Source organism: Planktothrix serta PCC 8927 (assembly GCF_900010725.2).
GTDB classification, from domain to species: Bacteria; Cyanobacteriota; Cyanobacteriia; order Cyanobacteriales; family Microcoleaceae; genus Planktothrix; species Planktothrix serta.
This window is the reverse complement of record NZ_LR734880.1, coordinates 1-115,343: the sequence shown is the minus strand read 5'-3', so window position 1 is coordinate 115,343 and position 115,343 is coordinate 1. Positions and strand designations below refer to the sequence as shown.

General features: G+C 38.4%; 90 protein-coding genes, 1 pseudogene and 1 CRISPR repeat array. Of the genes and pseudogenes, 49 read left to right on the top strand and 42 right to left on the bottom strand.

All coding sequences use genetic code 11. From position 1 onward, the window contains the following. Nucleotides 1–29: 29 nt before the first annotated feature. Nucleotides 30–896: pseudogene (locus PL8927_RS22815) on the bottom strand (serine/threonine protein kinase); the annotation flags it as partial. Nucleotides 897–1,116: 220 nt separating this feature from the next. On the opposite strand from PL8927_RS22815, the gene PL8927_RS22810 reads away from it, so the two are divergent. From PL8927_RS22810 to PL8927_RS22785, 6 genes are all read left to right on the top strand, one after another. After that, complete coding sequence (locus PL8927_RS22810; RefSeq protein WP_083625755.1) at nucleotides 1,117–2,706, top strand: hypothetical protein; 1,590 nt, start codon at nucleotides 1,117–1,119, stop codon at nucleotides 2,704–2,706. A gap of 217 nt (nucleotides 2,707–2,923) precedes the next feature. Continuing rightward, the gene (locus tag PL8927_RS22805) at nucleotides 2,924–4,621 is read left to right on the top strand and encodes a glycosyltransferase family 39 protein (protein ID WP_083625754.1); all 1,698 of its coding nucleotides are present in this window, start codon (nucleotides 2,924–2,926) and stop codon (nucleotides 4,619–4,621) included. Nucleotides 4,622–4,664: 43 nt separating this feature from the next. Continuing rightward, complete coding sequence (locus tag PL8927_RS22800) at nucleotides 4,665–5,414, top strand: hypothetical protein (protein ID WP_083625753.1); 750 nt, start codon at nucleotides 4,665–4,667, stop codon at nucleotides 5,412–5,414. Between the two features lie 211 nt (nucleotides 5,415–5,625). Beyond that, complete coding sequence (locus PL8927_RS22795; protein WP_231506120.1) at nucleotides 5,626–6,732, top strand: ISAs1 family transposase; 1,107 nt, start codon at nucleotides 5,626–5,628, stop codon at nucleotides 6,730–6,732. A gap of 372 nt (nucleotides 6,733–7,104) precedes the next feature. Further along, complete coding sequence (locus PL8927_RS22790) at nucleotides 7,105–7,875, top strand: class I SAM-dependent methyltransferase (protein WP_083625752.1); 771 nt, start codon at nucleotides 7,105–7,107, stop codon at nucleotides 7,873–7,875. Nucleotides 7,876–7,906: 31 nt separating this feature from the next. Further along, a complete protein-coding gene (locus PL8927_RS22785) occupies nucleotides 7,907–8,494 on the top strand; it encodes a Uma2 family endonuclease (RefSeq protein WP_197047521.1) in 588 nt (195 codons plus the stop codon). Nucleotides 8,495–8,498: 4 nt separating this feature from the next. Here the strand turns inward: PL8927_RS22785 and PL8927_RS22780 are convergent, their stop codons facing one another. Beyond that, nucleotides 8,499–9,089 (bottom strand): TIGR04376 family protein, encoded by a 591-nt coding sequence (locus tag PL8927_RS22780; protein ID WP_083625751.1) that lies wholly within the window; start codon nucleotides 9,087–9,089, stop codon nucleotides 8,499–8,501. A 290-nt stretch (nucleotides 9,090–9,379) separates the two neighbouring features. Continuing rightward, nucleotides 9,380–10,564, bottom strand: coding sequence for a hypothetical protein (locus PL8927_RS22775; RefSeq protein WP_231506119.1), 1,185 nt, complete (start codon nucleotides 10,562–10,564; stop codon nucleotides 9,380–9,382). Between the two features lie 662 nt (nucleotides 10,565–11,226). On the opposite strand from PL8927_RS22775, the gene cphA reads away from it, so the two are divergent. Then, on the top strand, nucleotides 11,227–13,815 hold the full coding sequence (cphA, locus tag PL8927_RS22770) for a cyanophycin synthetase (protein ID WP_083625750.1): 2,589 nt from the start codon (nucleotides 11,227–11,229) through the stop codon (nucleotides 13,813–13,815). 33 nt (nucleotides 13,816–13,848) lie between these two features. Continuing rightward, nucleotides 13,849–15,699: direct repeats of the CRISPR family, unit length 37 nt; unit sequence GTTTCAATCCCTGATAGGGATTATAGCTGATTTCAAC. Between the two features lie 270 nt (nucleotides 15,700–15,969). Here cphA and cas5d read toward each other — a convergent pair. The 7 genes from cas5d to cas3 form a co-directional block, all read right to left on the bottom strand. Then, on the bottom strand, nucleotides 15,970–16,674 hold the full coding sequence (gene cas5d / locus PL8927_RS22765; protein ID WP_083625749.1) for a type I-D CRISPR-associated protein Cas5/Csc1: 705 nt from the start codon (nucleotides 16,672–16,674) through the stop codon (nucleotides 15,970–15,972). Then, on the bottom strand, nucleotides 16,674–17,699 hold the full coding sequence (cas7d, locus tag PL8927_RS22760; protein WP_083625748.1) for a type I-D CRISPR-associated protein Cas7/Csc2: 1,026 nt from the start codon (nucleotides 17,697–17,699) through the stop codon (nucleotides 16,674–16,676). Before cas7d ends, cas5d begins: the two co-directional genes overlap by 1 nt. Before the next feature lie 55 nt (nucleotides 17,700–17,754). Then, nucleotides 17,755–21,003: a type I-D CRISPR-associated protein Cas10d/Csc3 gene (gene cas10d / locus PL8927_RS22755; protein ID WP_083625747.1), complete on the bottom strand. Its 3,249-nt coding sequence runs from the start codon at nucleotides 21,001–21,003 to the stop codon at nucleotides 17,755–17,757. A gap of 22 nt (nucleotides 21,004–21,025) precedes the next feature. Then, nucleotides 21,026–21,346, bottom strand: coding sequence for a XisI protein (locus tag PL8927_RS22750; RefSeq protein WP_083625746.1), 321 nt, complete (start codon nucleotides 21,344–21,346; stop codon nucleotides 21,026–21,028). Next, entirely contained in the window at nucleotides 21,298–21,780 is a 483-nt protein-coding gene (locus PL8927_RS22745; protein WP_083625745.1) for a XisH family protein, read from the bottom strand. Before PL8927_RS22745 ends, PL8927_RS22750 begins: the two co-directional genes overlap by 49 nt. A 72-nt stretch (nucleotides 21,781–21,852) precedes the next feature. After that, nucleotides 21,853–22,458: a hypothetical protein gene (locus PL8927_RS28125; RefSeq protein WP_197047520.1), complete on the bottom strand. Its 606-nt coding sequence runs from the start codon at nucleotides 22,456–22,458 to the stop codon at nucleotides 21,853–21,855. Nucleotides 22,459–22,669: 211 nt separating this feature from the next. Beyond that, the gene (cas3, locus tag PL8927_RS22735) at nucleotides 22,670–24,769 is read right to left on the bottom strand and encodes a type I-D CRISPR-associated helicase Cas3' (RefSeq protein WP_156093296.1); all 2,100 of its coding nucleotides are present in this window, start codon (nucleotides 24,767–24,769) and stop codon (nucleotides 22,670–22,672) included. A 98-nt stretch (nucleotides 24,770–24,867) separates the two neighbouring features. Here cas3 and PL8927_RS22730 point away from each other — a divergent pair, with 98 nt between their 5' ends. Next, a complete protein-coding gene (locus tag PL8927_RS22730; RefSeq protein ID WP_083625744.1) occupies nucleotides 24,868–25,710 on the top strand; it encodes a helix-turn-helix transcriptional regulator in 843 nt (280 codons plus the stop codon). 4 nt (nucleotides 25,711–25,714) lie between these two features. On the opposite strand, the gene PL8927_RS22725 is transcribed toward PL8927_RS22730, so the two are convergent. Next, on the bottom strand, nucleotides 25,715–26,806 hold the full coding sequence (locus PL8927_RS22725; protein WP_083625743.1) for a HEAT repeat domain-containing protein: 1,092 nt from the start codon (nucleotides 26,804–26,806) through the stop codon (nucleotides 25,715–25,717). Nucleotides 26,807–26,911: 105 nt separating this feature from the next. Beyond that, nucleotides 26,912–27,601, bottom strand: a complete 690-nt coding sequence (locus PL8927_RS22720; RefSeq protein WP_083625742.1) for an RNA-guided endonuclease InsQ/TnpB family protein — start codon at nucleotides 27,599–27,601, stop codon at nucleotides 26,912–26,914. A gap of 211 nt (nucleotides 27,602–27,812) precedes the next feature. Between PL8927_RS22720 and PL8927_RS22715 the strand changes: the two genes are divergently transcribed. The 6 genes from PL8927_RS22715 (at nucleotide 27,813) to PL8927_RS22690 (ending at nucleotide 40,691) form a co-directional block, all read left to right on the top strand. After that, a complete protein-coding gene (locus PL8927_RS22715) occupies nucleotides 27,813–30,569 on the top strand; it encodes a pentapeptide repeat-containing protein (RefSeq protein ID WP_083625741.1) in 2,757 nt (918 codons plus the stop codon). A 218-nt stretch (nucleotides 30,570–30,787) separates the two neighbouring features. Beyond that, nucleotides 30,788–37,072 carry an AAA family ATPase gene (locus PL8927_RS22710; RefSeq protein WP_083625740.1) on the top strand — a complete coding sequence of 2,095 codons (6,285 nt, stop codon included), beginning with the start codon at nucleotides 30,788–30,790 and terminating at the stop codon, nucleotides 37,070–37,072. 49 nt (nucleotides 37,073–37,121) lie between these two features. Then, nucleotides 37,122–37,625, top strand: coding sequence for a phosphoribosyltransferase (locus tag PL8927_RS22705; protein WP_083625739.1), 504 nt, complete (start codon nucleotides 37,122–37,124; stop codon nucleotides 37,623–37,625). Nucleotides 37,626–38,094: 469 nt separating this feature from the next. After that, a complete protein-coding gene (locus PL8927_RS22700; protein WP_083625738.1) occupies nucleotides 38,095–38,376 on the top strand; it encodes a 4a-hydroxytetrahydrobiopterin dehydratase in 282 nt (93 codons plus the stop codon). A 101-nt stretch (nucleotides 38,377–38,477) separates the two neighbouring features. Then, the gene (locus PL8927_RS22695; RefSeq protein WP_083625737.1) at nucleotides 38,478–40,121 is read left to right on the top strand and encodes an HD family phosphohydrolase; all 1,644 of its coding nucleotides are present in this window, start codon (nucleotides 38,478–38,480) and stop codon (nucleotides 40,119–40,121) included. A 105-nt stretch (nucleotides 40,122–40,226) separates the two neighbouring features. Next, entirely contained in the window at nucleotides 40,227–40,691 is a 465-nt protein-coding gene (locus PL8927_RS22690) for a DUF29 domain-containing protein (RefSeq protein ID WP_083625736.1), read from the top strand. A 27-nt stretch (nucleotides 40,692–40,718) separates the two neighbouring features. Here PL8927_RS22690 and PL8927_RS22685 read toward each other — a convergent pair whose 3' ends face one another. The 3 genes from PL8927_RS22685 to PL8927_RS22675 form a co-directional block, all read right to left on the bottom strand. Further along, on the bottom strand, nucleotides 40,719–41,786 hold the full coding sequence (locus tag PL8927_RS22685) for an ABC transporter permease (RefSeq protein ID WP_083625735.1): 1,068 nt from the start codon (nucleotides 41,784–41,786) through the stop codon (nucleotides 40,719–40,721). Nucleotides 41,787–41,852: 66 nt separating this feature from the next. Then, entirely contained in the window at nucleotides 41,853–42,986 is a 1,134-nt protein-coding gene (locus PL8927_RS22680; protein WP_083625734.1) for an AI-2E family transporter, read from the bottom strand. 89 nt (nucleotides 42,987–43,075) lie between these two features. Further along, nucleotides 43,076–43,930 carry an Npun_R2479 family HD domain-containing metalloprotein gene (locus PL8927_RS22675; RefSeq protein ID WP_083625733.1) on the bottom strand — a complete coding sequence of 285 codons (855 nt, stop codon included), beginning with the start codon at nucleotides 43,928–43,930 and terminating at the stop codon, nucleotides 43,076–43,078. A 214-nt stretch (nucleotides 43,931–44,144) separates the two neighbouring features. Between PL8927_RS22675 and PL8927_RS22670 the strand changes: the two genes are divergently transcribed. The 4 genes from PL8927_RS22670 to PL8927_RS22655 all read left to right on the top strand — a co-directional run bounded on the left by PL8927_RS22670 (nucleotide 44,145) and on the right by PL8927_RS22655 (nucleotide 48,192). Next, nucleotides 44,145–45,470 carry a mannosyltransferase family protein gene (locus PL8927_RS22670; RefSeq protein ID WP_156093295.1) on the top strand — a complete coding sequence of 442 codons (1,326 nt, stop codon included), beginning with the start codon at nucleotides 44,145–44,147 and terminating at the stop codon, nucleotides 45,468–45,470. 190 nt (nucleotides 45,471–45,660) lie between these two features. Next, entirely contained in the window at nucleotides 45,661–46,401 is a 741-nt protein-coding gene (locus tag PL8927_RS22665; RefSeq protein WP_197047519.1) for a YbaY family lipoprotein, read from the top strand. Between the two features lie 15 nt (nucleotides 46,402–46,416). After that, a complete protein-coding gene (locus tag PL8927_RS22660) occupies nucleotides 46,417–46,665 on the top strand; it encodes a polysaccharide deacetylase family protein (RefSeq protein WP_083625731.1) in 249 nt (82 codons plus the stop codon). Nucleotides 46,666–46,755: 90 nt separating this feature from the next. Then, nucleotides 46,756–48,192: a DUF2079 domain-containing protein gene (locus PL8927_RS22655; RefSeq protein ID WP_083625730.1), complete on the top strand. Its 1,437-nt coding sequence runs from the start codon at nucleotides 46,756–46,758 to the stop codon at nucleotides 48,190–48,192. Between the two features lie 65 nt (nucleotides 48,193–48,257). Here the strand turns inward: PL8927_RS22655 and ctpC are convergent, their stop codons facing one another. Together ctpC and ispG are read right to left on the bottom strand one after the other, a co-directional pair. Next, entirely contained in the window at nucleotides 48,258–49,544 is a 1,287-nt protein-coding gene (gene ctpC / locus PL8927_RS22650; RefSeq protein ID WP_197047518.1) for a carboxyl-terminal processing protease CtpC, read from the bottom strand. Nucleotides 49,545–49,967: 423 nt separating this feature from the next. Next, a complete protein-coding gene (gene ispG / locus PL8927_RS22645; RefSeq protein WP_083625727.1) occupies nucleotides 49,968–51,188 on the bottom strand; it encodes a (E)-4-hydroxy-3-methylbut-2-enyl-diphosphate synthase in 1,221 nt (406 codons plus the stop codon). 193 nt (nucleotides 51,189–51,381) lie between these two features. Here ispG and PL8927_RS22640 point away from each other — a divergent pair, with 193 nt between their 5' ends. Together PL8927_RS22640 and PL8927_RS22635 are read left to right on the top strand one after the other, a co-directional pair. Next, nucleotides 51,382–52,032: a Uma2 family endonuclease gene (locus PL8927_RS22640; RefSeq protein ID WP_083625726.1), complete on the top strand. Its 651-nt coding sequence runs from the start codon at nucleotides 51,382–51,384 to the stop codon at nucleotides 52,030–52,032. 95 nt (nucleotides 52,033–52,127) lie between these two features. Continuing rightward, complete coding sequence (locus PL8927_RS22635) at nucleotides 52,128–53,960, top strand: WD40 domain-containing protein (protein ID WP_231506118.1); 1,833 nt, start codon at nucleotides 52,128–52,130, stop codon at nucleotides 53,958–53,960. A gap of 416 nt (nucleotides 53,961–54,376) precedes the next feature. Here PL8927_RS22635 and PL8927_RS22630 read toward each other — a convergent pair whose 3' ends face one another. The 3 genes from PL8927_RS22630 to PL8927_RS22620 form a co-directional block, all read right to left on the bottom strand. Beyond that, nucleotides 54,377–54,580 carry a hypothetical protein gene (locus tag PL8927_RS22630; RefSeq protein WP_083625724.1) on the bottom strand — a complete coding sequence of 68 codons (204 nt, stop codon included), beginning with the start codon at nucleotides 54,578–54,580 and terminating at the stop codon, nucleotides 54,377–54,379. Nucleotides 54,581–54,596: 16 nt separating this feature from the next. After that, complete coding sequence (gene def, locus PL8927_RS22625; protein WP_083625723.1) at nucleotides 54,597–55,160, bottom strand: peptide deformylase; 564 nt, start codon at nucleotides 55,158–55,160, stop codon at nucleotides 54,597–54,599. Between the two features lie 102 nt (nucleotides 55,161–55,262). Continuing rightward, nucleotides 55,263–55,406 (bottom strand): hypothetical protein, encoded by a 144-nt coding sequence (locus tag PL8927_RS22620; protein WP_156093294.1) that lies wholly within the window; start codon nucleotides 55,404–55,406, stop codon nucleotides 55,263–55,265. Nucleotides 55,407–55,660: 254 nt separating this feature from the next. Between PL8927_RS22620 and aroF the strand changes: the two genes are divergently transcribed. The 4 genes from aroF to thrB all read left to right on the top strand — a co-directional run bounded on the left by aroF (nucleotide 55,661) and on the right by thrB (nucleotide 58,647). After that, nucleotides 55,661–56,515, top strand: coding sequence for a 3-deoxy-7-phosphoheptulonate synthase (gene aroF / locus PL8927_RS22615; protein ID WP_083625722.1), 855 nt, complete (start codon nucleotides 55,661–55,663; stop codon nucleotides 56,513–56,515). Between the two features lie 67 nt (nucleotides 56,516–56,582). Beyond that, nucleotides 56,583–56,780 carry a heavy-metal-associated domain-containing protein gene (locus PL8927_RS22610; RefSeq protein ID WP_083625721.1) on the top strand — a complete coding sequence of 66 codons (198 nt, stop codon included), beginning with the start codon at nucleotides 56,583–56,585 and terminating at the stop codon, nucleotides 56,778–56,780. Between the two features lie 610 nt (nucleotides 56,781–57,390). Beyond that, a complete protein-coding gene (locus tag PL8927_RS22605; protein WP_083625720.1) occupies nucleotides 57,391–57,645 on the top strand; it encodes a DUF7219 family protein in 255 nt (84 codons plus the stop codon). A gap of 69 nt (nucleotides 57,646–57,714) precedes the next feature. Continuing rightward, on the top strand, nucleotides 57,715–58,647 hold the full coding sequence (gene thrB / locus PL8927_RS22600; protein ID WP_083625719.1) for a homoserine kinase: 933 nt from the start codon (nucleotides 57,715–57,717) through the stop codon (nucleotides 58,645–58,647). A gap of 117 nt (nucleotides 58,648–58,764) precedes the next feature. Here the strand turns inward: thrB and PL8927_RS22595 are convergent, their stop codons facing one another. Next, nucleotides 58,765–59,580: a phospholipase D-like domain-containing protein gene (locus PL8927_RS22595; RefSeq protein ID WP_083625718.1), complete on the bottom strand. Its 816-nt coding sequence runs from the start codon at nucleotides 59,578–59,580 to the stop codon at nucleotides 58,765–58,767. 158 nt (nucleotides 59,581–59,738) lie between these two features. Between PL8927_RS22595 and PL8927_RS22590 the strand changes: the two genes are divergently transcribed. From PL8927_RS22590 to PL8927_RS22580, 3 genes are all read left to right on the top strand, one after another. Continuing rightward, nucleotides 59,739–62,276, top strand: coding sequence for an AAA-like domain-containing protein (locus tag PL8927_RS22590; RefSeq protein WP_083625717.1), 2,538 nt, complete (start codon nucleotides 59,739–59,741; stop codon nucleotides 62,274–62,276). A 378-nt stretch (nucleotides 62,277–62,654) separates the two neighbouring features. After that, the gene (locus PL8927_RS22585; RefSeq protein WP_083625716.1) at nucleotides 62,655–65,558 is read left to right on the top strand and encodes a family 10 glycosylhydrolase; all 2,904 of its coding nucleotides are present in this window, start codon (nucleotides 62,655–62,657) and stop codon (nucleotides 65,556–65,558) included. Nucleotides 65,559–65,842: 284 nt separating this feature from the next. Then, nucleotides 65,843–66,418 carry a Uma2 family endonuclease gene (locus PL8927_RS22580; protein ID WP_083625715.1) on the top strand — a complete coding sequence of 192 codons (576 nt, stop codon included), beginning with the start codon at nucleotides 65,843–65,845 and terminating at the stop codon, nucleotides 66,416–66,418. Nucleotides 66,419–66,649: 231 nt separating this feature from the next. Here the strand turns inward: PL8927_RS22580 and PL8927_RS22575 are convergent, their stop codons facing one another. From PL8927_RS22575 to PL8927_RS22555, 5 genes are all read right to left on the bottom strand, one after another. Then, nucleotides 66,650–68,335, bottom strand: a complete 1,686-nt coding sequence (locus PL8927_RS22575; protein ID WP_083625714.1) for an alpha/beta hydrolase — start codon at nucleotides 68,333–68,335, stop codon at nucleotides 66,650–66,652. 73 nt (nucleotides 68,336–68,408) lie between these two features. Then, complete coding sequence (locus tag PL8927_RS22570) at nucleotides 68,409–70,064, bottom strand: alpha/beta hydrolase (protein ID WP_083625713.1); 1,656 nt, start codon at nucleotides 70,062–70,064, stop codon at nucleotides 68,409–68,411. 46 nt (nucleotides 70,065–70,110) lie between these two features. Beyond that, nucleotides 70,111–71,937, bottom strand: a complete 1,827-nt coding sequence (locus PL8927_RS22565) for an alpha/beta hydrolase (protein WP_156093293.1) — start codon at nucleotides 71,935–71,937, stop codon at nucleotides 70,111–70,113. Nucleotides 71,938–72,108: 171 nt separating this feature from the next. Beyond that, nucleotides 72,109–75,501 (bottom strand): ATP-binding response regulator, encoded by a 3,393-nt coding sequence (locus PL8927_RS22560; protein WP_083625711.1) that lies wholly within the window; start codon nucleotides 75,499–75,501, stop codon nucleotides 72,109–72,111. A 642-nt stretch (nucleotides 75,502–76,143) separates the two neighbouring features. Then, a complete protein-coding gene (locus PL8927_RS22555; RefSeq protein WP_083625710.1) occupies nucleotides 76,144–76,458 on the bottom strand; it encodes a hypothetical protein in 315 nt (104 codons plus the stop codon). A 133-nt stretch (nucleotides 76,459–76,591) separates the two neighbouring features. Here PL8927_RS22555 and tnpA point away from each other — a divergent pair, with 133 nt between their 5' ends. Then, the gene (gene tnpA / locus PL8927_RS22550; RefSeq protein WP_083625709.1) at nucleotides 76,592–77,011 is read left to right on the top strand and encodes an IS200/IS605 family transposase; all 420 of its coding nucleotides are present in this window, start codon (nucleotides 76,592–76,594) and stop codon (nucleotides 77,009–77,011) included. Nucleotides 77,012–77,536: 525 nt separating this feature from the next. Here the strand turns inward: tnpA and PL8927_RS22545 are convergent. After that, on the bottom strand, nucleotides 77,537–78,625 hold the full coding sequence (locus tag PL8927_RS22545; RefSeq protein WP_083625708.1) for a hypothetical protein: 1,089 nt from the start codon (nucleotides 78,623–78,625) through the stop codon (nucleotides 77,537–77,539). A 358-nt stretch (nucleotides 78,626–78,983) separates the two neighbouring features. Between PL8927_RS22545 and argZ the strand changes: the two genes are divergently transcribed. Then, nucleotides 78,984–81,101, top strand: a complete 2,118-nt coding sequence (gene argZ, locus PL8927_RS22540; protein ID WP_083625855.1) for a bifunctional arginine dihydrolase/ornithine cyclodeaminase — start codon at nucleotides 78,984–78,986, stop codon at nucleotides 81,099–81,101. Between the two features lie 219 nt (nucleotides 81,102–81,320). Here argZ and PL8927_RS28650 read toward each other — a convergent pair whose 3' ends face one another. Further along, nucleotides 81,321–81,788 (bottom strand): helix-turn-helix domain-containing protein, encoded by a 468-nt coding sequence (locus PL8927_RS28650; RefSeq protein WP_083625707.1) that lies wholly within the window; start codon nucleotides 81,786–81,788, stop codon nucleotides 81,321–81,323. 392 nt (nucleotides 81,789–82,180) lie between these two features. Further along, entirely contained in the window at nucleotides 82,181–83,143 is a 963-nt protein-coding gene (hemC, locus tag PL8927_RS22530; protein ID WP_083625706.1) for a hydroxymethylbilane synthase, read from the bottom strand. 529 nt (nucleotides 83,144–83,672) lie between these two features. Between hemC and PL8927_RS22525 the strand changes: the two genes are divergently transcribed. The 4 genes from PL8927_RS22525 (at nucleotide 83,673) to PL8927_RS22510 (ending at nucleotide 85,409) form a co-directional block, all read left to right on the top strand. Further along, nucleotides 83,673–84,206 (top strand): hypothetical protein, encoded by a 534-nt coding sequence (locus PL8927_RS22525; protein ID WP_083625705.1) that lies wholly within the window; start codon nucleotides 83,673–83,675, stop codon nucleotides 84,204–84,206. Between the two features lie 456 nt (nucleotides 84,207–84,662). Continuing rightward, nucleotides 84,663–84,926 carry a type II toxin-antitoxin system HicA family toxin gene (locus PL8927_RS22520; protein WP_083625854.1) on the top strand — a complete coding sequence of 88 codons (264 nt, stop codon included), beginning with the start codon at nucleotides 84,663–84,665 and terminating at the stop codon, nucleotides 84,924–84,926. Then, nucleotides 84,901–85,143, top strand: coding sequence for a type II toxin-antitoxin system HicB family antitoxin (locus PL8927_RS22515; protein ID WP_083625704.1), 243 nt, complete (start codon nucleotides 84,901–84,903; stop codon nucleotides 85,141–85,143). The genes PL8927_RS22520 and PL8927_RS22515 overlap by 26 nt, the downstream gene beginning before the upstream one ends. Before the next feature lie 29 nt (nucleotides 85,144–85,172). Further along, entirely contained in the window at nucleotides 85,173–85,409 is a 237-nt protein-coding gene (locus PL8927_RS22510; RefSeq protein WP_197047517.1) for a ribbon-helix-helix domain-containing protein, read from the top strand. A 118-nt stretch (nucleotides 85,410–85,527) separates the two neighbouring features. Here PL8927_RS22510 and PL8927_RS22505 read toward each other — a convergent pair whose 3' ends face one another. Beyond that, nucleotides 85,528–85,884: a zinc ribbon domain-containing protein gene (locus tag PL8927_RS22505; RefSeq protein ID WP_083625703.1), complete on the bottom strand. Its 357-nt coding sequence runs from the start codon at nucleotides 85,882–85,884 to the stop codon at nucleotides 85,528–85,530. A 133-nt stretch (nucleotides 85,885–86,017) separates the two neighbouring features. On the opposite strand from PL8927_RS22505, the gene PL8927_RS22500 reads away from it, so the two are divergent. Beyond that, a complete protein-coding gene (locus tag PL8927_RS22500; RefSeq protein WP_083625702.1) occupies nucleotides 86,018–86,344 on the top strand; it encodes a phasin family protein in 327 nt (108 codons plus the stop codon). 90 nt (nucleotides 86,345–86,434) lie between these two features. After that, complete coding sequence (locus PL8927_RS22495; protein WP_083625701.1) at nucleotides 86,435–87,016, top strand: FKBP-type peptidyl-prolyl cis-trans isomerase; 582 nt, start codon at nucleotides 86,435–86,437, stop codon at nucleotides 87,014–87,016. Nucleotides 87,017–87,112: 96 nt separating this feature from the next. On the opposite strand, the gene PL8927_RS22490 is transcribed toward PL8927_RS22495, so the two are convergent. Continuing rightward, on the bottom strand, nucleotides 87,113–87,436 hold the full coding sequence (locus PL8927_RS22490) for a DMT family transporter (protein WP_083625700.1): 324 nt from the start codon (nucleotides 87,434–87,436) through the stop codon (nucleotides 87,113–87,115). 161 nt (nucleotides 87,437–87,597) lie between these two features. After that, complete coding sequence (gene dnaB / locus PL8927_RS22485) at nucleotides 87,598–90,849, bottom strand: replicative DNA helicase (protein ID WP_083625699.1); 3,252 nt, start codon at nucleotides 90,847–90,849, stop codon at nucleotides 87,598–87,600. 82 nt (nucleotides 90,850–90,931) lie between these two features. On the opposite strand from dnaB, the gene PL8927_RS22480 reads away from it, so the two are divergent. Further along, the gene (locus tag PL8927_RS22480) at nucleotides 90,932–91,195 is read left to right on the top strand and encodes a hypothetical protein (protein ID WP_083625698.1); all 264 of its coding nucleotides are present in this window, start codon (nucleotides 90,932–90,934) and stop codon (nucleotides 91,193–91,195) included. Continuing rightward, nucleotides 91,188–91,328: a hypothetical protein gene (locus PL8927_RS22475; RefSeq protein ID WP_156093292.1), complete on the top strand. Its 141-nt coding sequence runs from the start codon at nucleotides 91,188–91,190 to the stop codon at nucleotides 91,326–91,328. Before PL8927_RS22480 ends, PL8927_RS22475 begins: the two co-directional genes overlap by 8 nt. A 191-nt stretch (nucleotides 91,329–91,519) precedes the next feature. Here PL8927_RS22475 and PL8927_RS22470 read toward each other — a convergent pair whose 3' ends face one another. Then, a complete protein-coding gene (locus PL8927_RS22470; RefSeq protein ID WP_083625697.1) occupies nucleotides 91,520–92,536 on the bottom strand; it encodes a hypothetical protein in 1,017 nt (338 codons plus the stop codon). 107 nt (nucleotides 92,537–92,643) lie between these two features. Between PL8927_RS22470 and PL8927_RS22465 the strand changes: the two genes are divergently transcribed. Then, nucleotides 92,644–93,849: a hypothetical protein gene (locus tag PL8927_RS22465; RefSeq protein WP_083625696.1), complete on the top strand. Its 1,206-nt coding sequence runs from the start codon at nucleotides 92,644–92,646 to the stop codon at nucleotides 93,847–93,849. Nucleotides 93,850–93,923: 74 nt separating this feature from the next. Here the strand turns inward: PL8927_RS22465 and rplI are convergent, their stop codons facing one another. Further along, entirely contained in the window at nucleotides 93,924–94,382 is a 459-nt protein-coding gene (rplI, locus tag PL8927_RS22460; protein WP_083625695.1) for a 50S ribosomal protein L9, read from the bottom strand. Nucleotides 94,383–94,538: 156 nt separating this feature from the next. Between rplI and PL8927_RS22455 the strand changes: the two genes are divergently transcribed. Next, the gene (locus tag PL8927_RS22455; RefSeq protein WP_083625694.1) at nucleotides 94,539–94,778 is read left to right on the top strand and encodes a hypothetical protein; all 240 of its coding nucleotides are present in this window, start codon (nucleotides 94,539–94,541) and stop codon (nucleotides 94,776–94,778) included. After that, nucleotides 94,775–95,176, top strand: coding sequence for a type II toxin-antitoxin system tRNA(fMet)-specific endonuclease VapC (vapC, locus tag PL8927_RS22450; RefSeq protein ID WP_083625693.1), 402 nt, complete (start codon nucleotides 94,775–94,777; stop codon nucleotides 95,174–95,176). Before PL8927_RS22455 ends, vapC begins: the two co-directional genes overlap by 4 nt. 7 nt (nucleotides 95,177–95,183) lie before the next feature. Here the strand turns inward: vapC and gloB are convergent, their stop codons facing one another. Beyond that, entirely contained in the window at nucleotides 95,184–95,957 is a 774-nt protein-coding gene (gene gloB, locus PL8927_RS22445) for a hydroxyacylglutathione hydrolase (RefSeq protein WP_083625692.1), read from the bottom strand. 130 nt (nucleotides 95,958–96,087) lie between these two features. Between gloB and PL8927_RS22440 the strand changes: the two genes are divergently transcribed. After that, nucleotides 96,088–96,297, top strand: coding sequence for a hypothetical protein (locus PL8927_RS22440; RefSeq protein ID WP_083625691.1), 210 nt, complete (start codon nucleotides 96,088–96,090; stop codon nucleotides 96,295–96,297). Between the two features lie 148 nt (nucleotides 96,298–96,445). Further along, nucleotides 96,446–97,651: a glycosyltransferase gene (locus PL8927_RS22435; RefSeq protein WP_083625690.1), complete on the top strand. Its 1,206-nt coding sequence runs from the start codon at nucleotides 96,446–96,448 to the stop codon at nucleotides 97,649–97,651. A gap of 15 nt (nucleotides 97,652–97,666) precedes the next feature. Here PL8927_RS22435 and PL8927_RS22430 read toward each other — a convergent pair whose 3' ends face one another. Next, nucleotides 97,667–98,884, bottom strand: coding sequence for an acyltransferase family protein (locus PL8927_RS22430; RefSeq protein ID WP_083625689.1), 1,218 nt, complete (start codon nucleotides 98,882–98,884; stop codon nucleotides 97,667–97,669). Between the two features lie 50 nt (nucleotides 98,885–98,934). Here PL8927_RS22430 and PL8927_RS22425 point away from each other — a divergent pair, with 50 nt between their 5' ends. Further along, nucleotides 98,935–100,044 carry an acyltransferase family protein gene (locus tag PL8927_RS22425; protein ID WP_197047516.1) on the top strand — a complete coding sequence of 370 codons (1,110 nt, stop codon included), beginning with the start codon at nucleotides 98,935–98,937 and terminating at the stop codon, nucleotides 100,042–100,044. Between the two features lie 424 nt (nucleotides 100,045–100,468). On the opposite strand, the gene PL8927_RS22420 is transcribed toward PL8927_RS22425, so the two are convergent. Continuing rightward, nucleotides 100,469–102,166, bottom strand: coding sequence for a glycosyltransferase family 39 protein (locus tag PL8927_RS22420; RefSeq protein WP_083625686.1), 1,698 nt, complete (start codon nucleotides 102,164–102,166; stop codon nucleotides 100,469–100,471). A 185-nt stretch (nucleotides 102,167–102,351) separates the two neighbouring features. Between PL8927_RS22420 and PL8927_RS22415 the strand changes: the two genes are divergently transcribed. From PL8927_RS22415 to PL8927_RS22390, 6 genes are all read left to right on the top strand, one after another. Continuing rightward, nucleotides 102,352–103,509 carry a glycosyltransferase family 4 protein gene (locus tag PL8927_RS22415; RefSeq protein WP_083625685.1) on the top strand — a complete coding sequence of 386 codons (1,158 nt, stop codon included), beginning with the start codon at nucleotides 102,352–102,354 and terminating at the stop codon, nucleotides 103,507–103,509. A gap of 76 nt (nucleotides 103,510–103,585) precedes the next feature. Further along, the gene (locus tag PL8927_RS22410) at nucleotides 103,586–105,607 is read left to right on the top strand and encodes an ABC transporter ATP-binding protein (RefSeq protein ID WP_083625684.1); all 2,022 of its coding nucleotides are present in this window, start codon (nucleotides 103,586–103,588) and stop codon (nucleotides 105,605–105,607) included. A 94-nt stretch (nucleotides 105,608–105,701) separates the two neighbouring features. Continuing rightward, a complete protein-coding gene (locus PL8927_RS22405; RefSeq protein ID WP_083625683.1) occupies nucleotides 105,702–107,282 on the top strand; it encodes an MBOAT family O-acyltransferase in 1,581 nt (526 codons plus the stop codon). Between the two features lie 12 nt (nucleotides 107,283–107,294). Continuing rightward, the gene (locus PL8927_RS22400) at nucleotides 107,295–108,248 is read left to right on the top strand and encodes a hypothetical protein (RefSeq protein ID WP_083625682.1); all 954 of its coding nucleotides are present in this window, start codon (nucleotides 107,295–107,297) and stop codon (nucleotides 108,246–108,248) included. 115 nt (nucleotides 108,249–108,363) lie between these two features. Beyond that, nucleotides 108,364–109,323: a glycosyltransferase family 10 domain-containing protein gene (locus PL8927_RS22395; protein ID WP_083625681.1), complete on the top strand. Its 960-nt coding sequence runs from the start codon at nucleotides 108,364–108,366 to the stop codon at nucleotides 109,321–109,323. A gap of 42 nt (nucleotides 109,324–109,365) precedes the next feature. Then, nucleotides 109,366–110,271, top strand: coding sequence for an Npun_R2821/Npun_R2822 family protein (locus PL8927_RS22390; RefSeq protein WP_083625680.1), 906 nt, complete (start codon nucleotides 109,366–109,368; stop codon nucleotides 110,269–110,271). On the opposite strand, the gene PL8927_RS22385 is transcribed toward PL8927_RS22390, so the two are convergent. From PL8927_RS22385 to clpP, 5 genes are all read right to left on the bottom strand, one after another. Then, nucleotides 110,272–110,913, bottom strand: coding sequence for a YqiA/YcfP family alpha/beta fold hydrolase (locus PL8927_RS22385; protein ID WP_156093291.1), 642 nt, complete (start codon nucleotides 110,911–110,913; stop codon nucleotides 110,272–110,274). A gap of 75 nt (nucleotides 110,914–110,988) precedes the next feature. Further along, the gene (locus tag PL8927_RS22380) at nucleotides 110,989–111,456 is read right to left on the bottom strand and encodes a Spy/CpxP family protein refolding chaperone (RefSeq protein ID WP_083625678.1); all 468 of its coding nucleotides are present in this window, start codon (nucleotides 111,454–111,456) and stop codon (nucleotides 110,989–110,991) included. Nucleotides 111,457–111,612: 156 nt separating this feature from the next. After that, on the bottom strand, nucleotides 111,613–112,884 hold the full coding sequence (locus PL8927_RS22375; RefSeq protein WP_231506117.1) for a GH39 family glycosyl hydrolase: 1,272 nt from the start codon (nucleotides 112,882–112,884) through the stop codon (nucleotides 111,613–111,615). A 189-nt stretch (nucleotides 112,885–113,073) separates the two neighbouring features. Beyond that, nucleotides 113,074–114,420, bottom strand: a complete 1,347-nt coding sequence (gene clpX / locus PL8927_RS22370) for an ATP-dependent protease ATP-binding subunit ClpX (RefSeq protein ID WP_083625676.1) — start codon at nucleotides 114,418–114,420, stop codon at nucleotides 113,074–113,076. Nucleotides 114,421–114,432: 12 nt separating this feature from the next. Continuing rightward, entirely contained in the window at nucleotides 114,433–115,143 is a 711-nt protein-coding gene (gene clpP / locus PL8927_RS22365; protein WP_083625675.1) for an ATP-dependent Clp endopeptidase proteolytic subunit ClpP, read from the bottom strand. Nucleotides 115,144–115,343: the final 200 nt, after the last annotated feature.

The following is a 115,343-nucleotide window of genomic DNA, read 5'->3' as shown; positions in this document are numbered from 1 at the left end:
CATTAGTATTATTATTTTTCTCAGTTTGTTTTACATTCTGCTAAACATTGCAAGATCATTTGTGGATTTTGAGGGCGATTACCCGGAAAAGGAGCTATTAAATAATCAATTAAAGCCGCAAGTTGATCAGAAAGATGGGGCGCACCTTTTCGCCATAATAACTTTCCTGTTCGGGGATTTTCTGGATAAGCAGCCGGAGGTTTTCCTGTTAATAAATAAACAAATGTTCGTCCGAGGGCAAAATAATCGGATTGAGGAACCTCTTTCCCATTAACTTGTTCTAAGGGTGTATAACCGGGAAAAACAACAATCCCAGCTACATTACCTGCAACTTGGCGTGTGGTTGCAAAATCAATTAATACTAACTGTCCATTAGGTTTTCGCATAATATTTTGAGGCCTAATATCCTGATGGAAGTATTGTAAACTATGAACTTGCTCTAGGATCTCAGTCAGTTGTTTTAACCATTCTAAAGCCTGTTCTTGACTAATGGGTTCTTTTTTTCGTTCTTTCATCCAGTCTTGTAAATTTAGCCCTTCAATTTTTTCTATTACTAAACAATGAAGAGCTTCTTCGCTCCCCTTGGGAAGATAGGTAAAATAGCCATCGGGATCAACTTTAGGAATTCCAGGGTGGTTAATTTGACTCAAAACTTCTGCTTGTTGTTTCAACAAAGTGGCAGCTTTAGGATTGTTTTTTAATAAAACTTTTAGGATCTTAAATTTTCCTTGATCATCAATTTCAAATGTTTTGCTAAAATCTCCGCCTCCCAGTTGTTTAGTCACACGATATCGTTCTTTTAGCAAAAGATCGGAGCCACATTGACAGCAAGTGGACTGATTCTCGTTTGCTGGATCTGTTGGATTAGGACATTTAGGATTAAGGCAATAACTCATAACGAGAAAACCTCAAGGGAGATGACTAAATTAATTATACTCTGGAAAATTTATTATTCCTAATCAGCTTAATATTTAACCCCAAAGACATCAAGAATATCAAGAAGTTGCCAGGACTAACCCTGGAAGACCCAGTAAACCAGGAAATCAGATAGCGATCGCACCTTTTTTGGTACAATAGCAGTGATTTGTTTGGTGCAACGAATAGCCATTATTAACCGTGAGTAAAGATTTATTTGCCCGTGAAGCGTTAACTCAAATTCCTAAAATTTTAACGTTATTAGATCGAAATCCCCATAGTCCGACTTATGGTTGTTTTGATCGGAATTTTTGGCATTATAAAATTAAAGATTTTGCCAATGGTAGAATGCAAGAATTAGTGCTACCTCTGGCTTTGGTTTATGATCTTCCAATTTCTGATAATCCTTATTATCAACAACCTACGATTAAAAATTGGGTAGAGGCGGGTATTCTTTATACCACTAATACCGTTCACCCTGATAGTTTTTGTGATGAAACTTTACCCTTAGAACATTCGGCTAGTGCAACAGCTTTTTCCCTATTTGCGGGTTTAGAAAGTTATCATTTATTAGAGTTGATGAATTATGAAATCTTACAAGGTTTTGAACGTCAAGCGAATGGGTTAGCCCATTGTAAATTTAGTCAGAGTGCGAGTCATGAGGCGTTAATTATTCTCTGTTTAGAACGTTTGGGGCAAATGTTACAAACCTCTAAATGGCATCGAATTAAAGCCTCTCGTTTGGAATGGTTATTATCTTTACAAAGTCAGGAAGGATGGTTTAAAGAAAATGAAACTTTTGATCCCGGTTATCATACCTTAACGATTTCTTTTTTAGCTCAATTAGATGATTTGAGATCGGATTTACGCTTGAAAGAGTCTTTAATGAAAGCAGTAGAATTAGTTTCCTATTTTATTCATCCTGATGGGTCGTATGGGGGTGAATATGGCAGTTTAAATACTTATCAATTTTTTCCCTATGGGTTTGAATTAGTCGGGGAATGGCTACCGGATGCGTTGAGAATTAATGATCGTTTTTTACTGGGTCTTAAGAATGGTTTATCGGCTTGTTATGGGGATGATTATTCATTAGGAAATCAGGTTTGGAATTATTTACTGGCTTGGCGTGATTTTGTCCCTGGAAGACCCCAACCTTTAGCGCGAGATGTGGCGAGTATTTGGTTAAAGGAAGCGGAAATTTTAATTAAACGTCGTCCCTATGTGGAATTATATGTAGCTTTAAATAAAGGGGGAGTTTTTAAACTATTTAGAGAAAATAAACTGATTTTATCGGATACTCATTTTTCCCTACAAGTTCGTCAGGGTCGTCAAATTAAAAATGCTGTAGCACATTTAATGAGTTCTTATACTATTCATGTCGAACAGGATGAGGTTTTAATTGAAGGAGGATTAAGTTGGGTTAAACCGAATCAATTATCGTCATTAAAATTGGTTTTAATCCGAGTTTTAATGTTAATATTAGGAAGGTTTTTCTCAAAGCAAATTCAAGGGTTAAATCGTTCTGAAATTGTTCAGGGAAAACAAGATGCACCCTTTAGATTTACACGACGATTTCGTTGGGAAAGAAATCAATGGCATATTATTGATGAATTATATGCTGATTCTTGGCGAGGAATTATTTCTGCTGGAATTGCTTGTGATCAAACGTCAATAGATATTCCTCTGAGTCGCACGTTTCAACGGGGACAATTACAACCTTGGTTAGATTTAACGGATGAGATTAGAAAGTTAACGCCGGGTCAATCTTTGAAGTTAGAAAGACGGTTTTAAGGGATTATTTATTCCTATAATATAATAGGGGTTGGGTGCGTCTGCGGAGCTTATAAATTATAAAATAATGATGGTTTTTGCTATTATAATATGGGTTGGGTGCGTCTGCGGAGCTTACAAATTATAAAATAATGATGGTTTTTGCTATTATAATATGGGTTGGGTGCGTGCGCGGAGCTTACGCACCCTACGGATGAAGTGAGGATTGTTTTAAGTGATGAAAATTGTTAATAACCGATGGTTTCATCCGGTTTTATTGTTGTTTTGGATAGGACTGGGAATTTTATTTAGATTTATCGGTTTAGGAGATAAGTCAGCATCGAGTATTGAAATTTCTACTTTAGTGTTTAGTTTGGGTCACGGACTGAAAACTATTCCGTTAGATCAGATGATTTCAGCAGATATTTTATTATCCCCTTTGCGGTTTGAAAGTGCAACTCAGCCTGCGGATGTTGTTTATCATTTGTTTACCGAAAGTAATCATCCTCCGTTATATTTTTGGCTGAATCATTTCTGGATGAAGTTGTTTTCAATAGAGGGAGAATTAGTTTCTTTAACGGTAGCGCGATCGCTAAGTTCTATTTTAGGCGTTTTATCAATTCCGGCTATTTTTAGTTTAAGTTATTTTGCCTTTCGGTCTTTGATTTTTGCTCAAATTACAGCCGCGTTAATGGCAGTTTCTCCTTATGGAATCTATTTATCGCAAGAATCCCGGCACTATACTATAACTATTCTTTGGATTATCGCATCTTTAAGCTATTTTGTCAAGGCAATTAGAAGTTTAGAGGGAGAAAAACCCTTATCTATAATTCAAGTTATCGGTTGGATTATGGTTAATGGATTAGGAATTGCAACTCACTATTTTTTTATTGTATTCTTAGGTGGAGAAGGGTTAATTTTAGGAGGATTTTGGTTACAAGATTGGCGAAATCAATTAGGACTTATTAGAACAGCTTGGTTAAGAATTTATGCAGTAATATTCGGAACATTAATGAGTGGATTAGTTTGGATTCCAATTTTACAAAATCTTCCCAATGATCAACTGACAGAATGGATCGAAACCGAATTCAAAGGATTAGGATTTATCGAGCCTTTATTTCGGTTATTTGCTTGGTTAATTACCCAGATATTTTTATTACCTGTTGAAGGAACACCGATGATTATAACAGTGATTTCAGCATTAATTTTATTAACGGTTTTAGTTTGGGTAATTCCGGGGATAATCGCAGGAATTCGGTTAAATCTTCAAGCCTCTGAGACTCAACTAGAAACTAAAATATTTGGCGGTATTTTTGGCAGTGTTATTGTACTATTTTTAATTTTAATTTATGGACTTCAAAAGGATGTCTCTCTGGCGGCGAGATATCAATTTGTTTACTTTCCTGTGTTTATTTTAATTGTAGGTTCTGCATTAGGTAGGATTTGGAAACAACCCAGAACTTCTCATTATTCTTGGGTTTCACTCCCGCCTATTTTGCAAGCAAATAGTCAAAAAATTGTGATTGTCACCTTAATCATGGGGTGTTTAGGTGCGTTAACAGTTGGCGCAAATTATGGCTTTCAAAAATCCCAACAATCGGATCGTTTAGCGAGTTATATTATTAAAGAAGCGAAAACACCTGTCGTGATTGTGACAACTCAACGAACCCATGCAGAAACTCGATCTTTGATGGGATTAGGATTAGAATTTAAACGTCAGAATGCTAAAAAATTACCTCAATTTATGTTAGTCAAAAAAACAGATAATCCTTCCCCTGCTTTAGCAACAGCTTTAACTCAAGTTCAACGTCCCTTTGAGTTATGGAAAGTGAATTTAAAAGATAATACGGATTTTAGTCAATTCCGGTGTCAAGAAGATCCCCGTCCTCAACCTGATTTTAATGGATATCGATATCGACGATATTATTGTCGATAGTTGGGTTATGATTTGAGTTTGATTAAAATAGGATGAGTTCAACGTGCAGTTATATCTAACCCTTTCTCCGATAAAATTAGCTAAACGCTTAACAATGGGAGTGGCATTTTTTACCTTCACGAGTATTCTGGTACAAATTGGTAGATTTGGATTTAATTATCGAAAAGATTGGACATCAATGTTTAATCTTGATCGAGAGATGAATTTACCCACTTGGTTTAGTGCGTTTATGTTGGCGTTTTGTGCTTGGTTATTGGGTGCGATCGCATCTGCAAAACAAGCAGAATTGGAACAACAAAAAACCTTAACTGATGCTGATGATAATTCTCCGGTAAAATATCGTTATTTTCAACAGTGGAAATGGTTATCGATTATTTTTTGGTTATTAGCTATTGATGAAGTTGCTACGATTCATGAAATTTTAATTATTCCTGATCTTGCAAAAGCGTTAAATTTACCGCCTTTTTTACGTTCAATGTGGGTGATTCCAGGGATAATTTTAGTGGCAATTTTTCTGCGTCAATATTGGAGGTTTTGGTTACATCTTCCCCGAAAAACTCGTTATCATTTTATTTTAGCAGTATCTTTATATATTGGAGGAGCATTATTTATGGAAATGTTAGGGAGTGTTGTGGCGTTTTATAACCATCAACAAAGTCTAATTTATTCATCGGTAGCAATTATAGAAGAAATTATGGAAATGCTGGGGGTGATTGTGTTTATGTATGGATTATTAGTTTATATTAAAGAATGGCAACAAAAAATCGATGTTGAGATTAAAATAATTAGTTGACGGTTGACTGTTGGCTATTATGGGCGGGATAACCCATCGGTGTTAACTTTAAGGCTAAAAGTAGGCTAGAAAACCGAAAGTTCGTTGATTTTTTTCTAGTCCTAGATCCCCCCTAACCCCCCTTGAAAAGCAGGGCGTTTTCAAAGTCGGGTGTAAAAAAGAAAATAAAAGTGATCTTTTATTGATAAAATCAAAAAGAGATCACTATTTTTTGATTAAAACAATTATGTTAAACAGTATAATTGAACAACTGAAGTTAGTCAAGGATTTTCGGAAAAATCGGGGTAAAAGACATGAATTATGGGTAGTGTTGACTATCATTATTTTGGCCCTGCTAACTGGCAATGTTACTTATAAGCAAATAGATAACTTTAGAAAAAACGAAGAAAATAAGCTAATTAAATTATTAAAAATTACAGCTAAAAAGTTACCATCTTATAGTACCATTAGACGAGTAATGATCGGGATAAATCTAATAGAGATTCAGTTAGTTTTTCAGTCAACAGTCGAGGAATATTATTGGCAAAAAGAAGGCGTTGATTGGATTGCGATCGATGGAAAATCTTTAAAAAATACCCTGACTAACTATGAAGATCAGAAACAAAATATGCTAATAATGGTATCTGGGTTTAGTCAAGAAACCAAGTTAGTAATTAAGTCGGAAAGTTTTGAAAGTAAACAAAATTCTGAAAATGCTAAAGTTCTCTCTATGATAGAGAAATGTGGGTTATTAAATAAAGTATTTACTCTTGATGCTCTCCATTGTAGTAAGGCAACAACTCAGGCAATAATTGAGAGCAAAAATGATTATTTAATTACGGCAAAAGGCAATCAAGTTAAATTACACAAGCGAATAAAAATTTTAGCAGAAATTGAAAAACCTTTAACAGTATATGAAGAAAAAGATGTCAGTCATGGACGAAATGTTAGCAGAAAAGTATCAGTATTTGATAGCCAGAATGTGAACCATAAAAATTATCCTCATCTTCAAAGTTTTATTGAGGTAGAAAGAACAGGTTTTCGGGGTGACAAAGAATATAATGAGACTTTATATTATATTAGTAGTCAGAAATTAAGTGCGAAAACATTTGCGGAAAAAATTAAAGCACATTGGTTAATTGAAAATCAAGTACATTGGGTCAAAGATGTGAATTTTAATGAAGATAAATCAAGAATAAAAGGGATAGACGTAGCGGGGAAATTCTCGTTATTAGTAACATTGATTTTGAATATATACAGAAGTTTGGGTTTTATTTCAATAAAAGAGGGACAATCATGGTTGGGAAATAATTGGGAAAAGATTTTAGCGATCGCCTGAATTAATTAAGTTTTTAAAACTATTTTTTTCAAAAAACATTAGAAATATTTAATAATCAATAGCCATAAAGTCTTGTTAAGCCAGACAATGGCTATTTTTTGCTGTTAATAAATATTGAAATTGTTCATTCTTAGTATTTCCAACTTGTCTGATAAAAATTAGAGATAATTTGACCGTAAAAATTGATGATTTTTTTTGAAGATAGCGATCGCATTTTGGAAAATGAAAACCCCCTGCTTGAAAAGGGGGGAATTAGAGTCCAAAGTCCCCCTTTTTAAGGGGGATTTAGGGGGATCGACCAAAAAGCTGTAATCAGAAGTTTTCGGATTAAGTTGACACTCCTTGGGGATAACCCCACCCCTACGATTGATTATGGAACAATTTCTTTATCAAATGAACCCCTTAACTCGATTTTCTGAACGAGCATCTCACTATGCAAAATATCGACCCAGTTATCCCGATGAAGCGATTATAATGCTGTTAGAGGGGTTAGGAAATCCCTCGGAATTAATAGCAGTTGATATCGGTGCGGGGACGGGGATTTCTTCACGGTTATTAGCCGAAAAAGGGGTTAAGGTTTTAGCGGTTGAACCCAACGCTCAAATGAGAGAAACAGCAACTCCCCATCCCTTAGTTGAATTTCGAGATGCTACGGCGGAAAATACGGGTTTAGGGGATAATTCTGTTGATTTAGTGACTACATTTCAGGCGTTTCACTGGTTTAATCCTGAACCGACTTTAAAAGAATTTAATCGGATTTTAAAACCATCGGGACGGTTAGCAATTGTTTGGAATCATCGCAATAGAAAAGATGAATTTACCAAAGAATATAGCCAAATTTTGAAAAATGCAGCCAAAGATCCTCCAGTGGAAAAAGAAAAACGTAAACGGGTTATCGATATTGCTCAAAGTTATGCTGATTTTAAAAATTGGCGTTATCACGCGATCGCTTATCAACAAATATTAGATTTAGAGGGGTTAATTGGAAGAACTCAAAGCGCGTCTTATATTCCCACCGAAGGAGAAGCGGGTCAACAGATTATTACCGAGTTAGAAACGTTATTTCAGCGTTGGGTAGATACACAAGGATTTGTGTATTTAATTTACCGCACAGATGTTTATTTAGCAGATGTTAATTTATAATAAAAGGATAGGATATAATTAGGAGAATGATATGGTTGTGCAAACTGAACCTCTCCTCTATTCTCCAGAGGACTATCTCAAACGCGAAGAAATCGCGGAATTTAAGCATGAGTATCGAGATGGAGAAATTATCCCCATGACCGGAGGAACAACTAATCATAATCAAATTTTAGTTAATCTTTGCGCTCATTTATATTTTGCCTTAAGAAAACAAAATTATCGGGTATTTACCAGCGATGTCCGTTTATGGATTCCTGATTATCGATTATATACTTATCCTGATTTAATGGTAATTCGTGGAGATGTTATTTATCATGAAAATCGCACGGATACGGTTTTAAATCCCTTAGTCATCGTAGAAGTTTTATCGAAATCAACGGGAAATTATGATCGAGGGGATAAGTTTAAATATTATCGGTCTATTCCCGAATTTCAAGAATATATTTTAATAGATCAATATCAATATTCTGTTGAACAATTTGTGAAAACAGAAGGGGGAAAATGGCAACTCAATTTTTATGAATCTCCTGATTCAATTTTAACCTTAAGTAGCGTTGATTTTCAAATTAACTTTACTGATCTTTATGAACAAGTGAATTTTGAACAACCCGAAGAATAAAATTTTAACGTATATTCCGCTTTAACTGATCTACTTCTTCATCGATTTCCCATTGTTTAAATTTCGTTTCTAGGGAATCACCAAAGGAACTAGAACTGCTATAGGATGTACTCTGATTCCAGCCTTTAGTTTCCCAAGGATTTTGAGCTTTTTGTTCGGCTTGTCCTTTAGCGCCGTTGGCTGCCATTTCTGCGGCTTTAGCTTTAACTTCCTTATGGCGTTGTTGTACTTGATAATAGAGTTCTTTGGATTTTTGAATCCGTTCTTTAACGCCTTGCATTTGTCCCCAACGTTGGTTTCCCTGACGGAGTAACGCCGCCTCTCGTTCTTGAGCCGCCGTCGCTAAATCTAAACGATTGGCGGCTTGTGCTTTTTGCACCCATTTATGCCATTTTTGAATATCCTGAGCAATTACTAAAATTTCCGCTTCCAGCTTTTTTTCTTCTTGGTTCAACTCAGCAATTAACCGTAATGTATCCTCCTCTTGTTCTCGCAATTGTTCTTCTAACGCTTGCAATTCCAAATGGGGATTATCTTTAAGAAACTCCTCTAGGCGAGTCTCTAAAAATCGACTAAAATCTTCAAATAAACCCATAATTAAACATTAAATATAAAGGAACAGTTAGTATTGACGTGCTATAGCAATCCGTGTAGGGGTTGTAATATTTTATCGTAGGGGTTGGGAGGGACGCATTGGTGTCAACTTAAGTCATAATGCCCTGAAATAAATTTCGGGCTAAGAAGCGATCGGCATCTAAAGATGACTCAAGACTTGTCTTTCTTAACCCGTTTTAACGGGTTTAAGCTTTTAGCCTGAAATTTATTTCAAGGCTTTTGGCGTTAAGTTGACACCGATGGGAGGGACGCCACCCCTACAGGTAATCATTAGAATTGTTGTCCCACAAAAAGTGTCTTAACTTCCCCATTGCGACGAATTACGGCCTCTTGATTAACCACTTCAACCAGTGACCAACCACTGGCGCCAACGGTTTCACCCACATAGATCCGACGGGCCACCCCATTAATTTCAAATAGAGCCGCCGAGCGATCGCCCAATTCCAAAATTCCCACTAAGGTATGAGCCGTTACCGGGGCTGGGTTAGCTGCTGTTGGCTGTTCTACGGGAGTTTCCGTCACCGCCGAGGGGGGGGCTACAGGACTAATTTCGGGTACAACAGCCTGACTTTGGGGTGCGGCTGGAGCCCCTTCCGAGGGTGTAGCAGGTTTAGGTTGGGTTTGGGGTTTAGGCGTTTGGGCCGTTGTTTTGGGCTGGGGTGCGGGGACGACACCGGAACCCCGTCCACCAGGAACAACAGTTGGTGCAGTCGGTGCAGTCGGTGCGGGTTGTTGTCCCTTTGCCAAACTGCTCATCACTTGTTGAGAGAGGGACGCCGTTTGATTAGAGGCATCTTGAATGGCCCCCGCCACTCGGTTAATAGCAGCCACGAGGTTATTAGTATCCATCACCGGAGCTACGTTCGCCACCGGAGGAGTCCCAGGAACCGGGAGGGTGGGTAATACTGCATTTGGAATGGGAGGGGGTAATAGGGGCAACCCTAACGGGGTTTGTTGATTTTGTTGTTCAATATTGGTGATCGATCGCTCAATATAATTGGAAAATTGAATATCCGCTTTTGTTTTGGCATCTAAAACAGGTTCGGGGGAAACCGCCACAGGTTCGGGGGCAAATAAGCGTCCAAAACCGCCCCGTGTTGCTAACCATAATAATAGGGTTATGAATAAGGATGAAAACGCGGCGATTAATAAAATCCGATCCAACGAAAGAGAGGACTTTTTAACACTGGCATCCCGTAATTTTTCCCCATCCTCTTCCTCCTGACGGGGCATCGGAGGCAGAATAATTTGAGGGACTTTAATCGATTTGAGAGAAACAAATTCCGGTTGCACCGTTTGACTCGGTAGCCGAGATTCTCCCTGCATCACACGATCGACATCGGAAAAAATGTCGTCCATGAGTTCATCGGCATAAGCTTCGACCGAGATCGGGGGTTTGGCGATTGGGACTTCGGAGAATTCCAATCGGGTTTTATTCATGGTTTTTTGAGCCATTGATCGCTCCTCTTCCTGTAAATCGTTAACCTCGATTTATTGATGATACAGCTATATTATTGTTATTTTTATATCATTGATTGTGGGGAATCTGATCTCTACCTCAAGGAAACTTTATGCAAATTTTAGCAGGGTTGTAGATGGGAATATGATTATCACAGAATTGGGGATTTGTCAACTGCTGATTGATAGAGATTTTGACCTCTCCCCTGAACCTGGAAACGGCAAACACAAAATTGTCGGATAATGGAGCTAAAAAAACAGAATTGCGGATCAATTGGCTTTACAAAGAATCTAATATTTTCCTTAAATTTTCCCTAGATTTCCCAAATTTTAGGGAATTTTGCTGCTACTATCTTCTCAAATTGTGGGATAATTACCCTAATGTTGAATTGCCGATCAGGGTTTTTTAAAATAGCCCAACCGGGTGAAAGAAAAAAACCGTCCCAGATGAGTCTAATACCTGATCAAAAATAAGGGTTCATATTTTAAAATCCTATCCTTGAGAAGACCAATATAGGGATTTTATCCCCACTAACAGACTCACGCTTCAATCTTTCGTGAGTTGTGACCCGTTCAAAATATCCCTTGTATTCGTGACGTTATAGCTTACTAAAAATACTCACGAGTGACTGAATCCAGGAGTTTAGGAGATAATACCGATGAAAATTCTAAAGACTCAAACCTTATCAGGGCCGAATTACTGGAGTATTGATGTTCATCAACTGATTATTATTCATCTCAATTTAGAAAAAGATAATCGCTACACCTCTGAAATTCCCGACTTCTCCGATGGACTTTGTGAAATTTTACCCCATTTAACCCAAGCAAAATATCAAGATTTCCTGACAAACGTAAAAACGGGAATTTTGATGAGTGATGTGGTTCTACAAATTGCCTTAGAATTACAAACTATAGCAGGAATGCCTGTACACTTTGGCTGTACTCGTCCCAGTTCCGAACCGGGAGTCTGGCGGGTAATCTTTCAATATCAAATCCCTGAAGCCGGACGCTATGCTGCACGAGCCGCAGTAAGGTTATGTCATCATTTAATTGATGATGGATATTATCGAAAAATAGAACTCCAACAAGACTTACAGGATTTACAAGAAATTGCCTTACAAGCTGAACTCGGCCCCACAACAGAAGCCATTGTCCAAGAAGCCGAATTACGCGGAATTCCTTGGAAAGAATTACCCGCTCGCCACGTTATTCAACTCGGTTATGGCAAAAATCAACGCCGAATTCAAGCCTCACAAACTGATAGCACCAGTATATTAGGAATTGAATTTGCTTGTGATAAAGAAGGCACAAAAACCCTCTTAGATGCGGCGCGTTTACCTGTTCCTAAAGGTACTGTAATTAATAGCTTAGATGATTTAGAAAAAGCTGTTGATGATATTGGTGGATTTCCGATGGTTTTAAAACCCCTAGATGGGAATCATGGTCGCGGAATTACCCTCGATATTCAAACTTGGGAGGAGGCAGAAAACGCTTATGAAATGGCTAAAAATGAATCAAAAATTGGAAGCGTGATTGTTGAACGCTACTATAAAGGAAATGATTATCGAGTGTTAGTTGTTAAAGGAAAAGTCGTCGCCGTTGCTCAACGGGTTCCGGCTCATGTCATCGGAGATGGTCGTTCAACGTTAATAGAATTAGTCGAAGACACAAACCGTGATCCCCGTCGGGGTAGTGGTCACGAAAATATGTTAACTCGAATTGAAATTGATCGCCACAGTATTGATATTTTAAAACAACAAAGCTATCGCTTAGATAGTATTCCTCAACCCGGAGAGATTTGTTATCTTAAAGCAACGGCTAATTTAAGTACAGGTGGAATTGCTATTGATCACACCGATGAAATTCACCCGGAAAATATTTGGATTTGCGAACGCGCCGCGCAAATTATTGGCTTAGATATTGCTGGAATTGATATTACCGCCCCCGATATTAGTCGGCCATTGCGAGAAGTGGATGGGGTGATTGTGGAAGTTAACGCCGCCCCGGGGTTGCGAATGCACATTCAACCCAATGAAGGCAAACCCCGCAACGTGGCGGTTCCCATCGTGGATATGCTCTACCCCCCCGGAACCTCGGCTCATATTCCCATTACCGCCATTACCGGAACCAACGGCAAAACCACCACCACCCGTTTAATTGCCCATATCTTTAAACAAACTCAGAAAATTGTAGGTTTTACTACTACTGATGGTACTTATATCGGAGAGTTTTTAGCAGAAGCCGGAGATAATACCGGGCCACAAAGTGCCGCTTTAATTTTAAATGACCCCACCGTTGAATTAGCAGTATTAGAAGCCGCACGGGGGGGAATTCTCCGCTCTGGGTTAGGGTTTAATCGCTGTGATGTCGGCGTGGTGTTGAATGTTTCTGAAGACCATTTAGGCTTACAGGATATTAACACCGTTGAGGAGATGGCAGAAGTTAAAAGCGTTGTGGCAAAAGCTGCCAGTGAGTATGCGGTGTTAAATGCCGATGATCCGTTAGTTGTAGCGATGGCATCACAGATAAAAGCGAAAATTGCTTATTTTTCCCTCAATGCCGATAACCCTATTGTGAATGAACACATCGCCCAGGGAGGCGTTGCAGCGATTTATGAATCAGGTTATTTATCCTTTTTAAAAGGGGATCAAATGATTCGGGTGGAACAGATGGCTAATGTTCCCCTCACCTTACGCGGGTTAGCTCCGTTTATGATTGCTAATGCTCTGGCCGCTAGTTTAGCAGCTTATGTCCAGGGAGTCACCATTACCGAGATTAGTCAGGCGTTGCGGACGTTTGAGATGTCGGTGGAACAAACCCCTGGACGGATGAATTTAATTCCTTACCACTCTTTCCATGTTTTATTAGATTATGCCCATAATCGAGCTAGTTTTCAAGCGATTCTGGAGTTTGTTCGCAATTGGCCCGATGGTAAACGCATTGGGGTTGTTGGTGCACCGGGCGATCGCCGTCCCGAAGATTTTATTGAATTAGGACGGTTAGCGGCGCAGATGTTCGAGCGGATTATTATTAAGGAAGATGATGATAATCGCGGAAGCCAACGGGGAGATGTGGCTAAATATATTCAGATTGGAGTTCAGCAGGAAAATCCTGATTTTGACTGTGAGATTATTCTCAAAGAAATGAAAGCCATTGAAACCGCCTTTGCTGAAGCTACCCCAGGGAGTCTCGTCGTTATTTTCCCCGAAAGTGTGAAACCAATTCTCGCTTTACTGCAATTTAGTTAATTAGTTGGCTCCAAAAACCCAAAAAGTCCGATAGTTTCAATCCCTGATAGGGATTATAGCTGATTTCAACTGGAAAGACGGGTTTCGTTTTACAGGAAAAGACTTGCAAATGTTTCAATCCCTGATAGGGATTATAGCTGATTTCAACAAATGAATGGACTCGGTGCCGCTTTGACTAACCCGTTTCAATCCCTGATAGGGATTATAGCTGATTTCAACCATATTATTGTCGAATTAGATGGCAATAATGATGTTTCAATCCCTGATAGGGATTATAGCTGATTTCAACTTGAATTTATCCTCTATTATAAAAAGCACTTAGGCAGTTTCAATCCCTGATAGGGATTATAGCTGATTTCAACAAAAATCAACGTCTAGTGGTTCGTTGCATATTGGTTTCAATCCCTGATAGGGATTATAGCTGATTTCAACCAAATATTATAATATTCCTCCCAAACTTTAGGCGTTTCAATCCCTGATAGGGATTATAGCTGATTTCAACGATGGAAGGAGCGGGAATCGAAACTTTGGAAGTGTTTCAATCCCTGATAGGGATTATAGCTGATTTCAACTTTCAACCTAGAGGCCTATCAGTTTGTTCAGCAGTAAGTGTTTCAATCCCTGATAGGGATTATAGCTGATTTCAACAAATCAAGGGCAAAAAGGTTAAAGAAATAGGAAGTTTCAATCCCTGATAGGGATTATAGCTGATTTCAACAATCTTTAGTTATTGATGGAGTTGGGCGGCTAAAAGATAGTTTCAATCCCTGATAGGGATTATAGCTGATTTCAACACTAATGCTGATGGCGTGGCTGATATCGCCTTTCCGTTTCAATCCCTGATAGGGATTATAGCTGATTTCAACTTGGTTATAACCCAAATTGTTGAGGATATCCCTGGTTTCAATCCCTGATAGGGATTATAGCTGATTTCAACAGATGACTTAATAGAGAAATATCTCCCTTGTTATGTTTCAATCCCTGATAGGGATTATAGCTGATTTCAACTTGGTGGGGGGCAAGCTCCCTGGAATATGGGGAGTTTCAATCCCTGATAGGGATTATAGCTGATTTCAACATTCAGTCTATTAATATTAATAATAATATTGTAGTTTCAATCCCTGATAGGGATTATAGCTGATTTCAACTAACAGCGATCTCTACAGTTTGACTAATAGGGATGTTTCAATCCCTGATAGGGATTATAGCTGATTTCAACAAGCTTTGTACAATTCTGTAGTTTGACGGGGTGTAGTTTCAATCCCTGATAGGGATTATAGCTGATTTCAACAGGGAATGGGGATAAGAAGGGGTGCGATCGCGTTATCCCTGGCCGGTTTCAATCCCTGATAGGGATTATAGCTGATTTCAACGATAAGTCTGTGTCAATATTATAAGAAGAATCATAGTTTCAATCCCTGATAGGGATTATAGCTGATTTCAACTAATGGGATTATTGATAAAGGTTGATTAAAATAGGGTTTCAATCCCTGATAGGGATTATAGCTGATTTCAACCATAGTTTTACATTAAGAAATTTTGTACCTTTCTCATTATGTTTCAATCCCTGATAGGGATTATAGCTGATTTCAACACTAGGGTTAGAAGGGTTAAATACTCATCCCCCTGTTTCAATCCCTGATAGGGATTATAGCTGATTTCAACTTGGGTTTACGGCAAGGGCGGCGACATTTCTCACAGGTTTCAATCCCTGATAGGGATTATAGCTGATTTCAACAATACCCGGATTGGGGGTAAATCATGGTTGAAAAAGTTTCAATCCCTGATAGGGATTATAGCTGATTTCAACGCCGTTCCGTTCGGGAATTGAATAGAGAGTGGCTGATGTTTCAATCCCTGATAGGGATTATAGCTGATTTCAACAGCAGAATTTTAAATGGTTTGAGAAGGATGTTATCGCNATTCTTCATTAACCCGTTTTAACGGGTTTTAGCTTTGAGCCTGAAATTTATTTCAAGGCTTTTAGACTTAAGTTGACACCGATGGGTTTTCCCGCCCAAACCCTTGCTTAAAACACAAACCCCTATCTGATTTTCAAGATTTTGTAGGGGCGAGGTTTTCCCGCCCAAACCCTGCCCAAATCGTAACTCACTGGGCGAGGAGACCTCGCCCCTACGGGTAGATAGATATGGATTAGTTAAAACGGTATTGCATTTGGGCTGGAATTTGCAATTTTAGACCTTCAACGGTGTAATATTCCCCTCGCATTCTGACATTACGAATTAAACTAACTGGAGGCATATTAATCGTGTCATAACTCAAAACTTGATGGGTAAACATCACATCCAGAGGATTCAAAGGATAGGGAAAAATAAATTCATTCTCTTGATATCGTTTGAGTTTTGGCAGTTCTTCAACCGTTAATTCTGCCTTACTTGCCCATTTTCCTAAGCGAATCCATTTTGGCAGTTTTAACAAGTTTTCAGTCAGAATAAAAAACTCAAACTTGCTTTCGGGAGCAATTTCCTTTGTTCTGCCAAAACTAGGAATATTTTTTTGGGTTTTCTCCATCTCAACATGATAGTTATTATTGGCATATTTCCAAGTGTTGAGAACCGCAGTATAGTTAACTGTTCGGGCGGGAGTTACATAAATTCCCTGTTGATTCAAAGGCGTTAAATGTTGGGCATATTTAGGAACTTGTTCAGGACAGAAATAACGATAGGAATCCTCCTCAGAAACCGTTGTTTGATAGGATGGGTTATCAATTAAACCCAACGCATAACAAAGGGCATAATTATGCAGGATGGGTTCGGTTTCATAGAGTCGCCCAATTTCACGGGTGGCAAAATAAAGGCTATCATGCAGTTCTATTGTGCAACGATAGATCATTGTCATTAGTTGGACTCCGTTACAGTTGTTGCTGTTTTTTTGCTGCTTTTTTTACCTTTTTCTGCTGATTTAATAATGTGCTTTTGAGCATAAGCCATTGATTCTGTATTGGCTTGAACCAACATCGCTTTCAATCGTGTTTCATCACTGGTGATCGCTTTAACTTCTGTCAGCAGAGGGGTTAAACTATCTCCAATAAAATCAGTATGAGGAATATATTCTTGATTCAAGAGTTGAGAAATCGCGTCTTGAGCAGCAACTAAAACATCATCTTCATTCAAAGGTTCTGCCATTTCAATTTGACCTTTATGTTTCATCAAATCATAGATTTTCTGTGTCCAACGTAGGTTACTCACAATTTCACCATCGGCAAAAACCACACCAATTAACTCATTTCTGACTCGACCTGTACGAGTTGTTTGTGCGCCATAATGACGGGTTCGCAAAATGTTATTAAACACATACAAAAATCCAGCTTCTGTGGGATCTTTTAGGGTAATAATACTGGGAAAGAAAACTTGAGGTAAAATGTGATCTTGACTATTAATACGACTGGTTACTACTCCTTGACGACTCATGGTTCCATTTTCAAAGGGAGCATTCAGGGTGAAATTTTGGTGAGAATCATCAAAGGAAGTAATAGAATAAGCGGTATCAACAACAACTTTTGATTTTTCTGAACCCGCATCCCCAATAGCAAAACCATAGAGAACACAGTCAGGGGTTGTTTTACTAAAATCAACATTATAATCGCATTTTTCCCAATCCCCAATTTGATAGTTTCGCAATAATTCCCGTCCGGTTAAACGTTCAGGGGTTGATTGTTTGCGTTTAAACATGGCTAAACGGCTAATGGTTTCTTTGTGCTGAATACCTGCGCGAATTCGGGCTTTATTGAGTTCTCCATCGGTCTGAAATAAAGGATAGGATTCAGTCACACGAATGGTGATAAAATGGGCATATTTTCCCATTGGTTTTGCAGGGATTTCGGTGTGAAAATGTTTAGCATCTACAGTGGTAATAAATTGCATGGTTGTTTCCTTAAATGAATAGTTGGTTGAAGTCGAGGTTAACTGGAATTAAAGGTTATAAAGCTTCTTCCAGTTCGGGAATGTCTTCAGGTTCCGGTTGTTTAATACTTTGACGTTCGTGATCATCTTCTAAGCGATAAAGATAATCGCAAGTATCACGAATTAAATTGAGTTGTGTTCCGGCTAAACGACCGCGATCGCCTTTGAACGTTCCCTCAAAAATTTGCTGAACAAAAAATTGAGCAAAATCATAAATTGCTTGACGTTCTTCTTCGGAATTTAAAGCTGGTTTCCATTTGCCATCACTAAAGGTTAAGGTGGGTTTTCCTTCGGCTGTTCTCCGTCTTACATTCGTCATTAATTTAGAGAGACGTGCCGCCACCACATCTGTTAAAGATTCGGAATTATTGGCTAAACCTTTGTCAATTTTTAGAATGACATCGGCTGCTTCATCAATGGGTTTAAGCACTGCATTGGGTTTAGCATATTGGCTTTTGGCACGATAAAATACGCGATAAAGTCTCGTTAATTCTCGAAGTTGATTCATGGCTTTTCCTTCTGGATCAAAACAATAATAAAACTGTTGGTAGAGTTTAATTTTGGCGACAGGTGCGCTATCCCATTCCAACTTTCTGACTAATTTAGTCAGGTAATGAAAAACATACAAAGGGCTGGTTTCTAAATCCCTTGCTAACGCGGCTAATTTACCCCAATCTGGATCACCATCCTTTTTGCGATTAACTTCTAAATGAATACAATAAGCAGCACTTAACGCATTCAAAGGGGAAAAAGACGGTTTTGAACGAGGGAGAATACTATCTAAGCGAGTCCCATCTTTTTGTTGTTTAACTAAAGAGTTAATTGCTTGATGTTCTCCATCTAAAATCGTTGTTCGTTCAAAATCTGCACCACTAATAAAAGGAGGGACAGGAGATTCTGAAACTACAACTTTCACATCCAAAACTAAGGGCAATACAAACCCTAACCAAGCAGGCATTACCCAGGATTCTGTATCAGTGGCATCCCTTCCTGGGGGAAGTGCCATGAAGAAGAATGTTAACGGTTGTTTGGGTGGATAATTGAGTTTAAAGGTTTGGTCTTTCTCCGATTCTTCTTGAATTAAAAGAGAATCAACTTGTTGATAGTTTTCCAGACTAAACTGCGCTTGCTGTTGTTCTGTAATCAGGTGTTTACGAATATCAGCATCGAAGCGAGTTCGACGAATAAAACTATAAGCTTTTTGGAGAAAGTTATTGGTTTCTGGGGTAAAGAAATAGGCAGGATAGAGGTATAAGTAACGGTATTTACCCCCCTCAAAATCTGCTCCTGTTGCATTAGTTTTGTTCATTAAAATCTGTCGCAACATGATTTCAATTGACCAAATTGCACAGATTTGTCGCTTTGCCGCTTGAGCATTAAATAGAATCTGACGATTACTATAAACTTGAGGAGTAAATAGGGTTGCAGACTCCATTTGTTCCGTCACAGTGTAAGATGAACTGGACATTGCACAGACATTTTCCCGTCCTCTCCCTGTGATTTTGGCAGCTTTATATCGACTTAGTTCAACTAAAAAAGGTTGAGTTTCGGGTGGAATAATTGCACCTGTGGGGAAAGATACCACACGATTAATGTATGTTCTTAAATCATCCCAACCATCGGGAAGGGTAAATTCTTGAACAATCGGTTGTACTAAGCTAACAGCATGGTTGACCATTCCTTCCATGACTTCCCGAATTTGTCCTTCATCTAAAGTGGGATTTCTTTGGTTATGTTTGGCAGCCAAATAATACCAATCAAGAGGGACACCGCCTGTTTTTTTTAGGGATTGAATTGCTTTTAAGGCAGGAATTTCATCCGTTAACCCTAAATATTCAGCCAGTTTTTCAGTTAAATCTAAATCGGGTAAATTTTGACGGTTGGATTTCGGTTGTTGTTTTTGCCATTGATTAAAGCGATCGCACCAATCTCGCCAAATTCCTCGACACAAAACATCCCCAAATTCAGCTAATCGATCAATACGGTAATCATCCCCAAAGTTCACGTTTAAATAAGCAGGAAGTTCACCATTTTTTTGAAAACTGCTTAAACTTTCACTGCGTTTTTTACCAGAGGAAGGTTTTGTTGATGGCAGAATTCTACAAGCAGCATTAACTGATACTTCCATTAAACCATTAATTTCAAAAAAAAGCCAGTAGTAATCAGCAAATTTTAGCCCTTTTCCATCTCGACCAAAACCCGTTTGTCGATCTTTGAGTTGATTCGCACAAAGTTGTTTAATTTTAGCAATAACTTGCTCTGCAATTATTTCAACTTGAAGACCAGGAGCATCAACTTTAGCTAAATAAACCACACCATCAGGAAGATACAATAAAGGAGTATAAAAGTCTTCAGGATGAAGATCCATCAAGGCATTATTAATAATATTGGTTAAAACGCCTCGATTGTCGGACAAAGCATGATAACTAAACTTAAGTTGGTTATTACTTAAGTCTTTCAGAATTTCAACTAAACTTCCTTCTTGACTATTAAAAGGATGCTTAATCACGGAAGCAAATAAATCAGAAAGTCTAACCAAATTTGATAAAATTCCCCTGACTCTTCCATCTAGCTTAGGAGACAAACCTCGACTTTCTAAGCCTAAATCTGCATCATATTTAACTCCAGCATTATTACTCAACCAGATTAAATCATCAATATAGGATTCCCAGTTATTCCCCAGAAGAATATCTAAGTCCAACACTTTAATTTTCTGAGCAATATATTCTCGTCCTAAATTGGGTGCATCTGATTTTTTAGCAGTTTTTACCCTCCAATTTCGCCCTTGAAATTTTTGCTCAGGATCATTGTTAGTGAGCCAAATAGGATAGTCAGGAAATTTATCAAAATCATGGAGAATATAAGACGCTATAAAAATACTCGCTTCTAACTCACTACAAAACCGTTTTACTGGATTGGTTTCTAAAGTTTTGAGAAGTTTTAAAACCCGGTAAGTCGGAAATAAACCGTTAAGAAGATGGGAAATAAAAGATTGATCTTCTTTACTCCGTTCTACATTTTTTCCCTCTGCACGTCGATCTTCTGTGAATTGACCTCCTTTTGCCGTTGCTCCTACTAATTGCGTCATTAGTTTAGGTAAAACACAATCAGCAAACGTTTCTAATAAGTGATCGCCTTCATTCCCCTGAGTTCCTTTAATTGCTTCTCTAAATAAGCGAATAGTTAACAATTCAGGTTGAGACGGGGTTTCTTCTTCTTCAATTTGGTCAAAGTTTAAATCTAGCGGAAGTTCATCTTCATTCATGGTTAAGATATCCTGATTAAAATTAAGTTAAAGCGGGTAAAGGTTCAGGTAAAAAGGCTAAAATAATTTGCTGTTCAGGAATTCCAGCTAGAATTAATTCTTTAGTAATTCCCTGTTCAATGCCATCGTATTCGATATAAATTTTTTCATTTTGCATCGTGATATAAATTAAATTTCCTCTAATTCTTCGCCCTTGATCCCAACCAACTTGCATGAGAGCATAGCGATCGCGGATTTCATCAAAAACAACATCTAATCGAATCTCTCCATGAGAGGGACGAAGTTGAGCATATTTTAAGAGAATTTGTTTGATGATATTTCGGTAGGTCGCTGAGGTATCCATTGTTTAACTTCTCCTTGTTTGACATCTACAACTAATAAGTTTAAAGGTATTTCAGCAATAGCTAATTCACCAACGGGTTCACTGAAAATATTGTTATAAGTGATATCAGAAACGGCTAAATACAGTACCCGTTTTGGATCAACTTGAGACAGTAAAATTCGATAAAGTATATACTGTCCGATGGCTTGTTGTAAATCAGCAATTGATGATTGACCTCTAAACTCTTTAATTTCAATCGCAATCTTGGAATTATCTTTTTTGGCACTAATCAATCGTCCTTCTAAGGATTTTAACGGTTCGGATTCTCTGGCAGCTAAATCAACAAATAAAAATCGTTCACCATAAGAAATAACATAAGGATCATCCGTAATTTCCCAGCCATCTTTAATCAGAGCTTGTTTGACAATTTTGTGAGTCGCATCTCTGGCTGGCATTCCCTCCTCCTGAATACAAAATTTGTTAAATTTGAGCTAAAATTACTCAAATTTTGAGTGTTTGGACAGGTTTTAATCATTAGCTTTTCTCCAAATTTTGCGTAATTCATCTAAACAAACCCATTGACCATTCTTTTTCGCTTCGACATATTCCCAACCATTAACAGGACTACCATTAATTTTTTGTGCTAAAGGACTCGGCTTGTCGAATTCCTCTCCTTTGTAAAGGACAGTACCTTGAGAGGAGATTTTCAATCCTGTGGTGATATAGCTGTAACCGAATTTCTTAACGTTTTCCTTCTTCAATCTGACTCGGAGTGGGGTTGCTTGCGTAAGAATTCCCGCATCAAAGAGTTGCGAAAGATGGACATGAACATGATCAAATTTCTGGGTCGAAAGGTTTGGGCTGTCTTGAGATGGTTTAACAAGCTTGATAGAGACTGGACTTGATTTCTTTTCCTGTTGTACCTGTCCAAGATTCTCAAAATCAATCGGTAGCTGATAAGCCTCAATCTGAGATGGCTGGGTTTGAGAAGATTGAGCTTGTCGGTTTGGCTTCATCTGTCTCGTCTGCACCCAGTTCAGGAGATTGGCACGCAAGCTGAGTGGCATCTGTAACAAATCACTATCGTTAAGCTGGATAAGCATAGGAAAGTTGCTGGTAAACGTTTCTACCATCTTGGCAGTCCTTTTTAATTTTGTCAACGTCTTTATAGCCTTATGATAAACTTCCTCGTTGCGGCTAATGCAGGCAAAGTGAAAATTATGGGGTATGATGGGGACGAGGAGAAAGGGAAGCAGAGCAGTGCAACACTGCAACTAATGCCTTTCAGGTATTGAAACTTTATTGCCTTCTGATGTCGGGCAAAACCCTTTCTCCTACTCGATCTCAACAAATCCATCCTTCATCCTCCTTCGGTTTCCAACACCAAATTAAAGTTTCTAACATTAAGGCTGACTGTCCAAAAGCAATGGTATAGCGAGGCTTCTCATCTAGCTTATCGTCTATTCCATAGGCTTGAAATTGCATTGGTAAGCCTAATTTAGCTTGTAAATAACTGCGATCGCGATCAGAAATAAAACACACTACTCCTTGCCGATATAACGTCCGACTAATGGCATTAATGCTATTACTAATTTCTAAACCCTTGAGAACTTGAACTTTTCCTGATTTCTTGATTTCATCAAAATCATCTCCTGAATAGTAGAAGTGCCAATTTTCCCTAACTTCTCGGTAATCAATTAACTTGAGATAACACAAAGCATTTTCAAACCGTTTTTTAGGTAAACCTGCAACTTCTACTTTTTTCATAAAGTCTTTTTCTTCCATCCATTCTATAATAAAATTACTGAGAATGCCAGGAAGATTATAGGTTTTAAATCGTTCTTTTTCCGGTTCCTCTGGGTTAGTCATATCATAAATAGCACAGTCTAGCTGACTACTCCCTCGAAAACTACGCGCTTCTTGAATAATTTTGTTTTTCTTTTCATTCAAGCAGTGTTTAATTTGACCATATTTATGACCTAAACTCATCCCAAAGGCACTTTCAATATCTCGTTTAAAATTATTGACTGCTTGTGGATACTCGTTTTTCATGTTTAATAACTCGTTATGTACACAAGCCGATTGAATTCCTCCCCATCGTTTAGGATAATTTTCAAACTGATTAACAAAAGACCAACAAGAACGAATCGATTGAGTAAAGGTGATCCGATCATAGTTTTCCCCGACTTTTAAGGGTGATTGTTCACTAAATAACCGAGCAACCAAAAAGTTAGGAATTAAAGCATAAGCTTGGTAAATGGGAAAATTAGGATGTCTTCCTAATCGTCCAAAGCGTTGAATAAAATTCCCGGCATCAGACGCTTCAAAGATGAGAAAATTAATATTAAAATCAACGCCAATATCAATAGTAGAGGTTCCAATCACTAAATCCGCTTCTGCGATTGATTTGGCTTTTTCTGTTTCCCCTGTCAAACTCGTATTAGGAATAACTTTTAAACCATGAGGTTCAAACAATGATCTGAGTTTGGGTAACAGTTTATAAACAGAAGCAATAGAATTAAGAATAATTGCTCCTTTACTGCCAGGATAGTCTAGGAAAAATTTTAAGATAGTAGTTTCAGCATTTTCAACTAACCAATCATAACCGGAACGAAAATTAGGCTCTAACTGATTAGGAAATGTTAGGTTAATGCCTTGGCTAACCTGTCGCCATCCCGTTGTAACTAAATTAGGATCAAATTGATAAGCACCTTGAGCGACCGGATCAATAATTCGGTACTTCAAGCCTGATTTGAATAGAAAATTTTGCAGAAGTTCGCTAGGAGTAGCCGAAAGAAACAGAAATTTTTTATTAACTGAGGTATGTTTAATCAACAGCAGCGCATTCATAACACTAGCAATTTGAGGAGATGAAAAAACATGAAATTCGTCAAAAATAAATAACTCATAGTATTCATCAATGCGCCGAAATAGTTTGTCGGCGTTGTCGCCTTTGCCTTTCTTATTTCGACGGAGATAACGAAAATCATGGATATAGTGAAAAATATCAGGATTTGTTAGTAGAATTTCTGAGTTATTCGTGCGATTAATTAAGGCTTGCTGTCGAGAGGGTAACTGATTGGTTTCGATAAAATCATCTAAAATAGAACCATTTAAGCGGTAAATTTGAGGATCATAGTCCGGCTGAAATTGAGTTTTGTAATTCTGGACTTGTCGTTCTTGATCCCGTGCGAGTTCGTTAGTCGGGTACATGGCTAAGGTGTAATTACGTCCCGTCATCGCTTTCAGATAGGCCGCTAAACTCTTACCATCCCCTGTCATGGCGGTATTGAAAACAATATCAATATTCGGATCACTCAACGCTTTGAAGGTTTCCGCCTGATGCCATGCTAATGTCCAACCAGGGGGTAAGGTCACGCCCTGCAATGGTTCTGAGGCTGGACAGGAATAAACAGGCTTGAGTATGATAGAGTAAGTATCCACAATGGGGCTTTCCTGTTTTACAATAAATATCACTGACACTTATTAATATTACACACCCATCTATAAAGTGCAAGTAGTAATTGCAATTATTTTTGAAAATGGCTAGAAAAAAAGAAACCCTAACCCTGTCCGTCCCCCCTGGAACTAAACAAAAGCTCGAAGACATCGCCCAACGCCTGGATATTAAATGGGGCGATAATCCCAGTGCATCGGGGTTAGTGGCTGCGATCGCTCAAAATGAAGTGCAAGTCAGCCGTAACCGATTAACCCTGAACGCCAAACAAATCAAAGCCTTACGACAAGCAACGAAAGCCTTATTAGATGCGGGTCAAGTGGAAGACGCAGAAACCCTAATTACACTTTTACTGGATCAGGAAAACTTAGAAGCTCCTCTGCGTCAAGCATTACTACAACAGATGAACCAACCTCTGCAAAGTGCGCGGAATCAGGTTGACGAATATATTAGGAATCAACAGCCTTTTCGTTTGTCCTATGAAAACTCCCAACATCAGGAGTTAGAATTTACTGTCCGTTATGCAGAAGTGCGTCTGTATGAGAAGCGATTCTACTTACAAGTTTGGTGCGATCAAACAGAAGATAGTCAAGATGTGCCAGAACTCCGCCATAATCGATGTCTTAGGTTAGACCGAATTCAAGGAATATTACCCATCGAAGGGGAGTGGCGAGGTTCTCTGGATTCTCTAAAAGTGTACTTACATTTTAGGGGGTGGTTGGCAAATGCCTATGAACCGAAACTGGAAGATGTTGAAAACGAGGTTTTGGGAAATATCCGCCAAGTGGTGCGACGGGTTGTAAATCCCTTTTGGTTAATTCGAGAGGTGTTTCGTTATGGCAAAGATTGTGAAATTGTGGCCCCCGATAGTGTGCGGGAACAATTTAAACGGGAACTAACCCAACTTTATCAGCTATACGAAAAGTAAATAGTCATCCAATAGGAGGTTGATCACGACTGGAAACAGAACGGAGGCGACTTAATCGATTGGTTGCCCATTTTGCCATTTCTTGAACTTCAGGATCGGGATCATCGACGGCTCGTTGTAAGATTTGACTCATTTGGGTGGCTAAATCATAAATTCGGCTTAAATCTCGAATGGCATTTTTTCTAACTTCGGCATTTTCATCTTGAAGGGACAAACTTAAAGCCCGGTTTAGGGGTTTTAACGTGCGATTTCCAATTTCTGAAAGGGCGGCTAAAACTAAACTGCGTTGATTAGAATCGGAATCAATTAATAACTCTAACAAAGGTTGAATAGCCCTGGAATCTCCGGCTTGAGCGAGTTCCCAAATGGCATTACTCCTAATATCTGGGTTGATTTGTTTTAAATCGTTAATCCATTTTTCCTGGGGATCAAGTTTCGACTGATAGGAGGGGGGGTGAATATTAACGGTATCTGTCACCGAGTTATTCACCGCAGGGGGGTTTTCAGATGCAGTTGGTGTTTCCGAAGGTGTATCGGTGGGAGAAACCTTTAATGTTGTGTCTCGATAACCATTCTCCTCTAAGGAAACAGAAGGCTGATTTTGTTGGATTACGGTTGGGGCGGCTTGCGTCTGTCCCTGTGTAATCGCCCTAATCTCTGCTAATGGAGGAGGTGGAGACGACTGTGGCGGTTCAGGATGAGATTCCGTCACCGTTTCCGCCTCAATATCCACTACTGTACCTTCCCCGTCATCAGGATGACTCAGGAGCCGAATTAAAATTAAAATCGCTCCCCCTGTAACAATTAAAGCTCCTACCCCTAGAAGTAACAACCGTGAGGGAAAACGGAAGGGTGTTTTAGGTTTTGGCGGTGTTTTAGGGTCTTTTTTGGGGGGTTTCTCTGGGCTGTTCTGAGCAATTTGCCAAGATCTAGCGGAATCTGCTAAAGGTAGAGTGGAGACACGCCTGCTTGTGTCTGTAAGCTGTTGGGTTTTGTTCTCAATCGCAGCAGTCGCACTGCTACTAAAGCAGGAAGTTCCACCCCAGTAGGCAGTACAGGCGAATATAAATAAGATTAGGCGATAAAAAGGAGCCATAAGACTCAATTGAGTTTGTGATCAACTAGGGTGGATATCCGGTAAAACAAAGTTAACAGAGCTTGACACAAGTTGACACTCTTGGAGATGGTGAACTACCCACACTTACTCGTAGAGTAAGTGTGGGCTTCTAGCATCAACGGGGATAGCATCTGAAGAAACAGAAGTTTTTTCTGATGACTGACATCCCCTCAGACTAGCAGTATCGCTGGTTCCCAACGACAGAATCCGCAAGGCTTCATTCTTGATATTTGTCGCAGCGTTGAGATCACGGTCATGAGTTGATAAGTTGGGTGTTTCCTTCCCGTCATCAACTAACACAGATGCGTAGTATTTCCCATCACGATTCTTTGAAACAGTAACGGTTTTGATTGTCCCTTCATAAGGACGGTGACGCACACAATAAACCAACCCCACTTTACCGGGTAATTTTAGGTAATCTCCTAGAAACTTAACATTTTGGGGATAACTGATTGATTGTCTGCTATGTTTGGATTTGAATTGAGGTAATCTAGCCCGTTTCTCAAAAAAGTTTTTGTAAGCGGTAGATAAGTTGAGCGCGACAACTTGTAAACATTGAGAATAGGCATAACTTAGCCAAGGATATTCCTTTTTAAGTTGAGGTAACAATCCTTGAATTGCTGTTCTTGACCACCCCTTTCCTGTTGTTTTATAAGTTTCTTGGCATAAATTCAGGGCATAATTCCAATACCAACGGCAACAGCCAAAGCTTTTAGCTAAGGCGATTTGCTGCTCAATTTTTGGATAGATACGGTATTTGTATGCCTGAAACATTGTCGCTTTCAAAACTCTTGGATATAGTCTATCATACTATTGTTAATTCTGTCGGGATTGGGACAAACAAAATTAACCTGGGGGAGTCCATGTATCCCACGCTGATTTGGTGGTTATTTTTTGTGAGCGTGAAATTCAGTGTGGGACTTATCGCTCCCCCAAACCCCTCGTAAGTTAACAGACAACCGACAACAGACAAAAAAGCCTAAAAATGATCGGAGATGCCCAGTCCCAAGATCGCAAATTTATCACGACTGAACCCCTGTTTCAAGCAGGTGAACAAGCTGAATATCAAGTCTGGAAGGTGATTTGCCAAACCTGGGCCCAACGAGATTGTATTGCCTATTGGCGTTATCCTATTTTCTCGAAACTGGGAAGGTTTCGGAAAGAACCCGATATTTTAATCGTAGATGCAGAATTGGGATTAATTATTATTGAGGTGAAATCAATAACGATTGACCAAATTCTTAATATTACAGGTCATTGTTGGGAACTTCAAGAATTTTATACCACTCAAGCAAATCCCTATCAACAAGCGGAGCATCAACTATTTGCCCTGTTGGACTATTGCAATTTAGAAGAAATCCTGCGTCAGAAGGTTCCAAGTCGTGTATTAGTCGCCTTACCTCGCATTCTCCAATCTCAATGGCAATATCGAGGATTTGATCTTTTACCCAGTTCTCCTCCTATTTTATTTCAAGAAGATCTAGGGTGTCAGTTGTCGCTTAACGGTCAACCCTCCAGTTTAATTGCAGTCATTCAGAAAGCTCCGTTAGTGGCTAGGGGGGAGGAACTTTCTGAGGAACAATGGCGGGTGTTAAAGGGGGTGATTAGTGGAACACCGTTGTTTCGTCCGCCGAGTCGTCGATTTGTTTTTAGTCAAACGGATCATTTAGAGACGTCTTTAACGCGGAGTGCGGTGTTAGCAATTGTTAGACAACGGATTTCTGAACTGGATTTACAACAGGAACAAATTGCTAAAGTGATTCCCCCAGGGCCCCAACGAATTCGAGGAATTGCGGGCTCAGGAAAAACGGTGTTATTGTGTCAAAAAGTGGCACAAATGCACCTTAAATATCCCGAATGGGATCTTGTTTTAGTATTTTTTAGTCGGAGTTTATATGAGCCAATTTTGCAACAGGTGGATCAATGGTTAAGGAGGTTTAGTTGTAATCAAATGGGTTATGATCCCCAAAATTCTAAATTGAAAGTTCTCCATGCTTGGGGATCAAAAGATCAACCGGGTTTTTATCGCACTATTTGTCAAGCTGCGGGAGTTTGGAGCCAAAGCGTACAACAAACCACTCGTTTAAAAGCGAATGAAGCTTTAGCAGAAGCTTGTTGTCACTTATTAAAATCGGCAACAATTCCAACTATTTTTGATGCCGTTCTCATTGATGAAGGGCAGGATTTTATGGTGGATGAGGATCTAAAATTTGAGGGAAAACAGCCTTTTTATTGGATGGCTTATCAAGCCTTACGTCCTGTTAATCTTCAGGAGGGAAATAGTTCGGAAACTCCTCAGAAACGGTTGATTTGGGCTTATGATGAAGTTCAAAGTTTAGAGAGTTTAAAAGTACCCACAGCCAGTGAATTATTTGGGGATGAATGGGGACAATTAGTAACGGGGGAATATGGGAATGGCATCCAAAAAACAGAGATTATGTCTCGATGTTATCGGATTCCCGCCCCGATTTTAACGGCGGCTCACGGGATTGGTTTGGGGTTATTACGTCCCCAAGGATTATTAACAGGAATGAAGTGGGCGGAAGATTGGCAAACGATGGGTTATCAAGTGATTTTACCGAATTTAAAAGTAAAGGAAAAATCTGCCTTTAATTCTCCCTTTAAACTGGGTGAAACTATTACTCTTTATCGTTCTGAACAAAATTCTCCTAACCCCGTTGCAGAGTTATGGAAACAACCTTTAATTGAATTTGAAGCTTATCATTCTCGGACAGAAGAATTAACAGCTTTAAGCGATCGCCTGCTTTATAACTTAAAAATTGATGGCTTGCGTCCCAGTCGAGAAATTTTAGTAATTGTCTTAGGAATGGGTTGGGAAGCAATTCAATTAGAAACCTATATTGCTAATTTTTTAATCCAGCAAGGAATTGATATTTTTATCCCCGGAACACCGGATTGTAATATGATTAAACCCAGTTATAATAACCAAAATGCCAATCAATTTTGGTGTGAAGGAGGCGTGACGATTTCGCGGATTCATCGGGCGAAAGGACATGAAGCCGATATGGTTTATATTGTTGGTTTAGATCAAATTGCCACTGTTGAGAATAATCTCAATTTTCGTCATCAATTATTTGTAGCAATGACTCGTTCACGGGGTTGGGTGAGGTTAAGCGGTTTAGGTTCCTATCCCCTTTATGAAGAATTAGGACGGGTGATCGAAAGTGGTAATAAATTAACGTTTCGTTTGCTATTTTCACCCCCAAGGGATATTAGTATCACGGATGGAGGAGAACTTCTGCGAAGATATAAAAGCGGCGATCGCAATTTTCAAGGCGCCAACCTCTCATCTCTGGATTTAACCGGGGTTAATTTAAGTCATGCTAATTTAATTGGAGCCAATCTCCAAAAAACCAATCTTACCCATGCCAACTTAAATCACGCTAAATTAGTAGTAGCAAATTTAAGCCAAGCTGAACTGATCGGTGCTAACTTAAAGCGAGTCAAGTTAGTTAGTGCCAATTTACAACATACTCTGCTAAATGATTGCGATTTGAGAGGGGCAGACTTGAGTGATGCCGATTTGAGTAGGGCGCAATTGGTGAATGCTAATTTAAAGGATGGGAATTTGAGTGGCGCAAATTTAACTCAGGCTAATCTTTCCCACGCCAATCTTCAGGGCGCTGTTCTCAATCAGGCAAACTGCACAGAAACAATTCTGACAGGGGCAATATTACCTGATGGTAGGATGTTTGCAAACCCCCTAGATGACCCTCGCTGATCAATTATGATTAAAAGAGTCTGAGGTGTTGACGGTTGATGGTTGATGGTTGACTGACACCCAATACCCTAGTTAACAACTCATGTTGCCTGTTCCACATACCCAACAAACCGCTTCGTAATCTGCCTTAATGATGATTAATGGGTGAGGTTTTAATGGGTGTATAGCCTGTTTCCAAACAACATCCTTTCCCGATTTCGATAAGCGAGAATCCCGCTATGATCACTCTACCTGGCTATCAGATTCTTAACCCTATCTATAACGGTTCTAGAACACTGGTTTATCGTGGAATTCGTCTGTCTGACGGGTTCCCTGTTGTGATTAAACTGTTACGCAGTCAATTCCCAACAGTCCCCTCCCTAATTGAATTTAGGAATCAATATCAGATTGTAAAAGACCTCAATATATCGGGAATTGTTCCGATTTTGGAGTTGGAACCCTATGGGAATGGGTTGGCATTGATTATGGAGGATCAAGGTTGTGTTTCACTGGCAGATTATTGGGTAAATCGAGAATTAACCTTGAGTGAATTATTGGCAATTGCCATTGAAATTACCAAAATTTTAGAACAGTTGTATCAAAATCAAATTATTCATAAAGATGTTAAACTACAAAATATTTTAATTCACCCAGAAACTCTGAAAGTTAAACTGATCGATTTTAGTATTTCTACTCAACTCAACCATCGAAACCAAGACATTGCTAATCCTCAAGGATTAGAAGGAACCTTAGCTTATATGTCTCCAGAACAAACGGGACGAACCCATCGCAGAATTGATTATCGGACAGATTTATATTCTTTAGGGGTAACACTTTATCAATTATTTACTCGAAAACTGCCGTTTCAATCTTCTGATCCCTTGCAGTTAATTCATGCTCATTTAGCTATTACGCCTGCGCCTTTAAGAGAAATTAAACCTTCTTTGCCCATGATGATCAATAATATTATTTTAAAGTTAATGGCTAAAAATCCAGAGGAACGTTATCAAACCCCATTAGGACTGCGGCATGATTTAGAATTTTGTTTAGAACAGTGGGAAACTGGAGGAGATATTCCTTTATTTTCTTTGGCGACAATGGACTTTAATGATCGTTTCATTATTCCTGATAAATTTTATGGTCGAGAGAGAGAACTGGCTCGTTTAAATTCAATTTTTCAAAACTTTCAATCAGAAATTGTTGTAATCACAGGTCAATCAGGAATTGGAAAGTCTGCCCTGATTCAAGAATTTTATCAAACAACGCTACAAAATCCAGGTTATTTTATAGCGGGTAAATTTGATCAATTTAAACATAATACGCCTTTCTGGGGATGGGTACAAGGGATTAAACAATTAGTTCAACAAGTATTGATGGAACCCGCCATCAAGGTTGAAGCTTGGAAAACAAAACTTTTAGAGGTATTGGGAGATCAAGCACAGGTTTTAATTAATGTTATTCCTGAATTAAAATCTTTTTTAGGTCAGCAACCTGCGGGGAATGAATTAGATGCTTATCTCGATCAAAATCAGTTTAATCGGTTAATTCAAAAGTTTATTCAAGTTTTTGCTAACCCGCAACATCCCTTAGTCATATTTTTGGATGATTTACAATGGGCAGATATAGAATCTTTACGGTTAATTCAGGTGTTAATGAGTCCTGAAAATTATACTTATTCTACTCCTCAAACCTTGGTTTTAATTTTAGCCTATCGGGATGAAGATATCGAGGCAGGACATCTGTTAACGAAAACTTTAGAAACCTTACAAAATTTAGGAACTCCTATTCATCGAATTTGTTTAAATCCTTTAGAAGAATCTGCTGTTAATCAACTGATAGCAGAAACGTTAGTTTGTCCCTTAGAACGGGCTAAACCATTAACAGAATTAGTCAGTCAACAAACCCAAGGAAATCCTTTTTTCGCCCGTCAATTTATTCAATCTTTATATACAGAAGAACTGATTTGGTTTGATCCTCCTCAATCTTCACTCAATAATCGGGATTTACTCGGAGGTTGGCAATGTGATTTAACTCAAATTAAAACCCATTCTGTTAGTCCTAATATTTTAGATTTAATTCTTAATCAATTACAACAATTACCCGAATCTACCCAGAACATTTTAAAAATTGCGGCTTGTTTAGGTCATCAATTTAATCTCATTGATTTAGCAACGGTAACACAAACATCCTATTTAGAAACTTTAAAAGTGCTAGAAATTGCTTTGCACGCTCAATTCATTATAATTGCTAGAGATATTTATCCCTTTTGTCCTTTAAAAACGGATGTTCTCTCCTCTTCCCAGCTTGATCCCGATGAAACTTTACCCCTATTAAAGCCGGAGTTTGATCAATACAAATTTATTCATGATCGCGTCCAACAAGCGGCTTATCTGTTAATTCCCAGTGCTCAACGACAAGCGACTCATTTAAAAATAGGACGGTTATTGTTAAGTCAAATTCAACAACAAGTGAATCAACCTCTGGAAACTATTATAACTGAACTTTCGCCGGAAATTTTATTAAATATTGTTAATCAGTTAAATTTAGGAGTGGGTTTAATTCGGGATCAAAAAGAACGGCATCAATTAGCATTATTCAACTTAATGGCGGGACGAAAAGCGAAAATTGCCACCGCCTATCTAACCGCGATTGGACATTTAGCGATTGGTCTGGGATTATTAGCGGCGAACAGTTGGGAAACTGACTATCAATTAACCTTAGAATTATATACAGAAGCAACAGAAATTGCCTATCTCAGTGATGACTTTGATCACCTCCAGGATTGGGGTAATATTGTATTAGAGAAAGCTCAAACTTTATCCGATAAAATTAGAATTTATGAGTTGATGATTCAAGGTTACAGAAGCCAACATCAAGATCAAAATGCTGTGAATCTGGCTTTAGAAGTTTGTCAACAACTGGGTGTTACTTTTAGCGATGATTCAAGTTTAGAAAATTGGCAACACTTAAAACAGAATTTTATTACAGATTTAGCCGGAAGAACACCCTTAGATTTATTGAATTTACCTGAATTAGATAATCCTAATTTAGTTCCTTTATTTACAATTTTAACCTCTGCTTTTCCTTGCGCTTATGTGGCGACACCCCAACAATTTCCCTTTTGGGTTTTAAAACTGATTAATTTATCCTGTCAACAGGGTAATACCGCTTTATCCAGTCTTGTCTATGCAGCTTTCGGATTCATTCTTTGTATCCAAGGGGACATAGAGTTAGGAAATCAAATCGGAGAATTAGCCTTAAGATTATCCGAGCAAAAGGCTAATTCTGCTTTAAAATTTAAAGTTCAACACCTGGTTTATGAGTTAATTAAACCCTGGAAACAACCCCTAAAACAGCTTTTATCTCCTCTGCAAACTAGCTATCTTCAAGCTCAAGAAGCTAGGAATATTGATCAAGCTTATTGTCTGGCGAAGGCTTATCTTAAAATGGCTTATCTCACCGGAAAAGATGTGTCTGAACTGGAGTTAGAAGTTGCTGATTGTTTAAATCTATTTCAGGATGTTAAATCTGGGTCAAAACTTTTTGTCCTTAAAGCCTATCATCAAAGCTTGCAAATTTTAAATGGAAAATTAGAGACTCAAACTCTATTAGATTTGACAATTTATCCCGAAAATTGGACAAGAAGCGTTAGTGAAATTGGGCATTCTTCCCAGGAACTTCCGTTTCAATTGGCGGTGAATTTAATGGTTTTAAATTATAGATTAGGACAATTACAACAGTCTAGGGAATGGTCTCAGCAAGCGGAATTCTATTTAGCACAACAAACTCCTTCAATTTTACTGCCCATTTTTTATGGTTATCAGTCTTTAATTTATCTGGAACTCTATTCTGAATTATCGTCTGAACAACAACAGCAAATTTTAGAAAAAATCGCTCAAAACCAAGAAAAATTAAAGGCTTGGTCGAGTTTAGAGCAGATTAATGTTTCTCATTATTTTTATTTAGTAGAAGCAGAATCTAACCGGATTCAAGGTAATTATGTCAAAACAATTGAAGCTTTTGAACAAGCGATAAATCGAGCTAAAACCCATCAATTTATTCCTGAAGAAGCCTTAGCTTATGAATTAGCAGCTAAATTCTATTTAGGTTGGGGAAAAGAAAAAATTGCTAGGGTCTACCTAATTGATGCTTATTATGGTTATGCTCATTGGGGAGCTTTTGCTAAAGTTAAGAATTTAGAATCCAATTATCCCCAACTCTTAAACTCAATTTTAGAGCAAATTTCCCTGTCTCAAACGGTAAAAACCCTCAATGCTAATACGACAGAAACCATTGTTTCTAGTAGCCATGAAGGTTCGGCTGCGCTTGATTTAGCAACGGTGATGAAAGCCTCCCAAGCCTTATCACAGGAAATTGATTTAGAACAACTATTGAGGCGATTAATTCAAGTTGTAATTGAAAATGCCGGAGCCGAAAAATGTTGTATTATTTTATCTAAATCGGGAAAATTAGCAATTGAAGCGATCGCTAGTTTAAATCCAGTGAATGGAGACTCCATTGAGATTCATTCCTTATTACAATCCCTTCCTGTAGAGGAGAGTGAAACCCTACCCCTTTTAATTCTTAATACCGTGATTCAAACCCAAGAGTTTGTGATTTTTGCCGATGCTCGTCAAGAATCTCGGTATCGCCACGATCCCTATTTATTAAAACATCAACCGAAATCTATTCTGTGTACTCCGATTAAAAATCGAGGGAAACTAATCGGAATTTTATATCTTGAAAATAACTTAGCAACCGCAGTGTTTACACCCGAAAGATTAGAAGTTCTCAAAATTCTATTTTCTCAAGCCGCGATTTCCATTGACAATGCTAAACTTTATTCTCAAGTTCGCAAAAGTGAACGACAAATGACACAATTCTTAGAAGGAATTCCGGTTGGTGTTGCTGTTTTAGATCCCACTGGAAAGCCCCATTATACCAATCAAAAAGCCCAAGAATTGCTGAAAACTAAAGTGACTCCAGGGGTTTTCTGCGAAACTTTATTCAATATTTATCAAGCCTATCTTAACGGATGTCAGGAGAATCAATCCCCTCAACCCGTCCCTTATTGTGATTTATATAATCCCACCCCAGATACCACGTTTATTTTAGAAGTGAATCAAGGGGATCAAACTATTTTGATTGAAAATTGGGTAACACCTACTTATGATGAAGAGGGTGATTTAGTCTATGCGATTCTCGCGTTTCAAGATATTACCAAACGTCAGCAAACGGAACAGGCTTTAAGACAAGCAGAAGAAAAATATCGTAGTATTTTTGAAAATGCTAGTGAAGGCTTATTTCAAACCACACCCAACGGACATTATATTAGTGCAAATCCTGCCTTAGCCAAGATTTTAGGCTATGATTCTCCCTGGGATTTAATGTCAACAATTACGAATATTCAAGAACAAGTTTATGTTGATCCTCAACGCCGAAAAGATTTTACACAATTACTTGATCAACAGGGAGAAGTTTCAGACTTTGAATTCAAAGCTTTTCGCAAAGATGGCAGCATGATCTGGATTTCTGAAAATGCACGAGCCGTTTTTAATGAACAGGAGGAATTACTCTATTATGAAGGGTTTGTTGTTGATATTACCGAACGCAAAACAGCCGAAGAAGAACGAATTCAATTTATGGAAAAACTCTCGGAATTGAATCAAAATTTAGATGAAGCTTTAGATTCCGAATTTGAATTAACGGACGCGGCGGCGCGATTTGTTCCCCATGAATTTCTATCTTTTTTAGGCTATGAAAGTATTGTAGAAGTTCAGTTAGGGGCGGCTGTTCAAAAGGAAATGTCGATTTTATTTGCTGATATTCGGGACTTTACTAGCCTTTCCGAAGATATGACTCCTGAAGATAATTTTAAATTTATTAATGCTTTTTTAAGCCGGATGGAACCTGCTATTGTAGAAAATTATGGTTTTATTGATAAATATATTGGGGATGAAATTATGGCATTATTTGGAGGGTCTGCTGATGATGCTGTTCGAGCCGGAATTGCGATGATTAACCGACTTAATGACTATAATGAAACCCGACAACGCCCCGAACGTCCCCCGATTAAAATAGGCGTTGGAATTAATACCGGAGGATTAATGTTAGGAATTGTAGGAGGTAAAAATCGTCTGGATAGTACGGTAATTAGTGATGCGGTTAATGTGGCTTCTCGGATTGAAAATTTAACTAAAAATTATGGGGTTTCGTTATTAATTACTAATCGAACTTTTCTGGCTTTAGAAGATGCGAATCAATATGCAATTCGGATTATTGATCGGGTTAAAGTTAAAGGAAAATCCGATGCGGTGACGGTTTATGAAGTCTTCGATGCAGATTTGCCAATGATTAAAGCCGGAAAATTAATTACCAAAACCACCTTTGAGTATGGATTACTGCAACATTATTTAGAACGTTACTCAGAGGCGGCCAGATTATTCCAAGAATGCCTAAATCGCAATCCCCACGATCAAGTTGCCCAAATATATTTGGAACGGTGCTTATCTAAAATGTCGTAAGGATTTGATATGATTTAAAAAATCCTTTGCGTGTTTACTATTACCCGGCATGAGCGACTTGCATATTTCTTGGACAGAATACCACCAAAAAATTGAAACTTTAGCGACAAAAATTTTTCAATCTCAATGGCAATTTAATCAAATTGTCTGTTTAGCAAGGGGAGGATTACGAGTTGGGGATATTCTCTCCCGCATTTTTGAACAACCGATGGCGATTTTAGCGACATCATCCTATTATGGAGCCGGGGGTAAAGTTCGAGGTGCGATTAAAATTGCTGAACACTTAACCATGACGACGGACACCTTGGGGAGTCAGGTTTTATTAGTAGATGATTTAGTGGATTCTGGGATTAGTTTACAAGAGTCTATCGGTTGGTTGAAATCTCGTTATCCTCAGATTCAAGAGATCAGAACTGCTGTTCTCTGGTATAAAAGTTGTTCGGTGATGGTTCCTAATTATTATGTCGATTATCTGGCAGATGATCCCTGGATTCATCAACCCTTTGAATATTATGAAACCTTGAATTTGTCAGCGTTGGAACATCAAAGTTAAGGAAGGGGTAGGGAGAAAAAGACAGTCAACCGTCAACCGTCTGTCATAGATTGTAAAATCTTAATTTTACCCCCAGAAAATATTTGATTTTTTTAGGTATTGGGGGAGGACAATTTGAAAATCTTGTGTTATCTTAAAAATCGTAAACACTGAACGAATCAAACCGTTTAGGGAGCCAAGGAGGTGATGCCCATGATTGAAGGTAGTAAACCCATGGGTCACCGGATTGGAAAATGCCGGCTGCGTGCCGGGGCTGTCCTCTAGTGCCAAGTCTGTGTTCTTATAGGACACTTGCTGACCTAGATAACCGGACTCATTAGAGTGATCTTCCGGCAGTCAGGTTCTAATCCAGGAGACCCGCTAGACCGCTCTCACCCGATCTGCGATAGCAACTGCTAAAGCAAATCCTGGGTGAGAGCGGATAGTCGTTTTAATTAAATTATAGTTTGTTGTGATTCTACATCAGCCAATGGTAGCACTACTTAGTAATAGCCAAATTCAACAACTTGCTCCTCAAGTCCCTGACTGGACAATTGAGGGACAACAGTTAAAATTAGTCAAACGATTTAAAGATTTTATTGAAGCGATTGAATTTGTGAACAAGCTGGTTGAACCCTCTGAATTGGCTGGACATCACCCCGATTTAGAAATTTCCTATAACAAAGTCACAATTATCCTAACGACTCATGACGCTGGGGGTTTAACTGAAATGGATTTTACCTTAGCTCAAAAAATTTCAGCACTCAGTTAATTATAAAATGGGTGGTGATTTTTGGGAGTCAATGGTGTCAGTTGAGAGCAACTTAATCTTACAGCGTTAACAGTCAGAGGGAAGTGGAGCGAAAGTGCTGAATGAAAATAATTTTTGAGAAACCTGAATTGTTCTATAACTTCGATGAGCAAGCCGAACTGATTGAAAAACTGCTCGATATTGGTACGGCTCTGTCTGGAACTCAAGATTTAAGTTCGCTGCTGAATTTAATATTAACAAAAAGTCGGGAAATTACTTGGAGTGATGCCGGGAGCGTTTATCTTCTCGATCACAGTGATAATACATCAAAATTGGTGTTTAAAGTTGCACAAAATGCGTCTTTACCGAATTTGTCTTTTAAAGAATTTGCCATCCCTTTAACGCCTCGAAGTTTAGCCGGATATGTGGCTTTAAAAACCGTTTCATTAAATATTCCCGATGCCTATAATTTACCGGAACATGAACCTTACCAACTGGATCGCAGTTTCGATGAAAATATTAGTTATCGTACCCGTTCAGTTTTAGTAGTTCCGATGCAAAACCGCAAAGGGGAAGTGATCGGGGTGCTACAATTGATTAACCGCAAAGTTAACCCCGATGTGACGATCACGGCTGAAAATGCGTTAGAAATGACGCAATCTTATTCTAAATGGGAAGAACGAATTTTGCGATCGCTCGCCTCCCAAGCCGCGATTTCAATTGAAAGAAATCACCTGCAAGAAAGTATTGAACATCTGTTTGAGGGGTTTGTTAGAGCGTCTGTACAAGTGATTGAAGCTCGTGATCCTTGTACCTTTGGCCACTCGGAACGAGTCGCAGAATTAGCAGTCCGTTTAAGTCAAGAAGTTAATACAATTCAATCAGGTTCCTTAGCTGCAATTTCTTTTAGTGATCGTCAACTTCAAGAACTTCGCTATGCGGCATTGTTACATGATTTTGGAAAAGTGGGTGTTCCTGAAGCCATTTTAACCAAACCGAAAAAACTCTATCCTCGTCAATTAGAGGTCATCCGTCATCGATTTGCCTTAGCGCAACGCACCTTAGAATTAGAAACTACCCAAACAAAATATCAACATTTATTGCAGCATTCTGCCCAAAAATCTGCGGACGCAACTGAATGTCAATTTTGCCAATCTCTGCCAGAATTAGATACAAAATTATCAGAATCAGTTGCTAAATTAAGCCGATATTGGAAAATTTTATTAGAAGCCAATGAACCCAGAGTTTTAGCGGAAGATCCTTTAAAACAACTGCGGGAACTGGCTCAACTAACCTACCGAGATTTAGACGGAGAAATGAAACCTTTATTAACTCCTGAAGAAATCAATCAATTGTTAGTTGAACGAGGGAATTTAACCGCAGAAGAACGAGAAATTATTGAATCCCATGTTAGTTATACCTATGGATTTTTAAAACAAATTCCTTGGACAAATGATTTAAAAAATGTTCCGACGATTGCTTATCGACATCATGAAAAATTGGATGGAACTGGATATCCCCTAGGGTTAAAATCAGAGGAAATTCCCATCCAAGCTCAAATTATTACGATCGCAGATATTTATGATGCTCTAACGGCCGGAGATCGCCCTTACAAAACCGGATTACCTACGGTTACGGCTTTAAAAATTTTACAACAAGAGGCAACTAAAAATACAATTAATGTTGATTGTTTAGAACTGTTTCAACAACGAAGAGTCTATGAAGTATTAGGACATAGTATTGATGTGGTGATGGAATTAGCTTAAAACCTAGATCAGCGAATTTGAGTTACAAGTTCAAGCTGAATCCCAGAAACAATAATATTCCTATAATATTATCATCTAAATTTAGACGTGAGCAACTTAAAAACTATGGTAAACTCTCTCTATGAAAATGATTTTCAACTGTGGATAAATTCAACGATTCAACAGCTAAAAAATGGTGAGTTTGACTCCATCGATTTAGAAAATTTGATAGAGGAATTAACAAGTTTGGGAAAATCAGAGAAGAATGCGTTAAAAAGTAATCTCATGATCTTATTAGCTCACTTGCTTAAACTCCAAGTTCAATCGGATGCTCCAGAAACTATGAAGATCAGTTGGTATAATTCAGTCATTGAACATCGTCAGCGAGTTTTAACTCATTTAGAAGATACACCGTCTTTAAAAAATTTTATTCCCGAAGCAATGGATAAAGCTTACCCTCAAGCTCGTAATTTAGCCATAAAAGAAGGCAAGTTTGCTGCTTTGGGTGTGCGTATTCCTGGTGAAGGTGAATATCCTCTGACTTGCCCCTTTTCCATTCAGCAAATATTAGATGAAGACTTTTATGGATGATTCAGATATAATTTTGATCCTGCTCTATTATCGTTGAATACTACGCGGATCAAGGGCATCTCTTAAGCCATCTCCTAATAAATTAAAGGCTAAAACCGTGAGAATAATTAAAATTGCGGGGGGCCAAATTAACCAAGGTTGTAACACTAAAATTGAGGCGTTTGTAGCAGAAGAAAGTAAATTTCCCCAAGAGGGATCAGGTTGTTGAATACCTAAGCCAATTAAACTTAAAACCGATTCTGAAATAATAAAACTGGGAATCGATAAGGTAGCAGAAATAATCAGATAGGTTGCGGTTTGGGGTAAAACATGACGAATAATAATATATAAAGGATTAGCCCCAATTGCCCGCGCTGCTTGGACAAATTGTTGTTCTTTAATCGATAAAACTTGCCCTCGAATCACTCGTGCTAACCCAGCCCAACTAATAAAGGAAATAATCACCACAATTAATAGAAAACGTTGACTACTGCTTATTTGTGGGGGTAATACACCTACTAATGCCACTAATAAATATAAACCCGGAATTATCATTAATACTTCAATAATTCGCATAATAAAAGTATCTAACCATCCGCCAAAATAGCCAGAAATTCCCCCAAAAATCATTCCTAACGGGAAAGAAATCAAAATTCCAACTAATCCAATCGTTAGGCTAATACGACCTCCAAAGACAATCCGACTAAACTGATCTCTGGCTTGTTCATCGGTTCCCAGTACGTTAATTTGTCCGGCTCCTATTGTTCCGAATAAATGCCGATCAAAGGGGATAATTCCTAAGATTTTATAGGGTTCTCCCTTAACAAATAATCGCAGGGGACTCGGCTGACTTCTATCTACATTAATTTGACGTTTTCCGGTTTCAATATCTACCGGGCCTTGGGTTGTGGGATAGACATGGGGGCCGATCCATTGCTGTTGTTGGTTATACCAATAAATTTGAGTCGGGGGGAGTAAGGAAGCGTTTAGTTGCGATTCATAAGGACTATAAGGAGCAACAAAATCTGCTGCAATTACTACTAGATAAAATAGCAGTAAAATTCCGGCTCCAAATTGAGCTAAAGGATTGGTTTTGAGTCGTTGCCACCATTTCATAGTTTAAATTTTCACTCAAAATAATACGGGAAAAACTTGTACAATTGTGTCTCTATTTTTTTAATTTTACACCTTCAAGCGTTCCTGTTCAGCTAGAGATAAGGTTTCTGTTGAGGTTAAATCGGCGTCGGGATCTAAGGGATTATAAAAGAATGAACCCGTTTGAGGGGGTAAAGTTGGATCAACAACAACTTCAATAATACTCTTAACCACCCCGGCTATGGGAATTGCCAGAATAAATCCTAATAATCCGGCAACTTTTCCTCCTAATAATAAAGCACTGAAAATAACCACAGGGCTTAATCCGGTTAAATCTCCCATAATTCGAGGGGCAATAATATTATCTTTCACTTGTTGAATAGAAACGGCAACGGCTAACACTTGTAAAGCCATCCACCAATCAATAAAAGCCACAATTAGGGTGACACTTCCAATCCCTAATGTTGCCCCGACAAAGGGAATAATTTCCAGCAATCCTATCACAACAGCAAATAAGAGAAAATAGGGAACTTTTAGCATTAAGAAGGCGACGGTTAAGGTGGCGGCCATAAAAATTCCCTGCAAGGTTTGTCCGAGAACAAATTTTTTCAAATTTCGTTCTAAGGAAAAGGTTAAAACCTCTCGAATTTGAGGGGATAAAATAGTTATCAAGAGCTTCCACAACCGTTCCCCATCTAATAACATATAAAAGGCAATGACTAAAATAAAAATCAAGTCAAAAAACCAGTTAAAAGTTCCTAGAACTAAGCCTAAACTTCCGGTGAGAATCGGTTCAATAGTTGATTGAATCCGAGACAAAAGTTGCTGTTGTAAAATTCCAACATCAAAGGGTAATTTTCGTTCAACACTCCAGAGTTGAAATTCCGCTAACTGTTGCCGTCCTGATTCGATTAATTCCGGTAATCGAGTTATTAATTGTCGTCCTTGATTGAATACAGGGGGAAAAAGTGTTAAAGCAATAATCACAAAGCTTAAGATAGCAATTAAATACACTAAAGCGGCGGCAATTCCTCGCGGAATAAAGCGTTCTAATTTGGCGACGGCATAATTAAGAAGAAAGGCAATTAATCCAGAGGTGACTAATATACTGATTAATTCACCCACATAACCTAAAAATAGAAAGCTTAACCAACCCACCACTAAAATCAGCAGAGAAGTGAGTAAACGACTTTGTAATGGCGAAAAATTAGAATTCGTCATGGAAATCATTGAAAATTTAAAATATAAAGTAGTTTACCCTATTTTGGGATAGATGACCTGATGGGAATTAAAATTGAATGCTTCAAAGATTAAACGGCGATCGCATCCTCTGCGGTTTGATCATGTTCGACCACGAAGATATTGGCGTGAAGGTTCGCCAGAATTTGCTGACCTTGCTGAGTTAGAGATAAATACCGTAAGCTATCTTTGATATAGGGATAAGCGCAATTCCAGTAAAATTGAGGGTAATTTCTTCGCAAATCTCCGGGGTTATGAAAACCTACTTTTTGATTAAATCCGGTTTCCTCAAATTCATAAAATAAGGCACTAATTTTTCTGAGATAGCGAGCATCACTCAATTGACCAATTAAATCCGCCGCCCGCACTAAACCGGGATAATGAATAGTATCTTGATGATCGGATTTTTGAGGAACCGGAAATCGAGTCAGTTCAATATTAAATTGAATCACCTCTGCATTAATTAAAGGATGTCCGCCAAATCGTTCCTGAATAAATAATTTAGCGCGATCAACATGATAAGGCGTTAAACTGGCATCCGTACATCCAAAGGGCAAATTGACTATTTTTCCATCACATCCTGTGGCATAATATCCCTCTCGATCTTGACGACAAACACCCTTAACATAACCAATATCATGACAAACGAGAGAAATAATAAAATGCAGCCAATCTTCACTAGAAACCCCACCTTCGCGGATGTGTTTTCCTCGTAAAATTTCCTGACCGACTAACGTGACCATAATCGTATGTTCAACATCATGATAGAGGGCATCACTATTAGCAATATTTTCTAATGCCATCCCTCCCGCCCAGGCAACAATATCTCCATAATTGAAATGAAATCCACCATAGGTATGATGATATCCTGACCGGAGTTGTTCAACAAAGGTATCAATTAACAGTTGAGTTGTATTGAAAATCATAGGACATCTCGTGGCACATATCGAGGTTTTGAGGGGGGAGAGAAACGGGTGATCACCGTTTTTCCCCCTTGTTCATTCTTCTAGCATAACCTGTCCTAATCTGTCATTTTTTTGGGGAATGTTAATTTTGACTCATTCTTGATAGAATTTCTCTAATTATCAATTAAAGCCGATTAACAATTGACCTGTGAATAGGGGCCTAAAATAACCACCGATGAATCCTCTCAACAAACTAACACAACTTTTGGCAAAATTTAAGGATTTTTTTACCCCATTTGTCGAATTTTGTCAATCTAATGGGATTATTTTTGCAGTAACAATGGGGGTACTAAGTCGCAGTATAATTCTCTTGGCTTTTTTCGTTATTGCCCCCTTTTGTGCAGTTCTTTCTGAACCTCAAGCAGTAAAAGCAGAGTGGGGATGGGAGGTTTTTTCGGCTTGGGATAGTTCTCTTTATCAGATAATTGCGACGTCTGGATATGAAGTCATTAATCATACAGAACCGGGCGGAAATGTAGCCTTTTTCCCCTTATTTCCGTTATTAATTCGAGGATTAATAAATTTAGGGTTGCCCTTTGAATTAGCCGGAATTCTAATTAATAATTTAGCGTTTTTTGGGGCTTTAATTTTACTCTATCAATGGGTGGAAACAACGAATAATATTCAAGCCGCACGTTGGGCAACGGCAGTATTAGCTTGGTGTCCGTTATCGATTTTTGGGAGTGTGATTTATACGGAAGGTTTATTTTTATTTTTGAGTATTGCTGCTTTACGAGCGTTTGATTTAGAAAAATATCCTCAAGTGATTTTATGGGGAAGTTTGGCAACGGCAACTCGCATTACAGGACTAGCTTTAATTCCGGCTTTTCTGATTACCTCTTGGCAAAAACGAAAACCTGCGATCGCCTATTTATCCGGCTTATTAAGTGGCTGTGGATTACTCTTTTATAGTCTCTATTGTGGGATTAAATTTAATAATCCGATTGCCTTTATTACCGTTCAACATACCCAATGGCAACGTCAAACTGGATTTGATAGCCAAGGATGGTTAAAAATGATTATGCAAATTTTAATCGGTTCTCAAAATTGGAAAAAAGGAGCAATTGTTGATCCTTGGCATCCTCTCCTGGTTATAATTATTGCTATAATAGGTTATCTGCTTTGGCGATATCGTCATCAATTAGGAGATGCCAAATTTGATTATAGTTTCTGTCTTTTACTCTTAATTTTATGGCTCATTGCAGGTGATCCCTTATTGAATACAGCGATTATTTTAGGAGGAGGTTATTTACTCTGGTATTTACGCCATGAACTCAGTTTAGTGGCAGTAAATTATGGCTTTTGTGCGTTAGGTTTATTGTTAGCCTCTGGGGGAACAATTTCTCTGAGTCGTTTAGCTTATGGGATTGTTTCTATCAGTTTAGCATTAGGGGTAATGCTTTCCCATTATCGCCGTTGGGGTTATGTCACCTTGGGATTTTTTAGCCTTTTACTGATTAGTTTTTCAGTTCGCTTTGCTCAACATCTTTGGGTAAGTTAATTATTAATTTGATGGAACAACAATGATATGATATAGCAATCCTAAATAGGTTGTAATATCTTAGGGTAGGGGTTGGGTCTCCCAACCCTCTTGGCACCTGGGTTGGGAGGGACGCCACCCCTACAGGTTTTGATCAGCAATCATTTAGACTTGCTATATAAATCTAAGTAACTTTAAAGGGAAAATGATCATGCACACCCCAAATCAGAATAAAAGTCAATTTCTTTTCCGCTTATTCCTCACTTCCACATTATTGACGCTAACGCCAACTCTCAGTTTTGTTCCTCCAACACTAGCACAAAGGCAATTAGACTTTGCGACCCAAGGTTGTCGAGGCGTTCCCCAAGAAGCCTATTTTCTAACCGATAATTATCATATTAATATTTGTCAAGGACAATCAGGTTTATTCATGGCGGTGAGTTATCGAAATGGACAACTTTTTGATCGACTTCCGGTACAAAAACAAGGCGATAATTATCAAGGAAATTCTCAAAATGCTTTCTTTCAAGTCAACTCCCGAACCTTTACTATTCAACCCAATAATAATCAAAGACCGATCACAGAACGGGTATTGAGAATGCAAGGAGATCAAAGACCTCAAGAATCAAAAGTTACGGGAACTGTAACCTATCGTCAACGCATTGCATTACCCCCAAATTCGACGGTTGTGATTACATTACAAGATACAACTCGCTCAAATCGTGCGCCGAGAAATATCGCTCAACAAACTATTCCCTTACGCGGTCAACAGGTTCCCATTCCTTTTTCTTTGATTTATAATCCGACTGAAATTCAACCGAATGGGGTTTACAGAATTCGGGCGGAAATTTATGTTGAGGGGCGATTAACTTGGGCTAATACGAATCAAGATCGGGTGATTACTCAAGGTAATCCTAATAATATAGAAGTGATTGTACAACCCGTTAATTAGAGCATTTGGGGTGTTATGACGAAGTATATTCTCCTAAGTTTTGGCGGGGAAGAATTTGACGCACCGCTTAAATATGGTGAAAAAATTAAACCCTCAGTGCAATTTGATGTTTCCTTAATGGGATTAAGAAATATTCTATCTTTACTGGAATATTTACACATTCGCGCGACATTTTTTGTCACGGCAAATTTTGCCCTCCATCATCCTGAATTGATTGAAGCGATCGCTAGAACTCATGAAATCGCCTCTCAGGGTTTTTATTAAACCGTTTAGAAAAATATTTAGTTTGGCTAAAACAACAAGCAGAATTTACAACCATTTCCGACTGGATGAAGCAAATTAAAAGCTAAAAACATGAGCGTTTATCCTTTAAAAATTAAGATTAATCCTGTTATAATAGCAATAATCATTAGTAGTTTGATTTTATTGGCTTGTAGTAGTTTACGTCATGCTTTATTTCAATCTAATGCTTATGATTTAGGAATTTTTGATAATGGGGTTTACTTAATTAGTCAAGGACAAGAACCCTTTGTCTCCTTTCGAGGATTACATATTTTAGGAGATCATGCCGCCTATATTCTTTATATTATTGCCTTATTTTATAAAATTCACCCCGATATTCATTGGTTATTTGCCATTCAAGCGATTTCCCTCTCCCTCGGTGCGTTACCAACTTATCAGCTATCTTTACAAGCAGGTTTAAAAGAAATTCAAGCTCAAACCTTAGCCTTTGTTTATTTGTTATATCCTTTAATTTTTAATGTTAATTTATTTGATTTTCACCCAGAAGTTATCGCTTTACCTGCGATTTTATATGCAGTTTTAGCTGCTAGAAGCAATAATATTTTAGGGTTTATCGTCTCAATTTTGATTATTTTAGGTTGTAAAGAAGTTTTATCTTTATTATTAATAGCGATGGGAATTTGGTTATTAATATTTGAGAAAAAATGGCCCTATGGTGCGATCGCCATTTGTTCAGGACTATTCTGGTTTTTCCTATCTACAGAATTCATTATTCCCCACTTTTCCCAAGCACCCCCCATCGCCGTTGGAGTTTATAGTTTCCTGGGAAATTCTCTCGCCGAAATCACCTTAAATATTCTCTTAAAACCCGGATTAGTTTTAAGTAAAATTTTCACCTTGGCCAATTTAGAATACCTAATTTTACTCTTAATTCCCTTAATTTGGGGACTATCGTGGCGACATTTAACCCCCCTAATTGGCGCAACACCGATTTTATTTTTAAATCTGTTAGCCGAAAATCCGCAAATGAAGAACTTAACACAACAATATTCCCTCCCTATTTTGCCCTTTCTTCTATTAGCAATTATCGCTAACTTAGCCACCGGAGGAGGATGGTTTAAACACCAAAAATGGATTATTTTATGGTGTTTAATTTCCTTTTTTGCCTTAGCTAAATATGGTTATTTTACCTCTAAATATTTAACAACCCTCAATAATTGGCAAGCCACACGGGAAGCCCTCAGCTATATTCAAACTCAGGATAACGTATTAACAACAGATAAAATCGCCCCCCACCTTACCCATCGTCCGCTCCTAGAGTTAGCCATTCAAGGACGAGAACAAACCGATTTAGAACCCTTTCAATACGTCTTATTAAACCAACGTCACCCCGGATGGCCGAGTTCTCCCGAATTAGTCACCGGATTAGTAAAACGTCTACAAAAACACCCTCATTTTCAATTAAAATACCATCAGGATGATGTTTGGTTATTTGAACAATCCTCTGCTTTAGAACAATTGCAAAAAGCCCATAAACCGGGTTTATAATTCTTCGTGTCTTTGTGCCTTTGTGGTTTCTCTTACAATACTTCATAAGAAGATCAAAGGAAAAATCACTTAGATTGTGCTTGAGTTCCTTGTTTAACCTTAGAAATTTCACTTCTGAGAATTTCTAACCCTTTAAGATATTGAGGATCATCCGTTGTTCCCACTTTAGTCCGATCTTTTCTTAACTCATCTCGCTCTGCTTCAGTGAGTTCAACTTTAACATCCGGTTGAATCCCTTCATGGTTAATATCTCGACCACTGGGAGTAAAATATTTAGCAATTGTCACCGCTAAACCTGAACCATTTCCCACGCCGATCACCGACTGTACTAACCCTTTTCCAAAGGTTTTTGTTCCCACTAAAAGTGCCCGTTTATTATCCTGTAATGCACCGGATAAAATTTCACTGGCGCTGGCTGATCCACCATCCACTAAAACCACTAACGGTTTATTCGTTAAAGCTTGATTATTTGCCCGTTTACGATCAGTTTCCCCTTGACGATCAACGGTAGAAACAATATCACCTTGATTCAACCACATTCGGGCAATTTCAATGCTAGAATAGAGTAAACCCCCAGGATTTGAACGCAAATCTAGGATATAACCGACAACATTTTGTTTCTCTAAATCCTTAATCGCTTCCCGCATTTCTTCGGCGGCATTTTCACTAAACGTATTTAACCGAATATAACCAATATCTCCCGTAGAACTGGGATTTTTAGAGGCACGAACCGGATGAATTTCAATCCGATCGCGGGTAATTACAAAATCTAAGGGTTGCTCACCGCGTAATATTTTAATATTCACCTTAGTTCCCACAGGCCCCCGAATCAAACTCACCGCGTCATTAATATCCATTCCTTCGGTTGTACGGCCATCAATTTCGGTGATAATATCTTGCGCTTGAACTCCGGCGGTAAATGCAGGAGAATCTTCAATCGGCGAAATCACAATTAATTTTTTCGTCTTTTCATCTTGGGTTAATTGAATCCCTACCCCGGTTAGTTGCCCGGAGGTATCAATTTTCATATTTTTGAATTCTTCGGGGTTCATGAAGCGCGTATAGGGGTCATCGAGCTTCTTCAACATTTCCCGAATGGCGGTGTAAGCCTGTTCGTCGCTGGTGTAGCTACGGTTTAAATATTCCGTTCTAATAGCTGTCCAGTCCACTTGATTAAAGGTTCCATCCACATAACTTTTATGGATCACCTGCCAAACTTCATCAATTAACTTCTTGGGACTTTCCCGAAAAGAAGCTTGACTCGAAAGATGAATTCCCGCCCCTGCAACTGCTACAGCCGTCAACATTACTGCCGTTGCACCAAGAACAAGCCCACTTCTTGAAATAACCATCTGTTTGCTGAACCAGAAAATATAAATTTCAATATCAATACGCCCAATGTAGCATAGGTTTCGGGTTTCGGTTGACGGTTGAGCGTTGACGTCCCCCGTAGCCCCCCCAGGGCTATTTCAAAGTCGGATCTAAAATGCGATCGCTGCTCAGAAGAAAGGGCGGGTTTAGGGAGATAATTACTAATCATTAAAGCTCGTCTCGGAANATTTTTTCCACAACAAAATGTAGGGGCGGGTTCTGTAATTATCTTCAATTCTAACCAATAATCTGACTAAACCCGCCCCTACGGTTTAATTGTTGATTATTGCTCAAATGCGATCGCATTTTTTCAACAACAAAATGTAGGGGCGGGTTCTGTAATTATCTTCAATTCTGAGCAATAATCTGACTAAACCCGCCCCTCAATAGAAATTAGCTATCCCTCAAGGCTCAACCCAACGGCCATCCGTTTTGATTAAGTTAATTAATTCTTCTACCCCTTGGGTTTCTGGAACTTTTTTAATTTCCTCTCGACCGCGATACAGGGAAATAAAACCCGGTTGTTTGCCAACATAACCATAATCAGCATCGGCCATTTCTCCGGGGCCATTAACAATACATCCCATCACCGCAATATCTAAACCCGTTAAATGTTTAGTCGCTTCGCGGACTTGATGCAACACTTCTTCTAAGTTAAATAAAGTGCGACCGCAGGACGGACAGGCGACATATTCCACCATCGTTTTCCGCAGTCCTAACGCTTGCAGAATACTATAACAAACGGGAATTTCTTTTTCAGGCGCTTCGGTTAAAGAAACCCGAATAGTATCGCCAATTCCTGCTGCTAATAACGTCCCAATTCCGGCCGTTGATTTAATCCGACCATATTCTCCATCTCCGGCTTCTGTTACCCCTAAATGTAAGGGATAATCCATCCCTAATTCATCCATCCGTTTCACCATTAAACGGTTCGCCGCTACCATCACCGGAACCCGTGAAGCTTTCATAGAAATAACAATATTCTGAAAATCCAAAGATTCACAGATTTTAATAAATTCTAACGCCGATTCTACCATGCCTTCTGGAGTATCCCCATAAGTAAATAACATTCTTTCGGCTAAAGAACCATGATTTACCCCTATTCGCATCGCTTTCCCTTGATCACGCAAAGAAACCACTAAGGGTTCTAAAGTTTGCCTAATTTTATCACCAATTTCATCAAATTCAGATTGAGTATATTCGGTGCGATCGCTTTTAGGTTTTTCAAATACATATAACCCTGGATTAATTCGCACTTTATCTACATATTTTGCCACTTCCAGAGCAATTTTCATCCCGTTATGATGAACATCCGCCACCAAAGGAACAGGTTGATAAGTTTCCACTAATTTCTGTTTAATTTTGCTAACGGCGGTAGCATGACCTATACTCGGAACTGTCACCCGCACAATTTCACAACCGATTTCATGCAGACGACGCACCGCCGCCGTCGCTCCTTCAATATCCAGCGTATCTTCATTAATCATCGATTGGACAACAACGGGATGACCCCCTCCAATGGTAACAGTCCCCACCTGGACGGGACGGGTTTGGCGACGGTGAATCATCGTATCCACCGGGGTTTGATCGGATGTAGGTTGGGTTGGAACAGGTAAAGTTTGCATGGTTAATAATAGATTTATCTCAATAAGCGATCAGAATGGTGTCTCCTATTAACTAATAGATTGCCATAAAAGGGGCATTTATGGAATTCTCATTGCGGATAATCAAGTCGCTTAGGCAGGAAAGGCGGAATTTATTCTACAATTTAAACTAGGCTTAACTTAATTTATCCTAATTGTTACAGAAGGTTTAACAATGTTGTTAGAACTAAATCGGATCACAGTTCCCCCCGGACAAACCGTATTCTTGAATAATATTACTTGGCAAGAATTTGAAACCCTATTAGAAGAATTAGGCGAACATCGTTCATCTCGAATTGCTTATGCAAATGGAACCTTAGAAATTATGACTCCTTTACCTGAACACGAATCTAGTAAAGAATTAGTGAGTGATTTAATTAAAGCGTTACTAGAAGAACTCGATATCGAATTTTTTCCTTTGGGTTCTACGACTTTCAAAAATCAACTCATGCAGCAAGGAATAGAACCCGATAACTGTTTTTATATTCAAAATGAAGCCTTAGTCATAAATAAAAAACGATTAGATTTAACGGTTGACCCGCCTCCAGATTTAGCCTTAGAAATTGATATTACTTCCCGTACCCATCCTTATATTTATGCCACGTTAGGTGTTCCCGAACTCTGGCGGTTTGAAAACAGCATCTTAAAAATTTATATTTTGCAAAATGGAGACTATCAAAAAACACAATACAGTCCCACATTCCCCAATTTACCCTTAACGGATATTCTTCCTCAATATTTACAACAAATTCAAACATCAGGACGAAATGCCACTATGAAACAATTTAGAACCTGGATCAAAACTTTGTCAGGTAATCCATCCTAGCGCCAGCACCTCTATTTTTTTTATTTATAACCCCAATCAATTAAAATGAAACCAGGGATTGCACCAAGTCAGAGGGAATTGAAAGATCCATGTACATGAATGATTATCTCAAAGACAAACAAGCCGAGTTTATTCATCGCCTCAAGAATGGATTAAATAGTTTACTCTGTTATGAAAGACAGGGAATCTATGGAGAGATTAAAACCCTTTCGGGTCAGGACTTAAACCCCATTCGTCAACACGCTTGGGATATGGTTAGAAAATATCGCAAAGCTGACCCGCAAGTGGTTTTCAGAAATACGATGATGGGGAAACTTGGAGAAGAAATCGTTAAGAAATATTTAGGGGATTTTATCGGTAATATTAACTATGAAATTATCCCAGAAAGTGGCGATGGTCGCATTGATCTCCGTATGAGTACGGATTATTCGATCGGAATTCAAGTAAAAACTCGCTATAGTTCTCCAACAATGGCGCAATGGTGGGTGAGTTGGGAAGAAATTACTAAAAATCAAGCTATTGTTTGTATCTTAATTTATTCTAATTCTCAGACTATTGTTAAATTTGATGAGTTTAAATCTGATTATTCTGCGATTATTGCAGGTTTCCTTCCTGCTCGTTTACTTCAGAAGCGCATTGAACAAAAAGAAATCAGTTTAGAATATTATCAAAATCACAGTATTGTTAAATTGCAGATTAATGACTTACATTATGGCGACGGTCTAAGAAATTTCTTAAAAGGCTTAACCAATAATCCTGATTTTTACCTAGAATCTGGGTTGAATTGTGCCGAACAACAGGAAGATTATATTTCAGCTATTAAAAACTATACGAAAGCACTACAACTAAAACCCACTTATGCAGATGCTTATCACTATCGCGGAATTGCTTATTTTAAATTAGGTCAAAAACAGGCAGCCATTGATAATTTATTAGATGCTTCCGATTTATATTCTAAACAAGGGAATATTAATGCAGTTCAAGAAATTAATGTGATGCTTAGAGATGCTCAAAAAATCAATGAAGCTCTCCCCACACTCCCCCAATGGAATTGTATCCAAACTATAAAAGCACATTCAGCTAATATTTTTTGCTGTACTATCAGCACCAACGGTCAAATTTTAGTCACTGGAAGTAAAGATAAAAGTGTTAAAGTTTTAAATCCTCAAACTGGAGAACTGTTACACAGTTTTTTAGGACATCAAGATCATATTTATGCCGTTGCTATTAATCCCAATCAGTCCTTAATAGCCAGTGGCAGTTGTGATAATACCATAAAACTCTGGAATTTAAAAACCGGAGCATTAATTAAAACTATTAAGGTTCATTCCCATTATATTACCAGTTTAAAATTTACTCCCGATGGCGAAAATTTAATTAGTGGAAGTTGGGATTATACCGTGCAGTTATGGAAAGTCGCCACCGGAGAAAACCTGAGAACTTTGTATAAACATTCTGGCGAGGTTGATTGTGTCGATATGACTTCCAATTGGGATTTTATTGTTAGTTCGGGAAGGGATAAACGAGTGATTATTTGGGATTTAAGAAATATGAAAATTTGCCGAACTTTAATTCAACGATCTTATATCCGCTCTTTAGCCATTAGTCCCAATAATCAATTTATTGTCACCAGTAGCGATGATGGTAAACTCTTTATTTGGAATTTGCAAAAAGGTCAACTCCTCCGCACGTTAAATCACCATAAAAATTGCGTTTATACCGTTGCTATTAGTCCCGATGGTAATAGAATAGCCAGTGGTAGCTCTGATCAAACAATTAATATCTGGAATTTACATACTGGAGAATTAATTGATAGTTTAAATCCTCAAGGCGGTGCAATTTATTCCGTTACTTTTATTACCCCCGATGGTCAGACTCTCGCTAGTAGTCATGGAGATGGAACAATTAAAATTTGGCAACAGAGTTAGGGGATTAAAACAATACCTTCGTCCATAAGAGATTGGAACCACAAAGACACGAAGACACGAAGAAAGGAGGAACCCTAGTTAAAAAAATTAGGATGTAAAGTTTAAATTTGCCAACTTCAACCATTAATACCCTGAACTAAAGTTCGGGCTAATAGCTGAAGTCATCTAAAGATGACTAAGACTGTTCTTCATTAACCCGTTTTAACGGGTTTTCCCTTTGAGCCTGAAATTTATTTCAAGGCTTTTAACACTCCTAAAAGTAGTAAGCCCTTCAGGGCTTTCTTCCCTAGACTTAGCAGCAAAACCTAACATCAATAACAATAAATTTAATTTATTAGTGTTAAGTTTAGGGGATGAAGCCCTGAAGGGCTTACTACGAAGTCGGGGGATGAAGCCCTGAAGGGCTTACTACGAGGTTATTCTTGATTCATTTGAGCATCTTTGACGGCGGCAAAAAATAGAAACACACCTAATGGAATACTCAAGGCTAAAATAATACTGGTGGTTAAACTTCCGAGTTGGGGAACTCCCGAAGAAAGTTCAAAAACTGAACCGACTGCGGCGATCGCAGCCACACAAGACCCTAATAACAAAACCATGCTTTTTGGAGTGCCAACCATGTCGAATTATCCTATATTATTTAATGGGTTTAACAGCTTTGGGTGAGAATTTATGTTTGGCTAACTCTTCATTTAATGCCAATTGATTCTCGACTCGATCTACAAATAAAACCCCATTCAAATGATCTAGTTCATGTTGAATAGCGCGACCTAATAATTCCGTAGCGCGAAGGGTTCGAGGTCTGCCATTTTCATCTTTAAATGATACTTCTACCACGTCCGGGCGAGTCACATCCATATACACCCCCGGAATACTTAAACAGCCTTCTTGAAAGGGTGAAATTTCAGCACTGCTTTTAATAATCGTGGGATTAATTAATACTAATGGCGGGTTAGCAGCGTTATCGGGTTCGCAGTCAATGACAATTACCTGTTTATTAACGGCGACTTGGGGCGCGGCTAAACCAATACCATCCGCACTATACATGGTTTGTAACATCTCCCGCACGAGTTTGCGAATTTCATCATCAATTCGGGAAACTCGTTTAGCCTGGGCTCTTAAGGCGCGATCGCCTAAATAATGGATCTCAAAGGGCGGTTTTTCTAACTTTTTCTTTTCAACTAAAACTTGTGATGTCATGGAAAGGTTGCTCTTAACTTCTAAAACAATATGGTTCTTCTTTTATCTTAATGGATTTTAACAATTAAAAGAGGGTTGGTGCGTGCGCTGCGCTTACACACCCTACAGAGATCGCTTGACATTGGGCGATCGCTGTGCTAGGGTCGTAGAGACGAACATATAAGTTTGATCAAAACACCCATGCCAGTTTCTAATCGCTATTACTTTTATTTTTGGTGTAGCACGGTTCACAGAGAGTGAATCCATCGGTGTATGGAAACTCCCCAGTGAACCGCAGAAACAAAGGCTGCGGTTTTTTAATGGTCAACAATCTCGGCTTTACAGCAAAACAGCAATGACAATCTTTACTCAATCTTACTTTTATGGCTTTTATTTTTGGCCCCGAATAGGTTCTGGGTAAAGTTTGCTGCTGTTTTCACGAACGCCAAGCCCGGAACCTCAAACAGGTTTCGGGCTTTTTAAATGCTTACGGTTTCAACGAACAAAAAAGGAGAATTCCCATGTTAGACGCTAAACTGGTTTCTAAAACCCATCCTGAACATCAAACGGTGATTAATATTTCTGATACTGTGACTGTCGGGGGTCAAGGGTTATTAATCATTGGTGGCCCTTGTGCGGTGGAAAGTTTAGAACAAATGGAACAAGTCGCCCGCCATCTGGCTCATACTTCCGTACAAATGCTGCGAGGCGGTGTGTTCAAACCTCGGACTTCTCCTTATTCCTTCCAGGGTCTAGCTTTGGAAGGACTTCATATTTTAAAGGGTATTAGTCAACGCTATAATATTCCCGTTGTGACGGAGGTGATGTCTATTGAACAAATTGAACCTGTGGAGAGTTATGCGGATATGCTGCAAATTGGAAGCCGGAATATGCAGAATTTTGAATTATTAAAAGCGTTAGGAAAAGCGGGTAAACCAATTTTATTAAAACGGGGTTTAGCGGCAACTATAGAAGAATTTGTTATGGCTGCTGAATATATTTTAAGTCATGGCAACCCTAATGTAATTTTATGTGAACGGGGTATCCGTAGTTTCGATAATTTCACCCGCAATGTGTTAGATTTAGGGGCTGTTGCTGCTCTCAAACAGTTAACCCATTTACCTGTTATTGTTGATCCATCTCATGCAGTGGGAAAACGAGAATTAGTTGAACCTTTAGCCAAAGCTGCTATTGCTTGTGGGGCGGATGGATTAATTATTGAATGTCATCCTGAACCGGAAAAATCCGTTTCTGATGCTAGACAGGCTTTATCTTTAGAGGATATGGCGGAGTTGGTTAATCATTTACGTCCCGTTGCGGTGGCTGTCGGACGAGAGATTCTTCAGGTTGAATCTCCAGTGATGGCATTAGTATAATTTTAGTAGAGACGTGCCATGGCACGTCTCCATCCATGAACACAATCGTTTATAAATATTAAAACCCATGACTGTTGAAATCAAAGTTCCTTCTATGGTATGTCAAGCCTGCGCCAATACTGTTACTAAGGCGATAAAATCCTTGGATGATGAGGCGGATGTGCAGATTAATTTAGACACAAAAATGGTCAATATTAATGGTAAACCTTCGGAAACAGATATTAAAGAAGCGATCGCCTCCGTTGGTCATACCGTAGAGGGTTGACTGTTGGGGGTTGGGGGTTGACTGTTAACTGATTTCACTTATCAGAAAAATGGGTTTAAAACCTCGTCCTTCTAGGACGACTTTTTATTAAGATCAATAACAAAACTACCGAACTACTGTGGTTTTCTGTTAATATGTTACTGGTTGTAAAAAGACCCGCCCGAATCAAAGATACTCCGAAATAAATAACAAGGTTGAAAGTCCTGTGGGGTTGAGATTAGAAACTGGGGAAGCGGATGTAAGGCAATGGGAAATCCAACCTTGAACGCATTAATTAACAAATTCAACAACAAGTTTAACGCGCGTGAACGAGGTTAAACTTAAGTCGCGGGGGGGCATTCCGAGACTTAAAACGGACGTGGAGAAAGTGTAAGACTACTTTTAAAGTAGCAACAGTCTGCGAAGCGTCAACCCCATTCAGCGACCCTGGCGGCGTGGCGAAGAATCCACTCGCCTTTAGGCAGTGGAGGATGTCAAGATAGTAGGTACAATGAGAATTTTGCTCAATAGAATATTAACCAGTCTTTAACCAGTTTTATCATCTCAGGGGTGGTCAATTGTTCATTGTCCGTCCTTTTAACTCCACAGTCCTATTCGTTGGGAGATAGCTATGTCAGAACGTGATGATTTCCTTTTTCCTCGTGGTCGCTACCACGGAGAATTTACGCCGGAGAAGCTGGTTTTCAATTCCAACTTGCAGGAATTTGCCCAGCGAGTCAACTATATTTGTGGACTAGAGACTAACGGGAAAGTAAGCTCCGAGGAAGCCTATCAACAAATCAAACATCTTTGGAAAAAATTACGCTCATCCAAAAAAAGCCTAGGAATTGGGACATCTGGGGATGAGCCCCCGGAAAATCTTTAATCTCTAACGATGAGTAGGCATTGTCGGCTAAGATCACAAATTGCCGATTTGTTATCTTAAACCGATAAAATGCCTAACATTGTTACTGTCACCGTTCCGGCAACCACTGCCAATTTAGGGCCAGGATTTGATTGTATTGGAGCCGCCCTCACCTTGTATAATACCCTGCAACTTTCCCGCCTAGAAACCTCCACAAATGAGACACTTCGGATTAGAGTTCAGGGTACAGAAGCCGCCGGAGTGCAAACGGATGAGAGTAACTTGGCTTATCAAGCTTTTGTCAAGGTTTATCAATATCTCGGTCAAACCCCTCCTCCTATTCAGATGGAGATTGATTTAGGGGTTCCTTTAGCACGGGGTTTAGGCAGTTCGGCGACGGCTATTGTCGGGGGACTGGTGGGGGCAAATGCCTTAGCGGGAAATCCTTTGAGTCAAATAGACATCCTGCAATTGGCCGTTGAAATGGAAGGACACCCGGACAATGTGGTTCCGGCATTATTAGGAAATTGTCAATTATCTGTATCCAGAGGCGAAAACGGCCCAGGTTGGGAAATTTGCCAAATTCCTTGGCATTCTAATATTGTGCCTGTTCTGGCTATTCCCGATTTTGAACTTTCAACCGCAGAAGCACGGCGGGTTTTACCCCAAACCTATAGTCGGGCGGATGCTATTTTTAATACAGCCCATTTGGGGCTATTAATTCGAGGTTTAGAAACCGGAAACCCTGAATGGTTGAGGGTTGCGCTCCAGGATAAAATTCATCAACCCTATCGGAAATCGTTAATTCAAGGGTTTGATGGGGTTCGTGTGGCGGCGTTAAAGGCGGGCGCCTGTGAATTAGTGATTAGTGGTGCAGGGCCAACGTTATTAGCGTTAACGGATGCAACATCGGCGTCTGGAGTAGCAGCCGCTATGACCCAAGCTTGGCAACAAGCAGGCGTCAACCCAGAGGTTAAAGTTCTGCAACTGGATACTCAAGGGGCAAAAATAGTTAACTGTTAATGATCTGAAACCGGGTTAAAAAAAGCGATCGCCGGATAAAATTAATGAGCGATCGCTTTTTTTTAATGGATATCTTGGGGGAAAAGTGCGCGTTACCCCTACAGGAATTGATATTTTTTAAGCTGCCATATTCTCAAGGTTATCGTGATCAATAATAATGGCTTTTACATCGGAACTAAAATCAGCCCAAACGGGTGAAAAATAGCGATTATGGAGATAAATCACTTCATCCATATTGGTGATCACTTCAATTTCTTCTAAATTTTTTTCGGCTTTTCGCCAAGCTGTTAGGGTCAGATTTGCACTGCCTTTAAAGGCAATTAATCCATCGATAACAATTAGTTTTTGATGGGGAATCCTATCCCAGTTAAAAATAGTTTCACACATGGGTTTAATCTCTAAATTTGGGCTTTCATGGGTGTAGTCTGATAATTCGGGTAATAGATAAGTTTGACTAGAGGTTAGCGAAACAATACCTTTAACTGGAATCCCTTGGGATACTGTTTTTAATGCGCCTAGAAATTGATGACTAATCCCAAGGCTAGTAAAATGGATAAACTTTTTAGCCAGATTCATTGCTTTGAATAAAGCTGTAATGAGGGGATAATTGGGGTCAGTATTAAGGCATTGTGCGATCGCTCCTAATTTTTTATATTGCTCAATATCAAAGTCATTATCATTAAAGTAGAGATTTTTATCTCGGAAATAAGCTTGAATTAATTTTGCAGATTCAGGACTATTGACAATATATTGAATTCCACAAGTTGGGCAGAAAATTTGTTTTTGTTGGTTTCGTTGTAAGCTGGGGTGAATTGCATAGCAGTTTTGACAGTGAGCTAAACGGGTGTCAAGTTGTGACAAGCTACGCAAATCAAGAGAGGGTGTTTTACGGCTAGGTAAATTAGAATAATCGTAGTTATTGGGTAGAAACATATTTATTCCTCGTTATGAACATTTTTATATTTGCATAGGTATTGCTACACACCGAATGGACAAGAATAATGAATTTATACACAAATTAGATTAATTTTGTGTATGGCTTGTGTAAACGTCAGTTGATATACTGAATAGGGTGATAAATCATAAATACTATGCTGAAGAAAGAACCGTTACAAATATTTAATGAGTTACCAGAAAAGCGTAAAGAATTATTCCTGTTAACTTGTCAAGGAAAAACTGATGCTGAAATTGCTGAAGCTATGGAAATAGATACAAAGACGGTTAGAAAGCAAAGATCAATTTTAGGGGTTGACTTTGATACTCCTACAAATCATAACGAACGTCGCCCCAATCTAAAGAAAGATTTATTGAAAATTGGTGAACAGTTAGGTTTAGTACCATCTGATTTTTATATTGAACATCCTCCAACCGAATCAAAATGTTATCAAGAAATATTGAATTTAGGAGCTTTAATTCGGATAAAAGCACCTAGAAAAATGGGAAAAACATTATTATTAAATCGTTTACTAAATTATGCAAAACAGCAAAACCATAAAACGGTGATTCTCAACTTTGAAGAAGTAGATAGCGAAATATTAAGTCAATACAAAACTTTATTGCAGTGGTTTTGTTCAATATTATGTCCTTATAAGCAAGATCTATTAATTTGGTTACAACATAGTAAAGATCCTAAATATCTTCTAAAAGGCAAAAGATTAAAAGAATCAGAACTATGGCAACAGGATAAAAATTTAGCAAGCGAATATATAGATTTTATAAATAAAAGTCATAAAAAAGAGAGAGAAAAAAAGATTTTAGATATCGCTTCTGTAATTTCATTTCTAATGGGAATATCAATGATGTGGATTAGCTTGAGTTGGAGAGATACAGCACAAAAACTCAAATATTCAGTGAAAGTTATAGAATTGGAACAAAATAGGGTTGGTGCATTACAACAGTTTAAGTCGGATAGAGGAGAAATTAAATCTTTACTGTCAGTCATGGAAGCTACCAAAGGTTTGAAAGAACTATCAAAAAATAATCCTTTCGATCAACAATATTTAACCGTAGCTCCTTTATTTACATTACAGCAAATCCTAGACAATATTCATGAAATGAATCAATTTAGATCTCTAAAAAGGCTTGAGTTTAGTCCTAAAAAGAATAATTTTTTAACAGTGAATAAAGATGGAAATCTTCATTTTTGGAACTGGTCAAATCAACAGTTAACAAGGTTTCAAGCAGATCCAGGTCTTATCAATGATGTTACTTTTAGTCCCGATGGTAAATCTTTAGCAACAGCAGGAAATGATGGTGTAATTCGCCTTTGGAGCTTATCAGGCCAACAGTCAGCTTCTTTTAAAGCTTATCAAGGTACTGCTAACCGTATTATTTTCAGTCCTAATGGTAAATATTTAGCAGCCCTTGGAGAAGATAGCCAAGATAGCATAGTTCGCTGGTGGGATTTGTCAGGTCAAAAGTTAGGAGAGTTCAAGGGAGATAAGGATCAAGTCGTAAATTTAAACTTTAGTTATGATAGTAAACGTCTTGTTTTAGATTTGTCAATGGAAAATAAAGGATATATTATAGATGTATCCGGTAAAATATTAACCAAAGTTACTTGGATTCCTAGTGATAGTGAGATTGAATCTACAGGCTTGAATATTACCCCTGATCATCAGTATTTGTATAGATCTGGAGCAGGTTCAGGTGTTTTGATTTGGGATTGGTCAGGTCAGCAAATAGCAAAACTCAAAGGCTATCATATTAGCTTTAGTCCTGATGGGAAATACATTGCAACGGCTGATGATGATAAAGCCTATTTATGGGATTTATCAGGTAAACAATTAAGAGAATTTAAAGGGCATAAATTTGGAGTTTGGGGCTTGAGTTTTAGCCCGGATGGAAAACTTCTAGCTACAGGTGGAAAAGATGGTATTACTAATGTTTGGTCTTTGTCTGGGAAAAAGTTAGTTGAACTTAGAGGACATCAAGGAACTGTGACCGGAGTAAGTTTTAGCCCGGATGGGAAATACATTGCAACTGGGGGTTCAGATTTAACAATTCGTGTTTGGGATTTATCAGGTCAAGAGTTAGTAGAACTTAAAGGACATCAGGAAGATGTCACAGATTTATTCTTTAGTCACGACAATAAAAATCTTCTTTCCTATGGAAATGATGATACCGCTCGTCTATGGAATTTATCAGGTAATTTTTTGAAAAATATTAATAAAAATGATATCAAAAAATGGGATTATAAATCAAATTCTTCTGTTAAAGTCGAATTAGACAATCAAGAAGAGGGTACAGTCATTATTAGAGATCAATTCGGTGAAAAGAAAATTACACTTCAGGATTATGATGGAGAAATTGTGGAATCAACTCTTAGTCCAGATTCCCAGTATATTGCCATCACAACTCGAAATGGAAAAGTTAGGATTTGGAATTTATCAGGTCAATTACTAGCACTATGGAAAGTTAACTTTGATCCTAGGAATGGAATAACTGTAAAGTTTAGCCCTGATGGACGGTATCTAGCTATCGGTGGAGAAGATAATAAAGTTGTCGTTTGGTCTGTTCCTCAAAACTTAGATGAACTACTGGAAAGAGGTTGTAATTGGTTATCAAGTTTCTTTGCTAATCGTCCAGATGAGCGAGAGCGTTTAAAAATTTGTCAAGATGACAGATGAGAACTTTTTTATTAACAATACAACCTGAAACTGTCATTCTGAGTGAAGCGTCAGCGTAAGGAAGAATCTCTATTTCTCCTTACATTCCTGCAAGAGATTCTTCACTGTGTTCAGAATGACAGGGTTAGGAGCTATTCTCAACAGTAAATACCCCGACAAGCGATCGCCCCTGTTAAGTCACCCTTCCTTGATGTCAGAATACCTTGTAAAATGGTGAAGGTTTGTTTAGCGCTTATCCAATTTTAGGGGCATCGAATTGGAATCAGGTTTTTCTAGGCAGAATTTAAGGTTTAGCTTAGAAAAATAGACTTGACAATTCTGTCTATTTATGATACAGCCTTTCAGTTTATTTAATCACTAAAAAATTAATCGAAACCAATGGTTCAACGGCGATCGCAAACGTTTTTCCAACAGATTCTTCTGGGAACCCTTGCCAGTACAATTTTACAGTTATCGATTCCCCTAACCTCCCTCAGCCAAGCCAACGTGACGTTAGGGGTAATTCGTGATACCGAACAACTCGCCGAATGGAATAGCATTGAACAACGCTTAAAAGCCAGTCGAATTCCCTATCAAACTATCGATTTAAACAATATTAAAACCGTTGCTGATCTGCAAGGAATTCGAGTTTTATTCCTACCCAATACAACCGTTATTAAAACCGAACAAGCCAAAGTTCTACAAGATTGGGCTAAACAAGGGGGACAGGTGATTGCGAGTGGCCCGGTGGGAGAACGGTCTACCCCGTTAGTTCGTCAACTGTTGCGATCGATTTTAGGTTCCTATTGGGCCTTTCCCCTCAACGTTCCCGCTAAACCCCAAATTGCTAAAAATCGCTGTCGCAGTCGAGATACCCTTTGCCCGACCCTCACCACTTGGGGGCCAATTCAACAAAATTCTAACGCTGTTGAAGGAGGGGTTTTGATTCCCACCACCTTAGAAAGTTATACCGCAGGCATTTGGGAAGCCAGTGGCAGTTCTCCGGCCGTCATTACCACCCAAAAAGCGACCTATTTAGGCTGGCGTTGGGGAAGTCAATCCTCAACGGAGGTTGATATTGCTTGGTTACAAGCCGCCGTCAGTCGTCATGGTTTAGGTGCAACCTCGACTATTCCCGTCGCTAGTTCTCCCGTTGTCCCGCCACCCGCACCTGTTACCCGTCTGGTTCCCACTTCCCCACCACCGCCACCAGTAGCCACCCGTCCTAACCCCAAACCACCGCCACCAGTAGCCACCCGTCCCAACCCCAAACCGGAGCCACCAGTAGCCACCCGTCCCAACCCCACAAACCTGCCCCAACCAATCACACCAACGCTACAGCAAGCAGCGACTGTCCCGGCGTCCCGTCCCGTCGCACCCCCAATAGTTCCCCAAGTACCCCCTTCGGCCCCTCGTACAACCACACCGCCCCCTGTCCCAACGAGAACGGCGACTCGGACGTTACCGAATACTCCCGCCATTCCCAATAGTTTTATTGATCCTTCTGAACAAACAGCCCCGGCGGGGTTAGTTGTACAGCCCGGAAATGAACCGATTGAGGAATTAACGGCGATCGCAATGCGTCAGGAATTAGTCGATTTATTAGGACGTTTTGAGAATGCTTTAATTGCCTCTAATTCAGGTAATGTTCCGATTAATTTACAGGTAGCTTCTACTCAATTAATGGCAGGATCTGGAGGAAGTTTAACCAGTTCTATTTTCAAACAATCAGATCAAATGATGACGAAAGCTCGACAAGTGATTAAGGATTTTCCTCAATTAGTCGCGCAGCAAAATTGGGCAGAAGCTCGTCGGCAATGGTTAGAAATTCGTCAACAATTATGGCAACATTATCCCACAGAAGGAGAACGATTAGGAGCAGAAATTCGGGCGGTTTGGTTAGACCGAGGAACGATTGTTAAAGCTGGCGGTGAAGCCGGACTAGCACAAGTCTTTGATCGGTTAGCGGCGGCGGGAATTAATACGGTTTATTTTGAAACTTTGAATGCAGGTTATCCCATTTATCCTAGTCGTGTTGCTCCTCAACAAAACCCCTTAATTCGAGGATGGAACCCCTTAGAATCGGCGGTGAAATTAGCCCATGAACGGGGGATAGAATTACACGCTTGGATTTGGGTATTTGCGGTAGGAAATGACCGTCATAATGAAATTTTAGGACAACCCAGTAGTTTTTTAAGTCCGGTAATTCAAGCCCATCCTGATTGGGTGAATATTAATAATTATGGCGAGTTAAGAAATAGCCGCGATCGCAAAGTTTATCTCGATCCAGCGAACCGAGAAGCCAGAGCCTATATTCTGCGTTTAATTAATGAAATTACAGCCTATAATGTGGATGGGTTACAGTTAGATTATATTCGCTATCCCTTCCAAGACCCAAGCGGAAATTACACCTATGGATATGGGAGAGCCGGACGGGAACAATTTCAACAATTAACAGGAGTTGACCCCGTTAATATTACGCCGAAAAATCATCAATTATGGAATCAATGGTTACAATTTAAAACCAATCAAGTCACATCCTTTGTCGCGGAAGTTTCACAATTTTTAAAGCAACAAAAACCGAATGTAATTTTATCCGTTGCGGTGTTTTCCCATCCTGAACAGGAAAGGATTTTGAAAATTCAACAACAGTGGGAAGTTTGGGCAAAACAAGGCTATGTCGATTTAATTGTTCCCATGACTTATGCGATGGATACCAATCGTTTACAACGAATTACTCAGCCTTTAACCCAGCAACAACGGTTAGGTTCGGCGTTAATTAGTCCGGCGATTAAATTATTGAATCTTCCTGAAATTGTAGCAATTGATCAATTACAATCCTTACGGGATTTACCCACCGGAGGTTATTCAATTTTTGCCGTTGAAACCATTGGTAATAATTTACAAAACTATTTTCGCCGGACTCAAAATTCTTCTGCAAAAACTCAACCTCCAATTCCCTATCGACAGCCTTTTGCATCGGCTCAGGCTCGCTATTTAGCGTTAAAACGAGAGTGGAGTTTTCTGTTAGCCAATGAGCAGCTTTGGATTCGAGATGGGGAACTAAAAGCCTTAAGTACCCAAGCGGAAGATTTAGCACAAACTTTAAAACAATTAGAGGATAATCCCTCTCCTCAAACTTTAGGAATAGCTCAACAAAAGTTAGCAACCTTTCAAAAACAATTCCAAATTTCTATGCGTTTACAAGCCTTAGAACGTCCCTATCAAGTTTCGAGTTGGGGAAATCGTTTGGCGAGTATTGAGATGTTATTGCGTTATGGAGAAAGAAGAATTAAAAATTAAAATTGTAGGGTGCGTAAGGCGAAGCCGCACGCACCATTTCTTTGATGCAATGAAGGAGCGTAGGGTGCGTAAGGCGAAGCCGCACGCACCATTTCTTTGATAGAATTATGATGTAATGATCAAGAGCAAATATTTTTGGATTTGATGTTAGATGGTGCGTGCGCTCTGCTTACGCACCCTACGGTTTAATTAAGTTAGATGGGATGGTGCGTGCGCTCCGCTTACGCACCCTACGGTTTAATTAAGTTAATAGAAAACGGACGTTGGAAAGTTGAGGTGACAACATGACTCAGACCCCTGTAAAGTTAACGTTTGAGGAGTATTTAACCTACGATGACGGAACAGATAATCGTTATGAACTTGAAGATGGGGTGTTAATTCCAATGACACCTGCGAGTCCGATTCATTCTGATATTATCGGGTTTTTGTTTATCTGTTTTTATCAGGAAATTCAAAGACGGAATTTAGATTTAAAAGTAAAACAGGGAGATGTGGGGATACGAACTAGATTAAGTCGCTCCCGACAACCAGATATTGCTATTATTCAAGGAGAAGATTGGCGACGGTTACGACAGTTTAAAAAATCAGCCATTCTGGAAGTTCCGGCTTTATTAGTAGTAGAAGTTGTGAGTCCAGGGGAAGATAACGAAAACCGAGATTATGTTAAAAAGATGACTGAATATGCTGAATTTGGGATTTGTGAATATTGGATTATTGATCCTTTAACAGAGCAAGTTATTGTTAATTTTTTGATGAATGGAAGTTATCAGAATACTGTTTTTACAGGTCAACAACAAATTATTTGTCAACTATTCCCCGACCTCAATTTAACCGTTGAGCAAGTTTTAATAGCAGAATAAAAGGAGAATTAAGAATTAGGAGCGTCGGGTGCGTAAGGCGAAGCCGCACGCACCATTTCTTTGATAGAATTATGATGTAATCATCAAGAGCAAATATTTTTGAATTTCATGTTAGATGGTGCGTGCGCTGCGCTTACGCACCCTACGATGAATGGGGTTTCAAGCCATTTATACAACGGATTTGGACAGCAATCCTCAATCAATAGGGACTACGCACCCGACGAGGAATGATTAGCGGTGTTGACTAATTGCTGATTGAATCTCCTCTTGAGTTAAAGAATTAACAATACTTAAATTAAAAGGAGTGGTTTCATTTCCTTGAATAAAACCTGCATTCAAATAGGGTAAATATTCGGTTTGATTGCGAATATAACTATTAAAAAATACCAGACTGATCGCTTTCAACACGGGAAAAGCTAATTCGGGATCAGGGCCAATGAGTTGAGGGGGCACCGGAAGCACGGATTCTTCTCCGGGTTCTAAGAAGGAAAAATGGGTTCCTCGATCTAATAATATCAAGTATTTATTGAGGCTGGTTAACCAAGAAAAGGGATTAATTTGTTCAGGAACTGCGGGGGCTATATAATCATCACTTCCGCCAATCATTAAGGCTGGAATTTGGATTTTACTCATCCCTTCTTGACCAAAAACAACACTGGTAATCGGATTAATCGCAATAATTGCTTTGACTCGTTCATCTTTAAGATCATAACCTTTATTTGCAATAGAAGTGGCTTGACATTGCAGTAATATTGAAATATTTAATGTGAGTTGTCGGTTGGCTGATTGTTCACACTCCTGATTAATTTTCGTGGTATTAAACCCTGCTCCCGCTAACGCTAAAGCCGTATAACCGCCATAGGATTGACCTAAAACACCGACATTATTTAACTGTAATTCACTGGGAAAAGCAGAACTTTTTGCTTTTTTTTCTAAAAGATTGAGGACAGAAGTAATATCTAATGGGCGATTAATAAAAACTTCTGGGCCCGGAGGAGGAGCATTCCCTGCTAAGAAATTAGCTAACCCAGTAGAACTGGTTTCTAAATGTTCAGGAACTGCAACAAAATACCCATGAGAGGCTAAATGTTCTGCTAAATATTTAAAGGTTGTTCGGTCGGAACCTAAACCATGAGAAATCACAATCACGGGGGTGGAAGTAGAAACTTGGGGGATATAAACATCAACGGGAGAAGATATATTTCGTTGAGGATGTTCATAAGTAAATGTTTCTTTTTTCCATTGAATTGTACCCGGATCTTTCAACTGAGTCGGTCGGTTATTAATAGCAGGATTATCGATTTGTGTTTTCGCCTGTTGGTTAATCCAATTGATCACAGATTTATCTTCATAAATAACTTGAGATAAATCTCGAATTGCTGTAATAGCAAAGTTGACATCAATTTCTAGGGTTTGACCCGGAAATTTTTGTAAAACACCCAGTAAAGTCAAACCCCCCGGAAGATTAGAGGCTTGATTAATCGCAGATTTTAACGCATTTACACCCTTTTGATCATTATCTGTTTGGATGAAATTCCCAAAGCGAGTTAAAATTGTCATCCCCATTGGAGTATTATTAAATTGTTCAATACTCCAAGGGCTGGCGGTCATGGGAGTTAGTAAAAGTTGACGTAGTTTTTCGCCATCTTCAACTTTTAAGGCTTTTCCATAAATTGATAAAATTGGGGAAACATCTCCGGTTTTTGCAAAGGTTTCTAGGTCTTTAACGGAAATAAATGCTTTGCTAATATTATACCGGATAGCAATTGTTTCGGCAGCGATCGCTGAATGGGTTGTGGCGATTAAAACTGATGCTATTCCTAAGCAAAATTCAAAAAAGGGATTAGAGATAGAGCGAATCGTTTTATTCTGTTTATGAGGTTGATAATTACCCCCACTTTTTAAGAATTTTAACATGGAATAGCTGGATAATATTTATTAAAATATAATACCCTTAAAATCGAAGTTTTGTCAATTGTTTTGAATAATTTTATTTTTGATCAGAGGTTACACCATTGATGGCATTCGTTAATTGGTTAGGAGTCAGAGATTGAATTAAGCTGAGGGGATAAGCTGGATCGCTAATACTTTGAGCATAAGCCGCATTAAGATAGGGTTTATATTCAGAATCTTGAGTTAAATAGGTTTTAAAGAATGCCGTACTAAACGCTTTAATATAATGTCTAGTAATCTCTGATACTGGGGTAATAAATTCAGAAATTCCTGATATTTTAGAAGAGTTTTGTTCGGTAATATCATAAAAATGATTGGCGTGATTTTGGAGAAGTAAATATTTATGAGAAGTTGTTAACCAAGTAAAGGATTTTAACTGCTCTAATATAGCCGGAGCTAAAAAATCTGCTGTACTTGCTGAAATGAAAACAGGAACTTGAATCCGACTTAAACCTGATTTTCCTAAAATACTACTATTGACAGGATTTAATATAAAAATAGCTTTGACTCTAGGGTCTTGTAGGCGATAATTTTCTGGGGGAAGTTCTAATGCTCGACACTGAAGAAAGATGGAGAGATTTAAGGGAATATCTTGTTGTTGACAGTCGGTTTTGAGTTGGGTAAAATCGAGGGTAGCTCCCGCTAAAGTCAGAGCCGTATATCCCCCTAAAGAATGACCCAATACGCCAACATTTTGTAGGTCTAATTGATGGTTAAATTCACTGATATTAAGTTTTTCTAATTGATTGAGAAGTTCGGTAATATCTCTGGGTCGATCAATAAATTGTTCGGGCTCAAATAAATCCTTAACTTCTCCTTGAAGTAAGGATTGTAATTGTTGGTAATCACTCCCTGGATGTTGGGGAACAGCAACCGCAAAACCAGAGGAAGTAAGATGTTGAGCTAAACTTTGAAAGCGGGAGCGATCAGAAATTAATCCATGAGAAATAATGATCACAGGAAAGGATAATACAGCCGAACTTTTAGGGGAATTCGGGGGAATTTCTGGTAAATAAAGATCAACATCAAACTGACGATTATTGTGAGGATTATTAACAGTTATTGTTTTTTTATTGATCTTAAATATTCCGGCTTGTCGTAAATCAGGGATTTTACTAAAATCAGTAAAATCAGCTTTTTCGGCTTCTATTTTCGATAAAGCTTCTAAAGATTGTGTTACCCCATAGGTTTGTCGAATAAAGGCAAAAACTTTCGTTAAAACTTCTAAGGTTTTTTCCATATTTAAGCGAATTTCTGGACTTGGAAACTGACGTATAACCTCTAAAACAGTAAAACCATTGGGTGTATTAGAAACTTCAACTAGAGCAGTCCGAATCGCATCGGCTCCATTTTCTTCAGACTGAGTTTGAATGATATTTCCGAGAGGGGTTAAAAATGCCAGAATTAAGGGGGAATTGAAAAATTGTTCAGTAGAAATGTCTTGATGGGTATAATGGATTTGTAAGAGTTGTCGTAAACTTTGTTGTTGCTCAGGACTCAATAATTTTAGATAGGTAGCCAAGGGATCTTTCGGGTTAATTGTGCCTTGGTTGGCATAATTTTCTAAGGAATCAAGGGATATAGAAATATGGGTTTTTCCCAAGGGGAAAACAATAGATTCTGCTGCCACTCCGGGGAGATTAGCCAAGAGGATAGACGCTATTGTTAAGGCAAAAGATGATAACCATCGCATAGAGGACTTACCTATTAATAAAATGTTTATATTGACAATTTAACCTTTAATTATTGTGTGAATTTCCTGGCGTTTTAACGTGTTTTACCGCTTGAAGAAATTGGTCTAAGGAGAGAGAACGTACTAAACTCAGGGGATAGGCTTCTTGACTAATTGTTTTAGCATAGGTAGCTTGTAAGTAGGGCTGATAGGTGGAATCTTGATCAATATAAACCTCAAAAAAAGCCAGACTAAAGGCACGAATATAGTCATTTACAGGTTCGGGAACTGGGGCTACAATTTCTTTTAAAGAGGCACTAACGCTTTGATTCATGGCGGTTAAATTAAGATAAATATGGTGATCACCTTCTGCTAAAAGAAAATATTTATTGGGTGTTGTTAACCAAGTATAGGATCGAACTTGTTCCCACGCAACAGGAGCAACGTTATCTTTACCACTGGTTTTCCAGAATACCGGAATCTGAATTTTGCTTAAACTCTGTTGTCCAAAAATGCTATTATTAACTGGATTGATGATAAAAATTGCTTGAACTCGTTGATCTCTAAACTGATATTTTTCTTGAGGTAATTCCAAAGCTCGACATTGAAAGATTTGAGCTAAATTAACGGAATTAAACGTCGAGGTACATTCTTTTTTTAAGTTATTAAAATCTAGTTCTGCTCCGGCTAAGGCTAAGGCGGTATAAGCGCCAAAAGAATGCCCTGCTACCCCTACTTTTTTAAGGTTTAATTGACCCTGAAATTCCATTGTATTCAGGTGTTCTAATTCATCAAGTAAAAAGTGAATATCTAGGGGTCGGTCAATAAATTCGCTGACTTGAAATCCATCGGATGCTTGACCGGATAGCCAAGCTTGGAGTTGATTGGTATCACTTCCTGGATGTTGAGGGAGGACAACAAAAAATCCTTGTGAGGCTAAATGTTGACCTAAATAACTGTAATTTGTGCGATTAGCAGCTAATCCATGGGAAATAATAATCACGGGAATTGCATTAGTTTTTCCCCGTTTTACGGTACTGAGTGGGGTGGGAATATAAAGATCTACCGTTAATTTTCGCTGACGTTTGGGGTCAGTTAAAGTTAAGGTTTTCTGGGTAACATCAAAATCACCAACCTGCCTCAAATCCGGTTTTTTACTAAAATTAACGGTAGGGGATAAGGTTGATTCTTCTAATGATAATTTTACAATTTCTGTAATCACAGAATTTGTTTGTTGAACTTGGGTATTGAGTTGTTCTCGCAGTTGAAATATTTTTTGGGTATTCAGTTGAATTTCTGGGCTAGGAAATTGACGTAAAATATTCAGTAAGGTAATTCCTTCTGCATCTTGATTCGCTCTGATTAAAGCAATTTTAATTGCTTGAGAACCATTTTCAACGGTTGATAAATTTAGCGAATCGGTTTCCGATTCAATAATATCTCCGAGTTTATTTAGAAATAACGCACCTGTGGGGGAGTTTAAAAATTGAGAAACCATCACGGAGTCTATTTGATGTTTGTCAAGCAACACATTTTTAAATTGCTGTTGATCTTCGGAATTTAATAAGAGTAAAAAACTTTTTAATTCCGGCTCAATAGTTCCTGATTTGGCATAGGTTTCTAAGGCTTTTACCGATACGGATATTTTAGCTTGTCCAAAGGCTAAAGACACCTTCTCAGCGGCTTGAACTGGAAAGGAAGTCATAGCTAGGGCGAAAACTCCACCGAGTAGGGATATAATTCTACGTTGATTGAACAGAAGATTTGATGTTAAGTTAAATTGGGGTTTCATCGGAAATAAGGGTTGATTCATAGTGGGATCAATTTTTTCGGAATACGGGTTTAAGTCTTCTAAATAACTTTGTTGTAAAATGCGCCCCAATGATTTAATCACAATGTTAACAGATACTAAAGTTGATGGGTGAAATTAGGGATTAAACTGTTACGAATTTAAACTCTATAGGGCTACGCACTCTTAGAATAGGGAATAGGGAATAGGGAATAGGGAACAGGATTTAGTAGAGACGCGCCATGATCGGTCTCTACAACTGTAATCCTTTGGTTTCTAAGGTTGAAGGTGAGTTAATAGAATTTTAATTTCTTCTAAAAGAGACTCTACTGAGAGATTAAAGGGTAACACTTTAACGGGAAAACTAGCGGTAAAGTTTTGGAGATGAATAGCGATTTTATCCCCAATACAATCCTGTAATTCAACAGGAGATGAGGATTTAAGTTTACGTTTTTTTTCTACAGCTTTACCTTTGAACTTTACCTCCGATTTTACTAAAATAATCACCGGGATTTTGGCTTCCATTTTTTCTAAAACGGATAAGGCTTCAACCAGATTAGTAAAAGATTTTTCTTCAAAACAAATTAACATTAAATCCAAACTTTTGCATTGAATTTTCTGAAGAATTTCTTCCCAACCTTTGCCCATAATACTGCGAAATCCAGCAATTTCAATATATTGAACTAAGGCTTGCTCAATTTTCAGATTAGTATTATAAGAGGAATCAAGATTGTCAGAATTAACCGTTGAAGGCTTGATAGAAGTGGAATAGTTTATCTGGGAAGATGAGGTTGTTACTTTGGGCTTAAATGTTGGTTTTGAATTTCGGTGATTAGTTTTTAAACGATTACCTAATTGTTGTTGCGGTAAAACAGAAGAATCCACAACTAAAATACTCGGTTTCCAACTTAAACGAGTGGCAATTTGGATCACTTCTAATAAAGCTGAACTCATGGAGAGAGAAAAGATTTTACTCTTTGTGGAGTCTTCAGACGGACTCGCTAAACAGGGAAAAATTGATAAGTTTTTAACTTGATTAGCAACTTGAGTGGTTACAGGGTCTAGGGTGACAATGGGTAAATGGGCTAAACTTTCTTGAAGACTAATTTCATTCAGCAGATTCAACGGATTTTTAACGGCTGTATCTCGTTCTAAAACGATCACATTTGGATGCCAAATTCGAGCAATCAGGGCGGCTTGATTAATATCATCCGCTTCTAAAATTCGACAATGGGAAAACTGAGATAAAAATAAAGCTGAATGATAAATTGAGTTTTTATTTCCTAGTGTTTCTGTTGAACTTAAGTTATGTTGATCTCCCGATAAACTTAACCAAAGAATCATTAACGGTTGAGGAACAGAAGATGAAACTTCTGGTAACAATTCCCCTAGCAATTTTTCTAACTCTGAACCTTGAACCGGAAGATTGAGAAAGCCATCACAATGATTCACTATTGCCCGTTGTTTATCCCCTAAAGTTGCAGTAACAATTACCGGAATTTGATGGGTTTGAACATCGGTTTTTAATAGGGTTAACACATCCCAACCGGACAATAAAGGAATTAAAGGATTGAGCAAAATCACTCTTGGTTGTAGGCGCCGGGCTTTTTCAACCGCTTCTGTTCCTGAACGGGCAATCACGACCCGATAACCTAAATGGGTGAGTTGTTCACTCAAGGTTTGAATAAAATGGGGAACGGTTTCTGCAACTAATACTAAACGAGATTGTTGAGGGAAAGTTGAATGAGCAGAAGACGAAAATCCTGTTTCTTCACTACTGATCTTATTGCCTAATTCCCAATTGCAACGGGGGGGACTGGGCGGTAATAATAAGGTAAATTGACTGCCTTTATCGAGTTTAGAAATAAAGCTAACATCTCCCCCATGAAGTCGTGCTAAACGTTGAGTTAAAACTAACCCTAATCCTGTGCCTTCAAATTTACGAGTTAAGGGACTTTCCAGTTGTTGAAATTTTTGAAAAATCAGATGTTGTTTATCATCAGGAATCCCAATTCCTTGATCCCAAACGGTAAAAGCAATCCAGTTTTCCCATTGACCAACTTTTAAACCAAATTCACTGCCATCGGGGGTAAATTTCAGGGCATTACATAACAAATTGACTAGCATTTGTCGTAAACGGAGTTCATCAGCTACTAATGTTTCTAAACCGGGTTCAATCTCTAAGGTAAATCGACCTTTGGTTTGGGCTAGGATTTCCGCTTGGAGTTTGATATCGGATTTATCTTGGCTTTGATATTGTTGAAGTGTCATTTCAAAAGCTCGTTCACAAACTGCCTGAATTTGTAAAGGTTCCGAGACTAATTCTAGCTGTCCGGTTTCTATTCGGGTTAAATCCAAAATATCGTTAACTACGAGCATCAGATGACGACCACTTTTATGAATGAGTTGGGCATAACGGGCTTGTCTTTCGTTGAGTTCTCCTAATGCTTGATCTTTTAACAAACTTGATAGGCCTAAAACTGCGGTAAGGGGCGTTTTTAATTCATGACTAATACAAGCCATAAACTCATCTTTGAGACGATTAAGTTGAATTAAATCGGTATTTTTTGCTGTTAGTTCTTGGGCGACTCGATGCTGTTCTGTAATGTCTTGAGCTAATACTAACCACAGGTCATTTTCGCCATTGGCTAAACATAAAGCCATCTCCCATTCCGGGTTTAACCGTTGACGGGTAAATTGCCAAACCCGTTCTTGATTGTGGCTGATGGGACAAATACAAATATAAGTATCGGGTTGACTGCCTAATTGACACCAATTCGGCATTTGTAAGGAGGGTGTATTCGAGGTTAAAGGTTGAGAAATATTTGTTAAACGGCTGGTCGAAAATCCAGAATCTACAGAGGTTTCTAAGGGCGGAGTCGGGGATTTTTCAGCAGGGAAAAACGCCGTTGTTTCAGACCAACGGGTTACAGATTCAGCAACTTCCTGCACTAATTCTGATCCTCGGCCAATTAGCGATCGCCATGCTAAATTTTGACCCATGATACTGCCATCATCGCCTTGAATCATTAACGGAATCGGTAGTTCATCCAAAAACCGAATTAAACGCTCAGACATGGGAAAATTTCCCGCCGATGAACGGTCTAAGCGTTCTTGGGGTTCTGCATTGAAGTCAGAATTACCTAGAGGGGAAGGTCTAGGTTGTTGAACTTGGGTAAACCGTTGAGGATGTTTCGCTAAATATCCCAACACCTGTAAACTATTGATTAACCCAATAAATTCTCCCCTCTGATTCACTAAAGCTAGGGGTACACTTTGATGTTGAGGATTTTCGATCACAGGATGGAAACTCTGATATTGCAAATACAGCCAAAATTCTTCTAGGCTTAAATGGGATGGAACTCCAATCAGAGGCTCGATTAAGGCAGAAAACACATCGGGGAGTGAGGGTTCGGTGTTGGGGACTTCTGGATGTTCTGCGGGGTTCGCAGGTTGGACAAAATGGGAGAACGTATTGACACGATTGAGGAGATGGGGAAGGAACCGATGCAGAGAAATCATTCCCAAGGGATGATTTTGGGCGTTGACAATCACGACCAGTTCACAGTTACCCTGAGCAAAAATAAACCGTAACGCCTCTAGGGGAGCATCATGGCGACAAACAGGTACGACCTGAATAAAGGTTTGGAGGTCAGCTTGGGGAGACATAAAACGTAAATCCTCCAGATGAGATCATCTACTTACAGCGTCTGGGTGTAAACTCCCTACAGGAAACGGATAAATCCCTAAGCTGTGTGTGAACAGTACATTTATCTGTCTGGGTCATTCCACCGGATATGCAAATTTGCCGTGATTTCCTTGCCCTCACATCACACTCAGAGAGTAAACGGTCATCATTTAATATGGCTATCAATATTTCTATTGTGATGGAGAAGCGTTAACTTTTCCAGAATTTAACGATTTCCTAAACAAGCTTAAAGGAATGAAAACTCTTTCTTGCTTTCCTCTAGTGCTTGTGATCAACTATTGAATCCCGGTAATTGACTTGTATTCAGTTCATCAGTTCGTTTCTAAAATAGTCAGGAGAGTTGTTGTCAGGGTGGGAAAATGTTCTATCTTCTGATGAAACCATACGCTGAAATTATCACTCAGGAATTGATACACAGATAGACCTTACTGTCATCTGCATTAAGTTAGAATTTCAGCCAATTATTTTAACAGGGATTTCTGTCTCAAATTCGGGTTTTTTTGTTTTTAACTCAAATCAGAAATATTATTAATCTCTAACGCTATCTGATCAATCACTTCGATAATAGTCATTAATATACTGTTCTGAAATTATCATTTTGGCTAAGGTTGTATAAGTTTTAAGCGTTTCTGAGCAGAACACCACATTTGATAAAAAGCACTCCACTCTACAAAATCTATGTCATCACCTAATTCTCCCCTTTTGAATCGCCGATAAAAATCTTTTGATGACATTTGATATTGATATTCAAATTGTTTTAAATCCGTTTCAATTTCGGCTATCTGTTGTTGAGCAATATTAATTTCATGGGTGATAATTTCATCTAAGTAACGTTCAATAAGTTCATTTTGATTTTCTTGGCTATAGAGTGCTTTTAAAATTTTTAACTGATTTAAAATCTTACTGGGATTTTTCATAAGCTATTTATAGTTTAAAGACGTTTAAACAATTTTAACATAAATTTTAGGTTGTGTTGAGGAAGGAAACCCAACTTCTTCACTATTTTAAAAATTAGCTGTATTCTGAGAAGACGGTATTGATGGATTTGATATGGCGTTTTGGCGTACCTATTATCATTTAGTTTGGGCAACAGAAAATCGACAACCTTTGATAACGGCTGATCGAGAATCAGAACTTTATGGTTATATGATCGGTAAAGCCGATTATCTGGGGTGTATTGTTCATGCAATTGGGGGTGTGGAGGATCACATTCATCTTGTAGTTTCTATTCCACCAAAATTATCGGTTTCTGAATTTGTCAAAACGATTAAAGGGAGTAGTGCTTATCATTTGAATCATACGCCTTCAACTTCGGGGTTAGGGTTTAGTTGGCAACATGGGTATGGGGTTTTGACATTAGGAGGTAAGCAATTGGAAGATGCAAAGGCTTATGTGAATAATCAAAAAGAACATCATTCTTATGGGACTACAATTTTGGGTTTAGAACCAGATTATCAAGACAAGGATTAGATGCTTTAAGCTCTGAGCCGTGAAATCAATTTCCGGCTTAGAGCTTAAACCCGTTTTAACGGGTTATTTGGGGAATTTTTAACTATCTTTAGATAGTTTGAGCTTTTAGCCCGAAATTTATTTCAGGGCAACTCTCAGATTGGGAGCAGGTTAAGTTAAAAGCTCAATCTGCTCCATCCAAATATAGCCGTGAAATCAATTTCCGGCTTAGAGCTTAAACCCGTTTTAACGGGTTATTTTTTGGAATTTTTAACTATCTTTAGATAGTTTGAGCTTTTAGCCCGAAATTTATTTCAGGGTAACTCAGATTTTGAGCGGGTTAAGTTAAAAGCTCAACCTTTCCCATCCAGATAGAGCCGTGAAATCAATTTCCGGCTTAGAGCTTAAACCCGTTAAAACGGGTTATTTTGGGAATTTTTAACCATCTTTAGATGGTTTGAGCTTTTAGCCCGAAATTTATTTCAGGGCAACAAACTAAAATTGAGGTTAATTTTCTTATTTCAAGTAAATCAACCTCGATTATTCTTAAGTTGCTGCTGGTAACTTATCTTTTAAAGCAATTGCTTGATTGACTATTTCTTGAACTTTCTTACCTTCGGTAATTAATTGATCAAAATAGCTATTAACTTCAGCAATTAACTCTTGATAAGTTTCTTGTGAAAGAGGATCTTTACCAGTTAATTTCACTTCATAATACTGACAAGCTGCATATCCAACCCCTAAAAATAGGGTTGCATTAATTATTGGATTAATTGCCCAACTTGCGATCGGAGTATGTTTGAGTAAAAATCCTAAACCCATTTTGGGTAAATTATCAACGGTCAAAGTTAAACCTAAAATTGCTACAATCTCCTGTATTGATTCAGAGGATTTAATATCTTGCTCATAAGCATAAGCAATTTCATAAACCATTTGAATTAATAAGGGTGTCGTAAAACTTAAGTCTACAACTAGGGTAGATCCTGGGACTGCACTACCCATACCAATAATTAAAGAATACAAAAGTTTTTCATAGATGGCATTTTGAGCTATTTTGCTACTTGAAAAATTCGGATTATTTTTCTTGACTTTACTAATAATAGTAAGTGCTTTTTCCGCTAGATCCATACTCAAAATACACTCTAAAATCCTTTCTTTCCAATATTCATTCCAATAGTTAATGATTTGTTGCAGTAATTGTTTAACAAATTGTTCTGATGTTTTAGTGATTTCATTAAGGATATTGGTAATTTGTTGAGTTGTATACCCAACCGCTTTACTTGATACTTTAAAGCTTTCTTCTACTGTTTTTTTGGCTTGTTCTAGAGTCCATTGAATGTCTTCAGTAGCTTTATCTAGAATTTTTTTGAGATCTGCCAAAAACTGACCTAATTTATTAATATCTTCCTTAACTTCTGCTTCAATTTCTGTTTTTGTCAGAGAAACGGGTTCATCAACAAAATCTAATAACGCAGTCGCAGGAAGCCATTGACCTTGATCCATACTATCAACTTGAAAACAGACAATTTTTCGTCTATCTCCATAGGTTGCGATCGCTAAAACCTTACCTGTTTTCTCCTCATGATTCAGAGAACAAGTTGTCATTTGAAAAATTGCTAAATTATCTGAAGACATCATTTAATCCTCTTAAAATTGTCTGGGTATACAAAACTGTTCCCAACCTCTAAGCGTTGAGTCGTACTTTGAACAAAAAAAATCGTGGGTAGCGGTATAAAATTTTATTTTACTACGGACTCAAGAAAATGAAACCACTTTTTTTCAAACCGATTAAACAGAAATCAATGTGATACATGAGTTCATGTCAAGTTTTCCTCACATTGAATCGCAAGGCTTGTCCACATTCGGATGATATAATTAACAGTTGGCTTTTTATAGAACCAAAACCCCCTTCTCAACCGTAGAAGTGGGATTTTGTAGTGACTCAAATCTCTTATCGGTAGAAAACCGTAGCGTCTACCCTATTTTATCTAAAATGACAGAATCAATTCGCTTTCTGATGTGTTCTCCAGACCACTATGACGTGGACTATGTAATCAATCCTTGGATGGAGGGGAATATCCACAAATCCTCCTTTGACAAGGCTAGAGACCAATGGCAAAATTTGTACCATCTTATCAAAGAACACGCCATTGTTGACTTAGTAACGCCCGCCAAAGGTTGGCCGGATATGGTATTTACCGCCAACGCCGGGTTAGTGCTCGATAAAACCGTCGTTCTTAGTCGTTTTTATCATAAAGAACGTCAGGGGGAAGAACCCTATTTCAAAACCTGGTTTGAAAGTCAAGGATTTACCGTTCACGAACTCCCGAAAGACCTCCCCTTTGAAGGTGCTGGAGATGCTTTATTTGACCGGGAAGGACGCTATTTATGGGCGGGATATGGCTTCCGGTCTGAACTCGATTCTCACCCCCTAATTGCCGAATGGCTGGATATTGAAGTCCTATCTTTGCGGTTAATGGATGAACGTTTTTATCATCTGGATACCTGTTTCTGTCCCTTAAAAGGCGGGTATTTAATGTATTATCCTCCCGCTTTTGATTCCTATTCAAATCGCTTAATTGAACTGCGAATTCCTCCCGAAAAACGGATTATTGTAGAAGAACCCGACGCCGTTAACTTTGCTTGTAACACCGTCAATATCAATCAGAGGGTGATTATGAATAAAGTTAGCGAAAACCTAAAAGCCAGACTTGAAGAATCTGGTTTTACTGTCCTAGAAACTCCCTTAACTGAGTTTTTAAAAGCAGGCGGAGCTGCCAAATGTTTAACCCTGCGCGTCACTGAACCCGTGATTGTCGATCGTCATGCGGTGGTTAAAGTTGAAAGCCACACCGTCCTGATGGAAGGACATTTATTAGACGCTGGGTTAATTAACCGCGCCTTAGATTTAGTGGTTGAAGGCGGGGGGAGTTTCAAAGTCCTTAACTTCAATTTAGGGGAACAACGCCAAAGCACCTCGAAAGCCGAGATTAAAATTTCGGCTCCTTCCCATGAGGTGATGGAAGAAATTATTAGCCAATTAATTGATATTGGCGTGGTGTCCTTAGAAGAAGACCAACGCGACGCCCGCTTACAACCTGTTGAACAAGATGGTGTTGGCCCTGATGATTTCTACGTCTCCACGATTTACCCCACGGAAGTTCGGGTCAATGGAGAATGGATCACCGTACAAAATCAACGCATGGACGGTGCGATCGCCATTTCCGAAACCCCCAACGGTCTAGTCGCCCAATGTAAGATTCTGCGGGATTTAAAACTCGGAGAACGGGTGGTTGTGGATGTCGTTGGTCTTCGCACCATCCGCAAAACCGAATCACGGGAAGCTCGGAATGCACCCCAGGAATTCAGCTTTATGTCTGCTGGGGTTTCCAGTGAACGCCGGGTTGAGTTAATTGTGGAACAGGTCGCCTGGGAACTGCGCCAAATTCGGGATCGAGGCGGTAAAGTTGTCGTGACGGCTGGCCCGGTGGTGATTCATACCGGAGGGGCACAACATTTATCCCATCTGATCCGCCAAGGCTATGTGCAGGCGTTATTAGGGGGAAATGCGATCGCCGTTCACGATATGGAACAAGCGATCATGGGAACCTCCCTCGGTGTCGATATGAAACAAGGTATCGCCGTTAAAGGAGGGCATCGCCATCACCTTAAAGTGATTAACAGTGTTCGCCGTTATGGGAGTATTGCCGCCGCCGTTGAACAGGGTTTGGTCAAGAGTGGGGTGATGTATGAATGCGTTAAACATAATATTCCCTTCTCCTTGGCGGGTTCGATTCGAGATGATGGCCCCCTACCGGATACGCAAATGGACTTAATTAAGGCCCAAGAACATTATGCGGAACTGTTGCAGGGCGCTGATATGATTCTGATGTTGTCCTCGATGCTACATTCCATTGGGGTTGGTAATATGACGCCTTCCGGGGTGAAGATGGTTTGTGTGGATATTAACCCGGCGGTGGTGACTAAACTTAGCGATCGCGGCTCTGTGGAGTCTATTGGGGTTGTTACCGACGTGGGACTATTCCTGAGTTTGTTAGTCAATCAGTTAGATAAATTAACCAGTAAATACGGGATGGTACAAGTGGGTTAATTAATCGGGGTAAAAAATCCGGTTTCTGGTAATCTTTTGCTATTGTTTTAAGTGTATAAATAACCCCAAAGACACGAAGAAATGAAGGAAAGATAAAGACAGAAACCGTGTTTTTTATCAGGATCAGTTTTGGGAAATTATTTGAAGGTAATGCGATCGCAATTTTGATAAAAAATATCTATAACTACCTACTTATGACCATAATTAAACTCACGACTTCTACAGCATTAGCTCAGAACTTTGCTGATTATAGAAGCCTTCGTCCTGTAAAAAAGCAGTCACTTCATTAAGATGTTGACGACGTTTTGTGTCTCGTTGTTGTTTATAAGTGGCAATATCTTGGAACCGAATTCGCCGATGTGAACCTACCTTAATATGAGGAACTTCTCCTTGTTCAAGCAGTTTAATTAAATAAGGACGCGATACATTTAAAAAGTCAGCCGCTTGTTGTGTCGTCATTTCCTCCTCCTGGTGAAAAATAGTAATGGACTGCCCTAAAACCATTGCGTGAACCACTTGACGTAATGCAACATAAACTGATTTAGGTAATAAAATTTCTTCTCCGGTACTAGCAACAAGTCGAGGATGTGAATTACTAGCTTCAAGAAGATGTTCTAACTGTTCAATAGATTGTCTTTCTTCTTGATATGCAGTCAGTTGCACACAGTTTGATTTATTTTTCAACATAATTTTTACTTAAACTAAAAAGTAATCATATATAGCAGATCTAAATCATTTGTATCATAGCTATGCTTACGGGGTAAGAGTTTGGTACATGGGTTTGATTTGTATAACTTAAATAGACTTGCTATATATGACGATCATCATAACACTACTTAGCTATAAACGCAATATCCGCAATATCCGCAATAATCGCAATTATCAGGATCGAACATAGAAAACCCGGTTTCTGACCCCCACCCCCCACCAACACCTCCGAGAAACCNATCCCCCTAAGTCCCCCTTTTTAAGGGGGATTTAGGGGGATCTAATCTCGGCTGTAATCACGGGTTTTCGGCTTAAGTTGACACTCATGGGTAACCCCGCCCAAAGTTATCAACACCTAACCTGTTTGTCAACTAACTACGCTGAATTTCAGCAAAAATTTCGTTTAATATTTCTTGGGCACCTTGATCTTTGAGTTTATGGGCGAGTTGAATACCTAACTCTTCCGCATCCAGTGAATTTCCCGTGACAATATCTTTAATTAAGCGTTTTCCATCCAGACTCGCCACCATTCCCGTTAAGGTGAGTTGGTCGCCATTAATAGCACTATTCACGCCAATAGGAACTTGACAACCGCCTTCCAACTCGCGTAAAAATGCCCGTTCAGCATAACATCTTTGGGCGGTGGGAGTGTGTTCGAGGACTTTAATAATATCGAGAATATCGGTATCTCCTTCTCGACATTCTATTCCTAACGCGCCTTGTCCGACGGCGTGGAGAGAAATTTCTGGAGCGATGACTTGATGAATGCGATCGCTCATTCCCAAACGAGTTAACCCCGCAACCGCTAGAATAATCGCATCATACTCTCCATTATCCAATTTTTGTAGACGAGTATTCAGGTTGCCGCGTATATCTTTAAATTCTAAATGGGGATAATGATATCTGAGTTGAGCCAGGCGTCGCAGGGAAGAAGTACCAATAATAGCACCCGGTGGAAGGGTTTCCAGTTGTTTATCTTTGTGGTTTTCATGAACGACTAGCGCATCGGCGGGATTTTCGCGTTCCGAGACACAGCCTAACATTAATCCTTCCGGGAGTCGAGTCGGTAAGTCTTTGAGGGAGTGCACCGCAATATCGCTGCTGCGGTCAAGCATCCCTAGTTCTAATTCTTTGGTAAATAGTCCCTTATCGCCAATTTTAGCCAGGGCGACATCCAGGATGTTATCGCCTTGGGTGGACATGGTTTGCACTTCAAAGGTGATATCGGGGAAGCGTTTCTGAAGTTCTTCCTGCACCCAATAGGTTTGTACTAGGGCGAGTTGGCTTTTGCGGGATGCAATACGGACGGTACGAGTCGGGGCAGATACAGACATACTAAAGCAATAATACAAGCAAATAAAGTCACTTGATCTAGCCTACCGCAAGGAGGGACGTCAAGGTTGTTAAGGTGTGTGACGAGGAGCGCATCAATTCTATGATTACCCATTTTCTAATGCAATATAAACCCTCTTTTATGATTAAGGAGAATTTGAACGAAGTTACGCCCTTTCAGCACCAAATTCAGCCGCTCTTTGTTCACTGTGTCGATAGAGCGGCTGAATTTGTGCTGGGCGTTTTCCGTTGTTTTCCTCAATTTACATAAAAAGCAATAGCTTTTATGTGCAAAACAAAGATGTCTACCCTAACCCAAAAATAAAGTGCATTCTTTCATGCATTCTTTCCTTGACGCATTTTTCTCATCAAGGTTTAATATTAAAGAGAATCACCTGCTCAAATAATTAAATAAGGGATTCTAAATTAAACCCGTTTTAACGGGTTGCAGCTTTTAGCCTGAAATTGATTTCAAGGCTCATATTTGATATTGCAAAAAATGTTATCCAACAAAGTTGGAGAGGAGATTCTATGTCTCAATTATACCAATTTTCTCAAAATCTCGCAATCGGTAAACAAGGAGAATGGCAAATGATTATATTTTTTATCTGGTTAGGCTTTACTCAAGTTGAATTAGAAGAGGTCTATCAGCATCAACTCGAAAGACAAGGTTATCCGTTGATTGTTGATGTTTCCGACCGACCCGATTATCAGGAACAAGAAATCGATTTACTATTATATAATCATCCTGATAAATGTCCGATTTCAGTTGAGGTAAAAAAACAGCCTTCAGCACTAAAATGGGGGAATTTATTTTTTCAAATTACAAACCATCGAGGTGATCCAGGTTGGGGTGATAAATCCAATGCTCATTATTTTGCATTTATTGTTCCTGATTCAGAAATCCTATTAGTCAAACGTTCAAAACTGTCAGCCTTAACACGAAAACATCAATTTCAATTGAAAACGATGGATAATGGAGAGGAAGGATTATTGATTCCTGTTTCGGATGTTCGGAATATTTGCGATCCTGATAAAATCATTCCTATTCCTAAATTAGCTTAATACATTTCCCCTTGTCATGCTGAACGAAGCGCAGCGTAGTGAAGCATCTCATAGAGATTTCTGCTATCAGCAAATAACTCTTGAGATCCTTCGCTTCACTTCGTTACACTCAGGATGACATTGAAGGTTTAACGGTTTAAATTTGGGAGATGCGATCGCATTTATCCCTATAAAATTCCACAGTCAACGTAGGGGCGAGGCGCGCCCAAAGCGTGTCAACTTAACGCCAAAAGCCTTGAAATAAATTTCAGGCTAAAAGCTAAAACCCGTTAAAACGGGTTAATGAAAAATGATCTTAGTCATCTTTAGATGACTTCAGCTTTTAGCCCGAACTTTAGTTCCGGGCGCGGGGAACTTAAGTTAACACCAATGGGGCGCGCCTCGCCCCTACAGGGTTTAGATTGTTAGCAAAGATTTGAAATGTTAAAATTAATTGAAAAAATTCATGTAAAATCTATGACGAAGCTTCTCAAGCTAGTTGAACGGCTTCTTGCTGAACCTCCTGAAATCCAATTTTCAGACATCAACACTTTATTAGAAGCATTCGGTTTTCGAGAAATTCGTTCAACGGGTAGTCATCATATTTTCCGTAATGATCAAGGTCAAAATCTGGTTGTTCCTAAAACAGGTGGTAAAATGGTAAAAAGAACCTATATCAAGCAGATTATACGTTTATTAGATTTGGAGATTTGGTATGCAAAACATAAAAACACAAAGTAAACCCTTAGAATATTACTTAAATTTACCTTATCCAATTACACTATATCCTGAACCTGGTGGGGGTTATGTTGCTGAAATCAAAGATTTATCAGGGTGTATAACTCAAGGGGAAACCCTGGAAGAAGTTATGGCAAATTTGCAAGATGCAAAACACCTATGGTTAGAAACTGCTTATGAATTTGGGGATAAAATTCCCAACCTGGAGGCAAAAATTTAGAGTAATAAAAAATTAGGAACTTAAAATCAATGCTAACCCATTCAATTACAATTCCAGTTAGTGAAACTTTAAGTGAACAACTAAAAACTTTAGCCGAATTACAGGAGAAATCAGAACATGAACTAATTATAGAAGCATTGGAAAGTTACATTCGGAAGTTTATCCCTGAAAAAAGTTGTTATGATTTGGCGATGGAATTGGATGTTATTGGAAGTGCTGTAGATTTACCTGCTGACTTGAGTACAAATCCTGATTATTTTAATTAATAATGCGATCGCACATCCCAGAAACCCTGTTTCTAAATATTAATTGTTGTTGGGCTTTAGCCATTAAATCTTTGAACTAAAGCCCAACAACAAAGTTTTTAAGTTAATCAAAAAAGGGTTATAAAAGAGTTATAATAAAACTGATGATTAATAACCCGAAAACAACGACCCAAACAAGATTCTGTTGAAGCCAAAATCTGAGCGCAACAGATACATTTTGCTGAGGTTTAATTGGAGTAGAAATTAACGGTTCAGAACGATTTTGATAGAGGGTACATTCCTGAGCAAAAGGACGTTGAGGAAAATTGCAAGTATCATCCTCGTGATAGAGACAAGTTTCACAGAGAGATTCCTTCCCCGTAGAACGATAGAGGGGAATACCCGGATGTCCAAACGCTTTAAGCTGATATTGACAATGGGGACAGCTAACGGCTTGAGAGTCAACAGGTTGGTGACAACGGGGACAATGGGACATCGTAAAGATTCAAACTTCAAAAAGGGAATCTGCGAATTTGGGGAAAATATCACAAAATAGAAAATGTGAGCCAGTCTAAAAATAAAGCCTAGCTTTATATTGGCACTTTAGCAGCCTAATAAGGTCAGAAACAATGGATAATCAAAATAACTTACTGCGACAACTACTGATGATTGGGATCGGAACAACATCCTTAGTAGCCGAAAAATTGCAGGAAGCAACGGATCAGTGGGTTAAAGACGGGACGATGAATACAGACCAAGCTAAACGGTTTGTAGACGATATGATGCAGGGTCTAAGGTTAGATCATACCAGTTTAGAAGAACTGATGCAGCGCCAATTCCGTAATTTAATGCAGGATGTGGGTGTTCCCCGTCAGTCGGAACTTGATGAGTTACGCGGACGCCTAGACCGCCTTGAACGTCAGATGAGAGACTTAGAAAATCGTCTTTGGCGCTAAAAAGTTGTCAAATAATGTCAAACTTAAATGTTGGGTTTTACCTGAAAAAACAATCCTAAAGGTACATGAGTATACGCAGGAGGATGAATTTTGCGAGAAATTCTAATTAGCTTAGGGGTGATTATTGTTTGTACGGTTGTGCTAGTTGTGGCTCAAATTACAACGTCGATCCAACAGGCGAAAGCTGTTAATCAAAGCACTCCAATTTCAGTACAACAAAAGGTTTCCCCCACCTCAACGGTGACAACATCTAGCAGTCCTTTGTTTGCACAGGGTATTGCGTCAAATGCTCCCACTATTATTGCTCAAAACATGACAAATTCAGAAGAAAAAGTAATTACAACTGATTCCGATTTACAGTATGTTGATTTAACAGTTGGTGACGGTGCATCTCCTAGCAAAGGTCAAACGGTTACAGTTCATTATACCGGAACTTTAACGGATGGTAAAAAGTTTGATAGTTCCCGCGATCGCGGACAACCTTTTCAATTTAAAATTGGTGTCGGTCAAGTGATTAAAGGTTGGGATGAAGGCGTGATGAGCATGAAAGTGGGCGGACGTCGCAAGTTAATTATTCCAGCGAAATTAGGGTATGGCGAACGGGGTGCGGGCGGTGTAATTCCTCCGAATGCAACGTTAATTTTTGATGTGGAACTATTAGAGGTGAAGTGAGCCTTTTAGCCTCAGAAGTTACCTTATAAACCGGATTTCTAAACACTATCTCTGGACTCGAAACCCAGGTTTTTGTAAAGAAACCCGGTTTTTAATTTATTTTCCTGAATTTAAGCCGATTACACCGATGATAATCAATGCAATTGATATGAATTTAATCGGAGTAATTGACTCTCGAAAAAACCCGATTCCAATCATAGCAATTAAAGTTGTTCCTACACCAGACCAGACTGAGTAAGCAACGCTGACTTCAATTTTTTTGAGAACTATTGTTAAACAAGTAAAACTAAGTCCATAGAAAATAAATATTCCTATAGAAGGCCAGATTCGGGTGAAGCCTTGGGATAACTTCATACAGGTTGTCCCCATCACTTCAAACACAATTCCTAATATGAGGTAAATCCCACTGATTGATTCCATCTTAATGTGTCAACGATACTCAAACCATTATCCCTCAAATCGGAAAAATAGGGTTTCCGCAATGTTGTATTGACGGGTGGATAAACCTTAAGTTAAGAATTACAGTTGTTAGAGGTAAAAATCTCCTAATTCCTGTTAAGAGGTAGGGAATGGAAGTTGAATTAACTAGACCGAGGATTCGCTAAATTTCTGAATTTGGTAAATTGAGGGTCAAATAAGAGTTTAATCGTTCCTGTAGGGCCGTTACGATGTTTAGCCATAATAATTTCTGTAATTCCTCGGTCTGGAGTATCAGGATTATAATAGTCATCTCGATAGATCATCATAACTAAATCCGCATCTTGTTCAATTGAATTATGAACAATGATGTTATTTGCTACAAAATTATGCAAGTTAGGAACTGTTAAATCAAATACTTCTTCTTCTCCATCAGGTATAATTGAAACTATTTCATCCCAATATACATCACTGTTATCTGGTAAACAGATATGTTGTTTAAAACTTAACTCATCCAGTCTTTTCCAACCCTGAATTGTCAGGAATTTGTGATTAGCTGTTGCTCTAATTTTTCTTCCTAGTCGAGTTGTTAAGGTAAATACAGGTTTTATACCTGTAGAAAAGGCATTACTCACAATTGCTATTTCTAGCTTCATTATTTTTTCATTTAATGCCCAAACAGGAAAACCAGATTTACCTATTAATTCTTTAATGGGTACTTGTAATCCTGTGTCTGCTAATGTGATTAAGCTATCACCTGTTAAACAACCAGATTCCCTTAAATCTGATAACATGGGGCGTTTATTTGTACGAGATTCAACGCTTCGACTTAACTGGGATAAGGCAATTACAGGTACACTTAATTCTCTCGCTAATCCTTTTAATGATCGGGTAATTCTCGATAATTCCTGCACTCGATTATCACTTCCTCCCTCCATTAATTGTAAATAATCAATTAAAACTAACCCCAATACCCCCCCATTTTCCGCTTGCAATCTTCGAGCTTTAGAACGCATTTCTGTGACGGTAATATTCGGGGTATCATCAATAAAAATAGGTAATTCCGCTAAGGAACTAATCGCCATTGTTAAGGGTTCCCATTCCGATTGACTAATGCGTCCTGAACGAATGCGGTTACTTTCAATTTTCGCTTCACTAGATAATAGTCTTTGCACTAATTGTCCTTTGGACATTTCTAAACTAAAAATAGCAATAGGTAACTTTTGACCCTTAGCAATATTATGTCCTAAACCCACAGCAAAACTGGTATTATGAACGCAGATATCATTTGCAACAAAATTATGGGTTTCAGGAATGGTTAAGTCATAAACCTGTTTTTCCCCCATAAATTCAATTGAGACAATTTCATCCCAATAAATCTCACTGGTTGCTAACTGTTGTAAGGGTAAATTATCTAAAGCAGTGGCTAAAGTCCAGAGTCTTTCCCGTGATGGTTGCCGTTTACCAACATGAATATTACTATAGCCTGGAATCCCTGCGCGTTTTGCTAAATTTTGCCAAGATTCATCACCTTTAACCGTTGCGATTTCTTGCCAAATTTCTATGGGAATCAAATCTCGATTGGTTTGATAGCGTTTATTCATTAACGCATTTTCTATTTTTAAAAGTGCTTCTTCTTTACTAAAAATCCCAATTTCTGAGATAAAGGTTTTAAGAGATAAAGCATCGGTAATATCCAGTTGCCAAGCCGTTCGCCTGGTTTCTTTATATTTAACAGAACGCTTTTTCAGTGTTGCAATAATCCCAAATCGCAATAACAAATGTTGAACTTGTCGGGCTAATTCTTCACTGACACTGGTATAACCGATCTGTGATTGACTACTAGCTAAAACCGTCGCCCAACCATCTGTTGCAAATAGACGGTTTAGAAATAAAGCAATTTGTGATCGCTCTAATCTAAAGATGATTTCAGGAATTGTTTTTTGATGAGAATTCTTTCCCCATAATCCCAATTTTTCCAGCCAGATTACTAATGAATTCCTGTTATTTATTTGAATTGTTTCTGCTCCGTCAGGTGCAAGAACAGTGGTGTCGATATCTAGCAAGTCACACAACTGCTTAAAGAATTCCGAATTAGGAGCGGATTTACCATTCATCCAGTGGCTTACAGCAGAGGGAGAAACCCCTAAATCCTGAGCAATTTCAGAGCCAGATATTCCTTTGATTTGAACTGTTTGGCGTAGTGTTTTGGCAAAAGATTGTCTGTTATCGATTACTAATTGCTGGTTTTTGGTAACATTCAAGGAGTCCGCGCGAGTTCCGTGCGAGTTATCGATTCTAACTTTAAGGTTAGTATCAAAATCCTTGACAGCATTAATGAAATCTTGTTGAATTCTACAATCATTATTTGTCAAAACAGCATTGCTATCTGTCAGTCCGCCATCTCCTATTAAATAACCTAAAATCTTAGCCTGACATTCTGATATTTTTTCAGATCCAAAAACATCCACTTTGCGAGGAACCGCTATTTTTTGCCCTAGTTTAAGTTCTGCTAACTGCTTCCATCCTTGAATCGTTAAAAACGGATGGGTGAGGGTAGATTCTACAAACCTCCCTAGTTTTGTAGTAACTCTAAATACGGGTTTAATTCCATCATCAATAAAGTCAGAAGGTTCAGTAATTTTAAATTTCCAATTATTTTCTAACGTTAAAATTTGAGCTTTTTGACGATTATAAATATCTTCAATCGTGACAACACTCCCATCCGATAAAACAATTGTACTATCAAAACTTAAACATTTTCCCATTGACGGCCTACCCGCAATAATAATTAAATCCGACCGTTGAAACCCTCCTGTCATCGCGTCTAAATCATAAAATCCGCAAGGAATACCGGGTAAAGAAATTCCTTCATTGCGGTCTTCAATTTCTTGGAAGGTATCAATTAAGGTTTCTCCAATAGAAACTAAATCCTGTTGGGGTCGAACTTGAGAAATATTAAAGATTTGTTGTTCGGCTTTATCGAGAACCGTTTCTAAATCTTGGCTGGTATCATAAGCTAATTCAATAATAGTGTGTCCCCCAGTAATCAAACTGCGACGGATTTTTTTATCTAAAATTAATAAGCCATATTGATCAATATTAACCGCCGAAACCGTCCGATCTACGAGTTGAGTTAATTTTAATTGTCCTCCCACTTGTTCGAGTAATTTTTGATCCGCTAACCAAGTGGTAACGGTCATTAAATCGGTGGGTTTTCCTTGAAAATGTAGGGTTAAAGTTGCCCGATAAATAATTTGATGGGATTTGAGGGCAAAGGATTCTGGTTGTAATAATTCTGCTACCCGACTAATGGCTTCTGGATCGAGGAGAATACCGCCTAAAATTGCTTCCTCTGCTTCTATGTTTTGAGGAGGAAGGCGATCGCTAATACTAGAAAATTGAGGTTCATTCATCGCATGAGTTAGTTAATAAGCCGATTAGACCGTTTTGTGTTAAACTCTATTATAGAATGATCATTGATTTTACACAATGCTTATGGAATCTATTAAAGGAATTGTCAGAAATGGGGTAATTTATCCCATTCAACCGATATCTTATCCTGATAACTATCCTGTGATTATTACTTTTTTAGAATCAGAAAAACAGGAGCAATTAGTTGATATTTCTTCTGAGGAGTATGAAGCGGGTTGGGATACGTTAGAGTTGGCGTTAAATCAAAATGCTGTAGATACGGGTATCAGAGATTTAGCTCATCAGCATGATCACTATTTGTATGGAAAACAAAAACAAGATGAGTAGTAAATTTAATCAAGTTTTTGTGGATAGCGCAGCTTGGATCGCATTAATTAATACTACGGATGATCTTCATGAACAAGCACAAGAAATAATGGCTAGGCTCCGTCAAAATCAAACTTTTTTAGTGACAACGTAATAATAAAACTGCGTAGGGTGCGTAAGCAACGCGCACGCACCAAATATCTAAAAGTTAAGTTAAAAATATTGATGGGTTTGCGATCGCCCATTTCCCCTATCACTTCAAACCTATGATCCTATTCTTGCTAACAAACGCCGTTTAAGGGCGAGAAAACCTCGCCCCTACATTTTAAGGATGATTGATTATTCTTAACTTTTGGAAATAGAATTTAAAATCGTATCAATTTCTGCCTGAACTTTATCAATTTGTGAACGCAGTTGATCTAAGGATTGTTTTTCAGCTTGCCATTTTTGAGGCATTTCTTGCTGATATCTATTTTGTTTTTCTAATAAATCATTGTAAAATGTCAAATGAAACATTAGAGTTGATATAGCCAAATCAAAACACTCGTCTAACCGTTGCAAAAAGCTACTTTCGATAAATAAAAGGACTGTAATTGAAAATTCATCTAATCGATCTCTTTTAATAACTAAAAAACTATCTTTATAAAAGGAATCCCAACTGGGTTTTGTTGAATTCGCTAAAGAGTTAGAAATAGCTACTTTTGCATTAAAAAATAAATTTAATTTATAATGATAGTGGTTTATTTGAAATAATAAACTATTCTTGTATTTGCTAGGCAAACAACTAACATGAGAGTCTAACTGATTAATTTTAAACACAGAGAAATCTTGACCTAGTAGTTCCAAATTATGATGAATCGCTAGAATAATTTGACGATTTTGATCTATTAATTCTCTTTCTAAACCCTTGATTAAACCATCTTTATCCGATAAGCCTGCCTCTTGTTTGGGTTTACCCGTATTTTTCTCAGTAAACCACTGTCTTTTGAGTTGTGTAACTCGATTTGTCCACGACTGTTTAAGTTCTTTAACAACTTCTATTTTACATTTTTTTCTTAAATTACGAATCCGTACATCTACATTGCTAATTTGTGCGATCTGTTCCCAAATTTCATCCTTGGGGATAGATAAAATTCTGGCTTTACTATTCCAAACTTCCTCAGCATAATCTAAATCCTGATGACAATTTTTTAGTAATTGTTCTAATTTGACAGCAGACTGTCTCATTTCATCCGTACAGAGTTGAATTGATTGACTTAAATCGGTTGCTGACTGTTTTAACTCTAAGGATTGATTATCATTAGAATGGATTAGTGTAATCGCTTGATTAAGAGCAAGAAAGGCTTTGAGAGATTCATTCATCACATTTAATTCCTAGATCAATGTTCTTTCCCATCAGAGACGACTTTGAACAGGTATCACTGATATAATTAATTATACTAACTTCTGACACTCAGGTTAACTTAGTTATGGAATCTCAAGATTTAGCACCTTTGTTAAAGTCTATCGGTGTTGTTTTAGATGTAGCATCTCCCTTTGTAGCTGGTGTTCCTTATCTGGGGACTGTAGTAGTTATCGCAAAAATCGGGGTCAGATTCTATCAAGGTAAGGTAGAATCTGACAATCTTACTCAAGAATTAGACGAGCTAAAAAGAGGCATGGAGAGCTTACAAGAAAAGGCTAGTATATTAGAATCAACAACAGCAACGTTAGGAGTCGGTGTGGCTTTACAGGGAATACTTTCAGCACTAAATTTGCAGCAAAATCGTCAATCAAATTTCAAATTAGATCAAGTTTTATTAGAGCTTCAAACAGGTTTTACAGATTTAAAATCAATTATTAATCATCAAGGAGATGAAATTTTAAAAGCGATCAATCAAGTGGGTCAAGAAATTAAACAAGAAATACACCGCGTTGAGTTTGTTAAGGCTTATGGAATCTTTCAGTCCGTTCATAATAATCAACTGCCATCGGCTTTAATCACACAAAATTCTAAGGATAGAAATGATAAATTAAACTTTATTTGGAATAATTTACAAAATTGTTTAGCTATTTATAACAACAAAGAATTAATTTCTTGTCCTTCGATTTCAGGAAAATTAAAGCGATTAGAATGTGCTTGGGCGATTGAACAAACTTTAGCTTTAGTTGATATTTTAAAAAATGATTTTGATGCTTGTATTTTTCAGTTGAATCACCTAAAAGATAAAATCATCAAAGATTGCATGGAATTAACAGAGTCCTGTCAATCAGAGGAAGAAATTGATTTTATATTTCCTAGAATTAACTATATTATCAATCATGATATAATTTTAATTAATTTCTGGAAAAACAATTTAAAAGTAATACAAAATTTATCGGTTGAGGATCAGGAAAAACTAGCTAGTTTTAATGTAACGGATATTGTTAGTTTAAATCAATCCCAAGAATCTAACGCTTTACAAAAACGCTCCCCATTTGAACTGTATCAAGAATTAAAAGCTCAATCACATTTTGTTGCTTTGAAAGATCAACTTAAATTTATCCTTAAACCAGAATTACGCTCTGAGTATGAATCCTATATTTGTCAAAGAGCGATCGCTCTGGATTTTAAAGGATTAGCCTTAACCAACTGGAAAGAAGTTCCTGATTTAACAGTTGCTAATCTTTATTATTCATTTAAAGTACAAGAATAAAAATAAGCCCTGAACTTAAGTTCGGGCTTAGGGGGAAACCTGTTAAAATCGGTTAAATTGAATCCAATAAAAATTTACAGAGAAACCACTTCAACTTCTACATCTGCTGTTACTTCAGTATGTAACTTAATATGGGCTCTATAGGTTCCTAATTTACTGATACTGGGGAGAGTAATTTCTCTACGATCAACTTCTTGACCAATGGTTTGTTGAATCAATTCTGCTAATTCCTTCTCTGTAACAGTTCCAAAAATTGCGTTTTCTTCCCCAACTTGTTTGGCAATTTTGAACACACCCACCGCTTCTAGGGCTTGTTTCTGAGTTTCAGCTTGTTGTTTCAGTTCCAGTTGGCGTTGACGTTCTTCTTCCCGACGCCGTTCTACCTGTTTGAGAATACCAGGAGTGGCCCGAACTGCGATACTCTGAGGGAGTAAATAGTTACGAGCATAACCCGGGGCGACTTCTACGAGATCCCCATTTTTTCCGAGTTTAGTGACATCCTTCGTCAGAACCACTTGAATACGCTTCGCCATGATCAGTTCCTATATTTTTTTTAACCCAAACACTCTATATTAACGAAATTCGGGTGCGATCGCAAGTCCATGATTAACTTATCCCTGTTTAGGATACTTGTAATTGCGTAGTACAATACAAACTCAGTTGGGTCATGATTCACCCAGGAGGCTGTTATGCAGAGTATTCAGTTCAAAGGACGCATTGGTGAGGATGGAATATTACGGGTAAAAATGCCAGCAGAATTTAAAGATAGAGACTTAGAGGCTATTGTGATCTTTCAAGCTAAGAGTGAAACCCAGAAAGCCAGAAATTGGCAACCTGGGTTTTTTGAGGAGGTAATTGGTGGCTGGGTAGGTGAACCCTTAGTCCGAGAAAATCAAGGACAATATGAAATTAGGGAGAATTTGTTTTGAGTTATTTACTCGATACTAATGTTTGTATTCAACTCCTGAATAATAGTAATCCATCCGTAACTCGTCGATTAGCTTTACAACAGCCAGGGGATATTTATTTGTGTACTGTTGTACAGTTTGAACTTTATTATGGTGCATATAAAAGTAGCCAACCAGAGCGAAATTTAGCAATATTACAGCGTTTTTTTAAACAATTCAATATTTTATCTTTGAATAAAAAAGCAGCTAAAATTGCCGGAGAAATCCGCGCCCAATTAGCAGCTTTAGGTACACCTATTGGCCCCTATGATGTGCAAATTGCGGCGATCGCTTTAGCTAACAAATTAGTTCTAGTCACTCACAATACAGCAGAATTTAGTCGAGTTCCTAACTTGCAAATTGAAGATTGGGAACTTTAATCTCCCTTTAAAATTGATCCTTCATCCCTCGCAAACGGGCAAAAGTTTGAATGGGATCTTGGCTATTCGTCGCAGACTGTAAACTAGGAACATCCCAACGCAAAAAAGGGTTCGTGCGTTTTTCTAAACCGATATTTGAGGGAATGGTGGCTTGATTTTGACTGCGGGCAACCTTGACATTTTGGAAACGATCATGTAACTCTGAATTGTCAGCATCTACCGTTAAGGCAAATTTTAAGTTATTGAGGGTGTATTCGTGGGCACACCAAACTCTAGTGGTTTCAGGTAGGTTGCGAAATTTATTCAGGGAAGTCACCATTTGTTGAGGAGTTCCTTCAAATAAACGACCACACCCCCCTGAAAATAGGGTATCTCCACAGAATAAGTCGCCGGGTTCATCAGCGTGTTGGGGCGGGAAATAATAGGCAATGTGGGCTTTTGTATGACCGGGAACAAACAAGACCGTCCCGACTTGATCCCCAAATTGAACGCGATCGCCCTGTTTTAAAAATATCATTTGACCGGGAATTCTGCCTTGATCTTCTGCTCCTCCATAAATAGTAAGATTGGGATAGTGTTGGATCAGTTGTGTATTTCCCCCAACATGATCGCTGTGATGGTGGGTGTTAAAAATTGCAACTAATTCGGCTCCTAATGTCTGTAAATGTTGTAAAACAGGATAGGCTTCTGCGGGGTCAACAACGGCGGCAATCTTCCGATGGGGATCATACAGTAAAAAAATGTAATTATCAGAGAGGACGGGAATTCGTTCAATTTGCATAAAAAGCAATCTCCTGGGCCGATTTGATCAGGGTTCAGAATAGTTGATGCTCTGCGGGGTCTGAATAGATAGTTTAGCAAATCTTCTCGCAGAATCAGTTAATGATTAAATAACAGAGGTTATTGTTGAGATGCTCTGGACAATTCAAACTCGCTCAAAAATCTCCATTACTCAAGTAACAGATCACATTATCAATTCGGGTCAGTTGAGTCATGGTGACTATTTGAGATTAATGTCTGCTATTTTATCAGATAAAGATATTACTGAGTCTGAACGTAACCAAATTAATCGAGTTTTTGATTATGTCCAAACAGGCCGAATCAAATTCCATGATATTTGATTGTTGCTTCAAACAAATCAAGGGAATAGGGAACAGTTCGCAGGGAGAATCACTCTAATTTAGGATGAGTTCAATCCCCATCCGGCTTTCTTTTTGAAGCCAATTGATCATCAATTCTACAACAACAATTAATGAGGTTAAACCCCCTATGAATTTGCCTGAAATGAATACTCTTTTGTCTGTTCCCACAGGGCCATTACAGATTCCGACACAAGCTGCTATTCCAACAGAACTGGGTGAGTTTGCAATTCGATTGTCCTTGGTGATTCCCACCTATAAAGAAAGTGAAAATGTTAGGGAAATTGTCCAGCAATTAACTCAGTTATTAAATGCTGCAATTCCCAATGAATATGAATTAATTATTGTTGATGATGATAGTCCAGATTTAACGTGGAAAGTCGCGGCGGAATTAATGCCGGAATTTCCCCAATTACGGGTAATGCGCCGTCAAGAAGAACGGGGATTATCAACGGCTGTAATTCGGGGTTGGCAAGTGGCGAGAGGGGAAGTTTTAGGGGTAATTGATGCCGATTTACAACATCCTCCTGAAAGTTTATTACAACTTTTAGCTGAAATAGAACGGGGTGCAGATTTAGCCGTTGGTAGTCGCCATATTGAAGGAGGAGGAGTCAGTGATTGGAGTGTAATTCGGCGGTTTTTATCGAGAGGAGCGCAGGTTTTAGGATTAATTATTTTACCCGGTGTTATTGGTCGGGTTTCCGATCCGATGAGTGGGTATTTTATGGTGAGACGGGAAGCAATTGCTGGAAAAATTCTTGATCCTATTGGCTATAAAATCCTGATTGAAGTGTTAGGTCGGGGTCAAATTCGTTGGGTGGCAGAAGTGGGTTATGTTTTCCAAGAACGCTTAGAAGGGGAAAGCAAAGTGACTGGGAAACAATATATTGAATATTTACAACATTTAGTTAAATTACGGTTAGCCCGATGGCCTATAATGCGGTTTTTGCGGTTTGGAATTGTGGGGTTTAGTGGTGTTTTTGTGGATATGGGAGTGTTTTATCTCTTTTATACTGTTCTGGGTTTCCCTTTAACTCGGAGTGCCATATTCTCCGCAGAAGTGGCGATTATTAATAATTTCCTCTGGAACGATATTTGGACATTTGGAGATATTTCTAGCCATCAAAAAGGGATGGGAAAACGGTTTAAACGATTTTTGAAGTTTAACTTAATTTGTTTGTCAGGGTTGATTTTAAATGTGTTATTAGTGAATCTTTTATTTAATGTGTTTGGGATGAATGCCTATTTAGCGAAGGTAATTGCGATCGCTATTGTGACTTTTTGGAATTTCTGGCTGAATTTAAAATTGAGTTGGCGAGTAACGGAAGTTAAGTAGTGATAGGTTTTGGGTTTATTTTGGGGAAGAAAAGGGAGGATTTTTTAACCCCTGTTTAATTATCCAATTCCCAGCAATATCAAATAATCCTCCTAGGAAACAGGCGATCGCCACTACCATAAATAAACGCAACCAATAAAAGGAAATAAAACCCATTCCTACCCATAAACCTGTTTCTAAGTTCATGTGAATTAGGTAAATACCATAGGATGTATCGCCAATAGGATTTAGCCAAGGTTTCAGACTAGGTAAATAATTGATTATTTGAAATAGGACAAAAAATTGCCCAATTCCTAGGAAAAAATCAGCAGGAATTCTCCAAGCCATTAATGTTTCCTCTGATGCCCAATCACACGCTAATCCTAAAGCCCAAAATATTATTAAAAAACCAAGCCATCGCCGTTTAAAAAGTAAATTTTGACTCCAGTTTAATAATTGATCTGATCCTGAATTTTGTTCTAATAATGCGATCGCTAAAACCATACCTAAGACAAATTCAAATAGCCGAGAGGGAAAAAATGCCCCCCGTAATAATCGATCTGTGATAGTATCACTAACCGGAAGCAGCACAATCAATCCCCGATATAGTAAAGAAATAACCACAGAATTAATTAATAGATTTTGCCATCCCCAGCGTTTCCCCCAGCGAATTAAAAAGGGGAAAATTAAATAAAGTTGAACGATTAATCCCACATACCACCAAGCCCCATTTAAGAAGGTATAAAAGGGCATAATAAAATTTCTCAAAGTCGTTAAACTGGCAAAAATTGCCGCCGCAATTGTTAATCCACCTTGACCCCAAACTTCTTGACCAAAGGGAACCCATTCGGGGTTAATCCAGTATATTAATAAAGCTAAACCATGAGCAATCCAATAGAGGGGAAAAATCCGTAATAATCGTCGTTTCCAAAAGGGAATTAATGCTATAATATTAGGATTATTGGGTATTTTTTGATAACTTTTCCACCAAGATGTTGCTAGTCCAAACCCACTAGCAATTAGGAAAATATGGACTCCCTGTTCTCCCATTAAACAGAAAAAATTTAGTCCTCCTTCCACCAACCCTTTAACACCATTTCCAGTCAAAATCTCCGTGATTTCTGAAAATTTGAGATATCCTTTTGTATAAGCCCAAATGTGATACAGTACAATCTGGAGAATTGCGATCGCTTTGAGGGCGGGTAACAGTTCACTCAAGCGAGTATAGGGTTTAGGGAGAGCAGTTGTTGTCATAAACACATATCAAAGGAATTAATTGACCTATTCTACACCATTAATTTATGATGTCTGACAAAATTAATATTCCTAAAATTAGTCGCTTAAAACAATTAGATGCGTTAAGAGCAATTGCAATTTTTATGGTGATGGGACGCCATAAATTTGTGAGTCGAATTTGGGAACAAGTCGGATGGGTGGGAGTTGAAATATTCTTTATCTTGAGTGGTTTTTTAATTGGGAATGTACTATTTACAGAATATCGTCAAACCGAGAATATTAATTTTAAGAGATTTTTAGTCAGTCGAGGAATTAGGATTTATATTCCATTTTATTTATTCATATTACTGACTGTTATACATGATTTGGTTTTTAATCTTGAATTGAGTTGGAAATCAGTTATTTCAGAACTATTTTTTGTTCAAAATTATGCAAAACCCCTGTGGAATCATACTTGGTATTTAGCAGTTGATCAACATTTTTATGTAATTTTATTACCAATTAGTTTAATTTTAATGCTAAAAATATCTAAAAATAAATCCGACCCCTTTCGTCCTGTAGTTAAACTGTATTTTTTAGTTGCTATTTTGATGCTAATTTTAAGAACGTTAACAGCCGTTTTTCTTCCTTATACCCATCAAACCCATGCTTTCCCCACTCATTTGCGTTTAGATGGCTTAACTTTAGGGGTTTCAATGGCTTACTTGTATAATTTCCATTATCCAAAAGTCATAAATTTTATTAACTCTTATAGAAAAGTTATTTTAATCAGCAGTATTATACTCATTTCACCGTGTTTATTTTTTGAATTAGAAAAAAGTCAGTTTTTGCAATCTTTAGGAATCACAATTATTGAATTTGGTTTTGCTGGATTAATTATTTCTTTGATTGTTTGGGAAACCAATTTTCCGCCTTTAATTGAACAACTTTTTAATCAGATTATTGATATTTTAGCTGTAATTGGGTTAAGTTCCTATTCAATTTACCTATGGCACATGGCAGTTATTCGATGGGGAATTGAAGGATTTTATCGGTTATTTCCCAATACTTCTATTCATTTTGTTGTGGAATTCTGGTTATATTTTGTTGTGAGTATATGTTTAGGATTATTAATAGCTAAATTGGTTGAAAATCCTACGCAAAAATTAAGAAACTGGTTGTATCCACCGAAATCTTAATAAAAAAATTACAGTTCCTAAACCAAAAATAAACATGGATAAGCGATCTAAGATTGCTGAAACCATAAAATTTGAAAGTAATTTATGAATGGATACAGAAAGAAACCCATATATTAGACAAAGTATCAATAAGAAAACCGCATACTTTACAACGGTCTTGCCATAAAAAAAAATAATATTTATATAATTATTGGAATTCGAGAAATTTTGTTTTAGCTGTCTAAAATTTATCCAAACTATCAGAAACCAACCTACATAAAAAATTGACACTGAACCTGTTAAATGTTTGGCATCTAATGACCCCCAATATTTAGGAGTAATTGCTAAGGCTAGCACCCAAGGAATTGCCGTTAAAACTGTTAGTAGATAAGATAACATAGGCTTAAAATGAACTATTAATGATTCTCAAATTTAACCTAAAAATTTAAAAGTCCTGATAGACACGAACAGTAAATTGATCTAAATCCATTGTTCCTTGAAGGATCTGATTATTTTTAAGTTGATATTGAGATTGTAAAATCTTTTCAAGGGTTTCTCGTTCAGTTTCTGTTGTGGGTTCAGACCAAACAGGTTCAGCAGATTCTAACCAGATAATTCTACTATAGGCTGAAGGTTTTGCAATTAAAGATTTTTGTAAAGCCGGAGCCAGTTTAGTGGATTCTTGAGCAAGTAAAAATACAGGATATTCAGGGGATATATAATAGGCTAAACGGTTAACATGACCCCAGGCTTTAGAATTCATGACAATTAATGTGGAAGTGGTCGGTTCTTGGGAAAGAATATCAGAAATCTGGTGAAATATTTGCCGATGTCTTAAACTATAGTCTGCGATACTAATACTTAAATAGATGAAAATTAAACTCGTTGCAATCAGACTATACAACCGTCCTTTTGTCGTGCGTTGAATTAATACTGTGATTAATAATAAACAACCGGGAAGAATAATCATTAAACTTCTACCCCAACCAAAGCCAATTGTAAATTTTTTACCGATAATATCTGCTAATAAAGCCAAAAGCAGAGGAAATAGTCCTAAAATTAAGGCGACTCCTAAGCGTTGATTTTCTCCGGCTTTCCCAAGCCGAATACTTCCTACTGTAAAAATAATAATCCAGAAAATGCCAGCCAAAACTGCAATAAAAACTGGAATACTGGTAATCCAATCTCCCACCAATAATTGCACACCTAAAACATAAGCAACATCTTGTAAATGCTTCAGCATTGTAGTAAAAAAACCAGGAGGCGTACTGAATCGCCCCAAGTCAGCATTTCGCAGTTGTTGACGGGTTCCCCATAACACCCAAGGTACGGTAATCAATACCCCAGTTCCGATGCGTAAGGCGTGTTGCCACCAATGATGTCTATCTAAATATAATACCACAACGGCTAAAGTAATTAACCAATAAATAAATAAGTAAAATGTTAAACATCCCGCCGCTACGGATAGAATTAATACCCCTGTCCAAAATAGTTTTTCTCGGAAATTCAGAGAAGATTTTATTCCCGCTTGTCGGTATTGAGGTTGAATTTTATCAACACCAATTAACTGAATTAAAGCCCAAGCACTTAAAATTGTCCATAGGACTAAAGGGGCATACATCCGCACATTCAGAGAGTGAAAGAAGAAGAAGGGATTTGTTGCTAATAATGCTGCAAATAATAAACCCCCTCGATGTTCTAATAGAGTTCTTCCTAACCCATAACCACAAAAAACACTGAAAATACTCAGTAAAGTATTCAGACTCCGTTGAGCAATTTCACTATTACCAAATAACCGTAGCCAGAGATGCTGACTCAGATAAAATAAAGGCGGATGGGGTTCACCTGAAATCACCCCACGCACAAGACCCATCAAAGTTTTTAAAACATCACTAAAGTTCAACTCTGGTGGTAAATTGAGTAGGGGAGTATAATCAGCTAAAACGACAGGAAGATCCTGGGGAGTGACGTAGGCACTTTTTTGTCCTGTAGACAACAGGAGGGATAATACTTCATCATACCAAAACTCACGGGTTCCGATGTTGATCAGTCTTAAGAGAATTCCTAGAATAATTGTTGCAATCAGTAAATTTTCTAACGATAAATAGGGCGATGAAAAGCCGAGTTTAGGATTTTTAGTCATAAAAAAGGTTGAAAATAAAAAAAATTAAAATAATGTAAAATTTAAAAGGTTGAAAGTCGTAGACAATAAAGATTGACAATTTAAGGGTTATGCTAAACTAAATTAATCCCGATTATCTCAAGGGGTCTTGTCCAAGTTTACCTGAACCGTTAACTGATCCCAAAAAGGGATGAATAAATCATACTATGAAAGTCTCATTAGTTGTTAGTGACTTATCCGGTGGAGGAGCCATCCGTGCTTTTCTACTCGGTCAAGTAATCAGAAAACTCAACTACGAGGTAGAGGTCGTTGGTTTTCAATTTGGACAAGAGCTATATGGGATTCCCCCCCAAGGCATTCCTGTGGTTTCAATTCCAGGTCAGCAGTATCCTCAGTTTGTGAAATCTATCCAAACCTTATTGCCTAAAATTGATGGGGATATTATTTATGCTGTTAAACTGAAACCTTCCAGTTTTGGGGTGTCTTTATTGAAAAAATGGTTCACAGGTCGTCCCCTTTTATTAGATATGGACGATTGGGAATTAAGCTGGTATGGGGGAGATCAATGGAGCTATCAACCCGGTTCATTAAGGCAAGTTTATCGAGATTTGTTCAAACCACAAGGAAAGTTACGCTTTCCTGATGACCCGCTTTATGTTAAGTGGACAGAACGTTGGGTTTCCCTTGCCGATCAAATTACGATTGATACAGAATTTCTTAAACAACGGTTTGGAGGAGTTTATCTTCCCAATGGTAAAGATACCGATCTATTTGATCCTGGTCGATTTGACCCCGATAGCAGTCGTCAGCGCTATGGTTTACAAGGCTATAAAGTTTTGATGTTTCCAGGTGCCCCTCGACCCCATAAAGGTGTAGAGGATGTTTTAATGGCTTTAGATTACTTAAATCAGGACGATTATCGGTTAGTGATTGTCGGGGGCAGTCCCTATGATGACTATGATGATCGACTAATACAACAATGGGGACGTTGGATTATTCAAATCCCTCGCTCCCCCGTTGAAACCATGCCAGAAATTGTCGCAGCGGCTCATGTTGTGGTCGTTCCCCAGCGAGATACCTTAACGGCAAAGGCTCAGTTTCCTCTAAAGTTAACCGATGGAATGGCAATGGGTAAACCCCTGTTATCAACTCGCGTGGGAGATATTCCAGAAATTATCGGTGACACAGGTTATTTAGTTGACCCTGGTTCACCTGAACAAATTGCCGAAACACTTACTAAAATTTTTGATCACTTTGGAGAGGCACAAGCTAAAGGTTGGCAAGCTCGCCAACGATGTATTGAAAACTATAGTATAGATTCAATGGCGATCATTTTAGAGGAGGTTATTAATAAACTGCGTTAGAATTTCAGTTTGGACTCGATGGAATAAAGTACAAAAAACGCCCTGGCTATCAGGCAATAAATTATTAAACGTTAGTATGATTAATCAAAACTATTTAGTCAAATATGCACGGCAATATCCGATTAGGATTATCTTGACAATTCTGTTAGGTTTCTCTGGAGCAATTTTTAGTGGGGTCAGTACCACCTTAATTGTTCCTGTTGTCTTAAATTTACTAGGCCAAGAAATGGAAATGAAGGGTGCTCCGCCCTTAATCCAAAAGATATTAGTACCCTTTGGTGATGTTCCCGAAGTCTATCGCTTGGGATTAATGGCAGGGACAATTTTATTGGCGCTAGTTTTAAAAAATTTAACAACCTATTGGAGCAGCTTAGTTTCCAGTTCTCTCGGTCGCGCCTTAACCTGTGACATGAGAGAAGCTGGATTAAAGTTAATGTTAGATGTGGATTTAGATTTCTATGCAAAAACAAAAGTTGGGGATTTAATTAACCAATTAGGGGGAGAAGTTGCCAGAGCTTCTAGTGCTATTGGTATTTATACGGGAATGTTTACCACATCCATCACCATTTTTGTCTTTGTGATCATTCTCCTATCTATTTCTTGGCAACTGACATTGGCAACAGGCGTCTTGTTATTTATCGTTACTTTATTAAATCAATATATTATTACTAAATCTCGACTATCAGGAAATTTACTATCAAAAGTATCTCGAAATTATTCCATTAAGCAGATGGAAGTCCTGAATGGAATTCGCTTAGTCAAAGCCATGAATAATGAAAAATCCGAATATGAGCAGCTTAAACATTTAATTCGAGAACGAGAAAAGGCAGATTATAAAGCTCAAATGGCAACCGCCGCTATTGCCCCCATCAATGAAGTGGTGAATATGCTGGTGCTATTAGTGCTAATTGTGATCGGAAAATTCTTTTTATCCCAAGATCAAATCACAGCATTATCTACCATTTTACTCACCTATCTATTTATCTTATTCCGCACTTTACCCCTGATTTCTCAGTTGAATAATGCTCGTAGTAACTTAGCTCAACGGGTAGCCGCGATTAACATTATTGGCGAGTTTTTAAGACGGGATAATAAACCGATTATGAAGTCCGGTTCGGTTCCGTTTACAGGACTCCAAGAAGGGATTCATTTTGATCACATTTCTTTTTCCTATCCTGGTCATAACAAACTTGCCCTTGAAGATATTGACCTGTATGTTCCCCGTGGCACAACCTTAGCCTTAGTGGGAGGTTCCGGTGCTGGAAAGTCTACCTTGGCTGATCTTCTGCCTCGATTTTATGATCCAGTCGAGGGTTGTATTCAACTCGATGGTTGTGATTTACGCGATTTTGACTTACAAAACCTGCGAAAATCAATGGGTATCGTTAGTCAAGATACATTCTTGTTTAATGCCTCAGTTCGAGATAATATCGCCTATGCCAGACCCAATGTTACCGATGAAGAAATTATTCTGGCAGCCCAGCAGGCAAATGCTGAGGAATTTATTGTCAATTTACCCGAAGGGTTTATGACCCCCATTGGTGATCGGGGTGTATTACTATCCGGTGGTCAACGTCAACGCATTTCTATTGCTAGAGCCATCTTACAAAATCCCGATATTCTGATTTTAGATGAAGCTACCAGTGCTTTAGATACTGTTTCAGAAAGATTAGTTCAAGAAGCTATTGAAAAACTCAGTCGTGATCGAACAACAATTGTTATTGCCCACCGTTTATCTACAATTCAAACAGCAGATCAAATTGCTGTTTTAGATCAAGGGTGTGTGGCTGAAGTCGGAACTCATGATGAACTATTAGCAAAAGGAGGAAAATATGCTCAACTTTACACCCTACAATTTGCCGATGAAGCTGCGCGAGATCGAGCTATTATTCGCAGTTCCTATGATGTTCGCAGTCGTCTCAACCCTATGATGGGTTTTTTGCAGTTACTTGCAGATGATTTAGTCGATGACCCAGAAGAACGTCAGGAATTGTTGAATGAATCTTACCGCTCGGCTACTTATATTTTAGATAGCTTAGAGTTTATTGAACAAAGTGTAAAAATTCGTCTGAATAGCAAAATCAAAAATGAACGTTAAACCCTTTAGCTTTTCAGCTATTCACGGCTCTAATATTATGTTTTTTCCTGCCAAAAGGTAGGGCTTCTTCTAAACTCTTAATATCTCCCTAATTATGTTATTTAATTCTGTTGAATTTATTTTTTTCTTTCTCCCGATTGTTGTCATCGGCTATGCTTGGATTGGAAAAGTTGGATCAAATCAACTTCAACTCATCTGGTTAGTGATTGCTTCTCTATTCTTTTATGCTTGGTGGCGTCCTCCTTATCTCATTTTACTGATCATATCCATCATATTCAACTATGCGATCGGCAAAGTTTTAAGCAGGGAACAAACAAGACCGACTCGAAAATTTTTCCTATTTTTAGGAATTACCGTTAATCTTCTCCTCTTAGGATATTATAAATATGCTAACTTCTTCGTGGGTACAGTTAATAGTCTAATTGGCAGTTCTTGGACGTTAGACAAAATTATTTTACCCCTGGGGATTTCATTTTTTACATTTCAGCAAATTGCCTATTTAGTAGATGTTTATCGAGAAGAAACGAAAGAACATAATTTTCTAAAATACAGTTTTTTTGTTAGTTTTTTCCCCCTATTAATTGCGGGGCCTATTGTTCATCATCAACAAATTTTACCCCAATTCTCAGAAACTCCGCGTTCCCGTTTTACCGCAGAAAATATTTTTATCGGACTAACTATTTTTTTTATGGGTTTTTTAAAAAAAGTGATTTTTGCTGATGGAATTGCAGCCTATAGTAATCCGATCTTTAATGCAGCCAATCAAGGAATCAGTATAAACTTTATTGAAGCTTGGGTCGGTATTCTCGCTTTTACCTTTCAACTCTATTTTGATTTTTCAGGTTATTCTGATATGGCAATTGGTGGAGCTCGACTATTTGGGATTAAATTTCCCCTCAATTTTAACTCCCCTTATCAATCTGTCAATATCATTGATTTTTGGCGACGGTGGCATATTACGCTATCCAATTTTTTAAAGGACTATCTCTACATTCCTTTGGGGGGAAATCGCAAAGGAGAAGCACAACGCAATCTTAATTTAATGCTCACCATGCTATTAGGAGGATTATGGCATGGTGCTAGTTGGACATTTGTATTATGGGGGGGATTACATGGCTTATATTTAGTGATTAATCAACAATGGCGCAGCTTTCGGAAAAAAGTTTTAGGTCATGTTTTAAATCAACGAAGTGTTTTAGGAGACTGGCTAGGACGAATTTTAATGTTTTTAGCGGTTATTGTGGGTTGGGTATTTTTTAGAGCCGAAAATCTGCAATCAGCTAAAATTTTACTGTCGGGAATGATCGGACTCAATGGTTTATCATTACCCCCATTTTTATCTAAATATCTAAAACCATTACCAGCTTTAGGGATTGAATTTAATGGTTTAATGCCCCATTTTGAAATTAATCCTTGGTATGCTCTGAGTGGGATTACTATTTTATTAGGGATTATTTGGTTTACCCCTAATACTCAAGTTTGGATGGCTCGATATCATCCCACATTAAACGAAGTAGAAACTCAGACCGCCTCACAACAATTGCCTCCTTTCTGGAAACAATTAGAATGGCGACCTAATTTAATTTATGGAATGGGTGTAGGGATATTAATATTTATTGGATTTAAAACGTTTTTTGAAGCTGCTCCGAGCGATTTTCTTTACTTCAAATTTTAAGGAAACTAAAAAATGCGATTCTTTCAATATGGTTTAGGTCTGTTAATCGGTTTTATTTTCGCCACTATTGCATTTACAAGTGCTGTTATCTATCAAATGGGTTCTCCCGTACCCAGTTCTCGTTGGATTTATGAACTCAATCAGCTTAAAACAGGCTATTTAACCTCGATTCAAACCCCTAAAATTATCTTAGTTTCAGGATCAAATACTTTGTATGGTATTAGTTGCCAAACTTTGGAAAAAAAACTGAAACGTCCTTGTGTAAATACCGCCTTGACTCAAGAACTTGGGTTAGATTATATTCTTGATCATGCCCGTCAAATAGCTCAACCTAAAGATACGATTTTACTGCCTTTAGAATATCAGCTTTATATTACTCATGGCACTCCTAGTGAGCTATTATTAGATTATATTATTGCTTATCAACCTAGCTATTTTGAATCGATGAATTTGCTCCAGAAAATCCGTTTAATTATGGGAGTTTCACCTCAACGATTATTTCAAGGTATCCTCGCTAAAGGACAGTCTTTAAGCTCGTTGACATCTTCTTATCAATCTCGAATTACCCCACAAGGAGATAGTTTAGATAATTTAAAAATTACCAATAAAAATGATCCAATTATTAATGGATTTCAACCCTTTAATTTACAGGAATATCAGATTAGTAGCTATAGCAGGGAACAATTAAGTCAGTTTATTGTCTGGTGTCGTGACCATCAAATTAATTTAATCTCAACTTGGCCAAGTACCGTTGATTTCTCAGAATATCAAGATCCCAAAACTCAAGAATTTTTCCAAAGTATAAAACATTTTTATACTCAAGCAAAAGTTCCAGTATTAGGAACTCCTGAAGATTTTATGTATAATAAGTTCTTGTTCTATAATTCTGTCTATCATTTGAATGATCAAGGCAGACAACAACGAACCCAAAAAATAATTACCTTAATAGAACCCTATTTAAAATAAAATCAGTTATAATTAGGACACTTAATTTTAATTCATTGCTGATTTTTATTTTAATTTCAGGGAAAGTCAACACATCTCTTAATGCTATAGATATCTCCCATGAGGAAAAACTAAAATGAGTCAAAAAGTGATAGGCATGATGACTAGCTATCCCAACTTAACTCAATGTGATTGGCTTTGGCAACAAACACCTGAACATTTTGGGAAGTGGGGAAATATTAGAATTCAAGCAAATGCGCCTGAACCGGATTTTCTGTTAATGTATCAGTTTGAATTTCATCGCATTTTTTGGAAAAAATATTCCCGGCGACAACGCCTCACAAGCTGGCTGAAACAAGAACCCCTACAACCCGATATTCGAGAACAATTTAGGGGAGTTCCTCAAGATCGAATTATTTATTTATGTCGAGAACCTTCTTTAGTAGAATATCGAGAAAAAAATAATTATAATTATGAAGCAGCTAAACAGTATTGTGGTTATGTTTCTGGCCCTGATCCAGAAGCTCCTATCCCCGATTATATGCCTGCTATTTGGTATCATAGTAACTCTTTTCGAGAATTAAATGAAATGGAACCTCCGGCTAAAATTAAGCCCTGTTCATGGATTACATCAGGGGTTGATCGTAGTCAAAATCATCTGGATCGATTAAACTTTTTAAAGCTTTTACAAGAACGTGAAATTAACGTTGATTGTTATGGGAGAAATTTGCCTTCTTGGTGCAAGAATTGGGGACAAATAGGGAACAAATGGCAAGCGATGGCTCCTTACTATTATAATCTGGCAATTGAAAACTATGCCGGAAATGATTTATATGTCACGGAAAAATTGTGGGATGCTTTATTAGCGTGGTGTTTACCCATTTATTATGGAGGAGGAGGGGCGGATAAATTATTACCGCCAGGGAGTTTTATTCGACTTCCCAGTTGGGATGAAAAAGGGATCGAATTTATTCAAGAAGTCACAGCTTCAACGGATTATTGGTATCAAGCAAAAGATGCGATCGCCGAAGCTCGACAGATTATTTTACATAAGTTAAATCTTCTCAACTGGCTTTCGGAATTTGTTGCTAAATAAACAAAAATAATCAGAATTAAGGCATTCATTGAGGATATTTTTATGACTCGCGGGATTTATATTACTGCTAACGATAAATTCACAGATCAGGCGATCGCTTTACTCAATAGTATCCGAACTTACGATGGCGAGACGAGCGTTGTTCTAATTCCTTATGATAATTCTTATCAAAAAATTGCTGCTCGTCTAAAACAGGATTATGGAGTACAAGTCTATGAAGATTTAGAATTTATTGAACGACTATCTATCAAACTTCAACAGATTTTCGGAGAAAAATTCTTTGCTCGTCCCAATCAATTTCGCAAGCAAGCTTGCTGGTTTGGGCCGTTTGATGAATTCTTATATATTGACACTGATATTGTTGTTTTTGAAAAAATAATTGACAATCTTAATTATTTTTCAAAGTATGATTTTCTCTGTTGTGACTATCAACACGCTGGCGGATTAACTAACGTTTTTACACCTGAAATTTACAATGTATTTAGCCCAGAAGAATTAAAAGGTATGTTTAATGGGGGCTGGTGGGCTTCTAAGAAAAACCTAATTTCAGAACAGGATTTATATGAAACCTTTGCTGAATGTGCCGCCCACCCAGAATATTTTGATTTTTCCCAAAAAACCTCAGACCAACCGATCATTAATTATATGATTTTAAAGCGGATTAAACAGCGATTTAATCTGGTTTTAGGAGAAAATAAAGGGCCAGGAAATTGGGCCGGAAGCCAACATTTTCAACGGGATGGATATCGTTTAATTGACACAAACGTTAATCAACCCCTGCAATACCTCCATTGGGCTGGAATTCGCATTCAACCCGGATGTCCCTATTGGGATATTTGGGAATATTATCGATATTTACATGAACCAAAGCCCGACATTTTCCCGTCCTCTCAACCCGTTCAAAATCCTGTTCAAAAATTTATTAAAAAACTCAAAAACAAATTTTAATCAGGGTTCTAAAAACCCCTGAATTTCTTGCCAAATTTCACCTAAAACATTATCCAAACTATGATCACTATTCAGTTCAATTAATTTTACCCAAGGTCTTGTTGCTGCATAGTTTCGGCTGGCTTGGATGGGGATAACTTCATCCTGAATTCCATGTATAATTAATGTCGGAATTTGACGCTGTAACTGTTGATCAGGGTATTGATATAAATCTTCTAAAAATTGATAATGCAAGGGTAAATTCTGTTTTTCTGCATAATGATAAACAGATAAATATCCTTCAGATTGCCATTGTTTTAATTTTTCAGGGCCTAATTTGAGCAACCATTCTGATGAAAAATTAAAAGCGGGAGCTAGTAAAATTAACCGATCAATGGGAAACTTTTTTTCAGCCAACCAAGCCGCTGTTAATCCCCCAAAACTTGACCCGATCACCACAACCGGAGAAGCATTTGGAGAAAATTCGGTTTCAATTTGTTGGAGTTGTCGAGTTAAGGTTAAATGGGAAAAATCTCCTTGATTCAAATTAGGAATGTTTAAATTAATCTGAAGGGATGCAAAGCGATCGCGCAAATATTGAGCTTTTGTTGAAGAAGGGCTTGATGCAAACCCATGTAAATAAATGTACGTTGTCGTTTTCATCATTGCATCCCTATCAGTTATAACTTAATTTCTGATCCTATCCTGTAGAATTTTAGCCAGTTTTTCCCAAAAATCTTAGCGATCACGGCGAGGATTTTGACGCCGTTCTTGCATCAAGTTAGCGAGTTGACTGCGTTGTTCCGGTGTTAAAACGGCTCGCATTTTCAACATCATATCAAACTGAAGTTCTCCCATTTGTTCCTTTAAAACCATCAGCTGATCATGCTTCTGACGGAGTTCGGTTTCCGAAGCATTTCCAGCCATTAACCCATTTAATTCCTCTTGAGTTTGACGCATTTGTTGTTGTTGTGGACGCATTTTCTCCTGATGCTCCTGACGAATAGCTTGGAGTTGCTGTTGTTGTTCAGGGGTAGGATTCAGTGCATTCATGAGTTGGCCTGAACGCTGATTCATCCGAGGTTGATTCGGTGTAGCTTGAGCGATTACTTCAGCCATAACAGGAGTTGAAGCGGTAAACACAACGGCCATTGAAAGCCCAAAAACTGCCACAACAGTACGGGAAATTTGATCACGGAGTAACATAAAAGTACCTGGGAAAGTTATCTCTGATTTTAATCGGTTCTTCAGTTAATGACTGATTTGCCACTAAAAAGTTCAAGGTTAAGCTAGAAATTGCTATTAAGAGGTAAACTTTCTAGGGTTAGGCGTACACCTGTACCCCTAGAATTTCTGTTTAAGTTAGCTAATTGTTAGGATATAGGCTTCGTGAAGTTGAAGATTAGGAATTGTTAACCGCACCACTTCATTACTGACGGCAATATTATCCTGTCTTACTGTAACTAATTGTTTAATCACTTGTTCTCCAGAATCAGGAATTCTTTCCACTTTTAACGTTAAATTTCCACTGGTATTGGGTAATTTCAGTTGTTGTAAATTTTTCAGGATTAATGTTACTCCTGCGGTGGGTGCAGAAAATGCTTGTTCAAAATAACCGAACAAAACCTGAGCCTTTTGTTCACTATTAGAACGACTCGCTAGGGCAACAATTTTAGGGTTACCGGGTTGACTGGTAACTCGTGAACTAAACCCATCTGCATAAGCTTTATATACCCACCAAGCGGCTCTGGGTAAAGATTGATCGGGTGTTACTAAACCATCTAAACTATTATTAAAGCAATTGTTAGTTCCACTGCCTGGATTTAACGGCTCCCAACAGGCTTTTGCCGCCCCATCCGCCCGTCCTAATTCTGTATAATAAAGGAAGCCTAAATTTTCCGCCGGACGATATTGAGCCGTAGGGCCAATAATTTCATTGACATAAATTTTCTGAATTTTTAAACTTTGGTAGTTAGGGTTTTGTTGTAAACTGCGACGGGCATTATTAATATGGGCAGCAATTGAAGTAATATCTTGATCATTGAGTTCATGCCAAGATAAAAAATTAACTTCTAAATTATTATTTTTGCAATAATTTAAAAATGCGATCAGAAAGTTTTGATCATATTTGGCAATACTGGGGCCACCAATCATCACATTAGGGCCTAATTCTTGACGTAATACTTGGTAAGCTCGTTTATAGGTTTCAAAAAATTGTTCTCTTGTGCCTTTCCAAAAGGGATCTCTTAAGTCGGGTTCGTTCCAAACATCCCATAATATAACTTTATCTTTGTGTTGTCGGGCAATTTGTCGAACGTGTTCTTCCCATTTAGCATAATTATCATAGGGCCATCCTCTGGGAGCACCATAGCCCCAGGTATCACTTAAAATTAATTGAAATTGTGCACCCAATCCAATGACTCGTGGATACAAATCTAATTGTGAGGTACGCCACAATTTAGGTTGTAAGGGCTTAATCATATTATCGGGGGGTTGGGTGGCATTTTTACCATATAAAAACCCACTAGCGGAACTGATTCCAGTTCTTTGCGCCGCAAAATCAATCGTAATATTATTTTGTTGTTGTCCGAAAACTTGAAATTGTCCTAGCCCTAAAATACTCAATAAGGTCAATAGACTAATGAAAACAGGGATAATTTTTTTGAGTTTGAATTGAAAGGGTCTAAATCTTAGATGCGCTGAATTTAATAGGTTTAATATCATGATAAATTTGTCAATGAAATGATCGATTCAGTTATCAGTTTTTAGTTTTTAGTGCATAACTCTTACACTGATAACTGATAACTGATAACTGATAACTGATTACGCTGATTCTGGTTTTGGTAAAGAAGAGGGATGTAATAATAATTCTGCTGTTGATCGTTTTTCTACCATTTCCCGCGTCACCCGACAGCGTTTGACATCTTTACGCGAGGGAATTTCATACATGACATCTAACATTAATTCTTCGACAATTCCGCGTAGTGCTCTTGCGCCTGTTTTGCGACGATAGGCTTCTTGAGCGATCGCTAGAATGGCATCCTCATCAAATTCTAACTGGACATTATCCATCCGTAATAGTTTTTGATATTGTTTCACTAACGCATTGCGGGGCTCAGTTAAAATAGCCACCAAGGTAGCTTCATCTAAGGGTTCTAAGACCGCTATCATCGGAATCCGACCGATCAATTCAGGAATTAAGCCAAATTTGACCAAATCATCCGGTTCCATCTGTTTGAGAGCATCAACGGTGCGTTTATCTTTCGGTTGACCTTCTCCCGGCTGAACAAAACCCATTGACTTTTTGCCGATTCTCTGATCTACCAATTTATCTAACCCGACAAAAGCCCCCCCACAAACGAATAGAATATTACTGGTATCGATTTGAATACAATCTTGATAGGGATGTTTGCGTCCGCCTTGGGGTGGGACATTAGCAATCGTGCCCTCTAACATTTTCAGTAAAGCTTGTTGTACCCCTTCTCCCGATACATCGCGGGTGATGGAAGGATTTTCACTTTTGCGGGCAATTTTATCAATTTCATCAATATAAACAATACCCCGTTGCGCTTCTTCGACATCAAAATCGGAAACCTGTAACAACCGCAACAGAATATTTTCCACATCTTCCCCCACATAGCCCGCTTCCGTTAAAGTGGTGGCATCAGCGACCGCAAAGGGAACATCCAGCATTTTAGCCAAGGTTTCCGCCAATAGAGTTTTCCCGCATCCGGTGGGGCCAATTAACAGAATATTGGATTTTTGTAACTCGACATTATCTTCTGTGGGTCGTCCTGTGCCTTTGGTTTGCAAAAATCCCAATCGCTTGTAATGGTTATAAACAGCAACCGAGAGAACTTTTTTTGCCTCATCTTGACCAATAACGTGTAAGTCCAGATAGGATTTAATTTCTCTCGGTTTAGGGATTTGATTTAAAGCCACTCGTCCAGTTCGTTGACGACGTTGGGGGGGTGGGGCTGCTTGGGGACGAGAGGACGGAGAGGGTGGAGTGGTGGAACTATTGTCAAATAACTCCTCATCCAAAATTTCATTACAGAGTTCAACGCATTCATCGCAGATATAGACTCCTGGCCCTGCAATTAACTTGCGAACTTGCTCCTGGGATTTGCCACAGAAAGAACATTTTAGATGGGAGTCGTATTTAGACATAGTTGCCTCATCTTAGGTTGCGGGAACAGACTCTCCGGGAATCGGAAGACTTTGGGTGCTGGAGATCACCTTATCTATTAGACCATATTCTTTCGCATCTTCGGCAGACATATAAAAGTCCCGTTCGGTATCATCTTGAATTCGTTCAATGGGTTGACCTGTATGTTCGGCCAGTAACTCATTGAGAATCCGTTTATGATACAGAATTTCTTTGGCTTGGATTTCAATGTCTACCGCCTGTCCTTGTGCTCCCCCAAGGGGTTGATGAATCATAATTCGAGAACTGGGCAGAGACATCCGTTTACCAGGGGTTCCTGCTGATAACAGAAATGCTCCCATACTCGCGGCTAATCCATAACAGATGGTAACGATATCCGGGCGGATTTGCTGCATGGTATCAAGAATCGCCATCCCGGCGGTGACAGAACCTCCCGGAGAGTTAATGTAAACTTGGATATCTTTTTCTGGGTCTTCAGCTTCCAAGAACAACATCTGGGCTGTGAGGGCATTGGCCACATCATCATCAATGGGTGTTCCCAGAAAAATAATCCGTTCTCTCAGCAGACGGGAATAAAGGTCAAAAGCCCGTTCCCCCATACCCGACTGCTCGATCACAATGGGTACGATATTACTTGGAGACAGCGTTTCCAAATGCGTATCGCTTGTGAACCCGTAATGGGAATAGTTATGAATTCGGTATCGGGAAGACTCAGAAAATATCATTGCTTTTTTTCTAAACCTTGATTGTTTTCGGGGATCAAAAGAAGATTCATGTTTGATCTTATATTATGCCTTAACTTGAGGTATCAGGTGTCAGGTGTCAGGTGTCAGTAGGGGCAGGGAAACCCACATTAGTGTCAACTTAAGCCAAAAACTGGTGATTATAGCCCAGATTAGATCCCCCTAAATCCCCCTTAAAAAGG

Coding starts and splice junctions, on each gene's coding strand:
- PL8927_RS22660 (WP_083625731.1), top strand. CDS start 46,417: ATGACGAAGTATATTCTCCTAAGTTTTGGCGGGGAAGAATTTGACGCA.
- PL8927_RS22455 (WP_083625694.1), top strand. CDS start 94,539: ATGCAGAGTATTCAGTTCAAAGGACGCATTGGTGAGGATGGAATATTA.
- PL8927_RS22405 (WP_083625683.1), top strand. CDS start 105,702: ATGTTATTTAATTCTGTTGAATTTATTTTTTTCTTTCTCCCGATTGTT.
- PL8927_RS28650 (WP_083625707.1), bottom strand. CDS start 81,788: ATGTTGAAAAATAAATCAAACTGTGTGCAACTGACTGCATATCAAGAA.
- PL8927_RS22675 (WP_083625733.1), bottom strand. CDS start 43,930: ATGATTTTCAATACAACTCAACTGTTAATTGATACCTTTGTTGAACAA.
- PL8927_RS22695 (WP_083625737.1), top strand. CDS start 38,478: ATGAAAATAATTTTTGAGAAACCTGAATTGTTCTATAACTTCGATGAG.
- PL8927_RS22475 (WP_156093292.1), top strand. CDS start 91,188: ATGAGTAGTAAATTTAATCAAGTTTTTGTGGATAGCGCAGCTTGGATC.
- PL8927_RS22500 (WP_083625702.1), top strand. CDS start 86,018: ATGGATAATCAAAATAACTTACTGCGACAACTACTGATGATTGGGATC.
- PL8927_RS22785 (WP_197047521.1), top strand. CDS start 7,907: ATGGTTGTGCAAACTGAACCTCTCCTCTATTCTCCAGAGGACTATCTC.
- dnaB (WP_083625699.1), bottom strand. CDS start 90,849: ATGAATGAACCTCAATTTTCTAGTATTAGCGATCGCCTTCCTCCTCAA.
- PL8927_RS22465 (WP_083625696.1), top strand. CDS start 92,644: ATGGAATCTCAAGATTTAGCACCTTTGTTAAAGTCTATCGGTGTTGTT.
- PL8927_RS22685 (WP_083625735.1), bottom strand. CDS start 41,786: ATGAAATGGTGGCAACGACTCAAAACCAATCCTTTAGCTCAATTTGGA.
- cas7d (WP_083625748.1), bottom strand. CDS start 17,699: ATGCAATTTATTACCACTGTAGATGCTAAACATTTTCACACCGAAATC.
- PL8927_RS22545 (WP_083625708.1), bottom strand. CDS start 78,625: ATGTCTTCAGATAATTTAGCAATTTTTCAAATGACAACTTGTTCTCTG.
- PL8927_RS22805 (WP_083625754.1), top strand. CDS start 2,924: ATGAAAATTGTTAATAACCGATGGTTTCATCCGGTTTTATTGTTGTTT.
- cas5d (WP_083625749.1), bottom strand. CDS start 16,674: ATGACAATGATCTATCGTTGCACAATAGAACTGCATGATAGCCTTTAT.
- def (WP_083625723.1), bottom strand. CDS start 55,160: ATGACATCACAAGTTTTAGTTGAAAAGAAAAAGTTAGAAAAACCGCCC.
- PL8927_RS22555 (WP_083625710.1), bottom strand. CDS start 76,458: ATGAAAAATCCCAGTAAGATTTTAAATCAGTTAAAAATTTTAAAAGCA.
- PL8927_RS22480 (WP_083625698.1), top strand. CDS start 90,932: ATGGAATCTATTAAAGGAATTGTCAGAAATGGGGTAATTTATCCCATT.
- PL8927_RS22440 (WP_083625691.1), top strand. CDS start 96,088: ATGCTCTGGACAATTCAAACTCGCTCAAAAATCTCCATTACTCAAGTA.
- PL8927_RS22720 (WP_083625742.1), bottom strand. CDS start 27,601: ATGTTTCAGGCATACAAATACCGTATCTATCCAAAAATTGAGCAGCAA.
- PL8927_RS22595 (WP_083625718.1), bottom strand. CDS start 59,580: ATGTTTCTACCCAATAACTACGATTATTCTAATTTACCTAGCCGTAAA.
- PL8927_RS22490 (WP_083625700.1), bottom strand. CDS start 87,436: ATGGAATCAATCAGTGGGATTTACCTCATATTAGGAATTGTGTTTGAA.
- PL8927_RS22380 (WP_083625678.1), bottom strand. CDS start 111,456: ATGTTACTCCGTGATCAAATTTCCCGTACTGTTGTGGCAGTTTTTGGG.
- PL8927_RS22400 (WP_083625682.1), top strand. CDS start 107,295: ATGCGATTCTTTCAATATGGTTTAGGTCTGTTAATCGGTTTTATTTTC.
- PL8927_RS22520 (WP_083625854.1), top strand. CDS start 84,663: ATGACGAAGCTTCTCAAGCTAGTTGAACGGCTTCTTGCTGAACCTCCT.
- cas10d (WP_083625747.1), bottom strand. CDS start 21,003: ATGAATGAAGATGAACTTCCGCTAGATTTAAACTTTGACCAAATTGAA.
- PL8927_RS22470 (WP_083625697.1), bottom strand. CDS start 92,536: ATGAATGAATCTCTCAAAGCCTTTCTTGCTCTTAATCAAGCGATTACA.
- PL8927_RS22705 (WP_083625739.1), top strand. CDS start 37,122: ATGAGCGACTTGCATATTTCTTGGACAGAATACCACCAAAAAATTGAA.
- PL8927_RS22610 (WP_083625721.1), top strand. CDS start 56,583: ATGACTGTTGAAATCAAAGTTCCTTCTATGGTATGTCAAGCCTGCGCC.
- hemC (WP_083625706.1), bottom strand. CDS start 83,143: ATGTCTGTATCTGCCCCGACTCGTACCGTCCGTATTGCATCCCGCAAA.
- PL8927_RS22715 (WP_083625741.1), top strand. CDS start 27,813: ATGATCGGAGATGCCCAGTCCCAAGATCGCAAATTTATCACGACTGAA.
- PL8927_RS22510 (WP_197047517.1), top strand. CDS start 85,173: ATGCTAACCCATTCAATTACAATTCCAGTTAGTGAAACTTTAAGTGAA.
- clpX (WP_083625676.1), bottom strand. CDS start 114,420: ATGTCTAAATACGACTCCCATCTAAAATGTTCTTTCTGTGGCAAATCC.
- tnpA (WP_083625709.1), top strand. CDS start 76,592: ATGGCGTTTTGGCGTACCTATTATCATTTAGTTTGGGCAACAGAAAAT.
- PL8927_RS22750 (WP_083625746.1), bottom strand. CDS start 21,346: ATGGATACCTCAGCGACCTACCGAAATATCATCAAACAAATTCTCTTA.
- PL8927_RS22575 (WP_083625714.1), bottom strand. CDS start 68,335: ATGTTAAAATTCTTAAAAAGTGGGGGTAATTATCAACCTCATAAACAG.
- PL8927_RS22425 (WP_197047516.1), top strand. CDS start 98,935: ATGTCTGACAAAATTAATATTCCTAAAATTAGTCGCTTAAAACAATTA.
- PL8927_RS22390 (WP_083625680.1), top strand. CDS start 109,366: ATGACTCGCGGGATTTATATTACTGCTAACGATAAATTCACAGATCAG.
- PL8927_RS22775 (WP_231506119.1), bottom strand. CDS start 10,564: ATGGCTCAAAAAACCATGAATAAAACCCGATTGGAATTCTCCGAAGTC.
- PL8927_RS22780 (WP_083625751.1), bottom strand. CDS start 9,089: ATGGGTTTATTTGAAGATTTTAGTCGATTTTTAGAGACTCGCCTAGAG.
- ctpC (WP_197047518.1), bottom strand. CDS start 49,544: ATGGTTATTTCAAGAAGTGGGCTTGTTCTTGGTGCAACGGCAGTAATG.
- PL8927_RS22410 (WP_083625684.1), top strand. CDS start 103,586: ATGATTAATCAAAACTATTTAGTCAAATATGCACGGCAATATCCGATT.
- PL8927_RS22790 (WP_083625752.1), top strand. CDS start 7,105: ATGGAACAATTTCTTTATCAAATGAACCCCTTAACTCGATTTTCTGAA.
- PL8927_RS22700 (WP_083625738.1), top strand. CDS start 38,095: ATGGTAGCACTACTTAGTAATAGCCAAATTCAACAACTTGCTCCTCAA.
- ispG (WP_083625727.1), bottom strand. CDS start 51,188: ATGCAAACTTTACCTGTTCCAACCCAACCTACATCCGATCAAACCCCG.
- PL8927_RS22385 (WP_156093291.1), bottom strand. CDS start 110,913: ATGAAAACGACAACGTACATTTATTTACATGGGTTTGCATCAAGCCCT.
- PL8927_RS22590 (WP_083625717.1), top strand. CDS start 59,739: ATGCTGAAGAAAGAACCGTTACAAATATTTAATGAGTTACCAGAAAAG.
- PL8927_RS22710 (WP_083625740.1), top strand. CDS start 30,788: ATGATCACTCTACCTGGCTATCAGATTCTTAACCCTATCTATAACGGT.
- cphA (WP_083625750.1), top strand. CDS start 11,227: ATGAAAATTCTAAAGACTCAAACCTTATCAGGGCCGAATTACTGGAGT.
- PL8927_RS22580 (WP_083625715.1), top strand. CDS start 65,843: ATGACTCAGACCCCTGTAAAGTTAACGTTTGAGGAGTATTTAACCTAC.
- PL8927_RS22435 (WP_083625690.1), top strand. CDS start 96,446: ATGAATTTGCCTGAAATGAATACTCTTTTGTCTGTTCCCACAGGGCCA.
- PL8927_RS22745 (WP_083625745.1), bottom strand. CDS start 21,780: ATGCCAGCCAGAGATGCGACTCACAAAATTGTCAAACAAGCTCTGATT.
- aroF (WP_083625722.1), top strand. CDS start 55,661: ATGTTAGACGCTAAACTGGTTTCTAAAACCCATCCTGAACATCAAACG.
- PL8927_RS22560 (WP_083625711.1), bottom strand. CDS start 75,501: ATGTCTCCCCAAGCTGACCTCCAAACCTTTATTCAGGTCGTACCTGTT.
- rplI (WP_083625695.1), bottom strand. CDS start 94,382: ATGGCGAAGCGTATTCAAGTGGTTCTGACGAAGGATGTCACTAAACTC.
- PL8927_RS22670 (WP_156093295.1), top strand. CDS start 44,145: ATGAATCCTCTCAACAAACTAACACAACTTTTGGCAAAATTTAAGGAT.
- PL8927_RS22420 (WP_083625686.1), bottom strand. CDS start 102,166: ATGACTAAAAATCCTAAACTCGGCTTTTCATCGCCCTATTTATCGTTA.
- PL8927_RS22635 (WP_231506118.1), top strand. CDS start 52,128: ATGAATGATTATCTCAAAGACAAACAAGCCGAGTTTATTCATCGCCTC.
- PL8927_RS22605 (WP_083625720.1), top strand. CDS start 57,391: ATGTCAGAACGTGATGATTTCCTTTTTCCTCGTGGTCGCTACCACGGA.
- PL8927_RS22725 (WP_083625743.1), bottom strand. CDS start 26,806: ATGGCTCCTTTTTATCGCCTAATCTTATTTATATTCGCCTGTACTGCC.
- PL8927_RS22640 (WP_083625726.1), top strand. CDS start 51,382: ATGTTGTTAGAACTAAATCGGATCACAGTTCCCCCCGGACAAACCGTA.
- PL8927_RS22395 (WP_083625681.1), top strand. CDS start 108,364: ATGAGTCAAAAAGTGATAGGCATGATGACTAGCTATCCCAACTTAACT.
- PL8927_RS22525 (WP_083625705.1), top strand. CDS start 83,673: ATGTCTCAATTATACCAATTTTCTCAAAATCTCGCAATCGGTAAACAA.
- PL8927_RS22570 (WP_083625713.1), bottom strand. CDS start 70,064: ATGCGATGGTTATCATCTTTTGCCTTAACAATAGCGTCTATCCTCTTG.
- PL8927_RS22730 (WP_083625744.1), top strand. CDS start 24,868: ATGGCTAGAAAAAAAGAAACCCTAACCCTGTCCGTCCCCCCTGGAACT.
- PL8927_RS22430 (WP_083625689.1), bottom strand. CDS start 98,884: ATGACAACAACTGCTCTCCCTAAACCCTATACTCGCTTGAGTGAACTG.
- PL8927_RS22515 (WP_083625704.1), top strand. CDS start 84,901: ATGCAAAACATAAAAACACAAAGTAAACCCTTAGAATATTACTTAAAT.
- PL8927_RS22630 (WP_083625724.1), bottom strand. CDS start 54,580: ATGGTTGGCACTCCAAAAAGCATGGTTTTGTTATTAGGGTCTTGTGTG.
- PL8927_RS22655 (WP_083625730.1), top strand. CDS start 46,756: ATGAGCGTTTATCCTTTAAAAATTAAGATTAATCCTGTTATAATAGCA.
- PL8927_RS22680 (WP_083625734.1), bottom strand. CDS start 42,986: ATGACGAATTCTAATTTTTCGCCATTACAAAGTCGTTTACTCACTTCT.
- PL8927_RS22690 (WP_083625736.1), top strand. CDS start 40,227: ATGGTAAACTCTCTCTATGAAAATGATTTTCAACTGTGGATAAATTCA.
- argZ (WP_083625855.1), top strand. CDS start 78,984: ATGACAGAATCAATTCGCTTTCTGATGTGTTCTCCAGACCACTATGAC.
- PL8927_RS22665 (WP_197047519.1), top strand. CDS start 45,661: ATGCACACCCCAAATCAGAATAAAAGTCAATTTCTTTTCCGCTTATTC.
- thrB (WP_083625719.1), top strand. CDS start 57,715: ATGCCTAACATTGTTACTGTCACCGTTCCGGCAACCACTGCCAATTTA.
- gloB (WP_083625692.1), bottom strand. CDS start 95,957: ATGCAAATTGAACGAATTCCCGTCCTCTCTGATAATTACATTTTTTTA.
- PL8927_RS22505 (WP_083625703.1), bottom strand. CDS start 85,884: ATGTCCCATTGTCCCCGTTGTCACCAACCTGTTGACTCTCAAGCCGTT.
- clpP (WP_083625675.1), bottom strand. CDS start 115,143: ATGATATTTTCTGAGTCTTCCCGATACCGAATTCATAACTATTCCCAT.
- PL8927_RS28125 (WP_197047520.1), bottom strand. CDS start 22,458: ATGGTAGAAACGTTTACCAGCAACTTTCCTATGCTTATCCAGCTTAAC.
- PL8927_RS22620 (WP_156093294.1), bottom strand. CDS start 55,406: ATGGATTCACTCTCTGTGAACCGTGCTACACCAAAAATAAAAGTAATA.
- PL8927_RS22585 (WP_083625716.1), top strand. CDS start 62,655: ATGGTTCAACGGCGATCGCAAACGTTTTTCCAACAGATTCTTCTGGGA.
- PL8927_RS22415 (WP_083625685.1), top strand. CDS start 102,352: ATGAAAGTCTCATTAGTTGTTAGTGACTTATCCGGTGGAGGAGCCATC.